Origin of the sequence: Cryobacterium sp. MDB2-A-1 (genome assembly GCF_004402675.1) — a bacterium.
Classification (GTDB): domain Bacteria; phylum Actinomycetota; class Actinomycetes; order Actinomycetales; family Microbacteriaceae; genus Cryobacterium; species Cryobacterium glucosi.
Window position 1 is genome coordinate 1 of record NZ_SOFK01000022.1, and the last position, 113,259, is coordinate 113,259.

The following is a 113,259-nucleotide window of genomic DNA, read 5'->3' on the forward strand; positions in this document are numbered from 1 at the left end:
GGCAGCGGCGGTCAACGACCCGCTGCTGCCAGTACCACCTCGCCAGAAGATCAGTACCACCTGAGTGGACTAACGGTTCCAACTACGGCTACTCGCCAGCCTCGCCGAGGGCGGCCGTCTCCAGGCTGTTGGCGAGCAGTCCACGGATGACTTCGTCGGTGAAGAATTCCATCCCGCAGTTGGTGTGGTGGATGACGAACCATTCCTTGGTACCCAGGAGCTTGTAGGAGATGACGAGCGAGCGGATGGCGTCGTCGGAGGCACGCCCGCCGGCATTGCGGATCACGTGCGCGTCGCCTTCGCTCAGACCCGCGTACTTGGCCGGATCGAGGCGCGCGTCCATGCAGGTGAGGATCGCGAAGCCCCTGGCCGGCGGCAGGGCGAGCTCTGACTTGTCGCCGAATGCTTCGGCGTATGCGCTGTTTGCGGACAGGACTTCTTCGAGAACGGTCATGGATGCGTCCTTCACGATGGGGGTAAGCCGCCTCGGCTGGCGGACTTTGTGAAAGCGTAGTCAGCGATGCCGGAGCGGAAAGCCTTTGTTGCGCATTGTTCCGGGGAAGTCGTCCACTTCGTTGTCGGGCAGTAGCTGACGTGCATATCGCAAGAACTCGCGCCTTGATCCTGGTCGCAGCTCACATATAAGTTCTCCGGCCAGTTCAGCTGACCGGGAAGCTCGGAAGGCGTCGTCGGTTTGATTCCCGCTCCCGCCACACTGACCCGGACTCCGTCGGAAGTCCGGGTCATTCTTTGCCTGAGAGGGGGTCAGTAGGACCCGGCAGCTCCGGTCGGGATGGCGCCGGCGAGCAGCGCCGCGCTGCCGGAGACGCCGAGGCGGCTCGCGCCCGCTTCGATCATGGCGAGGGCGTCGTCGAAGCTGCGGACTCCGCCCGACGCCTTCACCTCGGCCCGGTCGCCCACTGTCTGCTTCATCAGGCGCACCGCATGCACAGTGGCCCCGCCGGCGGGGTGGAAGCCGGTGGAGGTCTTGACGAAGTCGGCGCCCGCGGCCACGGACGCTTCGCACACGGCGACGATCTCGGCATCGGTCAGCGCCGCGGATTCGATGATGACCTTGAGCACCTTCGGTGCTGGGACGCTGGCACGCACGGCGGCGATATCGGCCTGCACGTCGGCGAAGCGGCCGGCCTTGGCCGCGCCGATGTCGATGACCATATCGATCTCGTCGGCGCCTTGCGCGATGGAGAGGGCGGCCTCGGCGGCCTTGATGATGCTGTGGTGCTTGCCACTGGGGAAACCACAGACGACCGCGACCTTGAGGTCGGCCCCTTCCGGGATGGTGAGCGGCAGCATGGAGGGAGAGACGCAGACAGAGTAGGTGCCGAGTTCTATGGCCTCGGCAACGAGGGCGGTGACGTCGGCGGTGGTGGCCTCCGGCTTGAGCAGGGTGTGGTCAATACAGCGGGCGATGCTGATGGTGTCGACGAGGGAGGTTGTCATGGGTGGGTCCTTAGCTGGTGACGAGTTCGGGGGAGATGTGCAGCGCGGTCGATGCGCTGAATTCCTCGATCGAGACGACGCGACCGTCCAGGTCCAGTCGGCGAAACCAGGCATCACCCCGACCGGCTTCGATGGCGATGTGGGAGGTTCGGGAGATTCGGGAGCGGAGCGCTGTGCGCAGCACCGACCCTCTGAGCCTGTGATCTGCCCAGACATTCACTATACGCTGGACGGCATGCGTTCAACCGGAGCCGTCGATACCGAGGTGGTTCTCCTCCGGCGCGGACGACGACTCGAATATGTCACCCTGGGCTGGAACGTCGTTGGGGTCGCCATCCTGGCCGTACTCGGCGTGACCGCATCGTCTGTCGCCCTGGTCGGATTCGGACTCGACAGCCTCATCGAGATCGGTGCCAGTACGGTCGTGCTCTGGGAACTGTCCGGCACGGGGGAGACTCGTCAGCAGCGTGCGCTGCGGATGATCGGTGTCGCGTTCGTCGCGCTCGCCGCATACCTATCCGTGCAATCGACCGTGGCCCTGGCGTCGAACCACCATGCGTCGCCGAGCGTCGCCGGAATCGTCTGGACGGGCATAACGGCCGCTGTCATGTTCGCACTGGCGTTCGGGAAGGCCCGGACCGGCCGCGCCCTCGGAAATCCCGTGCTCGTCACGGAAGGCCGAGTCACTCTGATCGACGGTGTGCTGGCCGTCGCCGTACTCGCGGGGTTGGTCCTCGACCTCGTCCTCGGCTGGTGGTGGGCCGATCCACTCGCCGGCTATGTGATCGTCTACTACGCGGTCCGTGAAGCCATCCACATATTCCGGCCATGATCCCGTTCTTGTCGGTCGCCTGGTCGGTCCCCGTATCGGCTGCTGTGGCTTTTGGGCCGTAGCGATAGCTGCGGCGGCCGGACAATGTAGCAGTCCAGTGAGGGGGACCCGCCGGTTCTAGAACGGTGTCGGGTCGTCGGGGTCTTCGGGTGTGGGGTCGAGGTTCCAGACGTCCACGATCGGGACCGGTGGTTTCGGTGCGGGTTTGGGTTTCCGGGGTGGTCTCATGTCGGCGGAGGGTTCGACGATGTAGCTGTACCCGGCCGGTGAGGTCCACTCGATACGACCGTCGCCGAGGTGCCTCGGCGACCACCGCGTGTAGCTCTTCACCGCGTGGTGATACGGGCAGAGGTGGGCGAGGTTCATCGCGTCGGTCTCCCCGCCGTGCTGCCACTCCGCACTGTGGTCGAGGTCTGATCGTTTGGCGGAGCGGCGGCACCCGGGGAAGGTGCAGGTTTCATCCCGCACCTCGAGCCACTTTTTCAAATCGGCCGGTGGCTTGTAGGTGTCCCTGCCCATGGACAGCACGACGCCGGTTTCGGGGTGGGTGAGCAGCCGGGTGAAGCTCGGCGCACCCGCCGCGAGACGCCGGGCGGTGTCGGGGTCGATCGGTCCGTACCCGGCGAGGTACCCGGGTTCCTCGCTCTTCCCCAGCAGGGTCAGTACCGGGACCGTGACGTTGACTTGCGCGGCCACCCCTTTGCCGAGTCCGTCCGGGGTGACCCCACCGATCAGGACATCGGTAAGCACGTCCGCCGCCAACTGCGTCAGCGTGCGCGTTTCCTCCGGGCCCTGCAGTGAGAGGGCGGTGTCGAGAGTGCGGTGGTAGGCAGCCTGGACCTTCTCGGCATTCCCGGTCAGATACAGCGACGCCATGCCGTCGTTGAGGGCCTGGAACACCACGTGCCGGTCCTCGACGCTTTTCTGGTGCCTCGCGGTGATGGTTTCCGGGTGGGTGCGTTCCCGCACCCTTCGGGCCCGGTCGGCGAGCTTCGCCACGGTCAGCACTTCCGCGTCGGGCACGAGGACCTCCTCGAACACGGCGCGGGCCCGGGCGGCCGCTTCCGGGTCATCAGCGACCCGGATGCCCCAGGCCTGCTCCATGATCACCTGGGCGTGCCGGTAACTGATCGCCCCGGAGGCCAGGGCGTCCCGGGTTGCGGGGAGGTCTTCGGCGAGGGTGCGGCTGGCTTCGATCAGGGTCTCCGCCGTCCGGCGCGGGAGCCGCAGCAGGGCGCTGACCTCGCACGTGAATTCCTCTTTCGTGGCTTCTTCCGGAGACCACGGCGGGCGCAGGCCGCCCGCCCGCACTGCGGCGTCCGCCCGGGCCCGGCCGACATCGGCGAGCACCCGTTGGGCGGTGTAGACCGCGGCGGCCCGGCGAGCGGTGGCCTGATTGATTTCCCGGTCCGCGTCCCGGATCGCGTCATAGAAATCGGTGAGGGGCGGCTCCACCAGGCTCAGATGCCGGGGGTTCAGGTACGGGTCGGGAGGGGTCCCGGGCGGGGGTTCCGCCGTGCTGTCCAAGCAAACTATTGAGGGTTCTTCAGCTGTCATACCGGTCACTCTACGGAGGACCACCGACATTCCACCGGCATCCGCACGCCCGCAAATCACCTGTGGATAACCCGGTCAGAAGCACTTTGTTGAGGAGTGGCCGTCTCGGAAACCGGTAGTCTCGCCGACGTCGCGAGTGTGGTCGCCCAGGCGTCTGAGAGACTGTGCGGATGAATACTTCATCACCGGAGAACGGCTCGAGGGCGGGTGCCCTCGCCAACCGGGGAGTCCAGGCGGCGCTGGTGTCCGCGGTGCTGTTCGGTGCCGGGACACCGCTCGCCAAGATCCTCCTCGGCGAGGTCAGTCCGTGGATGCTGGCCGGCCTGCTGTACTGCGGCTCCGGGATCGGCCTCGGCCTGATCCGGGTCGTTCGCCGGTCGCCCCGGGTGCGGCTCAGCCGCGCCGAGTGGGTGCCGCTGTCGGGTGCGATCCTGTTCGGCGGGATCTTCGGCCCTGTGCTCCTGATGCTCGGCCTCTCGAACATGCCGGCCTCGGGCGCATCGCTGCTGCTGAACGCCGAAGGTGTCTTCACCGCACTCCTGGCCTGGTTCGTCTTCAAAGAGAATTTCGACCGGCGCATCGCCCTCGGAATGCTCGCGATCGTTGCCGGGGCCGTCATCCTGAGCGCTCCCGGCGGGGCGAACTTCGGAAGCGCCTGGCCGTCCCTCGCCATCCTCGGCGCGTGCCTCTGCTGGGGCCTCGACAACAACCTCACCCGAAAGATCGCACTGACGGATGCGACGTGGCTCGCCGCCGTCAAGGGTTCCGTCGCCGGCCCGGTCAACCTGGCGCTCGCCTTCCTCCTCGGTGCGCACCTCCCGGCAGCTGGAAACATCGCTGCGGCCCTCGTCGTGGGGTTCTTCGCCTACGGCATCAGCCTGGTTCTCTTCATCGTCGCAATGCGCCATGTGGGTACGGCGCGGGCCGGGGCGTACTTCTCGATCGCGCCATTTTTCGGCGCGGTGCTGGCCATCATTCTCGGTGACGCCGTGACGTGGCCTCTCGTCATCGCCGGCTTCCTGATGGCTGTCGGGATCTGGCTTCACCTCACCGAGCGCCACGAGCACGAGCACACGCACGAACCGATCACGCACGACCACTGGCACACTCACGATGAGCATCACCAGCACGACCATGCCGAGCCGGTCTCGCCGGGAACCTGGCACAAGCACGAACACACGCACCAAGCCATCACCCACACGCACGAGCACTACCCGGACATGCACCACCGGCACGAGCACTGAGCCTGACAGATTCCGATTCGGCCGTTTCTGCGGTCCCCCTCGCCGCGCTGAGCGTACCGTGAGGAGGGAGGGACCGTCGCGGCTTCGCCGAAGAAGCTGCACCCTTGACAACGATGTTGGCGGATCCACTCAACCAAGGAGGATACCGCTACGTCAATCCTGACTGTCCCAACGATTAAGACTGCACCACCAGCATCCGCTGCACCCGCCTCTCCGGCGCCGCCCCGCGCATCCGTTCGATATCGCCGCCTGTTCGAACCGACGAACCTCGGGTCGATGGAGCTCAAGAACCGATTCGCGATGGCGCCGATGGGGCCCCTCGGTTTCTCCGATGCGGAGGGCGGCTGGAATTCGCGCGGCATCGAGTACTACGTCGCGCGAGCCCGCGGCGGCGTCGGGCTCATCATCACGGGAATCACGCCCGTCACCAACCCGGCGGAGAAGTTTCCGAACGGCAGCGTGCCGATGCCGATGCGGAATCCCGGTGCGTTCCTCCGCACCAGCCGTGAACTCGTCGAGCGGGTGCACGCCTACGACGCCAAAATCATGCTGCAACTCGGCGCCGGCTTCGGTCGGGTCATCATGACCGCCTTCCTCCAGGGCGGCGCGCAGCCGGTCGCGCCGTCGCCGATCAAGCATCGCTGGTCAGAGGCCATCTGCCGCGAGATGACGGTCGAGGAGATCCACGCGACGGTGCGGAGCATGGGCGATTCCGCGGTGCTCGCCCAGCGCGCCGGGTTCGACGGCGTGCAGATCCATGCCGTGCACGAGGGGTACCTCCTCGACCAGTTCGCGACCTCCTTCTATAACCAGCGCACGGATGCGTACGGCGGAAGCCTCGACAACCGGTTGCGCTTCGCCCGCGAGATCGTCGACGAAATCAAGGAACGCTGCGGCGCCGACTACCCGGTCACGCTGCGATTCAGCCCCAAGTCGTTCGTGAAGGACTGGCGAGAGGGCGGCCTTCCCGGGGAGGACTTCGTCGAGAAGGGTCGCGACCTCCCGGAAGGTCTCGAGGCCGCGCGCCTCTTCGAGGAGTACGGATATGACGCCCTCGACATCGACGTGGGCACCTACGACTCCTGGTTCTGGAACCACCCGCCGATGTACCAGAAGAAGGGCCTCTACGTGCCCTTCGCCAAGGCGGTCAGCGATGCGGTCGGCATCACGGTCATCTGCGCCGGCCGGATGGACGACCCGGACATCGCGCTCGCCGCGGTCGAGGACGGCGCGACGGACCTCGTCTCGCTCGGCCGCCCACTTCTGGCCGACGCCGACTACGTCAACAAGCTGCACAGCGGGCACCAGAACCTGATCCGCCCATGCCTCTCCTGTCAGGAGGGGTGCATGGGCCGGATCGAAGCGTTCGCCGCCATCAACTGCGCGGTCAACCCCCAGTGCGGACGCGAAGCCGAATGGCGCCTGCACCCGGCGCTCCGGGCCAAGAACGTGATGATCGTCGGCGGCGGGGTCGCCGGCTGCGAGGCGGCCAGGGTGCTCGCGTTGCGCGGGCACGTGCCCGTCATCTATGAGGCCTCCGCTGCCCTCGGCGGAAACCTGATTCCGGGAGGTGTCCCCGATTTCAAGGAGGACGACCTCGCGCTGATCCGCTGGTACGAGGCCACGCTCGCCGAGCTCGGAGTCGAGGTGCACCTGAATGCGCCGGTCGACGAGACGATGATCGAGGCATCCGCCGCGGACGAGATCATCGTCGCCACCGGTTCGGTGCCACGGCTCTTCGCGCTGCCGGGCGGCGTGCCGGTGTTCTCGGCCGCCGACGTGCTCGAGGGCGTCTCCGACCCGGGCGCGACAACCGTGATCGTCGGAGGCGGCCTCGTCGGGTGCGAGCTCGCCCTGCACCTCGCCGACCACGGGGTGAACGTCACGATCGTCGAGCAGGCCGAGGACATCCTCGACGTGTCCGGGCCGCTGTGCGAGGCGAACCACATGATGCTGCACGAACTCATTCCGTTCAAGGGCATCGCGACGGTGACGTCGGCCACGGTGCTGCGTGCGACACCGCAGGGCGTCGTCGTGGTCGTCGGCGGCATCGAGCGGGAGATCGCGAGCGAATCGGTGATCCTCTCGGTCGGCTACGCCTCGAACAACACGCTGTACCGGAGCATTCTCGATTCCGGCAAGGAGATCCACCTCCTCGGCGATGCCCGCAGGGTGTCGAACATCATGTACGGGATCTGGGACGCCTTCGAAGTCGCCTCCGGCCTGTAGGCGGCGACCTTCGCGCACCGAGCGCGGGTGTTGCGCCGTTCCGCTGGTGGTGCGCCACCCGCGTTGCGGCGGAGCACCCGCGCTCGGTGCGTCCGGCACGCCCGCGGCACTGTCCTAGCCATTCCTGTGGAACACTAGTATGGTAGTAGTCAAAGCAACCAGGGACCATCCGTCTCGGGACGAGCTCCATCCCCAGGAAGGTGGCGACAATGACCGTCGCACACGCACCAGCACAACCCAAAGCACACGCCGGCACGTACAAGCTCGTCCCGGAGAATAAGGGCAAGACGCTCGAGCAGATCCAGGTCGAACTGACAACGGCGGGAGCCAAGAACTGATGCTGATGCTCACGACCGAAACCATGCAGAACCTCGCCGCGTTCGAATCGGCCGGTATCACCGTGCCGCACTTCGACCGCGCCGCGGTCACGCGAGCCACCACGGCGAACCCGGCCTGGATCCACTTCGGCGGCGGGAACCTGTTCCGCTGCCTGCACGCCTCGCTGCAGCAGCGACTGCTCAACGCCGGTGAGAGCGAGACCGGAATCGTCGTCGTCGACACCTACGACGACGAACTGATCGAGACGATCTACCAGGGTCGCGACAACCTCTCTTTGACCGTCGTGATGAAGGCGAACGGGGACATCGAAAAGGAACTGATCGCGAGCATCACCGAGAGCCAGTACCTCGCGGAGTCGAACCCGGCCGGCACCGCGCGGGTCAGGGCGATCTTCGCTAACCCGAGCCTGCAGCTCGCCACGGTCACGATCACCGAGAAGGGCTACAACCTGAAGGGCCCGGACGGCGAACTTTCCGGGCTCGTGCTGGGGGACATCGAGGCGGGCCCGGACCACGCGCGGCACACCATGGCGCACCTGGCCTCGCTTCTCCTCGAGCGCTACCGGGCCGGCGCGACCCCGATCGCGATGGTCAGCACCGACAACTTCTCGCACAACGGCGAGAAGCTCCGCGACGCGATCCTCGTGGTCGCCCGGGCCTGGAAGGACAGGGGCTTCGTCGACGACGGGTACCTCGGCTACCTCACCGACCCGGCGAAGGTCGCATTCCCCTGGAGCATGATCGACCGGATCACGCCGGGCCCGTCGGCCTCCGTCGCCGGCGAGCTGCAGGCAGCGGGATTCGGCGACACCGAGATCCTCGTCACGCAGAAGCACACGACGACGGCGCCCTTCGTGAACACCGAGGAAGTCAACTACCTCGTCGTCGAGGACACCTTCCCGAACGGCCGTCCGCCGCTCGAGAAGGCCGGCGTGTACTTCACCGACCGCGACACCGTCAACAAGGTCGAACGCATGAAGGTGTGCACCTGCCTCAACCCGCTGCACACGGCCATGGCGATCTACGGATGCCTGCTGGGCTTCACGTCGATCGCCGACGAGACCGCAGACGCCGACATTTCGGCCCTGATCACGGGGATCGGCTACCGCGAGGGGCTCCCCGTCGTGACGAACCCCGGCATCATCGACCCGAAGAGCTTCCTCGACCAGGTCGTGGGGGAACGGCTGCCGAACAAGCGCATCCCGGACACCCCGCAGAGGATCGCCTCCGACACCTCGCAGAAGGTCGGCATCCGCTTCGGCGAGACGATCAAGCTCTACCGGAACACTGGCGCCGCCGACGATCTGACGTTCATTCCGCTCGCCATCGCCGGCTGGTGCCGCTACCTGCTCGCACTCGACGACGGGGGAGAGCCGTTCGAGCTGAGCCCGGACCCGATGAACGAGCACCTGCGCCGGTACGTGAGTGACATCAGGCTCGGGGACCCGGCAAGCGTCGGCCGGCGGCTGCATCCGATCCTCTCCAACCGGGACATCTTCGGGCTGAACCTGTACGACACCGGACTCGGTGCGCGGATCGAGGGGTACGTCGAAGAACTCGTCGCGGGCCCCGGGGCGGTTCGCAGCACGCTGCACAAGTACGCGAGCACCACAAGCAACAGCACCACAAGCAACACAGAGGAGACAGCATCATGCAAATGACATTCCGGTGGTTCGGACCCGACGACGACAAGATCACGCTCGGGCAGGTCCGGCAGATTCCGGGCGTCGAAGGTGTCGTCGGCGCCCTCTACGACGTCCCGGTCGGCGAGGTCTGGCCCAAAGCCAAGATCGCCCAGCTGAAAGCACAGATCGAGGAAGCCGGGATGAGCCTCGAGGTGATCGAGAGCGTCAACATCCACGACGACATCAAGATCGGGCTCCCGAGCCGCGACGCGTACATCGAGAACTACAAGGAGACCATCAGGAACCTCTCCGAGTTCGGTATCAAGGTCATCTGCTACAACTTCATGCCGGTCTTCGACTGGGTGCGCACCGAGCTGGCCAGGACGCTTCCCGACGGTTCGACGACGATGGCCTATGACCAGTCCATCGTCGACACCATGGACCCCGAGGGCATGGCTGCATCGGTCGAGGGCGACTCGAACGGATACGTCATGCCGGGCTGGGAGCCCGAGCGCATGAAGGGCCTCAAGGCCCTGTTCGCCCAGTACGCGGATGTCGACGAGAAGAAGCTCTCCGACAACCTGCGGTACTTCCTCGAGGCGATCATCCCGACCTGCGAGAAGTACGACATCAAGATGGCCATCCACCCGGACGACCCGCCCCGGCCGATCTTCGGCCTCCCCAGGATCGTGAAGAACTTCGACGACCTCAAGGCCATCGTCGAAATGGTCGACAGCCCACACAACGCGCTGACCCTCTGCACCGGCAGCCTCGGTGAGAATCCGGAAAACGACGTTCCCGCGCTCATCCGCTATTTCGCCGGTCGCGACCGGGTGCCGTTCGCCCACGTGCGCAACATCAAGCACCTCGGCAACGACAACTTCGAGGAGGCCGCGCACCTTTCGGAGATGGGTTCGCTCGACATCTACGAGATCATGAAGGCCTTCCACGACGTCGGCTTCGACGGGTACATCCGTCCGGACCACGGCCGGATGATCTGGGGCGAGACCGGGCGCCCGGGCTATGGCCTGTACGACCGTGCGCTCGGAATCGCGTACCTCAACGGGCTGTGGGAAGCCATCGACAAGGCCTCCAGGGCCTGAGCCGCCCGGTTGGTGGGCCCGGACTTCCGGGCCCACCTGACTGCGCCGTACCATGCAAGAACACCAGCGCCTCATACTAGAAAGATGACGATGGATTCGGGAGCGTTTCGGGCCAGGCCCGCGACCACACGGCGCAACGCCCGCACGCACGCCCTCGAGATCATCCGCCAGAAGATCATCACGCTCGACCTGGCCCCCGGCACCCGGCTGTCCGAGAACGAGCTCGCCGGCCAGCTCGGGCTGTCCCGCACCCCGATCCGCGAGAGCCTCATCCTCCTCGCCGAGGAGCAGCTCGTCTTCGTGGTCCCTCAGGTCGGAACGCTCGTCGCGCCGATCCTGCTCTCCGAGATCGAGACGGCCCAGTTCGTGCGGGAATCCCTCGAGCTCGCTGCCCTGAACGAGTCGGTCGCCCGCGCGACGCCCGACGACATCGCCGAACTGAACGCGATCATCGACGCTCAGCGGATCGCGGACAGCCGCAAGACCCAGTCCGGCTTCTTCACCCTCGACGAGGAGTTCCACGCGACCCTGATGGGCATCAGCGGCCACGGCTCCGCCTGGCGGACCGTCGCCCAGGCCAAGGCGCACCTCGACAGGGCCCGGCACCTGTCGTTGTCCTTCACCGGGATGAGCGTGTTGATCGACCAGCATCAGGTCATCACCGACTCGCTCGCGGCGGGCGATGGGGATGCGGCCGCGAGCGCCATGCGGGAGCACCTGCGCCGTGTCTTCAACGACATTGCCGCAGTGCGGCAGACCAACCCGGAGCTGTTCACCCTCGACCCGTCCCAGTAGGCGCGCGGGACGCCGGCCAGGTGGCACGCCGGGTCGCCAGGGGCATCCGCTGCCCGGTCGCATAGACTCGCGTCTATGCGAACAGACCTTGCCGGCCCCGATCCGGACGCGCTGCGGCCGCTCGACCGCGCGGCCGCCGAGGACATCGCCCGGGGCCTGCGCGCGATGGCCGACCCGACCCGGGTGCAGTTGCTCGGCATGATCGTCGGCCGGCCGGACGGCCGCGCACTCGTCGGCGAACTCGCCACGGCACTCGGACTGAGCCAGCCGACCGTCAGCCATCACATGCGCATCATGACCGAGGAAGGCCTGCTCGCCCGGGATCAGGTCGGGCGTCAGGTCTGGTATTCGGTCGTGCCCGAGCGGGTCGGCGACGTTCTCGAGACGACCAGGAGCGACACCGACCCGATCGCGGCCGTCGTGGCCGCGCCCGTGCTGGCGCGCATCACGGACGACCTCGCGACCCGGTTCCGGGGCACGTTCTCGCACGAAACCGTCGGCCGATACGTGCGGGAGAGCTACGAACTCCTCGCCCGGCAGGCGAAGATCACCCGCTATCTTCCCTCGTTCACGGCGCGCTTCGCCGGCGACCGACTGCAGTCGCTGGCCGCGGTGGATGGCCGGAATGCGACGAACGGTCTCTTCGCGACGGACGCGTCCGACGCGTCGGGCGCGTCGGGCACGTCGGGCATTCCGGGTTCTCCAGGCTCTCCGGACGTTCCCGACGTTCCGGACGTTCCGGACGTGCTGTTCGTCTGCGTTCAGAACGCAGGACGATCCCAGCTCGCCTCGGCCATTCTGCGGTCGCTCGCGGGGGATCGCGTGCGGGTCCTGACGGCAGGGTCGGCTCCGGCCGGCCGGGTCAATCCGATGGTCGTCGCCGCGCTCGACGAGATCGGCGTTCCCCTCGCGGGCGAGTACCCCAAGCCGTTGACGGACGAGGTCGTCCGGGCGGCGGACTACGTGATCACGATGGGCTGCGGCGACGCGTGCCCGGTCTATCCCGGCCGCACGTACCTCGACTGGGACCTCGCCGACCCCGTCGGACTCCCGATGGAGGGCGTCCGGGCGATTCGCGACGAGATCGAGGCGCGGGTCAGGGCCCTCCTCGCCGACCTCGACCGGATGCGGCTGCCCACGACCTGAGTGTGCCCTCCGAGATGTACCTTTTCCGGTCGAGAGCCACCGGCAGAACGGGAACACTCGACCGGAACGGTGCATCTCGACCGTCCATCTCACGGTGGCAGGCAGCGGCAGGGCGCATGGAACAATGACGTATGACCGTGCGGGCTTCGAGGTGGCTGATCGTACTTGCGGCCGTGTGCTTCGGGACGACGGGCACCGCTCAGGCCCTCGGCGCCCTCGGCGGTGCCCAGGCGAGTGCGACGTCTCTCGGCGCGGCCCGCATCGTGTTCGGCGGCGCGCTCCTGGCGATCCTCGCGTTCGCGGTGGCGCTCGCTGAGCGCCGGAGGCGGTCGGCCGGGGCCGGGGCCGACCGCGACGGCGACAGCGACCGCGAGCTGGGGCGCGTCCGCGGCCGGCTGCGCGGCTCGAGCGTGGCGCTCGTGCTCCTCGGGGCTGCGGGCGTTGCCGCGTACCAGCCGGCTTTCTTCACCGGGACCGCGCAGAACGGGGTCGCGGTCGGCACCCTCGTCGCGCTCGGATCCGCTCCCGTGCTGACGGGACTGCTCGAGTGGGGCTGGTTCCGCCGGCCCCCGGGCATCCGCTGGGCGTGTGCGACGTTCGTTGCGGCGACGGGGGTGGCAGCGCTCTCCGGGCTCTACAGCGGGGGAGGCGGCCCCGTGACGGCGCTCGGGATCGCGGGCTCACTCGGTGCGGCCGCGTCCTACGCCGTGTACACGCTGAGCACCAAGCTGCTCCTCGATCGCGGCTGGTCGCCCACCACAGCCATGGGCGCCACCTTCGGTACGGCCGCCGTGCTGATGCTGCCCGTGCTTCTCGCAAGCAATCCGGCCTGGCTCGCCCAACCGGCCGGGCTGGCGACGGCCGCGTGGCTCGCGGTCGTGACGACGGCCCTCGCATACACCCTGTTCGCCCGCGGATTGCGGGGCCTGCCGGCCTCGCAGGTATCGACACTCACGCTTGTCGAACCCGTGACGGCGACCGCACTCGGAATCTTTCTGCTGCACGAGGACTTCACTCCCGCGACCATCTGCGGCATCCTGCTGCTTGTGACGGGACTCGCGATCCTTACGGTGCCCCGGCGGATGCCGGTGCGGGCCGGGTGAGGTCCCTGCCGTACTCGAGCCGCAGTTCCAGTTCGTTCATGACCAGGGCGGCGAGGTCGCCCAGGGTCTCGATCTCGGCATCCGTCACGGTTCTCGGCTCGAAGTCGAGCACGCACAGCGTGCCGAGGTTGAATCCGTCCCGGGTGCGCAGCGGAACGCCCGCGTAGAACTGCAGGCCGAAACCACCGGAGACCAGGGGATTCGCGAGGGCGCGGACATCCGTGCGCGCATCCTCGATCACCCAGGGCCTGTCCTGCATGATCGCCGAGGCGCACAGGCCAGGGTCTCGGGAGATCTGTTCGAGGTCGAGCCCGGCATGGGACTTGAACCAGATCCGGTCCTGGTCGACGATGCTCATGATGGAGATCGGCACCGAGAAGATCCTGGCGGCGAGTGCCGTGATCCGGTCGAAGGTTCCGTCCGGAGGCGTGTCGAGGATCTGCAGGCGCGCGACCGCAGCCATCCGCCCTGCTTCGTCCGTCACGAGGGGACTGGTTTCCTCGCCCCGGTGCCTGCCCGTCTCCGTGATCACGGCCTGGCGGAGCGCGAGCACCACCTCGCCGATGTCCGGCCGGTCGGCGGGGTCCCTGGCGAGCATGGTGGACAGCAGGTCGCGCCAGGCCGGCGATATCGACGCCGGGATCACCGGATCGCGCAGGAGTCGGGCGACGGCCGCCGGAACCGGCTGGCCGGGAAAGGCGAGTTCCCGGGTGAAACACTCGAGGAGCACCAGTCCGAGAGCGTAGATGTCACTCGGCGGTCCCACTTCCTCGCCTCTGGCCTGCTCCGGGCTGAGGTACGCCGCCGTTCCCGACGTCATGCCGCCGTTGGTCAGGCGCTCACTCGCCGGGGACAGCGCGATGCCGAAGTCGGTGAGCTTGGCGCGCGCCCGGAACCGGCTGCTGTACTGGGCGAGGAGAATGTTCGCCGGCTTGATGTCCCGATGCACGATGCCTCGCCCGTGGATGTACTCGAGGCCCTCGGCCAGGTCATAGCCGACCTGGGAGATGTTCCGCACCGACAGCGGACCTTCGAGGAGTCGCTCCCGGAGGTCGACGCCGTCGATGAGCTCCATCACCAGGAAGATCTGGCGCCGGTCGGGCGTGGCCCGGTGCACACCGACGTCGAAGAGCGTCACGAGGCTATGGTGGCTGAGGCTTGCAAGCACGTTGATCTCGGCCTGCTGGCGCTGGATGTCGTCCTGTTCGATGGCGACGGTCGTGAATACCTTGATCGCGACATCCCGGCCGAGCCTGTTGTCGGCGGCCCGGTAGACGGACGCCATGCCGCCGCGTCCGATCAGCTCCTTGAGCTGGTAACGGTGGCCAAGAAGCCCTGTGGGTTTCGCGGTCATCTGACCCTGTCAGTGTCGAGGTTTCGGTTCGCCGGGATATCCCGAACCTGGGAAATTCAGATCAGCGGGTCGCGCTCGGTCGTCTGCCGGGTGATCTGTTCACCGCTGGCAGGATCGACGGCGGACCGAGTCGTTGAAACGGACTGTCGCCGCCGCGTGATCAGCACGATGCCGAGGATGACTCCGACAAGTCCGGCGAGCATCAGGATGTAACCGATCGTCTTCAGGTCGATTCCCGCGACCTGGAGATCGACGGCGAATGCAAGGATCGCTCCCACGACAAGGAGGAAGATTCCGGCGCCAATGCTCATCGTGTTGTCCATTCTTCGGGATGCGGCGAAGCCGAGTCCGAGCGATCCGGTGTCGTACAGTTGCATCAGATTAGCCTAGGTACGCCGAAAAGAGAACCGGTGGGCGCGCTCAGAATCCACGGTCCGCCGGCAGTCCGGCGGGTCCGGACGAGGCGGGGGCACTCGTCAGGACCTCGGGGAGGACGCTGCCGATCCAGCTTTCCGCGGTCCACCCCGTGAGCGGCGAACCGGTGACGACGATCGTGCCGGTATTGCTGAGCGGATTGTCCGACACGTAGCCGGCGTGGAGGTTGCTGCAGGAGTACCCCGTCCAGGCGCGCAGGATCGCTCCGTGGCTGACGAAGGCGACGGTCTCGTGCCCGAGATCGTCGGCCTCCGTCACGACCCGGTCGAACCGGGCGAAGGTGTCCCTGCCGGACTCTCCTCCGGGCATCACGGTGTCGAGGTCGCCGTTCGCCCAGGCCAGGAACGTCGTGCAATAGGCGTCAACGGCGGCCCGGTCGTGGCGGCCCTCGAGGTGGCCGGCTGCGACCTCGCGGATGTCCTCGCGGACGCGGGCCTCGAGTCCCCGTGCCGCCGCGAGCGGTGCCGCGGTCTGCTGGGTGCGTACGAGGGTGGAGACGTAGAGGGCGTCGATCGTCACCGATTCGAGGGCGGCCACGAGATTCCCGGCCTGCTCACGGCCGAGCGGCGTGAGGTCGGCGCCGGGGTGCGCGGTATCGAGGAGACCACCGACGTTGGACACCGTCTGGCCGTGCCGGATCAGGATGAGGCGCATGGTTACCTTTCGGGACGCCCGGTCGTCGGGCATCCGCTTCTAGGATGCCCAACGATCGGCCCTCGCAGAAATCAGACGGTGAGAGGAGTCAGCCAGGTCAGCTCCGATCCCTCGCCCTCGATCAGGTCGCCGAGGGCTGCGTTGAACACGGCCCCGTAGGCCGCCGTGATGTGCGCCTGGAACGCTTCGGCGTCGCGGTACACCTCGTACACGAAGAACTCGAGCGGGTCCGAAACGCGGCGGTGCGGGTCGAAGGTCACGTTGCCGGGCTCCCGGCGAACGTCGACGGTCAGGCCGGCGAGGAGCGCGGCCACCTCGTCCCCGCGGCCGGGGAGGGCGGTGAATTCGGCGTACAGGGCGACGGGCTCGCCGGGATGCGTGGGCGGTGTGATGGTCATGCCTTCCTGGCCCCGGTCATGATCGCGACGGCATCCGTCATCGAGTGCGACTGCGGCGTGATCGTCGCGGCGCACTTGCCGAGGCGCTGGATGTGGATACGGTCGGCGACCTCGAACACATGCGGCATGTTGTGGCTGATCAGGATGACCGGGATGCCCCGGTCGCGGAGGTTCTTGACCAGCTGGAGCACCTGGTTCGACTCGCGGACGCCGAGGGCCGCCGTCGGTTCGTCGAGGACGACGACCTTGGAACCGAATGCCGCCGCGCGCGCGACGGCGACCGCCTGGCGCTGACCGCCGGAGAGGTTCTCGACCGCGACGGTGACGTCCTGCAGGGTGCTGATGCCGAGGTCGGCCAGCTCCTGCCGCGCACGCTTCCGCATGCCCTTCTTGTCGACCATGCGGAACACCGAACCGAGCAGGCCCGCACGCCGCAGTTCACGGCCGAGGAAGAGGTTCGAGGCCACGTCGAGGGCCGGGGATACGGCGAGGGTCTGGTAGACCGTCTCGATGCCGGCGGCGTGCGCGTCCTGGGGCCGCTTGAACTGCACGGGCTTCCCGTCGAGGGTGATCTCGCCCTCATCGGCGACTTCGGCGCCGGTCAGGCACTTGATCAGGGTGGACTTGCCCGCACCGTTGTCGCCGATGATCGCGAGGACCTCGCCGGGGTAGAGCTCGAGGCTGACCCCGTCGAGGCCGACGACGCGGCCGTAGGTCTTGACGAGCTTCGTTGCCGTGAGGATCGGCTCTCGGACCACGGACGGTCCTGCGGCCGACGATGTGCTGCCATCGAGGAGGGTCATTTGCGTACCTTTCGAATCCACTGGTCGACGGAGACAGCAAGGACGATGAGCACGCCGACCGCGAAGGTCTGCCAGAGCACATCGAGTCCGGCGAGGGAGAGCCCGTTGCGGAAGACGCCGACGATGAGGGCGCCGAGCAGGGTGCCCCAGATCGTTCCGCGGCCGCCGAAGAGGCTCGTGCCGCCGATGACGACGGCGGTGATCGAGTCGAGGTTGAGGTCGGTGCCCGCGTTCGGCGAGGCCGCGTTACTGCGGCCGATCTGGATCCAGGCGCCGATCGCGAGAATCGCCCCGGCGGCGAGGTAGACGCTCATGAGTACCCGGCTGACGCTGATGCCGGCCAGGCGGGCAGCCTCCTTGTCGTCGCCGACGGCGTAGACGTGCCTGCCCCATGCGGTCTGGGAGAGGATGAAGGCGATCACGACGTAGAGGACGAGCATCATCAGCACGCCCATCGTGAAGTTGACCCCGCCAATGGAGAACGTGGTCCCCGTCCAGGTGAGGAGGTCGGGCATGTCGCCGCCGCGGACCGTCGCGCCGTTCGAATACAGCAGCGTGAGCGCCACGAAGACGTTGAGGGTGCCGAGGGTGACGATGAACGGGGGAAGCCGCAGCCGCGTCACGAGGAAGCCGTTCAAGGCGCCGGCCGCGAGTGCGACGAGGAGCCCCGCGAGCAGGCCCACGACCGGCGAGACGCCGTTCTGCACCGTGAACTGGGCGATCACCATCGAGCTGAGCACCATCACAGCGCCGACGGAAAGGTCGATGCCCGCGGTGAGGATGATCAGGGTCTGGGCGATGGCGAGGGTGCCGACGACGGCGACCTGCTGTGTGATCAGCGAGAGGTTGGCCGGGTTGAGGAACCGCTCGTTGAGCATCCCGAACACGATGATCGCGATGACGAGCACGACGGCCGGGCTGATCGCCGGGTAGCGGTGCATGAGGCCGCGCAGCCGGCTGAGGGGAGTGGTGCGGTCGAGGAATTCCTCGGCCAGGTCATGCGGGCCCGTTGCCGGGTTCGCGGTTTGGGTGGGCTGGGTCACGATGGGCTCCGGTTTCCTAAACGCCTACAGGGAAGCCCCGTGGGATGCCGGAATCGATTCTCGGCACCCCACGGGAGCGGTAGCGGCTCTGGCTAGCCCCAGCAGATGCCGGATGCCTTCGTCGTGTCGATCGAGTCGACCCCGGTCTGCGGGGCGTCGGTCACGAGCGCGACACCGGTGTTGTAGAAGTCGAGGCCGGGGCTCGTGGTCGGCTTCGCACCCTTGTTGATCAGGTCGACGATCGCCTGCACGCCGAGTTCGGCCATCTTGACCGGGTACTGCTGGGCGGTCGCACCGATGATGCCGTCCTTGACCTGCTTGACGCCCGCGCAGCCGCCGTCGATCGAGACGACGATCATGTCGGTCTTGCCCGCCGCCTTGAACGCCTGGTAGGCGCCGTAAGCTGCGGGTTCGTTGATCGTGTAGACGACGTTGATGTTCGGGTTCTTGCTCAGGAGCGTCTCGGCCGCGGTGCGCCCGCCGTCCTCCGCGCCGTTCGTGGGCTCGTTGCCGACGATCTCGTAGTCGCCGCCGCTGTACGTTCCGGTCTTGGCTTCGTCACCGTTCTTGGCCTTGTCGGCCGTGTTGATGCCCATCCCGTCCAGGAAGCCCTGGTCGCGGTTGACGTCGACCGAGACGATCTTGTCGCCGAAGAGGTCGAGCATCGCGATGGTGGCCTTCTGGCCGGCGAGCTTTGCAGCGGTCCACTTGCCGATGTCCTGGCCGGCGAGGTAGTTGTCCGTCGCGAAGGTGATATCGACGGAATCCTTGTTCGTCGGCGGCGTGTCCAGTGCGATCACGAAGAGGCCGGCGGCGCGGGCCTTGACGAGCGCGTCCTCGACGCTGGGGCCGGTCGGGGTGATCAGGATGCCCTTGTCGCCCTTGGAGATGGCGTTCTCGACGGCGGTGATCTGGCTCGCCTCGTCGCCGTCTGCCTTGCCGGCAGCGAGAGTGAGGGTGACGCCGGCCGCGTCTGCGGCCTTCTTGGCGCCGTCTTCCATTGCGACGAAGAAGGGGTTGGTGGTGGTCTTGACGATGAGCGAGACGCCGATCGGGCCGGAGGCGGCCCCCGTGGTGGAACTGCTCGAGGCGTTCGAGGAACAACCGGCGAAGCCGATCGTGGCGAGCGTGGCGACCGAAGCGGCGGCAATCATCCGCGTGACGGTGGATTGTGTGGTGGTGCGATTCATCTTTGAATCTCCTCTTGCTAGGGGGGAGGGTGCTCCCTGACAACGATGTCAGTGATCATCTTCAGCGGTGAATGTAATAAGGTCAAGTGCAATCGTGAGGCGGAGACCAAACTGTGACATCGATGTCAGGACCGGAAGACTGGGCTGCGAGCCCGGTGGACGTCGTCGACCCGCGTGCCCGCCCCACGATGAAGAACGTTGCAGCGCTCGCCGGGGTCGGCGTGAAGACCGTCTCCCGGGTGATCAACGGTGAACCGAATGTGTCGCCCGCCACCATCGCCCGGGTGCGTGCCGCGGCCGAGAGCCTGGACTTCCACCCGGACCTGCATGCGGGCAACCTGCGCAGGGCCGACGGCCGCAGCAGCACCCTCGGCCTGCTCGTCGGCAGCGTCGGCAACCCGTTCTCCGGCGCGATGCACCGCGCCGTCGAGGACGCGGCCAACGCCCGCGGCGTCGCGGTCTTCGCGTCGAGCCTCGACGACGACCCCGACCGTGAAGAAGTCGCGGTGTCCGCGTTCCTGCGCCGTCGCGTCGACGGCCTCATCCTCACGACCGTGTCGAAGAGCCAGAGCTACCTCCTGCCCGAGTTGCGCCGCGGCACTCCCGTCGTCTTCGTCGACCGCGAGCCGGCCGGCGTCGAAGCAGATGTCGTCGTGAGCGACAACGCGGCGGGTGCGGCGGCCGCGACGCGGCATCTGCTCTCGTACGGGCACAGGCGGATCGCCTTCCTCGGCGACCGGGCCGACATTCAGACGGCGCAGGAACGCCGCCGCGGGTTCCTCGAAGAACTCGGGCGGGCCGGGGTCGCGACCGCGGACATCCCGGTCATCACCGGCCTGCACGACGAGGACGCCGCGAACCGCGCGCTGATCGCGTTGCTCGAGTCGGAGCATCCGCCGACCGCCGTGTTCAGCAGCCAGAACCTCATCACCATCGGCGCGGTGCGCGGCCTGCGCGAGCGGGGCGCACACCACACGGTTGCGCTCGTCGGCTTCGATGACGTGCCTCTTGCCGACCTGCTCGAACCGGGCGTCACGGTCGTCGCGCAGAACCCGCACGAGATCGGCCGGCTCGCTGCCGCACGGATCTTTGCCCGACTCGACGGAGACCGCTCCGCCGGGAGAACCTATGTTGTACCAACCGAGCTGATCACTCGCGGATCAGGGGAGATGAGACCGAAATGACAGAAAACCAGACAGCGCCAGACACCGAGACTGCGGGTGCTGGGGCGACCCGCCCGCGCGTCGTCGTCGTCGGCGACGCGCTCATCGACGAGATGCGCGAACCCGATTCAGTGCAGGAGTTCCCCGGTGGGGCGGCGCTCAACGTCGCCGTCGGCCTCGCCATCCTCGGCGTGCCGACGACCCTGATCGCGATGGTCGGCGACGACGCAGACGGCGCCGTGCTCCGGGACTTCATCGCCAGCTACGACGTGGAGCTGATCGCGACGCCCGGACCCTTCGGGAGCTCCCGGGCGACGTCGGACCGCACCGACGGTGAGCCGAGATACGCCTTCAACGAAGCCGCGCAGAAGCGGCGCATCGAATTCGGTCCCCGGGAGCGCGCCGCCCTCGATGCCGCGCCGCTCGTCGTCGTCAGCTGCTTCCCGTTCGACGACACCGCGCAGACGGATGAGTTCCTCGCCGCGGTCGGCGACGGCGAGCACCGCCTCGTGATCGACCCGAATCCGCGGGCAGGGATGCTGCACGACAAGGCCCGCTTCGTGGAGAACTTCGAGCGCGCCGCAGCGAGCAGCCTGCTGACCAAGGTCGGCGACGAGGACGCGGAGCTCCTCTACGGCAGCAGCCTCGAGGAGTTGCGCGAGCGCCTCGTCGCGAGCGGAACGCACCACGTGCTCGCGACCGCTGGCCGCGCAGGGGCCTCGATCAAGACCGACGACGGCCTGCTCGTGAGCGAGCCGATCGCGTCCTTGCCCGGCGCGGTCGTCGACACCATGGGCGGCGGCGACGCGACCCTGGCGTCGAGCGTGCAGAGTTTCCTCAGTGACGGCGTCCCGACGGATGCCGCAGGCTGGCAACATCTGCTCGCGAGCGCCATGCGCATCGCGGCCGCGACCTGCCGCTCGGAGGGAGCCCTGCTCCGCGTGCCGCCCGCCCTCTGAGCCGCGCCGCCGAGCGGCCGTGAGGTGTCGCAGATCGACGTTCCCGGGGCTCAGGAACCTCGATATGCGACACTTCAGCGCGTGGGTGGCGGGCCTCGTGAGGTGTCGCAGATCGACGTTCCCAAGGCTCAGGAACGTCGATATGCGACACTTCAGGGCGTGCGGGGGTCGTTCAGGCGGGGTCGACGGCCGTGAGGAGCGGGATCTTGGGTTCGCGGCCGTCGCCGGAGGACTTGCCGGTCAGGCGCCGCCCGATCCACGGCAACACGTAGCCGCGGTAGTAAGCCGCGGTGCGCATCCGCTGGGCCGGAGGGGCCGCAGGGGCCCCCGACGCATCCGTCGCCGACCACTCCGCAGGAACCGGTACGCCGAGAGCCGTGAGCACATTGGACGCGATCAGGGTGTGCCCGCTCGCGTTCAGGTGCAGCTTGTCCGCCGACCAGTACCGGGTATCGGTGAGCCGGGCATCCGCCCAGTTCTCGACGAGCGTGACGCCGGGCCGGGTGAAGGCCGCGCGGGCGGCGTCGGCGAGCTGGTCGCCGCGGCGCTGCATGAGCGCACCGAGGGGGAGCTGCTTCGAGGGGTTGCCGCCGCTCAGCACGAGCATGTGCGCGCCGTGCGCAAGCCCGGCCTCGACGACCTCGCTCATCAGCCCGACCACGCGCGAAATCTCCACGCGCGGGCGCATCATGTCGTTGCCGCCGCCGCAGATGGACAGCAGGTCGGGCGCCTGGACGAGCGCGGGTTCGAGCTGTTCGGCGACGATCGGGCCGAGCAACCGGCCGCGCACGGCGAGGTTCGCGTACGAGACCGGGGCAGCGGATGCCGCGGCGAGCCCGAGCGCGACGAGGTCGGCCCAGCCGCGCAACCGCCCGTCGGGGAGTTCGTCGCCGACCCCCTCGGTGAAGCTGTCGCCCATGGCGATGAAGCGCTGGTACATCCGACCCCCTGTTGCTGCGGGCGTGCCCCGCATCCGTCACCAGCGCGATGTTACCCGCCCGCGGCTGGGGTCAGCGCTCGGGGTGGCTGTGCTTCGTTCCGTGGCTGTGCTTCGTGCCGTGGGTCTGTTCTTCGCCCTGGCTCGGGTCGCGGGAGAGCTGCCAGCGTTCCTGAAGCACATCGCGGGCCTGCTGGGCGGCGCGGCGCACCTCCTTGTCGGGGTCGCGCAGGCGCTGCACGATCGTGGGGAGGTTCTCCTCGGTGCCCTGGGCGGCGAGCGCGTGCAGGGCGGCGGCGCGCACGCGCGGCACCTCGTCCGTCGTGAGACGCACGAGCTTCGGGGCGACCTGCAGCTCGCGCAGCTGCACGACGCGGGCGCACATCTCGCGCACCCGCCAGGCCTGGTTGTTCAGCCCGACGACGATGTACGGCGCGGCCGACTCTCCCCAGACGTAGAGCAGCGCACGCGCGCCCCAGAGCTCGGGCCAGTACAGCGCAGGGGCGCCCTCGAGAATGCCGAGCGCGTGGCGGCCGCCGGCGTACAGAAGGAAGTCCTTGCCGGCGTTCTTGGCGCGCAACAAGGCCACGGAACTGTCGACCACCGCGGTCTCGCCGTAGTGCTCGACGGCCGCGTGGATGCGCTCGGCCGTCGGAAGGTCGATGGGAAGGTCGGGGTGTGGCTCTAATTTGTTATGCATAGCACTCCCCACGGTACTGCCCGGGAGGCCACGGGGCCACTACGGCCGCGTCACATCGTGCGTGCGCCCAGCATCCGCTCGAAGCCGGTCGCGTGCTCGTAGACGCCGTAGTTGCCGATCTCGGTGTAGCCGAGGCTGCGGTACATGGCGAGAGCCTCCGGCTGCCGGTAGCCCGTTTCGAGGCGCAGCCGGGTGTAGCCGAGCTCGAGCCCGAGCGATTCGAGGGCGCCGAGAACCGCGGCTGCGTACCCCTGCCTGCGGTAGGCGGGGCTTGTCCACAGGCGTTTCGCCTCGCAGGTGTCGGCATCGAACCGACGGATGCCGCCGCCCGCGACGGTCACGTCGCCCTCGCGCAGCACGATGAACCCGCCATCGGGTGCCGCGAAATCCGCGGCCTTGTCCTCGAGAACGTCATCGCCGCCGCCGTACCGCAGCGTGTATTCGCGATTGAGATCGCTCAACAAAGGGACCACTTCGGCGTCGGTCAGGCGTACGCGTACAAATTCCACGGATCCAGTCTGCCCGGTAAACTCCTCGTGTGTCTGTCAACCCCGAACTGCAGGGCCGGGTCTTCCCGCCCGTCGCCCCTTATCTCGTCGGTCGGGAGAAGGTGCGGGAGTTCTCCCGTGCCGTCTTCGCGCGCAACCCGATCAACCACGACCCGGCGGCCGCCCGAGCGGCCGGCTACGCCGACGTCGTCGCCCCGCCGACCTTCGCGGTCGTCGTCCAGGAGGCCACCCTCGCCCAGCTCCTCGCCGAGCCCGACGGCGGCATCGACTTCAGCCGCGTGGTGCACGGCGAGCAGCGCTTCACCTTCAGCCGCCCGATCGTCGCCGGTGACGAACTGACCGCCACCCTCTCCGTCGCAAGCGTGAAGAGCCTCGGCGGCCACTCGATGGTCACCGCGGAGTCCCGCGTCGTCGACGCGACCGGCGCCCACGTCGTCACCGCGACATCCACCCTCGTCGTCAGGGGAGACGAATGACCCAGGAACCCGCGGCCACGCCCGCACTCGATGAGCTCACCCTCGGCCAGATCGTCGCCACCGGCCTCTTCCCGCTGACGCGCGATTCCCTCGTGCGGTACGCCGGGGCATCCGGTGACTTCAACGCCATTCACTACCGCGACGACGTCGCCGTCTCCGTCGGCCTGCCCGGTGTGCTCGCCCACGGCATGCTCACGATGGGCCTCGCCGTGCAACCCGTCGTCGACTGGGCCGGCGACCCCGCCCGCGTCGTCGACTACCAGGTGCGCTTCACCCGCCCGGTGCTCGTCGATCCCACGCTCGGCGCCGTCGTGTCCGTGGTCGCGAAGGTCGGCCGCATCGAAGCGGATGCCGGCATCGTGCGCATCGACCTCACGGTCACCGCGAACGACCAGACCGTCCTCGGCAAGGCGCAGGCACGCGTCTCGCTCGCCTAGGCCCCCGATGACGGACCCCGCTTTCGGTTCGGTGCCCGCACCAGCGTCGGCGCCCGCGTCCGGGCAGGCCGAAACGGACGCCGGGCACGGCGTGACCGCCGGTATGGTGCCGGCGGATGCTGCGCCGACGACGTTCGCCGACCTCACCACGATCCGCACCGGCGGGCGACCGCTGTTCCTGCTCGCGCCGGAGACGGAGGACGAGCTCATCGAGACCGTTCAGGACGCCTGGGCGTCCGGCGAGGACTGGCTGCTGCTCGGCGGCGGCTCGAACACCGTCGCGGCGGACACCGAATTCGACGGCACCGTCGTACGAGTGCTGACCCGCGGCATCACGGTCGAGCGCTCCGCCGACCGCGTGATCCTGCGGGTCCAGGCCGGTGAACCCTGGGACGATCTCGTCGCCCACACCGTCGCGCAGGGCTGGTCGGGGATCGAAGCCCTCTCCGGCATCCCCGGTTCCACCGGGGCCGCGCCCGTGCAGAATATCGGCGCATACGGCCAGGAACTCGCCAACAGCCTCGTCGCGATCGACTTCCTCGACTACGAGAGCGGCGAACGGCGCCGCATCCCCGCCGCAGAACTCGAGCTCGGCTACCGCACGTCGCTGCTCAAGCACGGACTCCGCGGCCTCGTCGTGGCTGTCGAGCTGGAGCTGTGGGACACCGCGGCCGAGGCATCCGTTCTCGGGGCAGCGCTGAGCCGCCCCCTCGCCTTCCCCCAGCTCGCGGATGCCCTCGGCGTGCATGTCGGCGACCGGGTGCCGCTCGCGGACGTGCGCGCGACCGTGCTGCGGCTGCGTGCCGCGAAGGGGATGCTGCTCAACCCGGGCGACCCGGATGCGGCAAGCGCCGGCTCGTTCTTCACGAACCCGATCGTCTCCCTGAGTTTCTCGCGGACCCTGCCGGAGTCCGCGCCGCGCTGGCCGCTGGACGACCCCGAGCTTCCCGACCGGGTGATCCCGCTCGAGGACTACTACGGGATCGGCCCCGTGCCCGGCGCGGTCGAGGTTGTTCCGCTTGTCAAGCTCAGCGCGGCCTGGCTCATCGAGCATGCCGGAATCTCCCGCGGCTTCCGGTTGCCCGGCTCCCGCGCCGCGGTGTCGAGCAAGCACACCCTCGCCCTGACGAACACCGGCGGCGCGAGCGGCGAGGAGATCGCCCAGCTCGCCCGCTTCGTGCAGCAGCGCGTGCAGGCGGAGTTCGGCGTGATCCTGCAGCCGGAGCCTGTGCTCGTCGGCCTCGGCCTGTAGTTCCTGGTTTCGCTGCCGCGCGCCTGCCGGCATCCGCTCTCACGCGCCAGGTGCACCGCTCCGCGCCAGGCATGCCGGTAGCGTAGCGGCGGAAATGGCGCGCGGGACGGGGCGGGGCGCTCAACCGGCATCCGAGTCCGAACTCGGGGCCGGTCAGGTCGCGCGGCGAGCGGCCGCGGCGATCCCCGCGACGATGAGCACGAGCCCCATCAGGATCACGCCGCCAAGCAGCCACAGCGCGGGGTCGGTCTCGCCGGGCACGATCGTGCGGTAGATGATGAAGCCAGAGAAGGCGAGCATCACCGTTCCCCAGAAGATCGTGCCGAAGAGCGGATGCCTCCGCCGCGCCGGCGCCGTCGGCCACGTCTCCGGGGCGGTCGCGCCCGGAGCCGCGTAAGCGGGCGCAGTCGGCGCAGTCGGCGCGGTCGGCGTCGGAGGTGCGGGCGGCGGCGTCGAGCCGGACGGAGGTGTCGCACTCGCACTCGCAGCGGCACTCGGTGCCAGAGGCATCGCGCTTTCCCGCGGTGCGGTGAATGCGGTGAACTCCGGAATGACCGGCTCGGCCGGGAGTACTTCGGTCTCGGCGTTTCCGGAACGGTCCGTCGTGTCGAACGGGAGCACTTCCGTATCGGCCTCCGAGATCGGGAAGGGGATGGTCGCGTTGAGGGGGAGCACCGCGGTCTCGCGTGCGGCGGAATCGGATGATGCGGTGGTCTTGGGGGAGCCGGCGGACTCGGGCGATTCGCCGGTCGCGGGCGGCTCTGCGGAACCGCCGGGACGGCCCGAACCGGTGGACGGGGTGACGGGATCGGTCATGGCGGACTCCTAGCGTGCGGTGCCGACGCGGGCGCCGGACTGGGTGAGGTCGACCTGGCCGGCGAACGACCAGACCCGAACGTGGGTGACGGCCCGGGCATCCGTGGCGTTGACGGTGCGCACGTCGCGGATGAAGACGCCGGCGCGCTCGGGGTCGCCCGATTCGCCGCCGGTCGTCACGACGCCGGCGAGGAGGTTGACCTCGACCTCGACGGGCCGGTCGCTCGGCAGCACGAGCGTCGTCACACCGAATCCGAGCCAGACGTCGACCGTTCGGACGTCCTTAGCTGGGGCGTTGTCGAGGGCGCTGAGATCGACGGTCGGAGTGCCGGCGAACATCGCGTAGCCGGGGGGAGCCCCGGCCGAGGACGAGGGCACGGCCCAGTTGTGGGTGCCGGCGAAGGCGAACTGGGTGCCCTGCGGCATCCAGCCGAGGGCGACGAGGGTGAGCGCGGCGAGGAACGCGAGCCCGCCGAGGGCCCCGCTCTCCCGGCCGCGGATGCCGGACACGATCATCCCGATCGCCGCGACGCCGAGGGCGACGGCGAGGCCGAGCACGAACGCGGAGTTCGACCAGACCCCGTGCGTGTAGACGAACGCTGCGATCGCCCCGGCGAGCAGTGCGAACCCGAGGGTGATCGCCGAGAGGGCGGCGCTCGGCCGGCGGCCGCGCCGCCAGGCGGCGTGTTCGGCCTGGCGCTGGCGCTGGCGCTCCTGCCAGGCGAGGTTCTGCTCGCGCCAGGCGCGGTTCTGTTCGGAGCGCACCCGGTTCTGCTCCTGCCAGGACTGGTTCGCCGCCGTCGCGCTCGCCGCGGTCGCCGGGTACGCGGCGGTTGCCGGCGTGCTCGGTGCGCCCGGGTAAGCGGATGCCGCAGGGTGGGTCTCCGGCGTCGCCGACGGGATCCCGTTCCGGTTCCGGTAGTCGGCCTGGTACGGATTCTCGGTCGCGGAAGGCGTCGCGGTCCACGACGATTGGGGAGCGAAGCCGGCGGACGCGGCCGGGCCGGCGGTGCCGGCAGAGGCCGCGGCGCCGGGCGCGGGTGGAGCCGGCGGAGCCGGAGGAACGGGGGGCGCGCCGGGCGCGGGCGGGGTCGAACCGGCATCCGCCGCTGAGCCGTAGCCCGAGGTGGGGCGCGGGCGGTCGCCCGGACCGGAACCGTAGCCGCCACCGTTTCCGCCGCCGGAAGACCCGCCGCTGCCAGGACCGCGGCGCACGAGGTAGAGCACGAGCCAGACGATGCCGGCAACGACCGCGAGGCCCCACGCTGCGCTCAGCGACGTGCTCAGCCAGCCGGGCATGCCCCAGGCCGCGGGAGGGCCGTCCCACCAGAATCCGCGGGTGAACGGCACGACGGTCAGGAGGAGGACGGCGCCGATCCCGATCATGGCGGGCTCGAAGCGGCCGCGGAGGGCTTCCTCGGCGTGGATGCGGCCGAGTGCGTTGGGGAGCAGCGCCCAGCCCACCGCATAGACGAAGAGCACGGGCGCCCCGAGCACGGCGAGCACGAACGCGATGCCGCGCACGATGATCGGGTCGAGTCCGGTGCGGCCGGCGATGGCGCCGCAGACCCCGGCGAACCAGCGGTCTGCGCCGCGGACCATGCCGCTGCGGCGGATCCAGTCGAAGAAACGGGTGAGCTGGTCTGGACCCGACGGGACCGGGCCGGCCGGGTATGTCGGATTACGCGGTTGATCGGTCATAACTTCACTCAACCACCCGCGATGGCGCGCTGCTATGGGGGAGAACCCTGAACGGACCCTGAGATCTGGCCGTACCGGATCGGGGCGGCCTTCGGGGTGCTTGGATGAAGACATGAGAACCGAGCGGATGTCCCGGCCGCGCCAGCGGATCATCGCCGGCGTCTGCGCGGGGTTCGCTGAGCACACCGGATTGTCCGTGACGGTGGTGCGCACCGCGACGCTGCTGCTCATCCTGGCCGGCGGGGCCGGCGCGCTGCTCTACGCCTGGCTCTGGGTGACGACGCCGACCGCGACGGCGAACCCCGTCCGGTTCGGGGCCGCCGAGCTCCCCAAGGCGAGCCTCGCGCGGCCGGCGCCCGGGTACGCCGGTTCCCCCGGCTCCCGCCACGGCCTCGGCGGTCCCGCGGATGCCGCGGCCGAGCGAGCCGCCGCCGCCGCGTCCTCGGCCCGGTCGGCTCCGATCACGGAGATCCTGCTCGGGCTCGCGCTCCTCGCCGCCGGTCTCACTCTCGTCGCGAGCCGGCTCGGCGCCGACATCCCGCTCGCCGTGGTCATCCCCGCGATCGTCGTGCTGTCGGGGACCGCGCTCGCCTGGCGGCAGTTCGCGGACATCCGCGGCGGTTCGGAGCAGCACTCGTCCGCCCTGCTCGTGCGCGCGCTCGGCGCCCTCGTGCTCGTCGCCGTCGGCATCCTGCTGTTCTTCGTGACGAGTGACAGCCCCGACGGGTGGACGGTCGTGATCGCATCCGCTTCGGTGCTGCTCGGCGTCGTCGTCGTGATCGCGCCGTGGCTCGTGCGGCTCTCGCGCGACCTCGCCGACGAGCGCGCGGGACGGGCGCGGGAGGCCGAGCGCGCCGAAATCGCCGCGCACCTGCACGACTCGGTGCTGCAGACGCTCGCACTGATCCAGCAGAAGGCCGGGCCGCAGAGCGACGCGGCCCGGCTCGCCCGCGCCCAGGAGCGGGAGCTGCGCGAGTGGCTCTTCACCGGGACCGGGACCGGCTTCGGCACTGCCGCGGGCACGGCCGCGAGTACTGCCGCAGGAACGGATACCGGTGCGGGCGGGGCCGGCGGCATCCCCGACGTCGATCTCCCGACGGCCCTCCGCCGGATAGGGGCGGAGCTCGAGGCCGACTTCCCGGTGCAGTTCGACATCGTGAGTGCGGGCTCGAGCCTCGGCCCAGCCCCCGAGGGGTTGCTCGCCGCGGGGCGCGAGGCCATGCTCAACGCGGCGAGGCACTCCGGCGGGCCGGTGTCCGTCTACCTCGAGACGGGCGCGAACGCGGTGAGCCTCAGCGTGACCGACCGCGGCCCGGGCTTCCGGCTCGACGACGTGCCGGACGACCGGCACGGCGTCCGCGAGTCCGTCATCGGGCGGATGCGCCGCCTCGGCGGCACCGCGCTCGTGCGCCCCGGCCCCGGCGGCGCGGGCACGGAGATCCTGCTCACCCTGCCCACGGCGCCCGCTCCCGCAGACCCTGCCCTCCCGCACCCAACCAATTCGACGGACTTTGTGATGACAACGCACCTGAGCGGCCCGGAAACGATCGAAGACCCGAAAAACTCCGTCGAAGCGGTTCACCCCGACCGGACCCTGCCCGCGGCAGCGGATGCCGACGGGAGCCGCCCATGAGCGAGCCGCACGGCACCCCAGGCCCCGGCACCGATCCCGGAAGCGCGCCCACCCCGCCCACCCCGCCCACCCTGCCCACCCTGCCCGCCTCGACCGCCGGTCTCCCCGTCGTGATCGTCGACGACCACTCGATCTTCCGCTCGGGCCTGCGCGCCGAACTGGACGCGGACATCCGCGTGCTCGGTGAGGCCGCGACGGTCGACGAGGCGATCGCGCTCGTGGTCGCACTGCAGCCGCGGGTGGTGCTGCTCGACGTGCACCTGCCCGGCGGGCGCGGTGGCGGCGGCAGCGAGGTCATCCACGACGCCGCGCACCGGGCGCCGCACACCCTGTTCCTCGCGCTGAGCGTCTCCGACGCCGCCGACGACGTGGTCCGGGTGATCCGGGCGGGGGCCCGCGGCTACATCACCAAGAGCTCATCGGGGGCCGAGGTCTCCGAGGCCGCCCGCCGGGTTGCCGACGGCGACGCCGTGTTCTCGCCCCGGCTCGCGGGGTTCGTGCTCGACGCGTTCGGCGCGGTCGCCGGCGAGACCGCAGAGACGACGGAAGAACTCGACCGCCTCTCCGCGCGGGAGCAGGAGGTCATGCGGCTGATCGCCCGCGGCTACACCTACAAGGAGGTAGCCGGGAGCCTGTTCATCTCGCCGAAGACCGTCGAGACGCACGTCTCAGCGGTGCTCCGCAAACTGCAGCTCTCCTCCCGTTACGAACTCACCGCCTGGGCGCTCGAGCGCAAGCTGCTCTAGCCCCACTGCCGAGCCAAGCAGGCGGCGGATGCCGGGCTACAGCAGCCCGAGTTCCATCGCCCGGGTCACGGCGCGGGTCCGGTCGCTCACCGCGAGCTTCTCGAAGGCGTGCAGCAGGTGCGTCTTGACGGTCGCCTCGCTGATGAACAGGGACCGGCCGATCTGCGGGTTGCTCTCGCCGGCCGACACAAGCCGGAGCACGTCGAGTTCGCGGGCAGACAGGCGCGGAGCCGGCGCGGCATCCGTGCGCACCCGGTGTACGAGCATCGCCGCGATCGACGGTGCGAGCGCGGTCTGGCCGCGCGCGACCGAGCGCACGCCCTCGATGATCTCCGCCTGGGGCGCGGCCTTGAGCAGGTACCCGCTCGCTCCGGCCGCGATGGCCGCGAGGATCTGGTCGTCGCTCTCGTACGTCGTGAGGACCAGCACCCGGGTCCGCTCGTTCGCCGCGACGATGAGCGCGGTCGCCGCGACGCCGTCGAGCAGCGGCATCCGCAGGTCCATCAGCACGAGGTCGGGGTTGAGCGCGGCCGCGAGCGCGACGGCCTCCTCGCCGTTCCCTGCCTGCCCGACGACCTCGATGTCGCCGGCGCCGCCGAGCAGGAGCGCGATACCGCCGCGCACGATCGGGTGGTCGTCGGCCACGATGACGCGGATCATCGCTCGTGCCTCGCCGATTCGACGGAGATCGTGGGGTGCCCGGCTTCCGCCGCCGGCACGGTCACCCGCAGTACGGTGCCGCCGCGCTCACCGGCGCCGACCGTGAGCCGGCCACCGACGAGGGCGAGCCGGTCGCGCATCCCCGAGAGGCCGAACCCGTTCTCCTGGGCGGGAGCATAGGCGCCGAGACCGCGACCGTCGTCGGTCACGGTGAGGACGGCATCCGTGCCGACGTGTTCGAGACGAACGGATGCCGCCCCCGCGCGGGAGTGCTTGCGCACGTTCGCGAGGCCTTCCTGGGCGCAGCGGAGCAGCACGACCTCGTTTTCCCGGTCGAGCCCGTCGAGCCCGGTGTCGGCGAGGATCACCCGCACCTGGATGCCGGTCTCGCGTTCGAAGCGCCCGGCGAGGCGGCGCAGGGTCTCGGCCAGGGTCGAATCTCCGACCCGCACGGGCGACATCGCCGCGACGAGGCTGCGCGCCTCGGTCAGGGCCTGCCGGGCGGTGTCTTCGATGAGCTCGACGGTGGGCCTCGCCCCGCTGTCCGGCCCGAGCTCGCTCCCCGCGCGCTGCGCGAGCATCACGAGGCTCGTCAGGCTCTGGGCGATGGTGTCGTGGATCTCCCTGGCGAGGCGTTCCCGTTCGGCCGCGCTCCCGGCGTCCCTGTGCAGGGCGGCGAGTTCGTCCTGGGCGAGGCTGAGTTCCTCGTAGAGACGCCGTTGGGTGCTGCCGTCGCGGGCGATGCGGGTGATCCAGGCGCCCATCGCGATCGCGAACACGAAGGAGATCCCTTCGGTGGCATACGCCTGCCCGAGGGCCGCGGGAGTGCCGCCGATGCCCAGCCAGAGACCCGCCCCCGCCGATGCCGCGAGGAGCGCACTCAGGGCGACGGAGACGAGGAAGGAATCGGTGAGCGTCCAGAGCAGCGGGAAGGCGATCGCCTGGAGCGTCGCCAGACTCGGATTGAACGCCGCTGCGACGCCCACGCCGACGATCAGCACTCCGCGGAAGACGGTCGCGGCCAGTGCGACCGAACCGGTCCGTCCGGTCGGGCAGGCGATCGCGCGCCGTCCGAAACCGACATAGCCGATGCCGATCGCGACGAGCGTCGCGAGCGCGCCGATCCGCGACAGCTCGTGCCCGTACCGGTACTGGTCGGCGGCCGCGAGCACCCCCATCAGCAGCAGTGACCCGCCGACGGCGACGTCCCACCAGCGCAGGGTCGTCATGGCCGGAATCCTCATGCGCCCAGCCTCCCACGCTCGCCGTGACCGGGGAACATCGGTTCAGCTGTCCTTGCGGATCCAGCGGAACGTCACCCTGCTGAGCACGAGCCCGACCACGAGCCAGATGCCGAGGTTGAGCGCGACGAGGGGGAGGTCCCAGACCCCGTTCTGCTCGAGGCTCGCGAAGCTGTCCGGCAGGAACACCGAGCGCATCCCCTGCGCCATCCACTTGAGCGGGAACAGGCTCGCGACGTTCTGCATCCAGTCGGGCAGCACGTAGAACTGCAGGTAGACGCCCGAGATGAACTGCAGGATCAGCACGATCGGGATCACGACGGCGGTCGCGCTCTTGCCGGAGCGCGGCAGCGCCGAGAGCGCGATGCCGAGGAACGCGCAGGCGATCACACCGAACAGGAAGACCCAGGCGAAGGTCAACCACTTGGCCGGGTCGGTCGGCAGGGCGATGTCGAGCACGAACCGCGCGACGAGGATCAGCAGGGCCGCCTGAATCGTGCCGGTGACGAGCACCTGCCCGATCTTCCCGATGAAGTAGCTCAGCGGGGACAGCGGGGTGCCGCCGAGCCGTTTGAGAGTGCCGTCGCTCTTCTCGCCGGCGATGTCGACCGCGAGGTTCTGCACCCCGGAGAGCAGCATCCCCGCCGCGAGCATGCCCGGAAGGTAATACGCGCCGACACTGACGCCGCCGCTGCCATCGGGCGCGCTGCCGATGTTGCCGGCCGAGCCGAAGGCGGCCGTGAAGATCGCGAGCATGATGAACGGGAACAGGAACGTGAAGAACACGCTGTCCGGGGTGCGGAAGTACATACGCGCTTCGTAATACACCCGGGCGAGGCCGAGCCTCAGCACACCGTGGCGGGCCGAGCGGATGCTGCCGGTCCCGGCAGTCGTGTCGATCGCGGTCATGCGAGCACCTCCGTGCTGTCGTCAGAAGCAAAAGCAGAAGCTGAACCAGCGGACGCCGCCGCAGTGGTTTCCGCGCGGTTCTCGCGCACGAGACCGAGGTAGACGTCCTCGAGGCTCGGGCGGATCACCTCGAGTTCGGCCGGTTCCGCGCCGCCCGCCGCGCCGCCCGCCGCGACGATTTCGGCGACGACCCGGCCAGGCTGGTCCGTGCGGATCTCGTGGGCCTGCCCTGCGGCGTCCCGCCAGCGGACCAGCGGCACCCGGGCCTCTGCCCCGCCGATCTCGTTGATCGCGCCGATGTCGATCAGGCGGCCCCCGGTGATCACCCCGGCGCGGTCGCCGAGCTGGGCGGCCTCGTCGAGGTAGTGGGTCGTGAGCAGGATCGTGGTGCCCTCCGCCTTCAGGCTGCGCACGAGGTCCCAGAACTGGTGACGTGCCTCGGGGTCGAACCCCGTGGTCGGTTCGTCGAGGAAGAGCAGTTCGGGCCGGCCGATGATGCCGAGCGCGACATCCACCCGCCGGCGCTGCCCGCCGGACAGTCGGCTGATGCGGGTCTTCGCCTTGTCCTCGAGGCCGACGGCCGTGATCACCTCCGCCACCCGCCGGGGTTTCGGGTAGAGGCTCGCGAAGTGCGCGAGCTGCTCGGCGACCGTGACGTTGCCGCTCTCGCCGGTCGACTGCAGCACGATGCCGAGCCTGGCCTTCCAGTCGAGGCCGCCGTGCTGCGGGTCGGTGCCGAGCACGCTCACCTCACCGCTCGTGCGATCGCGGTAGCCCTCGAGGATCTCGATGACCGTGCTCTTGCCTGCGCCGTTCGGGCCGAGGAGCGCGAAGGTCTCCCCTGGCCGGATGTCGAAGCTGATGCCTGCGACGGCCTCGAACGCGCCGTAGGACTTGTGCAGGTCGCGCACGCGCACGACGGGGTCTGAGCTGCTCGCGGGAGTTGTGGTCTTCATACCGAAAGAATCCCACCAGAGGCCCGGGAACGTAAGCGTCCGCCCGGCCGACCCTGGCATCCACCGGTCGGTGGATGCGGGGCCGGCTGCGACGTCAGGCGAAGAGGCGCTGCAGGCGGCGGATGCCCTCAAGCAGTTGGTCGTCGCCGAGCGCGTATGAGAAGCGCAGGTACCCGCTCGGGCCGAACGCTTCGCCGGGAACAGCGGCGACCTCGGCCTGGTCGAGGATCAGGTCGGCGAGCTCGAGGGAGGTCGTCGGCGTGACGCCGCCCCAGGTGCGGCCGAGCAGCCCGGTTACGTTCGGGTAGACGTAGAACGCGCCCTGCGGCGTCGGCGTGACCATGCCGGGAATCTTGTTCATCTCGGAGACGATGAGCCTGCGGCGCCGGTCGAAGGCCTCCCGCATCGCGATCGCGTCGTCCTGCGGGCCGGTGAGCGCGGCGATCGCGGCGCGCTGCGACACGTTGGACACGTTCGAGGTGAGGTGCGACTGCAGGTTCGCCGCCGCCTTGATGGCATCGAGCGGGCCGACCATCCAGCCGAGGCGCCAGCCGGTCATCGCGTACGTCTTCGCGACGCCGTTGACGAGGATGGTGCGGTCGGCGAGGGCCGGAACGGCTTCGACGATCGAGACCGCGCGCACGCCGTCATAGGTGAGGTTCTGGTAGATCTCGTCGGTGATGACCCAGAGGCCGTGCTCCTCCGCCCACTCGCCGATCGCCTTGGTCTGCTCCGGAGAGTAGACCGCGCCGGTCGGGTTGGAGGGCGAAACGAAGAGCAGCACCTTGGTGCGCTCGGTGCGGGCGGCCTCGAGCTGCTCGACCGTGACGAGGTAGCCCTGGTCGCTTCCGGCGAAGACGTCGACCTGGACGCCGCCGGCGAGCCGGATCGACTCCGGATACGTGGTCCAGTACGGGGTCGGCACGATGACCTCGTCACCCGGGTCGAGCAGGGTTGCGAAGGCCTGGTAGACGGCCTGCTTGCCGCCGTTGGTGATGACCACCTGGGCGGGGGAGACCGCGAGGCCGGAGTCGCGGAGCGTCTTCGCCGCGACGGCCTCGCGCAGGTCGGGAAGACCCGCGGCCGGCGTGTACTTGTGGTTCTTCGGGTCGCGCACGGCGAGAAGCGCCGCCTCGACGATGTGCGCGGGCGTCGGGAAGTCCGGCTCACCCGCCGCAAAGCTGATCACCGGTCGACCGGCCGCCTGCAGGGCCTTGGCCTTGCTGTCGACCTTGAGGGTCGCCGATTCCGCGATGGAGCCGATCCGGGTAGAGATTCGCTTGAGTTCGTGAGCCACAGAACGAGCATACGGTGGCCGCACCCGCGCGGCCAGCATCCGCCCCGGCGGCCCCAGCTTTACAGTCGTGCCGGTGTGACCTAGACTTGATCGAGGTAGTTGAAATCTGCCATGCTTTTTTGCGCCTTTTTCTCGAGTATTTTTCGGGGGGTGGTGTGAGTTCGCATGGCGATCCGGCTGCATAGGGTGGTGGCTCAATTGGTAGAGCAGCGGTCTCCAAAACCGCAGGTTGCAGGTTCGAGTCCTGTCCGCCCTGCAAGTCGGTGGCATTTCCGTCGGCCCATGAAAGGTGTAACAGGTGGCCCGAAAAGTTGTCGACGAACCCAGTGAGGAAATCGTCGCAGACGCACGACTCGCTCGCGACGGCAAACGCGGTCCGTTCGCACGGATGTCCCTGTTCCTGAAGCAGGTGATGGCGGAGCTTCGCAAGGTTGTCACGCCGACCCGCAAGGAACTGCTGAGTTACACGGCTGTCGTGCTGGTCTTCGTAGCGATCATGATGGCGCTGGTTTCCGCCCTCGACTGGGTGTTCGCACTCGTCGTCACGTACGTCTTCGGAACACCAAGCGGCTGACCGGCCGCCGCCAAGGCGGCTGACCGCACGGCCAGGATTCACGGCAACGCTGCGCGGGACACGTCTTCGTGCCCGCGCACTACATAAGGATTGAGATTTAGTGACTGAGACGAATCACGACGACGCCGACTGGGCCACCGCCGCCGAGCAGGCGTCTGACGACGACGAAGCACAGGAAGGCAACGTCCACGAAGCGGAGGAAGAGTCCGTGGAGGCCGCCGAACAGGTAGCCGTCCACGTCTTCGACCCCAGCGTCGGCGTTGAAGACAACCTCGACGCCGCCCTCGACGCCCTCGCCGGCGCGGTCGACCCCGCAGCCGACTCGGAGGTCGACGACGCCCTGGACATCGACTCCGTCGACGAGGCCGAGGCTGCCGCCGAAGCCGTCGACGACGAGGAAGATGTCGACGGCGGCGCGGACACGGCCGATGCAGAAGCCGATGCGGCCGACGCTGCTGACGCATCCGCTGAGCCCGTCGACGAAGACCCATACGCCGAGTTCCGCAAGGAACTCCGCTTCCAGCCCGGCAAGTGGTTCGTCATCCACTCCTACGCCGGCTTCGAGCGTCGCGTGAAGTCGAACATCGAGAACCGCAAGCAGTCGATGGCCATGGAAGATTTCATCTACCAGGTCGAGGTTCCGATGGAAGACGTCGTCGAGATCAAGAACGGCCAGCGCAAGATGGTCACCCGCGTGCGCATCCCCGGATACGTGCTCGTCCGCATGGACCTCAACGAGGACAGCTGGTCCGTCGTCCGGCACACGCCGGGTGTCACCGGCTTCGTCGGCAACGCGCACAACCCGACGCCGCTGCGCTTCGAGGAGGCCTTCGGCATGCTGAAGAGCCTCGTCGAGATCCAGGACGTGCCGTCCGCCAAGGGCGCGGGCACGCACGGCAAGATCGCGACCCGCGCACTGCCCGCCGAGATCGACTACGAAATCGGCGAGACCATCACGATCAAGGAAGGCTCGTTCGCGGGCCTGCCCGGCACGATCAGTGAGATCAAGGCGGAGAGCGGCAAGCTCATCGTCCTCGTCTCCCTGTTCGAGCGTGAGACCCCGGTCGAGCTCAGCTTCGACCAGGTCACCAAGCTTTAGTAAGTTTCCCCACCACCGGGGCCCGTCCGGGCCACCGGGAGAGTTGCCTCGCGGCAGCTCGTCATCATAAAAGAAGGAAGAATCATGGCACCGAAGAAGAAGGTTACTGGTCTGATCAAGCTTCAGATCAAGGCCGGCGCCGCAAACCCCGCACCGCCCATCGGGCCGGCACTGGGCCAGCACGGCGTGAACATCATGGAATTCTGCAAGGCATACAACGCCCAGACCGAATCCCAGCGCGGCAACGTCATCCCGGTTGAGATCACCGTGTACGACGACCGTTCCTTCACGTTCATCCTGAAGACCCCGCCCGCAGCGGAGCTCATCAAGAAGGCCGCCGGCGTCACCAAGGGCAGCGGAACCCCGCACACCGTCAAGGTGGCCAAGCTCACCCAGGCGCAGGTCCGCGAGATCGCCGAAGCGAAGATGGTTGACCTCAACGCCAACGACATCGACGCCGCCGCGAAGATCATCGCCGGCACCGCACGCTCCATGGGCGTTACGGTCGAGGCCTAACCTCAACCAGGCATCCGCCACCAGCAGTACGTGGAAGAGCCGGCCAGGCTCGCACCACACTCTCAAATCTTTATATTCAGGAGATTCACATGGCACAGAAGTCAAAGGCCTACCGGGCCGCGGCCGAGAAGATCGAGGCCGACAAGTTCTACACCCCCACCGAGGCCGTCACGCTCGCGCGTGAGACCGGCTCCGCGAACTTCAACTCGACCATCGAGGTCGCATTGAAGCTCGGCGTCGACCCGCGCAAGGCTGACCAGATGGTCCGCGGAACCGTTATTCTTCCTCACGGTACCGGCCGCGTGTCGCGCGTCATCGTCTTCGCAACCGGCCCCGCGGCCGAGGCAGCCATCGCTGCCGGCGCCGACGAGGTCGGTGGCGACGAGCTCATCGAGAAGGTCGCCGCCGGTTACACCGCCTTCGACTCCGCGGTTTCGACCCCGGAGCTCATGGGCAAGGTCGGTCGTCTCGGTAAGGTCCTCGGCCCGCGTGGCCTCATGCCGAACCCGAAGACCGGAACGGTCACGACCGACGTCGCCCGCGCCGTCAACGACATCAAGGGCGGCAAGATCGCGTTCCGCGTCGACAAGCACGCCAACGTGCAGTTCGTCGTCGGCAAGGCATCCTTCACCGCCGAGCAGCTGAACGAGAACATCACGGCAGCACTCGAGGAGATCGTCCGCCTCAAGCCGAGCTCGTCCAAGGGCCGCTACGTCATGAAGGGCGCCGTCTCGACGACCTTCGGTCCCGGCATCCCGCTCGACGTCAACGCCATCTAAGCACCGGCACCAGCACCACAACGAAGGGCCCGTCGCAAGACGGGCCCTTCGTCGTACCCGTCTCGTCCTGGCGACGGTCAGTCAGAGACGGATGTCGGGCGCGGCTTCCCCGGATCGACGACTCCGGGTGCGGCATTGCCCGGATGTGCGCGGAGCAGCGCCGCGACCGCGATCGCATCACCCTCCGGCTGGTGCGAATTCGTGTGCGGCTTCGCGATGAACAGGTAGAGCAGGCCCGCGCCCATCACGACCGCCAGCCCGATCAGCACGATCCAGTCGTCGAGGAAGACCCCCGTCTTGCCGGGCAGCGCCAGCAACACCATCGCGAAGACACCGTAGGCGAGGGCGACCACGTTGACGACGAAGCCGGCCCTGCCGAGGTTGAACGGACCGGCCGGACGCCAGCCCTTGATCCTCTGGCGGAGCGCCGCGAGCACGACGGACTGGAACGCCACGTAGATGCCGATCACCGCGAATGCCGTGATCTGGGTGAGGCTGCCGCCCGCGTAGATCAGCAGGCAGAGCGCGAGCGGGATCGAGCAGGCGACGATGAGCGCGTTCACCGGGACGGCGGTGCGCGGACTCACCTTGGACAGCCAGGCGTGGCCGGGGATCATCCCGTCGCGGGCGAAGGAGAACATCAACCGGCTGGCCGCGGCCTGCAGGCTCAGCACGCAGGACAGGAACGCCGTGATCGCGACGACCAGGAAGAGCTTGGCGCCGACGGTTCCGAGCGAGGCCTCGAGGATCGCCGGGATCGGGTCGATGTCGTTGCCGTCGACCACCGCCTGCAGGTCGGGTGCCGCCATCACGTAGCCGCCGAAGGAGAACAGCGCGGAGACCCCGCCGACGAGGATGGTCAGGATCATGGCCCTCGGGATGCCCCTGGCCGGGTTCGCGACCTCCTCGGCCACGTCCCCGCAGGCTTCGAAGCCGTAGAACAGGAACAGTCCGGCGAGTGCCGCACCGAGGAACGCGACGGCGTAGTTGCCGTCGCCCTCGACGCCCATCGTGCTGAAGAAGACGCTGAACTCCTGCTTGCGCTGGAAGATCAGCAGGTAGAGCCCGAGCCCGATCACGCCGATGAGCTCAGCGCCGAGGCCGATCCTGGCGACCCGGCCGAGCATCTTCGTGCCAGAGAAGTTGAACGCGAAGGCGACCAGCAGGAACAGTACCGAGAGGCCAAGCGTGACCTCCTTCGTGACCGGCGCGTCGATCAGGCTGCCGAGGAAGCCGCTGCCGAACTCGGCGACGGCAGTGATCGTGACGAGCATCGCCCAGACGTAGACCCAGGCGGCCATCCAGGCGTATCGCTTGCCCCACAGCCGGCGGGTCCACGGGTAGATCCCGCCGGCGATCGGGTACTGCGAGACGACCTCGCCGAAGACGAGGGCGACGAGCAGCTGGCCGGCGCCCACGATCAGGATCCAGAAGATCGAGGGCGGCCCGCCCGTGCTGAGGGCGAGCGCGAAGAGGGAGTACACGCCGACGAGCGGCGAGAGGTAGGTGAAGCCGAGGGCGAAGTTGGCCCACAGCGACATCGAACGGTGGAAGGAATCCTCGTACCCGAGCACCCTGAGGTGCTCCTGGTCACCGATTCCCCTCGCGGCGGGCGTCTTTCCGGGCTGATCTGCGCTCATCATGACCTTTCGGCTGCGGTGCATCCTGACGTCGTCGGCAGGCTGTGTGTGCCCACCATAGTGACACCATTGCGAGAAAGCTATAGAACCGGATGTTTGCCCCGAAAGGGGTGGATCAGCCGATGTAGCTCATCACGTGCTTGATGCGGGTGTAGTCCTCGAGGCCGTACATCGAGAGGTCCTTGCCGTAGCCGGAGTGCTTGAAGCCGCCGTGCGGCATCTCGGCGACGAGCGGGATGTGCGTGTTGATCCAGACGCAGCCGAAATCGAGGCGCTTGGCCATCCGCATCGCGCGCGCGTGGTCCTTGGTCCAGACCGAGGAGGCCAGGCCGTACTGCACGTCGTTCGCCCAGGCGAGCGCCTCGGCCTCGTCGGTGAACTTCTGGGCCGTGATGACCGGTCCGAAGATCTCGTTCTGCACCGCGTCGTCGCCCTGCCGCAGGTTAGAGACGATCGTCGCCTCATGGAAGTAGCCGAGGTCGCCCTGGCGGTGCCCGCCGAGCGCGATGTTCGCGTGGTCGGGCAGGCCCGCGATGACGCCCTGCACCCGGGCGAGCTGGTCGGCGCTCGAGAGGGCGCCGAAGAGGATGCCGTCCTCGCGCGGGCCGCCGGTCCTCGCGTTCACCCGAGCGTACGCCGCGAGTGCTGCAACGAACTCGTCGTGGATTCCGGCCTGGACGAGGACCCGGGTGGCGGCGGTGCAGTCCTGGCCGCCGTTGTAGAACGCGGCCGTCGCGATGCCCTCGACGGCGGCGTCGATGTCGGCGTCGTCGAACACGATCACCGGGGCCTTGCCGCCGAGTTCGAGGTGCACGCGCTTGACGTCGAGCGCCGCGGTGCCCGCGACCTCCATGCCGGCCCGTACGGAACCGGTGATCGACACCATCTGCGGGATCCGGTCGGCGACGAGGGCGCGGCCCGTGGTGCGGTCGCCCATGACGACGTTGAAGACGCCGGCCGGGAAGAACTCCGCGGCGATCTCGGCGAGGAGGAGCGTCGAGACGGGTGTCGAGTCCGAGGGCTTCAGCACGACGGCGTTTCCGGCAGCGAGGGCGGGGGCGATCTTCCAGATCGCCATCATCATCGGGTAGTTCCACGGGGTGACCTGCCCGATCACGCCGATCGGCTCCCGCCGGATGAACGAGGTGTGGTCCTTGAGGTACTCGCCGGCTGACTTGCCCTCGAGCACGCGGGCGGCGCCGGCGAAGAAGCGCACCTGGTCGATCATGACGTCGACCTCGTCGCCGACGAGGCCGGCACGCGGCTTGCCGGTGTTCTCGCTCTCGACGTCCGCGATCTCCTCCGCACGCTCGGACAGGGCATCGGCGAACTTCAGCAGGGCGAGCTGGCGTTCGCCGGGCGTGGTTTCGCCCCACGTCTCGAACGCGGTCGCCGCTGCGGAGTACGCGGACGCGACATCCGCTTCTGTCGACACGGGGGTGCGCGCGTAGACCTCCTCGGTTGCGGGGTTCACGATGTCGAGCTGCTCGCTCGCTGCGGAGGCGACGTACTGCCCGTTGACGAAGTTACGGAGTTCACGGATGGACATGCGCAGGCCTTTCCCAAGCGTCTGGTCGGCGCTGGCCAGGGCCGCGGCGCCCGGGGCGGAGTTCCCCAGAGGCCGACGATACCCTAAATCATCCCAAATGCAATCTTTTATTCCGGTGGGCGCCGGACGATCACGTCGAAGGGAATCCCGGGGCAGGGCACCCGGTCATAGCCGGTGAGCGGATGCCCCGGGTTCGGCACGATGTCGCCCGCGGCGAGCGTGGCCTCCGTCGAGATCATGACGCGGCCGACCGCGTTGACGAGGGCGGCGGGCGCGCTGAGTCCGAGCAGGACCGGAAGCAGGGCCTGCTCGAGACGGGTGACCGACACGTCGGCCCCGATCACGCCGACCGTGCCGCCGTCGACCTGCACGGGGAGGGTGAGGGTCACGATGAAATCGAAGGTGCACAGGTGGTCGACGTACGGACCCGTGACGTGCGCCCGCCCGGTGGCTTCCGGCACCCGGTACCACTCCAGGCCGCGGAAGTCGCGCAGGTATTCGGTGTGCACCCGCGCCGCGAGGTCGAGCCGGGTGGGGGAGAGCGTCGTGCCGAGCAGGGGGTTCGACGCGAGCGGGCCGAGCCACCAGGCGAAATGCGCGGGGCGGCCTGGCCGGTAGTCCGCCGTCGCGATGAAGCCGGCGCCGACCAGGAGGGCCGGGGCGCCGTGCGGTGCCGTGCCGTGCGGTGCCGCGCCGTGCTGTGCCGCGCCGTGCGGTGCCGTGCCGTGCTGTGCCGCGTCCCGGTGTGCGGCCGGTTCGGCCTCGCCGAGGAGGGCCGGCACGACGAGCGTCTCCACGAGGGCGTCGAGTTCGGTCGTCGTCGTGAGCGGGACCGCTGCGGCGACCCGGTCCCGCCAGTCCTCGAGCACCGTGAACACGTCGGCGACCGCGGCGCTGACGGCGGCGGCGCAGGCCTGGGGAGCGAGGGGGGCCGGCGTCACGACCGGTGTTTCAGGCGTTGACAGCGGATGCCGCATGGAGCGTTCCTCCCCGTTCGATCCTGGTCTTCGCGGCATGCAGCCACTCGGCGAGTTCGCGCACCTGCCCGGCGACGAGGGTGCGGGCGTGCGGGCCGTCGCCACTCCGGATCGCCGCGACGACGTCCGTGTTGCAGGCAGCGACACTGGCTCGCATCGACGGGTCTGCGAGCCCGAGCAGGAGGAGCGGGCCGAACTCGGCCTGCAGCCGGACCTGTTCGCGCACGAGCCGGGCCGACTGGCTGAGTACCGCGAGTTCGAGGTAGAAGCCGCCTGCATTGGCGCGGGCGCCCGCGTCGCGGTCCCAGTCGGCCTGGGCGAGCCACTCGGAGAGTCGATCGGCATCCTGCGGTGCCGCGCGAAGCGCGGCCCGTTCCGCGCAGCCTTCGATGATCGTGGAGAAGTAGACCGCGAGGTCCGAGAGCTCGACGTGGGCGACGCCGCGGAGCCGGGTGTGCAGGAGCGTCTCGTCCGGGGCATCCGCCTGGATCACGAAACTGCCGCCACCGCGGCCGCGACGGGTCTCGACGAGGCCGGTCTCGCGCAGGATCACGAGGCCCTCGCGGACTGTGATCAGGGCGACACCGAAACGGCGGGCGAGCTCCTGCTCGCTCGGCAGGCGTTCGCCCGCCGTGAGGACGCCGAGGATGATGGCATCGGTCAGGCGACGGGCAACCTGCTCGGCGCGGCCGGCCTCGATGAGCTGGGCGAAGATCGCCTCCCGGGCGCCGGGTCGCAGCTGTGCCTCCATAGACTTCAATGTAGCCGACGGTGGCATGCTGGGAACTGTCGGACGGGTGCCGGAACCGAAAACATTCGGTATAGGATCACAACTGCGTCCCGTCGGTGTTGCCGGCCGGACGCGTCGATGGGGACCGAGGTGAGCTGATGCCGCACGAACCGTCGGCCCGCGCACCCCGGCTGAGGGTCGCCGATTTCTCGCGCGTGCTCGCCGGGCCGTATGCCACGATGATGCTCGCCGACTTCGGCGCCGACGTGATCAAGATCGAGAGCCCGGCCGGGGACGACACCCGGCAGTGGTTGCCGCCCACTGATGCCCAGGGCGCGTCCACCTACTTCGGTGCGGTCAACCGCAACAAGCGTTCGGTCGTCTGCGACCTCGGCACCGTCGAGGGACGGGCGGCGGCCTGGCGCCTCGCGACCACGGCGGATGTCGTGGTCGAGAACTTCCGGCCCGGCGTGATGGAGCGGTTCGGCCTCGGCTACGAGGCCGTGCGCGCCGCGAACCCCGGCGTCGTCTACTGCTCGATCACGGGCTTCGGTGCCGGTGCCCGGCTCCCCGGCTACGACCTCCTCGTGCAGGCCGTCGGTGGGCTGATGAGCGTGACCGGCCCGGTCGATGGGGAGCCGAGCAAAGTCGGCGTCGCCCTCGTGGACGTGCTCGCCGGACTCAACGCGCTCAGCGGCATCCTGCTCGCGCTCCGCGAACGCGATTCCCGGGGCGATGCCGGCGCGGCCGAGGCCACCGGCCCGGGCAGGGCCTCCGGAGGGCGCGTCGAAGTCGACCTCCTGACGACCCTGCTCTCGGCGCTCACCAACCAGGCGGCGGGCACCCTCGCAACCGGGCACTCTCCGGCGCGCCTCGGCAACGCCCACCCGAGCATCGCCCCGTACGAGCTCTTCGCGGCATCCGACCGCGACCTCGTGATCGCCGTCGGCACCGATTCCCAGTTCCGCACGCTCGTGCGCCTCCTCGGCGCACCCGGCCTCGCGACCGACCCGCGATTCCTCGGCAACGCCGACCGGGTGCGGCACCGCGCCGACCTCCGGCCCGCCCTCGAAGCCCTCCTCCGTGCCCATCCCGCGGCGCACTGGGTCGACACGCTCACGGATGCCGGGGTGCCAGCCGGACTCGTCAACTCGATCAGCGAGGCCTTCGCCTTCGCCGAGGGTCTCGGAACCGCGTCCGTCGTCGAGCTCGTCTCGGGTTCGGACCCGCGGCGCGTCAGCCGGCAGGTCGCCAATCCGATCCACCTCGGCGACCGTCCGGCCGGCTACCTGCTGCCTCCGCCCCGGCTCGGCGAACACGCAGGGGCCGACTGGCTCGGGCCGGACGCTCACAGCGCCCCCGGCGCGGCCGCTTCGGCGGAGCCGGCACCGGTACCCGTCCCCGCACCCGCATTCAGGCCCACTCCCGCACCACCCACCGCGCTCCGCCGAACCGAACAGGACCTCTCGTGACCGCATCAGGCCGCCCCACCCCACTCGTCGCCAGCCCCCTCGTCGACTCGGTCTTCGATCTCGACGACCTCCTCGCTCCAGAAGAGGTCGTCTGGTCGCGCAAGGCCCGCGCGTTCGCGACCAACCGCATCCTGCCCACGATCGAGCAGGACTTCGAGGACCGGTTCTTCCGCGCCGAACTCGTCCCCGAACTCGGCGCGGCCGGCTTCCTCGGAATGCACCTCGAGGGCTACGGCTGCGCGGGCGCGAGCGCCGTGAGCTACGGCCTCGTCTGCCTCGAACTCGAGGCTGCCGACAGCGGCTGGCGCACCCTGGTCTCTGTGCAGGGCTCGCTCGCCATGTCGGCGATCCACAAGTACGGGACTGAGGACCAGAAGCAGCGCTGGCTGCCCGGCATGGCCGCCGGCTCCCTCATCGGCTGCTTCGCCCTCACCGAACCGACCGGCGGCAGCGACCCCGCCGCGATGCGAACGACCGCCAGGCGCGACGGCGGCGACTGGGTGCTCACGGGCACGAAGCGCTGGATCGGCCTCGCGAGCGTCGCCGACGTCGCAGTGGTGTGGGCGCAGACGGATGCCGGGGTGCGCGGATTCCTCGTTCCCACCGGGACGGCGGGGTTCACCGCGACACCGATCGCCGGCAAGCTCTCGATGCGCGCGTCCATCCAGTGCGACGTCACCCTCGACGGGGTGCGCCTGCCCGCCGATGCCGTCCTCCCCGGCGCCACGGGGCTCTCCGGCCCGTTCAGTTGCCTGAACGAGGCGAGATTCGGCATCGTCTGGGGCTCGATGGGGGCCGCCAGGAGCTGCCTCGACGCTGCGATCGCCCGGTCGCGCAGTCGTGAGGTGTTCGGCCGCCCGATCGGGGCCATGCAGCTCACCCAGGCCAAACTGGCCGACATGCTCGTCGAGTACGAGAAGGGCGTCCTCCTCGCCCTGCACCTCGGCCGGCTGAAGGAACGCGGCACCCTCTCCCCGGCCCAGATCAGCGTCGGCAAGCTCAACAGCGTGCGCGAGGCCATCCGGATCGCCGGCCTCGCCCGGTCGATCCTCGGCGGCGACGGGGTGACGAACGAATTCCCGGTGATGCGTCACCTCGCCAACCTCGAGTCCGTCCGCACCTACGAGGGCACGGACGAGATCCACCAGCTCGTGATCGGTCGCGCTCTCACGGGGATGCCGGCGTTCTGACCCGGCCAGGGCACCGGCGGGTCGTTTCCGGCCGTACCCCCACTTCGCGGCGGGCGGGCCCGCCCGGCCCTTCGCGCCGTCGTCGCCGGAACGCCGTGTGTCATAGTTGAAACACGCGTACGTGGCGACAAGGACATCGGGTGGAAATAGTGTCGGTAACAGGCGGACAGGCCGCATTCGCTTACCTGCGCGGACGCATCCTCTCCGGTGAGATCCCGGGTAACGCCACCCTGCGCGAGCAGGCGCTCGCCGAGGAACTCGGCGTCAGCCGCACCCCGATCCGCGAAGCTCTGCGGAGGCTCGACGAGACCGGCCTCGTCGAGTTCGTGCCGAACAAGGGCGCGACGGTCATCGCCTGGACGACCGAGCAGATGCGCGAGACCTACTACTTGCGGGCCATGCTCGAGAGCCGCGCGGCAGGCCTCGCCGCGGTGCGGATCTCCGACGGCGACCTCGACCGTCTCGCCGAACTGATCACCCTGATGGACGACGTCGTGCTCGCGAAGGACGACGCCGGGATCTCCCGGCTCGGCGAACTCAACGCCGAGTTCCACCGCATCATCGTCACCGCCGCCGCGAACGCCCAGCTCACCCGCCTGACCGTCTCCGTCGGCCGGGTGCCACTGATGGCAAAGGCCTTCCGGCGCGACAGCGGATCTTTCCGCGCGGTGAGCAATCACCATCACCGCGACATCCTGGCCGCCCTCCGCTCGCACGACGCGCTCTGGGCCTCGACGTCCATGCGGTCGCACATCCTGGCCGCACGCAATTCGGTGCAGAGCTGGGACCAGGGCGACGCTTCCGCCGTCACGCCTGGCGCCGCTCAGCCCGCTGACGCCAATCCGCTTGACGCGGAGGCGATCGACGCGGCCGACCTGGCCGACCTGGCCGACTTCACGCCGTAGCGCGCATTCCGGATCTCGGCCACAGACCCCTGCAGGGCGATCCGGCCGTCCTCGACCACCGCGACCCGGTCACAGGTCTCCGCGACGATCTCGAAATCGGTCGATGCGACGAGGAGCGCGAACTCCTTCGCGTGCCAGAGGTCGCGCAGCAGGGTAGCGTGCGCGGCCCGGGCGTCCGGCTCCAGGCCCGCACCGGGGGAGACCGCGATGACGAGGGCCGGGTCGCCGGAGAGGACGGCGGCCAGGACCACCCGGTGGAGGACGACGGGGTCGAGGTCCTGCGGATACTGCCGGGCCCTGGCGGCCGGATCGACGACACCGACCAGGTCGAGCAGGTCGACGATGTGCCGCTTCGCGACGTCCGGGGTGACGCCGATGCGTTTTCGGAGGGCGCCGGCGAGCTGGTTCCTCACCGACCGGGTGCGGTCGAAACTGCTGAGCGGGTCGGCGGGCAGGTAACCGATCACGGTGCCGAGCAGGCGTGCCGCCGGGCTGCGACCGGGTCCGACCAGTTCCACGCCCTCCACGAGGATCGAGCCCGCCGCGATCGCGGCGCCCTCCGGGAGTTCTCCCGCGATCGCGAGCGCCACCGAGATCGCGCCGGCGGCCACGGTTCCGACAAGGCCCAGGGACTCGCCGTGGGAGACCGACAGGGTGATCGCATCCACCGGGGCAAGTGTCGTTGTCGCCGACGAGACGCCGAGCCCGCGCACGTCGAGCACGGAACTCGCCCGGAAGGCGTGCGAAGGCACGGGATCCTCGTCCGGGTGATCGGCGGCGGCCGGGGCAGTGGCCGGTTTCCCGGCTCCGGTCGCCGCGACGGCGAGCTCGGGATCGGGGAAAGGGGTCACGGCCGGGCCAATCATTACGTCTCCCAGTGCTGTATGCAATCTTGACCACATCTTCCGCTAAATTCGCGAGAATGTCGAATCAGCTCCCCGAAATTTCGTCACTTTGCATACACGAATAACGGCCGGTGTGGCGAAACAATCCCGCAACATGAGGCGACTACGCTCCGACCATGGTTGACCTGTTCACCGGCTACGGTGCCACTACGAAGAGTCGGAAACGGACGGGGTCAGCGAGCGCCTGGGACGAGATGTTCCCGGATCCGTCCTCGCTCACTCCGACGGAAACGCGTGCAGCGTACAAGGACGTCTACGGCGCCCTGGCCAGAATGACCCAGGAGGAGCTGCGGGGCCGCACGGCGGCGCTCGCGAGTTCCTACCTCGCCCAGGGCGTCACGTTCGACTTCGCCGGGGAAGAGCGTCCGTTCCCGCTCGACGCCGTTCCTCGGGTGATCGAGCAACCGGAGTGGGTCACCGTCGAGGCCGGCATCAAGCAGCGCGTGCTCGCCCTCGAGGCGTTCCTCGCCGATATCTACGGGCCCCAGGCCGCCGTGCACGACGGCGTCATCCCGGCGAGCCTGATCAGTTCGTCGAACCATTTCCACCGGCAGGCCGCCGGCATCGTCTCGGCCAACAACGTGCGCATCCAGGTCTCCGGCATCGACCTGATCCGCGATGAAAAGGGCGCGTGGCGGGTACTCGAGGACAACGTCCGGGTGCCCAGCGGCGTGAGCTATGTCATCTCCAACCGTCGGGTGATGGCGCAGACGCTCCCCGAACTCTTCGTCTCGATGCGGGTGCGCCCGGTCGGCGACTACCCGAACAAGCTTCTCCAGGCGCTCAGGGCATCCGCCCCCGCCGGGGTCGACGACCCCAATGTCGTCGTGCTCACCCCGGGCGTCTTCAACTCCGCATACTTCGAGCACACCCTGCTCGCCCGGCTGATGGGCGTCGAGCTCGTCGAGGGCCGCGACCTGTTCTGCTCGGGCGGGCGCGTCTGGATGCGCACGACCGCGGGCCCCACCCGGGTCGACGTGATCTACCGCCGGGTCGACGATGAGTTCCTCGACCCGCTCCAGTTCCGCGCGGACTCCCAGCTCGGGTCGCCCGGCATGCTGATGGCGGCCAGGCTCGGGAACGTCACGATCGCCAACGCGGTCGGGAACGGTGTTGCAGACGACAAGCTCGTCTACACCTACCTGCCCGATCTCATCCGCTACTACCTCGGCGAAGACGCGATCATCCCGAACGTCGACACCTGGCGGCTCGAGGATCCGCTCGCGCTCGAAGAGGTGCTCGACCGGCTCGACGAGCTCGTGGTCAAGCCCGTCGACGGGTCGGGGGGCAAGGGCCTCGTGGTGGGGCCCGCCGCGTCGAAGGCGGAGCTCGCGACACTGCGGAAGCAGCTGCTGCGGGACCCGCGCGGCTGGATCGCGCAACCCGTCGTGCAGCTCTCGACCATCCCGACCCTCGTCGAGGACGGCATGAGGCCGCGCCACGCCGACCTGCGCCCCTTCGCCGTGAACGACGGAACGGATGTCTGGGTGCTGCCGGGCGGGCTGACCCGCGTCGCGCTCCCCGAGGGTGAGCTCGTTGTCAACTCGAGCCAGGGCGGCGGGTCGAAGGACACCTGGGTGATCGGGCTCGAACCCGATTTCTACCACGAGTCCTCCGCGCGCAACATCCAGGGCCTCGTGGCCGACCAGGCCGCGAACACCCAGGCGACGGCGGCGGGCACGCACCCCGTCGACCACTCGCCGCAGGACAAACCGCTGGGCAACAGCGACCAGCAGGAGCAACAACAGCAGCAGCAGGGGAGGCAACCGGTGTCCGCAGGGGCGCCGGCGGCATCGAAGTCATCGGCGCAGGAGGACCGGGAATGTTGAGTCGCATTGCAGAAAGCCTGTTCTGGATCGGACGGTACATCGAGCGCAGCGACGGCACCGCCCGCATCCTCGACGTGCACCTCCAGCTTCTGCTCGAGGATCCCTGGATCGAGGAGAACCTCGCCTGCCGGTCGCTCCTCCAGCTGATGGGCAGCCCCGTCCCCGATGAGGGAGAGCTGACCCGCAAGGACGTTCTCGCCACCCTCGCCATGGACCGCACGCATCCGGCTTCGATCGCGTACTCGATCACCTCCGCACGCGAGAACGCCCGTCGTGCGCGGGAGATCGTGCCGACCGAACTCTGGGAGTGCCTCAACACGACGAGCGCGCGGATGCCCCGCAAGGTCGCGAGTGAGAAGACCCACGACTACTTCGCGTGGGTGCGGGAACGCGCCGCGCTCGCCGTCGGGATCGTCGAGGCCGGTGCGAGCCGGGACGACGCCTGGCATTTCTTCACCCTCGGGCGCAGCCTCGAGCAGGCCGACATGACGGCACGCCTCCTCGCGACCCGGTCGCTGACCGAGGCGAGCGGGCCGTCCTGGACGACGATCCTGCGTTCCTGCGGCGCGTACGAGTCCTACCTGCGCACCTACCGCGGAGTGCCTTCTGCCCGGAACGCCGCTGAATACCTGCTGATGGACCGGTTGTTCCCCCGGTCCATCGTCTTCTCCGTTTCGCGCGCCGAACAGTGCCTCCGCGACCTCGAGCCGCGCACAGACCGGGCCGGGGTCACCGGCCAGGCCCAGCGGGTGCTCGGCCAGATCCGCAGCCAACTGGAGTACCGACCGATCATGGACATCCTGAACGACCTGCCGCTGCAGATGATGCGCGTCCAGGACGCGACGAGCACCGCTTCCGAAGCCATCGGCAACCGGTACTTCCCCAAGGGGAACGTTCCGACCTGGACAGGGGAAGCCTCGTGAACCGCCTCCGGATCCGGCACACGACCGGGTACCGCTACAAAGGCGAAGTCGCCGCGTCATACAACGAGGCGCGGATGCTGCCGGTCAGTTCGGTCGACCAGTTCGTGCTGTTCTCGAACCTCGAGATCAGCCCGGCGGCGGGCAACCACTACTACGCCGACTACTGGGGCACCCGGGTCTCCTCGTTCGAGGTGCTGACGCCGCATTCCGAGCTGATCCTCACCGCCAACAGCCTCGTCGAAGTCCGGCCGCGCGAGCACGAGACCCACGAACACAGCTGGGTCGACCTCGCCGCGGACGCCCTGCGCACCTCGACGCTCTTCGAACACTCCCGGCAGACCCGCCTGACGAAACCGCCGATGGACGTTGAGGCGCTCGCCGCCGAGATCGCCGCGCGCCACACGAGCTCCTGCTCGGCCGCCTACGAGATCTGTGCCGCGATCGGCGACCAGATGCAGTACGTCCAGGGTGTCACGGGCGTGCACTCGACCGCCGAGGAGGCCTGGAACGACCGGCGCGGGGTCTGCCAGGACATCACACACATCGCCCTCGGAGCCCTGCGCTCGGTCGGGATCCCGGCCCGGTACGTCTCCGGCTACCTGCACCCGAAGCCGAACGCCGAGGTCGGCGAGACCGTCACGGGCGAATCCCACGCCTGGGTCGAGTGGTTCTGCGGCGAGTGGCGCGGATTCGACCCGACGAACCTCATCGAGATCGGTGACCGGCACGTCTCCGTCGGCCGCGGCCGTGACTACAACGACGTGCCGCCGCTCCGCGGCGTCTACGCAGGCTCAGCGGGCTCCCAGCTCTTCGTCACGGTCGAGATCACCCGCGAGGCCTGATCGGCCGGGCGGGAACGGCGGGCGCGGGCTGCGGCGACCAGCATGACGGCGAGACCGGCCACGGTGACGACCGCGCCGGCCCAGATCGGCGAGGTGTAGCCGAGGCCCGCGCTGATCGTGAGACCGCCGAGCAGGGCGCCGAGCGCGTTGCCGAGGTTGAAAGCGGCGATGTTCGCGCCGGAGGCGAGCGTGGGCGCCTCGCTCGCGTAGCTCATCACCCGCATCTGCAGGCCGGGGACGGTTGCGAAACCGAACCCGCCGAGGAGGACGAGCGAGGCGATCGTCGCGCCCTGGCTGCCCGCGGTCAGCGCGAAGGCGACGAGGACGACGGCGAGCGCCGCCAGGACGACGATGAGGGTCCGGTCGACGGAACGGTCGGCCGCCTTGCCGCCGAGGACGTTGCCGACGAACAGGCCGACCCCGAAGAGGACGAGTAGCCAGGGCACGCTCGCGGCGGCGAAGCCGCTGACCTCGGTGAGGGTGAAGGCGATGTAGGTGAACGCGCCGAACATGCCCCCGTAGCCGAGCACGGTCACGGCGATCGAGAGCCAGACCTGGCTCGAGCGGAAGGCCCTGAGCTCGCCGCGGAGACCGCCGGCGCCGGCCGTGGCGTGCGCGGTCGCGGGCACGAGCGTCGCGATGCCGACCAGGGCGAGCACGCCGATCGCGGTGATCGCCCAGAACGTCGCCCGCCAGCCGAGGTTCTGGCCGAGGAGGGTTCCGAACGGCACGCCGAGCACGTTCGCGACGGTGAGGCCCGTGAACATGATCGCGATGGCACCCGCCTTCTTCGTCGGGGCGACCATGTCGGCGGCGAGCACCGAGCCGATGCCGAAGAACGCACCGTGGCAGAGGGCGGCGACGATGCGGCCGAGCATCATGACCGGGTAGGTCGGTGCGAGCGCCGAGATCAGGTTGCCGAGGATGAAAAGCCCCATCAGCGCAATGAGCACGTGCTTGCGTGGCAGCCGGGTGACGGCAGCGGTGAGGCCGAGTGCTCCGATGACCACGCTCAGGGCGTAGCCGGAGATGAGCCAGCCGGCCGCCGCCTCGCTCACGCCGAAATCGGAGGCGAGGTCCGGCAGGAGGCCCATGATGACGAACTCGGTGAGTCCGATGCCGAACCCTCCGAGGGCGAGGGCGAAAAGACCAATGGGCATGCGGGAGACTCCTTGGGGGGCGGAAAACTGTACTTACGCGGTCATACTGCGTACGCTGTTAGTTGCAGGCGCGTCATTAATACTTGCACACGCTAGATAAACGCGCAAGCAACTAGTTTGTCGACGAGGTCGACGGAAATCGGAGTGGACCATGGGCATCGAAGACGACGCCGTCGAGATCCGCGCCCAGGGCTGGCGCACGCTCGCCGCGCTGCACGGCCTCATCGAGGCGGCCCTCGAGCGCGCGCTCCAGGGCGGTGCCGAGCTCTCCGTGATCGAGTTCACGGTGCTCGATGCGCTCAGTCGCCAGCACGGCTGGCACATGCGGATGCAGCAGCTCGCCGGCGCGACCGCGCTCAGCAGCAGTGCAACGACCCGGCTCGTCAACCGGCTCGAGGATCGCGGCCTGCTCACCCGCATCCTCTGCGCCGACGACCGCCGCGGAATCTACACCGAGCTCACCGCGACCGGCCAGGCCCTGCTCGCGGATGTCCGCCCCCTCTACGACGACACACTCGCGACAGCCCTCGCCGAGGCCGAGGCAAAACCCGAACTGGCCCCGCTCGTCGAGGCCCTGCACCGCGTCCCCGACACCGTCCCCGTGGCATAGCTCCTGCAGATTCCGGAAGACCGGATGCCCGGCCCCGGAATTCCAAGGAACGTCCGGGCCGGGGTGGAGATCTGCAGGACGATCGGCACCCGCTTCGGTGTGCAGCGGCATCCGCTCAGGGGGTGGGACTCAGAGGCTGGGGGAGTGGGATTCCAGGAACTGGTAGACCTCGGTCTGGTCGACGCCGGGGAAGGTGCCGGTCGGGAGGGCGGCGAGCAGGCTCGTCGGGGTACGCGCGGCCGGCCAGGCCTGGCCCGCCCAGCGCTCGGCGAGTTCGTCGGGGGCGCTGCGGCAGCAGCTCTCGTCCGGGCAACGGGAGACGGCCCGGTTGTTCGTCTCGCGGCCGAGGAACCACTTCGTCTCCGAGAACGGCACGCCGACGCTCACCGAGTACTCACCCTCCTTCGCCTTCGCGATGCGGGAGGTGCACCAGAAGGTGCCGGACGGGGTGTCGGTGTACTGGTACCAGGGGCTGAACCGGTCGGCGACGTCGAAGACCGTGCGGGCGGTCCAGCTGCGGCAGACCGTCGTCCCTTCGACGGCGCCGAGGGCGTCGCTCGGGAACCGCACTGAGTCGTTCTCGTATGCCTTGATGATCGTGCCGGACTCGTGCACCTTCATGAAGTGCACCGGGATGCCGAGCCGGGCCGTCGCGAGATTCGTGAACCGGTGCGCGGCCGTCTCGTAGGACACCGCGAAGGCGTCGCGGAGGTCCTCCATCGAGATGTTGCGCTGCGCCTTGGCCTCGGTCAGAAGTTTCACGGCGTCGTCCTCCGGCAGCAGGATCGCCGCCGTCAGGTAGTTGGTCTCGACCCGCTGCCGGAGAAATTCCGCATAACTTGTCGGCTCCTCGTGCCCGCAGAGTGCGCTCGCGAAGGCCTGGAGGATCGGCGAGCGAGTGTCCCGGGATGCGCTCTGCTCGATCGGCAGGTAGATACGGCCGTTGCGCTTGTCGGTGACCGATCGCGTCGAGTGCGGCAGGTCCGCGACGTAGTGCAGGGAATAGCCGAGGTGCGCGGCCATGTCGGCGACGACCCGCTGCGGCACCGGCCCGCCCCGGTGGCCGACCGCGCCCAGAAGCCCGGCCGCCTGGGCCTCGAGCTCGGGGAAATAGTTGTCCCGCGCGCGCATGATGCCGCGCAGTTCGGCGTTGGCCCGCCGCGCCTCCTCCGGCGTCGCCGCCCGCTCCCGGTGCAGGCGCTCGATCTCGTGGTGCAGGGTGAGGATCGTCTGCAGCGCCTCATCGCTCGTTGACCGGCCAATCCGGATGTGCGGCAGCCCGAGGGCGGTGAAGACCGGCCCCCGCTGGGCCCGTTCCACGGCGATCTCGAGGGCGGCACGCTCCGAGGGCGCCTCCGTCTTGAGCAGCTCGTCGACGGTCGTACCGAGCGCGGTCGCGATCGTGCGCAGCATCGACAGGCGCGGCTCGCGTTTGCCGTTCTCGATCATCGACACCTGCGACGGCGCCCGCCCGACGGCGGCGGCGAGGGTGTCGAGGGTCATCCTGCGGGAACCCCGCAGTTCACGGATGCGCCGGCCGAGAGTCAGGGCGTCGATCCCGTGCTCGTCGGGTTCCGGCTGGGACAGGGCGGTGCGCAGGGAGGGATCGGCGGTGATCATCGCACCATGTTCACACGGTGCAGAACTTCACGCAAGCAGAAGAACTTCATTTCTTCTGTCATTCCAGGAGGGGTTCGGGTCGCTCAACCACCGCAGAGTAGGTGTCACAGGCAAGCAATGACGCAAACCCAAGGAGACAGCATGACCGAGAACGCAGCCCGCCCCGGCGACCAGACCCAGACCGCCGGCGAACTCGCCCTCGAGTGGGCGGCCGACGCACGCTGGAACGGTATCCGCCGCGACTACACCGCGGAGGATGTCATCAGCCTTCGCGGCTCTGTCCGCGAGGACCGCACTCTCGCCCGCCGCGGCGCCGAGAACCTCTGGAAACTCATCCACCAGAACGGCACGGCGGAGAACCCCGAGTGGGTGCGCGCCCTCGGCGCCCTCACCGGCAACCAGGCCGTGCAGCAGGTGCGCGCCGGCCTCAAGGCGATCTACCTCTCCGGATGGCAGGTCGCCGCCGACGCCAACCTCTCCGGCCAGACCTACCCCGACCAGTCGCTCTACCCCGCGAACTCCGTCCCCTCGGTCGTGCGCCGCATCAACAACGCGCTGCTCCGCGCCGACCAGATCGAGTCGAGCGAAGCAGCCGCGAACGGCGGAACCGGCACCGGCATCGACTGGCTCGCGCCGATCGTCGCCGACGCCGAGGCCGGCTTCGGCGGCCCGCTCAACGCCTACGAGCTCATGCAGTCGATGATCGAGGCCGGAGCGGCCGGCGTGCACTGGGAAGACCAGCTCGCGAGCGAGAAGAAGTGCGGCCACATGGGCGGCAAGGTCCTCGTCCCGACCGGCCAGCACATCCGCACCCTGAACGCCGCCCGTCTCGCAGCGGATGTCGCCGGCGTGCCGACGATCATCATCGCGCGCACCGACTCCCTCGCCGCCACGCTCATCACGAGCGACATCGACGAGCGCGACCAGGAGTTCCTCACCGGCGGGCGCACCGCGGAGGGCTTCTACGACACCCAGAACGGCATCGACGTCGTCATCGCCCGCGGTCTCGCATACGCGCCGTACGCCGACCTGCTCTGGGTCGAGAGCTCGGAGCCCGACCTCGAGCTCGCGCAGCGCTTCGCCGCCGAGATCCACGCGCAGTTCCCCGGCAAGAAGCTCGCATACAACTGCTCGCCCTCGTTCAACTGGAAGTCGCACCTCGACGACGCCCAGATCGAGGCGTTCCAGCGCGAGCTCGCGAAGGCAGGCTACGCCTTCCAGTTCATCACCCTCGCCGGCTTCCACGCCCTCAACCACTCGATGTTCACCCTGGCCAAGGACTACTCCGAACGCCAGATGAGCGCATACGTCGAACTCCAGGAGGCCGAATTCGCCTCCGAGGCAGACGGCTACACCGCCACCCGCCACCAGCGGGAGGTCGGCACCGGCTACTTCGACAAGATCGCCACCGCGCTCAACCCCAACAGCGCGACGCTCGCCCTCGTCGGTTCCACAGAGGCCGAGCAGTTCTAACCCGATTTACGCCCTGACCCGTCTCACCCCGAGCGGATGCGGCCACCCGGCCGGCCGCATCCGCTCACCGCCCCGAACACCTCGACCTCACCCTCCAGAAGGAGAAACCCCATGAATTCCCCCCTGGCGACGACCGACACGGTCGCCCCGACCACGAACACCGGCAGCTTCGCCATGATCCAGCCGCACCTCGAGGTCACCGGAGACCTCGGTGCCCGCTACGACGAGATCCTCACGCCCGCTGCGCTCGACTTCGTCTCGGAGCTGCACGACCGCTTCGCGGGCACCCGCCACGACCTGCTCGCGACCAGGCTGCGGAAGCGCGTTGACGCCGCCAACGGGCGCGACCCCGGCTTCCTCACCGAAACCGCGCACATCCGTCGCGACCCGAGCTGGCGCGTCGCCGGCGCGGGCCCCGGCCTCGAAGACCGCCGCGTCGAGATCACCGGCCCGACAGACCGGAAGATGGCCATCAACGCTCTCAACTCCGGTGCCAAGGTCTGGCTCGCCGACCAGGAGGACGCAACGAGCCCCACCTGGGCCAACGTCATCGAGGGCCAGATCACCCTGTTCGACACCGTCCGCGGGCAGCTCGACTTCACGAGCGCAGAGGGCAAGGAGTACACCGTCACGGGAGACGCGACCGGCGCGACCCCGACGATCGTGATGCGCCCGCGCGGCTGGCACCTCGTCGAGAAGAACATCAGCTTCGTCGACCGGGCGAACCGCACGATGAGCGCCTCCGGCAGCCTCGTCGACTTCGGCCTGTACTTCTTCCACAACGCCCAGCGCCTGATCGAGGGCGGCAGCGGACCGTACTTCTACCTGCCGAAGCTGGAGAGCCACCTCGAGGCCCGGCTCTGGGACGACATCTTCAGCCACTCCGAGGACGCGCTCGGCCTGCCGTACGGCACGATCCGCGCGACCGTGCTGATCGAGACGATCCAGGCCGCCTTCGAGATGGAGGAGATCCTCTACGAACTCCGCGACCACTGTGCGGGCCTCAACGCCGGCCGCTGGGACTACATCTTCAGCATCATCAAGACCTTCCGCGCCCGCGGGCGCCGGTTCGTCTTCCCCGACCGCAAGCAGATCACGATGACCGTGCCGTTCATGCGCGCGTACACCGAGCTGCTCGTCTCGACCTGCCACGGCCGCGGCGCGTATGCCATCGGCGGCATGAGCGCCTTCATCCCGAACCGGCGCGATCCGCTTGTCACGGAACGGGCGCTCGAGCAGGTCGCTGCGGACAAGAAGCGCGAAGCCGGCGACGGTTTCGACGGCACCTGGGTCGCCCACCCCGACCTGATCCCGACCGCCCAGGCCGAGTTCGATGCGGTGCTCGGCGACCGGCCGAACCAGCTCGACCGTACCCGCGACGACGTCAGCGTGACCGCCGCGGAACTGCTCGACGTCGCATCCGTCGGCGGGCAGATCACCACCGCCGGCGTGCGCGACAACATCACGATCGGGCTGCGCTACATCGAGTCCTGGCTGCGCGGCGTGGGGGCCGCGGCGATCGACAACCTGATGGAGGACGCCGCGACCGCGGAGATCTCCCGCTCGCAGGTGTGGCAGTGGATCCACGACAACTCGGTCACCGCCGAGGGCGTGCGCATCGACGGACCGTGGGTGGACGGCCTCGTCGCCGAGGTGTTCGCCGGCCTGCCCCGCACTCCCGGTGACCGCTTCGACGACGCGTTGTCGGTCTTCCGCACCTCGGCGCTCGAGCCCGAGTTCCCGACCTTCCTCACCGTCGGCGCCTACGCCCGCTACCTGTAGCGGTCCGTCCCACCTCCGCGAAAGCGGGTGAATCGTCGTTCTGACCGCTGGTTAGCGACGTTTCACCCGCTTTCGCGGGCCGACGGGGTCGGTAGGGTGGGGACGTGATATCGATACGAACGGCGGGGGCGGCGGATGCCGGGGTGCTCGCCGAACTCGCGGCAGCGACCTTCGCGCTCGCGTGCCCTCCGCACACGACCCACGAGGCGATCGCGGCCTTCGTGCGCGACGTTCTCTCGGAGTCGAACTTCGACGCCTACCTCGCCGACCGCGGGCGGATGCTGTTCCTCGCCGAAGACCCGGAGACCGGTCTTCCCCTCGGCTACACCATGCTGATCTTCGGCGAGCCCGGTGACCCTGAGGTGCTCGCGGCCATCGGCATCCGCCCGACCGTCGAGCTCAGCAAGTGTTACCTGCGCGCCGAAAGCCACGGGCGTGGAGCGGCCGCAGCGCTCATGACGGCGACACTCGACGCCGCGCGGGATCGCGGCGCGCGGGGCGCCTGGCTCGGGGTGAACCAGGAGAATGCCCGGGCCATCCGTTTCTACGGGAAGCACGGCTTCGCGCGGGTCGGCACCAAGCACTTCCTGGTCGGCGACCGGTACGAGGACGACTTCGTCCTCGAACGCGCCCTCTGACCCGGCGGCTCAGGCCGAGGGAACCGGGGCGGGCGCCTTCGCGGCCTTGACGTACTCGTAGGCGGCCAGAGCCGCGCGCCGGGTCTCGCCGAGGTCGACGAGCGGAGCGGGGTAGGCAGCCGTGCCGATTTCGGGCACGTACTCGCGGATGTACTCCCCGTGCGGGTCGAACCGCGCCGCCTGCAGTTCGGGGTTGAACACCCGGAAGTAGGGTGCAGCGTCCGCGCCCGATCCGGCGACCCACTGCCAGCCGAACGGGTTGCTCGCGCCGTCGGCATCGACGAGGGTGTCCCAGAACCAGCGCTCGCCCACGCGCCAGTCCACCAATAGATTCTTGGTGAGGAATGAAGCGGTGACCATGCGTACCCGGTTGTGCATGCTCCCGGTCTGCCACAGTTCGCGCATCCCGGCGTCGACGAGCGGAATGCCGGTGCGGCCCTGTTGCCACGCCTCGAGCACGCGGTCATCGAGCGGGGGCCACGGGAAGCGGTCGAACTCGCGCTTGAGATTCTCGGTCGCAAGCTCGGGTGCGTGGAAGAGCACGTGATAGCTGAACTCCCGCCAGCCGAGTTCGGTGAGGAACCGCTGCGCGCTCGACGCGGTGGCGGCATCCGCCCCGCGGAGCACCCGCTGGGTGGCGTGCCAGACCTGGAACGGGCTCACTTCGCCCCAGCGAAGCCGCGGCGACAGGCGGCTCGTCGCGGTCTGGGCGGGGGCGTCCCGTTCGTCTGCGTAGCGCGCGAGCGACTCACGCAGGAACGTGTCGAGCGCCTCGGCGGCGAAAGCCTCGCCCGGCTGCCAGGCGGCACGGAGCCCGGCGGCCCAGTCCGGGCGGGTGGGCAGGAGGCCCCAGTCCTCGAGCCGGTCAGAGGGCAGTGTTCCCGACCCGTCGTCGATCGATTCCGGCGCCGGGTATGGCTCGCGCGGGGGCGGCCCGGCGACGCACGCCCGCCAGAACGGCGTGAACACCGAGTACGGGTTGCCCTGTCCCGTGCGGATCGTCCACGGCTCGAACAGCAGCGAACCGGCGAAGCTCCGGGCCTCGACGCCGTCGGCGTGCAGCCCGGCCTTGATCGCGGTATCGACCGCGCGCTCCGCAGCCCCGTAACGGCGGTTCCAGAACACGGCCCCGGCTCCCGTGGATGCCGCAAGCGTGCCGATCACATCGGCCGCCGGTCCGCGCCGGAGCAGCAGGCTCCCGCCGAGTGCCTTCAGTGATTCGCCAAGCGCATGGAGGCTGCCGTGCAGCCACCAGCAGGACGCCCCGCCGAGCGGCCGGACACCCGGGGAGTCCTCGTCGAGCACGTAGACCGCGACAATCGGCAGCCCGCGTTCGACGGCCGCGTGCAGTGCCGGGTTGTCGGCGAGGCGGAGGTCGTCGCGGAACCAGACGATCGTCGGCCCGGTGCCCGAGGCTGGGCTCACGCGCCCGTTCCCGAGACTCCGACATCGGAGATGCGGAGCACGATCTTGCCGCGGGTGTGGCCCTCTTCGATCAGGCGGTGAGCGGCCGGGCCTTCCGCGAGTTCGAAGACGTGGTCGATGTGGGGCCGCACCGCGCCGTCGTCGATCATCTTCGTGATCCAGTCCAGGGCATCCGCGTCGGCAGCGACCTTGAATCCGGTTGCCCGCACGCCGGCGGCCTCGGCGTCCGCCTGCAGGGTCGGCCAGCTGCCGCTCGGCGCATTGACGAGCACCCCGTCGGGCCGGAGGATGCGGAGCGACCGCGTGCCGGTGTCGTCGTGCACATTGCCGATCAGGTCGATCACGGAGTCGACGTCGGCGAGCACCTCGTCGAAGCGGATGCTCGTGTAGTCGATGACCTCGTCGGCGCCGAGCTGGCGCAGGAACTCGGCGTTGCGGGGCGAGCCGGTCGTGATCACGTACGCGCCGAAGGCCTTGGCGATCTGGACCGCGAAGTGGCCGACGCCGCCGCTGCCGGCGTGGATCAGCATCCGCTCGCCCGGGGTCACCTCGGCGATGTCGACGACCATTTCCCACGCGGTCAGCGCAGCGACAGGCACGGCGGCGGCTTCGATGTGGCTCAGCGTCGACGGTTTGCGGGCGACGCTCATGCTCGAGACGGCGACGTACTCGGCGTAGCTGCCCGTCGTGCGGGGGAAGCGGGTCATGCCGTAGACCTCGTCACCGGGCTGCAGAGGGAAGGCCTCGTACGGCGAGCTCACCACGATTCCGCTGAAGTCGTAGCCGAGCACGGCGGGGAATGCCGGGATTGCCGCCGCCACGCCAGAGCCGGCCCGGGTCTTCGCGTCGATCGGGTTGACGCCCGCGGCGACGACCCGCACGATGAGCTCGTCGAGTACGGGGATCGGCGTCGGCACGGTGTCCAGGTGTAATTCCTCGGCCGCGCCGGTGCGGTCGATGACGAGGGCACGCATGGTCGGGGGCACGTTCGTTGCATTTCCCATGAGTCCATTGTCTCCCGGCGGGCACCGGGTGGACAGCCTGAGAAACCGTCGGCCACCGGCCGGATTCGGTTAGTAACGTGACTCGATCTGGGGGTGCGAAAACGACGGATGTGCCTCACCTTGGGGGCTTGGAGGTCTGGATTTGCCCTGTCGCGCCGTCGTAGTCTGTCCACATAAAGGGGGACCGAAGTCCTCATTTAGGGGGACCGTTCGAGTCGAGCTCCACCGGGTGACCGGCGTGGCTTTGGCCTGTATTCGGTGACCCGTTGCCCGAGTGGAGTTTCGCGCCGCACCCGAAGTGGCGCGATCCTTCCCACCCGGGCAACGAACGAACTGTCCTTCCCACATTGGTCGGCCGAATCTCGGCCTGCAACTACCCTGATGCCCGTCGCGGCGTCGAAAAGGATCCATCATGAACAAGCTTCTCAAAGGCTCCCTCGCTGGCGCGGTCGGCGTGGCGCTCCTCCTCGGCGGTGCGGGCACCTTCGCCTCGTGGAACTCGACGGTGACCGCTGGTGGCGCTGCGACGATCGCGGCCGGCACCTTGTCCGTTACCGAGCCGACGCCCGCCGCGCCCGGAACCTGGACGAGCACGGTGGGAACGAACGCGCCGGTCCCGATCACGAGCATCGCGGCATACAAGGCAGTCCCCGGTGATGTTCTCACCTACACCAAGGTGCTCAACATTTCAGCCACAGGCGACAACCTGAAGGCGACGCTGTCCCTGAGTGGGGCCGCGATCACTGCGACGTCGTCGAGCACATTCGACACGAAGCTGGCGACGGCACTGAGCAGCAGCGCCGCCCTCACCGCCAACTTGACCGCCGTTACCGGTGGATACTCGGTCGTCAAGGGAGCGACAACCGTGACGGTCACAGCGACCATCACCTGGCCATTCGGCACCTCCGTCGACAACTCCGCCCAGGGCGGTTCCGTAAATCTCAGCAACTTCTCGGTCCTCCTGACCCAGATCTAGTCGGTCCCGCCGGTGCGTCTGGTCTCGGCCAGACGCACCGGCTTCCTAGCCTCAGAAACACTGTTGGTCGATGAATTGGGGTGCACATGTTTCCCCTCCAAACGTCTTCCCGCATGGTTCGGATCCAGTCAGTCCTTCGAAAAGGCCTGCGAGCCGCGACGCGTGTCCCCTCTTTTCGGACCATCGTCTCGACCGCGGTCTCTGTGGCGGCCGCGATCTGCCTTGCGGTCCTCGGCGCTGGTGGCTCATACGCATACCTCAATGCGAGTGCCCCGGTGTCTGCGGCCACGACCATCAAATCCGGCACCGCGACCCTGACCGTGTCCACTCTCACCCTGCCGACCAGCGTGCTCTACCCGGGCGTCACGGTCAGTGCCCCGGTCACCGTCACCAACGTCGGTAACGTTCCGCTCGCACTCCGGATCGCCGGATTCACTCCGCCGGTTCCGGCGACGACCCTCTCGGCGTCCCTGAGCATCGGCCTCTTCGTCGGTACCTGCCCGGTCGTGCCTGCCCCGACCTGGACCGCAGTCCTCAACACCACCCCGGTCGTCACGAGTCTGGGCAAGACCCTCCCCGTCGGCGGGTCCACCACCCTCTGCGTCTCCGTCACCCTGCCGCTGTCCGCCCCTGCCACGACCCAGGGCCTCTCCGCCGCGAACTTCGGCATCGTCATCGACGGAATCCAGGCCTGAGCCATGTCCACCGTGCAGCGCCGCGCTCCTCGCATCCGTTCGCCCAAACGGATGCTGGCGCTCGCGTTCACCCTCTTCCTTACCCTGGCAGGCACGAGCGTCGCCCAGGCGAGCTGGACCGCGCCGGGGGTGACCGCAATCGCGTCCGTCACGGCCGGCAGCCTGGCCGTCACGCAGACCGGTTTCGACACGCTCGCCGTCCTGTATGACTCGAGCACGCTGTCGGTCACCAAGGTCGTGACCGTTACGAACAAGGGGAACATCCCTGCGCCGTACACGCTGACGCTGACGGCTCCCGCGACGACACTCGCGACCGGCGTCGACCTGCAGACCTGGCCCGTCGCCTCGGCGGCGTCCTGCTCGACCGGGGCGACCTCTACCAGTCCCACCGGCCAGCACTGGACCTCGGCACTGACCTTCTCCGGCAGCGGCGCGACCGCGCTCGCCGTGGGAACGTCCGCATACTTCTGCGTGCGCAGCACGATCACGCAGGCGCAACGCTTCGCACTCGTCGGTATCTCCGCAGTGCCGACCGTCACCCTCACCTCGAGCGTCGGCAACTGGGCGATCGCCCCGCTCGCCATCTACGCGACCCAGACGGTCGCGAACACCCTGACACCCGGCGCGCCCACTGCAACCACGACGGACCACACGGCGACCCTGACCTGGGCCAAACCCGCCGACACAGCAGCCATCATCACCTACCAGGTCTTCCGCAACGGGACCCTGATCGGGACGACGACGGCGCCCACGGTGACCTACACCGACACCGGGCTCGACGTCGGCACGGCGTACAGCTACACGGTCAGGGCCCTCGATGCGGCCGGCGATGCCTCGCCCCTGTCCACAGCTGCAGTCATCGCGACCGCCGGCCCCAATTCCGGGGCCTGGTACAAGGTCAAGAATGCGACGACCGGACTCTGCATCGACGGCGAGAACCAGTCGACGGCGGCCGGAACTGCGATGATCAGCTTCGGCTGCAAGTCGACCGGTTTCGACAACCAGTCCTGGAACTTCTCGAACCCTGCCGGTGTGTCTGCGGTGAAGGCGAAGTACGCCCCTCAGCTCTTCTGGGATACCGGCAGGGGCGCCGCCGCCGGCCTCGCCGCACAACTCCAGAATGCCGGGACCTCGAACCAGAGCTGGCGCATCACGGCCGTCGGGGCTGTTGGAAGCGGTACCTACCGCTTCGTGAACGACAGCGGCCAGTGTCTCGACGTCAGCGGGCAGACCACCGCAACGAACAACATCCAGCTGGAGCAACAGCCGTGCGGTGTTCTCGGGCTGGCCAGCCAGACCTTCACCATGACGTGGGTGGGCTGACATGCGCCCGAACCCGATCCGGGGTCGCCGGGTCGCGGCATCCGCCCTCGGAATCGCTGCGCTCGCCATGTCACTCGCCGTTTCGGGCGTCGCAGCGCCGGCAAGCGCCTCGGCTGGCGCCACTCCGATCGCCCCCGTCGACCTGCTCCTCAGCACCGATGGCGTGACGTTCGCGACGACGCTCAACGCCGGCCTCTTCGACGGCCTCGGCCTGCTCGTCCCGCGCGGCAGCCAGCAGGCCGCCCTCTGGGTGCGCAACCCGACCGCCGCGCCGGCCGAGGTGCGGGTGAGCGCGCACGACGTGCTGCTCCCGTCCGGCGGATACGCCGATCACATCACTCTCGCCGCGTGGAACTCCGGAACCGGCGACACCCTCACCCGCACCCTCCGCAGGCTCGATAGCTGCGCGATCGTCGTGCCCTCGCAGCCGATCGCGGCAGGCGGCACGATGAAACTCGTCGTCACGTTCACCATGGCGGATGTCTCCGGCACTGTCGACCAGGGAGCGAGCGCGAGCCTGGGCTTGCTCGTGGCGATGCGGGATGCCGTTGCCGGCCCGTTCGCGGCGTCTCCGTGTGACGATCCGGGAACGGTCGTGCCGGCATTTCCCGGCGCTCCGCCGACGCCGGTGACCCCGACCGCCACGACTCCGACGGCGTACCCGGCAGTCGTCGGCAGCGGAATCCTCGCGCACACCGGCGTCGAACCGCCCGCACCCGTGCTGGTCGTCGGCGGCCTGTTGCTCGGGATCGGCATCTTTCTCCTGCTCGCCCGCCGTCGCCGCCCTGAGGAGGACCGCGAATGACCAGCACCCAGCTTCAGTCTGCACCGGAACACTCGCCGGCACCCGCGGCATCCGTGCCCGGTGCGGCCGCGAACGAGGCCCCTGCGCCCGTCGACCCGCCCGACAAGAGCCTGCTGCACTACCTCGGGCTCGCGGTCAGCGGAGCGGTCCTGCTCCTCGTGGTCGCCCTCGCGCTGCTGCTGATCGTGGTCCCCAAGGTCACGGGGTCGACCCCGCTCACCGTGCTGACCAGTTCGATGGAACCCACCCTGCCGCCCGGAACGCTCATCATCGTGCGCCCGGTCACCCCGGACGAGATCCGCATCGGCGACGTCGTCACATACCAGATCCGCTCGGGGGAGCCGGGCGTCATCACCCACCGGGTCACCGCGATCAGCTCGAGCTCCGAAGGCGGACGTACCTTCACCTTCAAGGGAGACAACAACAGCGTCGCCGATGCAGACCAGGTGCTTCCGGTACAGATCCAGGGGCGCCTCTGGTACTCCGTGCCGTGGGTCGGCTGGGTCAACAACGCCGTCAACGGCCAGAGCCGCAGCTGGATCGTGCCCATCGTCGCCGGGCTGCTGTTCGCCTACATGGGATACATGTTCGCGAGCGGCGCCGTGTGCGCGCTGCGCAAGCGCCGCCGCGCGGCCGCCGCCGTGGCCGCCGGGGCCGCGAGGATCGCGTCTACGCCCGAGCCTGCTGCGCCCGGGTCGCCATTGCGTTGAGCACGTCGATCAACTGGTTCGCGTAAACGACCAGGATCGCGATCTGGTCCTCGTCGCGTTCGATCCAGCGGCATTCCGGCTGCGACCGGATCGGCACGAAGTCCCGGTGCTGCTCCCAGACCAGCAGCGTGCGATCGGCGCCGAGTACGTACTGCTGCCACCAGACCTGCCGCATATAGGAGCGCGGGATGCTGCGCCACGCCTTGTTCGTCGTCTTGATCTCCGAGAGTTCGAGCGTCCGGGCATCCGTGCCCACGCCGTCGGGGGTCGCGAGGTGGCGGCGGTGGCCGGCGGCATGGAACAGGGTCGTGCTCGGTTCGATGCCGTAGTTGTCGAGTACCCAGGACGCGATCACGGGCTCGCGGGCGCGACCGTGGTCGGTGTAGGTGTTGCCGCCGAAGTTGCTGCCGTTCATCTTGTCGTTGGCCGCGTTCTGCACCGATTTGGGAGTGGCGAGCTTGGCGACATCCGTGGCCGTGATGCCCTGGTTGCGGGCGCGCATCCAGGCCGCCCAGTCCGTTGAGTCGGCGACGATGCGCAGCAGGTGCGGGGCGATCGCCGGCGCAGCGACTGCTGCGGTGACGGCGGCGACGGATGCTGCGGCTGCCGAGGAGACCGTGAGTGACCCTGCCGGCTCAAAAAGCGGGAGCAGGGTATCGGTCACCCTCCCCATTGTGCCAGCCGCGACCGCCGTTCCCGCCCAACCGATCCGTCGAATTGGTTGGGCGCGGGGTGCGAACGATGGGGCGGCAGGGGAGGGGCAGAGCGGGCGCGAACCCCATTCACAGGAGCGCCAAGGTCCCCGCATAGGCTTTTCATAGAAAGCTCGCGATACTGAGATCTATGAGCACACGTGAAACAGACCACTCGACCCGCGGGCCGCGTCTCCACAAGGCCGACGGAAGCCCCATTCGAGTGCTCGTCGTCGACGACGAACCCACGCTCACGGATTTGCTCTCGATGGCCCTCCGTTACGAGGGCTGGGAGGTGCGCACCGCAGGCGAGGGACGCCAGGCGCTGACCATCGCCCGCGAGTTCCGGCCGGATGCGATCGTGCTCGACATCATGCTTCCCGACATCGACGGCCTCCAGGTGCTGCAGCGCGTGCGCGCCGACGGCTATGAGACTCCCGTTCTCTTTCTGACCGCGAAGGATTCCCTCGACGACCGCATCGCCGGCCTCACCGCGGGCGGCGATGACTACGTCACCAAGCCGTTCAGCCTCGAAGAGGTCGTCGCCCGGCTGCGCGGCCTGATCCGCCGCTCGACCCTGGCCGTGTCGGACTCCGTCGACCCGCGCATCTCGGTCGGTGACCTCACCCTCGACGAGGACAGCTACGAAGTCTCCCGGGCCGGCGACGCCATCGAGCTCACCGCGACCGAATTCGAACTGCTCCGTTTCCTGATGCGCAACCCACGCCGCGTGCTGAGCAAGGCCCAGATCCTCGACCGGGTCTGGAGCTATGACTTCGGCGGCAAGTCCTCCGTCGTCGAGATCTACATTTCGTACCTGCGCAAGAAGATCGATGCGGGACGCGAGCCGATGATCCACACCGTGCGCGGTGCGGGGTACATGCTGAAAACCGCGTGATGACGCCGACCGACCGGCCGGATTCGCTCGACCCGGCTGACGCGGCTGACCCGACCCACGCGGCTGACGCGGCTGGCGTGGCTGACGTGGCCGACGTTGCCGACCGGACTGACCCGTTCGACCCGGCCGGCTCGCCCGCACGACCCGGCCCGCAGCATCCGTCACGTCGACCGCAGTGGGTCGGCCGCCCGCGGTGGCTGCGGCGTCCGCTCTGGCTGCGACCCGGACGCGCCCCCTGGACCCTGCGCCGCCGGCTCGTGCTCGCCGTCGTCGGCCTGCTCGCCCTCGTGAGCATCTCGATCGGTGTCGTGAGCGTCACCGTGCTGCGCGCCAACCTGCTCGCGGGCCTCGACCAGCAGGTGAGCTCCGCCGCCGAACGGTCGCACTCGATGCTCGAGGGCCGCCGCGACAACGACCTCGGCGCCGCGCTGCCGGTGTTCGTGCCCTCCGCGAGCGTCATCCTCAACGGCCCCGGCCAGCCGGGCACTCTCGCCCTCGTCTTCTACGATTCCACCCTCACGGCCGGCTACACCGACGACACCGGCACGATCGTCGCACTCACGGCCCACCAGGTCGACCTCCTCGTGCAGAAGGCCGATATCCTCGCGAGCCAGACCGGTACCGCGCAGCCCGTCACCGTCGACCTCGGCGGCGATGTCGGCAACTACCGGATCCTCGCAAGTTCGAGCCGCACCGGCACCCTCTCGATCGTCGGCCTCCCGCTCAGCACGGTCGACGGCACCGCGACGCAGCTCGCCATGATCATCGGCGTCGTCTCCCTCGTCGGCATCATCGTCGTCGCGATCCTCGCGATGTGGATCGTGCGCCTCGCACTTCGCCCGCTGCAGCGCGTCACGGCAACGGCCGCCCGCGTCTCGGAGCTCCCGCTCGACCGCGGCGAGGTCAGCCTCGTCGACCGGGTCCCCGCCGCGGACACCGACCCCCGCACCGAGGTCGGCCAGGTCGGCTCCGCGCTCAACCGCATGCTCGACCACGTCGACCTCGCCCTCGAGACCCGGCAGGCGAGCGAGAACAAGGTACGGCAGTTCGTCGCGGATGCGAGTCACGAGCTCCGCACGCCCCTCGCCTCGATCCGGGGTTACTCCGAGCTCACCCGGCGCTCCGGCCAGGAGCTGCCGCCGGACGCCCTGCATGCCCTCAGCCGGATCGAATCCGAGTCGGTTCGGATGACCGGGCTCGTCGAGGACCTTCTGTTGCTCGCCCGCCTCGACGAGGGCCGCGAACTCGAACACGGCACCGTCGACCTCACGAGCCTGCTCGTCGACGTCGTCAGCGATGCGCACGCGGCCGGCCGAGACCGGGTGCTCAACCTCGAGCTTCCCGATGAGCCGATCCAGGCCATTGGCGACACGCCCCGGTTGCACCAGGTCTTCACCAACCTGCTCGCGAACGCGCGCATCCACACCCCGCCGGACACGACCGTCGAGGTCGCGCTGTCCGAGCAGGACGGCCGTGCGATCGTGACCGTGACGGATGACGGCCCCGGCATCCCGGCAAACCTGCAGACGACTCTCTTCGAGCGTTTCGCCCGCGGCGACAGCTCGCGGTTCCGCGGAACCGGAAGCACCGGACTCGGCCTCGCCATCGTCCAGGCTGTCGTGACCGCGCACCAGGGAGAGGTCACGGTGTCGAGCCGGCCGGGCCGCACCGAGTTCCGGGTGTCGCTCCCGCTCGCCTGACCCGCGGCGTGGCGCGGGCTACGGGGTGTTGAGCTGGGCGAGGAGCGTGGCGAGCTGGTGCAGGTCGTCCGTCGGCCAATCGCTCAGGCGCTTGTGCACGATCGCGGTCTCACCGTTCCGTACGGCGTCGAGTTTGGCCCGTGCCAGGTCTGTGACGGCGAGGAACCGGGCGCGGCCGTCGTCCGGGTCGACTTCCGTGCGCACGAGACCGAGTTCGCAGAGCTGCTTCGCCTGGCGGCTGATCACGCTCTTGTCCACGTAGAGCGCAGCGGCGACCGCGCTCGAGTGCGTCGGCCCGTAGCGCTCGATGTGGCGCAGGAGCTTGAACGCGAACGGCTGCAGCGACGCGTCGATGAAGAGCGCGGCATCCCGCATGCTCGCCCGGATCAACCCGGCGAGCACGCTCAGCTGCTCCTCGACCTCGGCGATCGCCGTCGCCGACTCAGCGCCCGGTGCGTCCTCCCGCTCGTCGGTGTGCGTGGACGCTGTCGGAGTCCCCTGGATCATGGTCACAGACTACTGACTCTGTGCGCGCCGGGCTGGTCGTCCCGCGGCAGGTGAATCACCCCGGTCGGGTTGTTGAGCCCGGCGGGGGCGAGGCCGGCGGATGCCGCGCTCACCTCGATCAGGATGTCTTCCATCTCCTCGACCTCGGTTTCGCGCTCGGCAGCGCGCCCGGCTTTGTCCTCTGCGGCGCGCTCCGCGGCAGTCACGCCGGTGTGCCCGGCCGACGTGCCGTCCCCGGAACCTTCGCGGGCCCTGGCAATGCCCGTCTTCCGGCCGAGGGACGCGTTCGGCAGCAGGGTGACCATCACGAGGGTGATCACGGCGAGCGGGATGCCGAGAAGGAAGACCGTGCCGACGCCGGACCCGTACGCGGATTCGACGAGGGTGCGCACCGCGGCCGGGAGGTCCGCGATGCGCGGGATGGCGCCGGAGCCGAGCGCGCTCGCCGCGGCCATCTTGTCGGCGGCGCTGAGCGCGCCGACGCCGTCGGTGATGTGCTGCGCGACCGCCGTGCCGAGCACGGAGCCGAGCACCGAGACGCCGATCGTTCCACCGAGGCTGCGGAAGAAGGTGACGCTGCTCGTGGCGACGCCGAGGTGCCTGACCTCGATCGAGTTCTGCACGACGAGCACGAGGTTCTGCATCAGCATGCCGAGGCCGGAGCCGAGCACGAACATGTAGACGCCGACGAGCACGAGATCGGTCCGGTAGTCGAGGGTCGCGAGGAACAGCAAGCCGACGATCACGAGCGCTCCGCCCGAGACCATGATCGCCTTCCACTTGCCCGTGCGGCTGATCAGGGTGCCGAACGTGACCGAACAGATCAGGTAGCCGCCCATCATCGGGATGGTCAGCAGGCCGGACTGGGTCGGCGTGGCTCCCCGGGCGAGCTGCATGTACTGGCTGAGGAAGACGGAGGTGCCGAACATGGACACGCCGACCGAGATGCTCGCGATCACCGCGAGGGTGAAGGTGCGGTTCTTGAACAGGGTGAGCGGGATGATCGGCTCGCTGACCGTGAACTCCACGAACACCGCGGCGACGAGCAGCACGACAGCGCCGCCGACCATCAGGAACGAGGGCACGGATGCCCACTCGAACTGGGTGCCGGCGATGGTCACCCAGATCATCAGGAGCGACATGCCCGCAGTGATGAGGATCGCGCCGAGGTAGTCGATCTTGACGACCCGCTTGACCCTGGCCGGGAGGTGCAGGGTGCGCTGCAGCAGGATGATCGCGAGGATCGCGACGGGCAGTGCGATAAAGAAGTTCCAGCGCCAGCCGAAGGCGTCCGTCACGACACCGCCGAGGAGCGGACCGCCCACGGTGCCGAGGGCGAGGACCGCGCCGAAGAGACCGGCATAGCGGCCGCGGTCACGGGGGCTGATGATGTCGGCCATGATGATCTGGCTGAGCGCGGCGAGGCCGCCGGCGCCGAGGCCCTGCAGCACCCGGAAGCTGATCAGGGTGCCGGTGTTCTGCGAGAAGCCCGCGAGTGCGGAACCGAGGACGAACACCACGAGGGAGAGCTGGATGAGCAGCTTGCGGTCGAAGAGGTCGGCGAACTTGCCCCAGATCGGCGTGCTCACGGTCGTCGCGAGCAGGGTCGCCGTGACGACCCAGGTGTATGCGGACTGGTCACCGTGCAGGTCGGAGAGGATGAGCGGCAGCGACGTGCTGACGACGGTCCCGGCGAGGATCGAGACGAACATGCCCATCAGCAGGCCGGAGAGGGCCTCGAGTACCTGCCGCTTCGACATCGGCGTGTCCGAGTCGCGGTGGGGGAGGGGCTGCCGGTCCTGCGGGTTCTGCGGTGGAGCGGTACGAACGGATGAAACGCGAGACATGAAACTCCTGGGGCGTGTAATTGACAAGCATCAACTATATCTCGATAGTGGACTCAGGTCAACTACCTATGCCGTTCCGCTCACGGGCTGAGGGGCGGATGCCGCGATTTGCGCCCGCCAGCGGCATCCGTTACAGTGAACGAAGCCAAAGACCGCCGGTTGTCGCTGCCCAGTAATGGACGGTGACCGAAGGTTCACTCATGTGAACAGCCCGCGCAGGAATCGAAGTTCAGTTTCAGTTCGCAAGGACTGCTCAGCTCCGGCGCTTGCGCTGGGGCTTTTTTCATGTCTGCGCCCCGGGCTACCGGCACATGAAACCAAGAGGAGCGCCATGGCGAACAAGGAAGCAACGGTCGCCGAGCTGACGGAGAAATTCCAGAGCTCGACCGCCGTTCTGCTCACCGAGTACCGCGGTCTCACTGTTGCGCAGCTCAAGACGCTGCGCGTTTCCATCAGTGCGGACGCCACGTACGCCGTGGTAAAGAACACGCTCACCAAGATTGCGGCCAACAACGCCGGCATCACGTCGTTTGACGACGAACTCGCCGGCCCGTCCGCCATCGCCTTCGTGCACGGAGACCCCGTCGCCGTCGCGAAGACCCTGCGTGCCTTTACCAAGGCAAACCCTCTCCTGGTAGTGAAGGGTGGTTACTTCGACGGTAGCCCGCTCACTGCCGAAGAGGTAGGCAAGCTCGCCGACCTCGAGTCCCGTGAAGTGCTGCTGGCCAAGCTGGCCGGCGCGTTCAAGGCCTCGCTGTTCGGAGCCGCATATCTGTTCAACGCACCGCTTTCGAAGGCTGTTCGCACCATCGAAGCACTGCGTGAGAAGCAGGAGTCCGCGAACCAGGCATAGGCCTGCTAGCGGTGAGTAACTAAGAAACTATAGGGAGAATAATCATGGCAAAGCTTTCCACCGAAGAATTGCTCGAACAGTTCAAGGGCCTGACCCTCATCGAGCTTTCCGAGTTCGTCAAGGCGTTCGAGGAGACCTTCGAGGTCACCGCAGCAGCCCCCGTCGCCGTCGCCGGTGCCGCTGGCCCCGCCGCCGCCGTTGAAGAGGTCGAAGAGCAGAGCGCCTTCGACGTCATCCTCGAGTCCGTTGGCGACAAGAAGATCCAGGTCATCAAGGTTGTGCGCGAGCTCACCAGCCTGGGCCTCGGCGAGGCCAAGGCCGTTGTCGATGGCGCGCCGAAGGCCGTCCTCGAGGGCGTCACGAAGGAAGCCGCCGAAAAGGGCAAGGCTTCCCTCGAGGCCGCCGGCGCCACCGTCACCCTCAAGTAGTCGGGCCCCCCAGGGGGTTCACTCGAGGTCGACAGGCGTCAGCCGTTCGATTCGCAACACGCCGAGGGCGTCGCATCCACTGGATGCGGCGCCCTCTGCTGTTTAACCCGACCGGACCCGGGCGCGGGCCGATGTCCATAGCCGGGCTATGGACATAGATAGCCAAGCTATGTACAGTGGGGGAATGCCTTCTGACCTTCCCGCACTCCTCGGTGACCTGATCACCGTGAACCACCGGCTCACCCGGGTCGCCGCCCACGCCGCGGACAGCCGGGAGTCGCCGGCCGTCTGGCGCACCCTGAGCGTGCTCCGCCAGCTCGGCCCGATCCGCCTCGGCGAGATCGCCGCCCGCAGCCGCATCTCGCAGCCGACCGCGACCAAGCTCGTCGCACACCTCGTCGGACGCGGCTGGGCCGCCCGTCTCGCCGACCCGCTCGACGCCCGCGTCACGAGCACCGTGATCACTGCTGCCGGCGACGCAGCGCTCTCCGCCTGGCGCAGCGAACTCGCCGAAGCCCTCCTGCCGATGTTCGACGGGCTGGCGGATGCCGAGCTCGCCACGATCCGCAACGCCGTCGACATCCTGCGCGAACGCCTCGACGGCAGCGAGGTGCCCGTGGAGCGGGTGCCCACCGCGGCCGTCACTGCGGCACGTGTGCCTGCGTCTGAGCCTGGCCGTCCGGCCGGAGCCCGCGCATGAGCCGCGTGACCGCGCTGGCGGAACACGGAACCCCTGCCGCAACCGACGTGCACGGACGACGGGAAGGCGCCGGCAGCATCCTGCACCAGCCGACCGCGGTCTGGGCCGTCGCCTTCGCGTGCGTGATCGCGTTCATGGGCATCGGCCTCGTCGACCCGATCCTGCCTGCGATCGCCCGCGACCTCGCCGCGAGCCCGACCCAGACCGAGATGCTCTTCACGAGCTACCTCGTGATCACCGGGATCGCGATGTTCTTCACGAGCTGGCTGTCGAGCAGGATCGGCGCCAAGCGCACCCTGCTGATCGGCCTCGCGCTCATCATCGTGTTCGCGCTCGCCGCCGGCCTGTCGCAGAACGTCGAGACCATCATCGGCTTCCGCGCCGGCTGGGGCCTCGGCAACGCCCTCTTCATCTCGACCGCGCTCGCGACCATCGTCGGCGCGGCATCCGGAGGCACGTCCTCGGCGATCATCCTCTACGAGGCGGCCCTCGGGCTCGGCATCGCGATCGGCCCGCTCATCGGCGGGCTGCTCGGCAGCATCAGCTGGCGCGGGCCCTTCTTCGGCAGTGCGGCGCTGATGGCGATCGGCTTCGTGGCGATCATCGTGATGCTGAAGAAGGAGCCGCAGAAGCCCGCGCCGATCCGGCTGTCAGCACCCTTCCGGGCGCTCGCCCGGCCGGGGCTCGGCATCCTCGCGAGCGCGGCCCTGTTCTACAACATCGGCTTCTTCGTGCTGCTCGCGTACACGCCGTTCGCGCTCGTGCCGCTCGGCCTGGGCAGTGCGATCACCCTCGGCCTGGTCTTCTTCGGCTGGGGCATCTCGCTCGCCGTCACCTCGGTCTGGGTCGCCCCGCTCCTGACCAGGCGGATGCGCCGCAGCCGGGTGCTCTGGCTCGTGCTGCCCCTGCTCGCCCTCGACCTCGCGGCAGCGGGCGTGCTGATCGGCTCGGCCACCGGTGTCGTCACGTGCGTCATCGTCGGCGGGCTGCTGCTCGGCGTGCTCAACACCGTGCTCACCGAATCCGTGATGGAGGCGACCGACCTGCCGCGCCCGGTAGCGTCCTCGGCCTATTCGGGCGTGCGGTTCCTCGGCGGGGCGATCGCGCCGCCTGCCGCAACCCTGCTCGCGGAGTTCTTCGGGCCGGCGGTCCCGTTCTACGCCGGGGCGGCATCCGTTCTCGTGGCCGTCGCGATTCTCGTGCTCGGCCACCGCCACCTCGCCCGTGCTGACGGTGCGATGGAGGACGAGCTCGAAGAGGCAGAGGCGATCGGCGCCGGAGACAGCTAACTGCGTGGCCGGTGCGGGCCGCTCGTGCTCGACCGGATCACGAGGTTCGTCGGCAGCACCGTGAGGTATCCGTCTTCCTCGAGCCTCGCGTCCGCGTCCGTCGGGCGCGCGAGTTCGGTCAGGAGCGCGCTCACGGCGAGGCGTCCCTGCCTGCGTGGATGCTGCTCCAGGGTCGTGAGGCGGAACATGTCCGCGTACGGATGCCCGTCGATGCCGATCACGGACAGCTCGGCCGGCACCTGGATGCCGAGTTCCCGCGCCGCGACGATGACGCCGATGGCGATTTCGTCGCTCGCGGCGAAGATCGCGGTCGGACGGGTACGCGGGTCGCCGAGCACGGACAACCCCACCTCGTAGCCGCCGGGCATGCTGAATTCGCAGGGGTAGAAGCATCGGTCCGTCGAGCGGCCTGCGTCGCGCATGGCGGAGTAGAAGCCACTCAGGCGCTGGCTGTGCACCCGGAAGTCCATCTCGTCGATCGGATCTCCGCCGACGTGCACGACGTCGACGTGGCCGAGGCCGAGCAGGTGTTCGGTCGCGAGCCGCGCTGTCGCGACATCGTCGATCGCGATCGTGTGCACGTCCCTGATCGGCCCGCCGATGCCGATCAACGGCCTCCCGAGGCGGTGAAGTCGATCGACCTCCGCCTCGCTCAAGGCGACGCCGACAGAGATGACCCCGTCGAACCGCTTGCGAGCGAGGAAGTACTCGAAGACGCTGTCGCGTTCGGCGGACGCTGCCGGGAGGTTGTAGAGCGTCATGTCGTAGCCCTCTGCGAGCAGGGCCTGTTCCAGGCTCTCGAGCACCTCGGAGAAGAACCACCGGCTGATGAACGGGATGATCACGCCGACGTTCTTCGTGCGCCCGGTCACGAGGCTCGCGGCGTTCGGCGAGGCGACGTAGCCGATCTCCCTCGCGGCCGCGACGACCCGGAGCCGCGTCGCCTCCGAAACGTAACCGCGACCGCTGAGTGCGCGGGATGCCGTCGCTTTTGCAACGCCTGCGAGGCGTGCCACGTCGGCGATTGCGCTCACGACTCGTCCTCCTTTGGATCGGTAACGAAAGAGTAGCGCTCCTTTCGCTGTTACTGGAACCGGTTCCAGCAGAAAAGGCTGAACTGTGACACTTTTAATGCCCGCGTGTGCGTGGTCGCGCGATCATCGCCGGAATCTTTGCGATTTCGTGACAAAGATTGTCTTGCCAATCCCGCTGACCTCCCGTAGTTTGTGATGTGGAACCGGTTCCTTACTTACGAAGGCAGGGGAATCGGATACCCGGCACGATCCCGTATTGCAGTTCTTGATTCCCGCAGTACATTCCCGCAACACAGTCCCGCATCACATTTCGGTACGTGAACCGCATAGCTCGCGTACCCGCATCACTCAATGAGGAGAAACGCATGAGCGTGAAGCAGCACCGCCGGCTCTACCTGCCGCTGGCCACCGCGGCCGTGGTCGGACTCGCCCTGACCGGATGCACAGGCGACATCGCCGCATCCAGTTCGTCGTCGTCCAACTGTGCCGACTACGCGTCCTACGGGACGTTCAAGGACAGCCCCGAGGTCAAGATCGGTGGCACCATCCAGGACGTCGAGGCCGATCGCCTCGTCAATTCCTGGGCCGACTTCCAGTCCTGCACGGGCATCAAGGTCACCTACCAGGGCACGAAGGAATTCGAAGCCCAGATCGCGGTGCTCGCCGAGGGTGGCAACGCTCCCGACATCGGCATCATCCCGCAGCCGGGCCTCTTCAACAAGCTCGCTGCTGCCGGCTTCCTCAAGAAGGCGCCGGCCGCCGTCGAGGCGAACGTCGACAAGTGGTGGTCGAAGGACTGGAAGGGCTACGGCACCGCAGCTGACGGCACCTTCTACGCCGCCCCGCTGATGGCGAGCGTCAAGGGCTACGTCTGGTACTCGCCCGCGGAATTCAAGGCCAAGGGCTACGAAATCCCGAAGACCCTCGATGAACTGACCGCACTCACCGCGAAGATCGCGGCCGACGGCGACCACAAGCCGTGGTGTGCCGGTGTCGGATCAGGTGACGCAACCGGCTGGCCGGGAACCGACTGGGTCGAGGACTACGTGCTTCGCCAGGCCGGCGCGGACACCTACGACAAGTGGGTCACGCACAAGATCCCGTTCAACGACCCCGCCATCGTGAAGGCGTTCGACTCCGTCGGTGCGATCCTCAAGAACCCGGACGACGTCAACGGTGGTCTCGGCGATGTCTCGTCGATCATCTCCACGCAGTTCGGCGACGCGGGCCTCCCGATCCTCGACGGTAAGTGCTCCCTGCACCACCAGGCCTCGTTCTACGAGGGCTTCTGGAAGAAGGCGGACGGCTCCGCGGTGACGGTTTCCCCCACGGGCGATGTCTACGCGTTCCTGCTTCCCCCGGTCAAGGCCGGCGGCGACCAGGCGGTCACCGGTGGCGGCGAGCTCGTCGGAGCCTTCAAGACGAGCGACGCGATCACCGCGACGCTCACCTACCTGTCCAGTGACACCTGGGCGAACAACCGGGTCAAGGAGGGCGGCGTGATCAGCGCCAACACCGGCCTCGACCCCGCGAACGCCTCGAGCGACCTGCTCAAGCAGAGCATCACCATCCTGCAGGACCCGAAGACGGTGTTCCGTTTCGACGGTTCCGACCTGATGCCCGGTGCCGTCGGCACCGACTCGTTCTGGAAGGGCATCGTGTCCTGGCTGAGCGGCGACAGCAGCCAGAAGGTCACGGACACCATTGAGGCGAGCTGGCCGAAGAGCTAGTTCCCCGGGGCATCCGCTAGCGGATGCCCCAACCGGGGCGGGGCCTGCCGAGAAGTCGGCGGGCCCCGCCACCCGCCACCCGCCTCCCGCACGACCGCACCACCTGCACCACCCACACGACCTCCACGCGACCCCTCGCACGACCGCTTCGCGCACGATTGAAGGGACCGGCCAATGACGACCGCAGACTTACTCGGAAAGATAATCCAGGTAGTGGGGGCACTGGCAGCGTTCGCGCTTGTCATTGGTCTCCTGCTTTTCCTGATAGACAGGGCGCCCAAACGCGGGCGCGACTATTGGCAGCTGACTTTCTTCATCGCGCCCGCCCTCCTCCTGCTGCTTGCCGGTTTGATCTACCCGGCATTCCGCACCTCCCTCCTGGCGTTCACCAACAGTTCGGGTGCCTATGTCGGCGCCGAGAACTTCGTCTGGATGTTCACCCAGCCGGCTGCTTTGATCACCCTGGGCAACACCCTGATCTGGGTTGTCGTCGTGCCGACGATCTCAACGGCCATCGGCCTCGGCTACGCGGTCTTCATCGACAAGTCCCGGGGAGAGAAATACTTCAAGGCCCTCGTCTTCATGCCGATGGCGATCTCCTTCGTCGGTGCCGGAATCATCTGGCGCTTCATCTACGACTACAAGTCGGGAGGAAGCGACCAGATCGGCCTCCTGAACCAGATCGTGGTCTGGCTCGGCGGCCAGCCGGTGCAGTGGCTCCAGACCTCGCCGATCAACACCTTCCTCCTGATCATCGTGATGATCTGGATCCAGACCGGATTCGCCATGGTCATCCTCTCTGCAGCCATCAAGGGGGTCCCGACCGAGCAGATCGAGGCCGCCGAACTCGACGGAACCAACGCCTGGCAGCGGTTCACCAACGTGACGATCCCCGGCATCCGCGGCTCGCTCGTCGTCGTGATCACGACTATCTCGATCGCCACCCTCAAAGTCTTCGACATCGTGCGCACGATGACCGCCGGTAACTTCAACACGAGCGTCATCGCCAACGAGATGTACACGCAGGCATTCCGGGCCGGTGAGCAGGGCCGTGGCGCTGCGCTCGCGATCGTGCTGTTCCTGATGGTGCTGCCGATTGTCATCTACAACGTACGAATCATGCGCAAGCAGAGGGAGATCCGATGAGCGACAACGTAGTCGACCTGCCCATCGTCGGCACCAAGAAGAATGCCCTCGAGGTCGTCACCGTCGGCACCAAGTCGGCCAGGGTGAAACGGCGCCTCACGTCGCGCACGGCGACGGTCGTGTCGCTCGTCATCGCGATCCTGTGGACGCTGCCGACCTTCGGCCTGTTCGTGTCCTCCTTCCGGCCCGCCGGGCTGATCACCACGACGGGGTGGTGGACCATCCTGCAGAACCCGGGCTTCACGCTCGACAACTACAAGGAGGTGCTGCTCTCCACCTCGCAGTCCTCCCCGCAGCTCGGCGCGTACTTCGTGAACTCCCTCGCGATCGCGATCCCCGCCACGATCTTCCCCCTCGTGATCGCCTCGATGGCCGCGTACGCCTTTGCCTGGATCAAGTTCAAGGGCAGTGGCGCACTCTTCGTGCTCGTGTTCGCACTGCAGATCGTGCCCCTGCAGCTCGCGCTGATCCCGCTGCTCCAGATGTTCACCGCGATCCTGAAGCCCGGGCAGGAGGCGCTGCACCAGCTGATCCCGATGATCCCGGCGCAGAACTACCTGCCGGTCTGGATCGCGCACACGATCTTCGCGCTGCCGCTGGCGATCTTCCTGCTGCACAACTTCATCTCCGAGATCCCGAGCGAGGTCATCGAGGCAGCCCGTGTCGACGGCGCCAGCCACGGCCAGGTCTTCTTCCGGATCGTGCTGCCGCTCGCGGTGCCCGCGCTCGCGTCCTTCGCGATCTTCCAGTTCCTCTGGGTCTGGAACGACCTGCTCGTCGCCCTGATCTTCTCGGGCGGCACGCCGGATGTCGCCCCGCTCACGCAGCGCCTGGCCGAACTCACCGGTACCCGAGGGCAGGACTGGCAGCGCCTCACGGCCGCGGCCTTCGTGTCCCTGATCGTGCCGCTCATCGTGTTCTTCAGCCTGCAGCGTTACTTCGTGCGCGGCCTGCTGGCCGGCTCGACGAAGGGCTGACCAGGCCCGGGCATCCGCTCGAACAACACCTGTGCCCGTAACGGACACCTGTGCCCCGCGCAACGGGAACAGGTGTCCGGAGCGGGCACAGTTGCGTGCCCTGCAGGCGAGCGGATGCCGCTGCGGCGACGTTTAGGCTGGCTTCATGAGTGCAATGCACGGCCACGGTGGCGGGTCGGCCCCCTCCGGCCGGCCTGGACAGTACGGACGCCCGCGCGGGCGGATCAGCGGCGATGACCCCGTCGCCCAGCGCGCCGAGAACGCCGAAGCACCGCGGATACCGAACCTCCTCGGCAGGATTGCCGCGCTGTTCGCGCCGCACCGCACCGCGCTCACTGTCACCGTCGTGCTCGTGATCATCAGCGCCGCGCTCTCGGTGGTCCCGCCTCTGCTCGTGCAGCGCGCATTCGACGAGGGCCTGTTCCCGCCGGGGGGAGAGCCCAACCTGCCCCGCCTCGCGACCCTCGTCGGGCTCATGATCGCGATCTACCTCGGTTCCCAGCTGCTCGGGGTGTGGCAGACCTGGCTCACCGCGAGTGTCGGCAACACCGTGATGGGCGCCCTGCGCGTGCGACTGTTCACTCACCTGCAGGCCATGGAGCTGAGCTTCTTCACCCGCACCAAGACCGGGATCATCCAGTCGCGGCTGCAGAACGACGTCGGCGGCGTCGCGAGCGTGCTCACGAACACCATCTCGAGCCTGCTCGGCAACGCCGTCACCGTGATCGCCGCGTTCGTCGCGATGCTCCTGCTCGACTGGCAGCTCACGATCGTCGCCCTGATCCTGATGCCGATCCTCGTGATCGCCCAGCGCCGCGTCGGCCAGGTCCGCGCCCGGATCGCGGCGAAGACCCAGGAATCGCTTTCCGACATGACCGCGATCACGCAGGAGACTCTGAGCGTCTCCGGGATTCTGCTCTCCAAGAGCTTCACCAGGCAGCAGGCCGAGATCGGCCGCTACTCGGACGAGAACGACAACCAGGTACGACTGCAGGTCAGCCAGCAGATGAGCGGCCAGTGGTTCTTCGCCATGGTCAGTATTTTCCTCTCGAGCATCCCCGCGATCGTCTACCTGGTCGCCGGCCTGCTGATGAGCAACGGTTCCGCCGACATCACCGCAGGCACGATCGTCGCGTTCACGACCGTGCAGTCCCGGCTGCTGTTCCCCCTGCTCGGCCTGATGCGGGTCGCACTCGACCTGCAGACCTCGAGCGCCCTCTTCGCGCGGATCTTCCAGTACCTCGACCTCGTCCCGGCGATCCAGGATTCCCCGGAGGCTCTCGCGGTGCCCGAGACCGGCCCCGCCACCGGTCGCGTCGAATTCGATGCCGTCACGTTCGCCTATCCGGATGCCGCCGGTGAGTCCCGGCCCACCCTCGACCAGGTCTCGTTCACGATCGAGCCCGGCCAGTTCGCCGCGTTCGTCGGGCCTTCCGGCGCCGGGAAGACGACCGTCTCCTACCTGATCCCCCGCTTCTACGAGGCGACGGAAGGGCGAGTCCTGTTCGGCGGCATCGACGTGCGCGATCTCGCCCAGCAGTCCCTCGTCTCCCACATCGGCATTGTGAGCCAGGAGACCTACCTCTTCCACGCGACGATCGCCGAGAACCTCCGCTATGCGAAACCGGATGCCACGGCGGACGAACTCGAGGCCGCCGCCCGGTCCGCGAGCATCCACGACACGATCGCGTCCTTCCCCGCCGGCTACGACACGGTCGTCGGCGAGCGCGGGTACCGGCTCTCCGGCGGCGAAAAGCAGCGTATCGCCATCGCCAGGGTGCTCCTGAAGAACCCGGAAGTGCTCATCCTCGACGAGGCGACGAGCGCCCTCGACGCCATCTCCGAGCGCGTCGTGCAGGCGGCACTCGACACCGCGTCCCGCGGCCGCACCACGATCGCGATCGCCCACCGGCTCTCGACGATCGTCGCGGCCGACGTGATCTTCGTCGTCGACGGCGGCCGGATCGTCGAGAGCGGGACCCACGGCGGCCTGCTCGCCGCGAACGGCGTCTACGCGCGGCTCTACTCCGAGCAGGTCGCGAGCCCGGGCGCCGTCTCGGGTGCTGTCCCGGCCGTGGCACCGAGCGCCCCTGTGATTCCGCCCCGCCCGCTCACCGACGAGCGGTACTAGAGTTGGAGGGTGCTCGTTCGTCTGAAGTGTCCGTGTTGTCCGGGTCGCTGACCGACCCCTGACGCCCCACCCCGATCACTCCTCGCCCGTCCCGTGCGTGAGCCCCAGGCCGCGCGGTGACATTCACGACACCTCGACGAAGGATCTTCCATGAAGATTGCAGACACCATCCTCGACCTCATCGGCAACACGCCGCTGGTCAAACTCAACAAGGTCACCGAGGGGATCGGCGCGACCGTGCTGGTCAAACTCGAGTACTTCAACCCGGGCGGCTCCGCGAAGGACCGGATCGCCACCCGAATCATCGATGCCGCCGAACGTGACGGCCTGCTGCTGCCCGGCGGAACCATCGTCGAACCCACGTCCGGCAACACCGGCGTCGGCCTCGCCCTCGTCGCGCAGCAGCGCGGCTACCGGTGCGTGTTCGTGCTGCCGGACAAGGTCGGCGAGGACAAGCGCAACGTGCTCACCGCGTACGGCGCCGAGGTCGTCGTGACCCCGACATCCGTCGCGCCCGACGACCCGGAGTCGTACTACAGCGTCTCCGACCGGCTCGCCAGGGAGATCCCCGGCGCCTTCAAGCCCAACCAGTACGCCAATCCGAACGGGCCGCTCAGCCACTACGAGTCGACAGGTCCGGAGATCTGGCGCGACACCGACGGCACCGTCACCCACTTCGTCGCGGGCGTCGGCACCGGCGGAACGATCACCGGCACCGGGCGGTACCTCCGCGAGGTCTCTGGCGACACGGTGCGCATCATCGGCGCGGACCCGGAAGGCTCGGTCTACTCCGGCGGCACCGGCAGGCCCTACCTCGTCGAAGGCGTCGGCGAGGACTTCTGGCCTGCGGCGTACGACCCCGCCGTCGTGCACGAGGTCATCGCCGTCTCCGACGCCGAATCCTTCGCCATGACCAGGCGCCTCGCACTCGAAGAGGGCATCCTCGTCGGCGGTTCGAGCGGCATGGCCGTGGTCGCGGCCCTTCGCGCCGCGGCGACCCTCCCGGCCGACGCCGTCGTCGTCGTGCTGCTGCCCGACGGCGGTCGCGGCTACCTCGGCAAGATCTTCAACGACAAGTGGATGCGCAGCTACGGCTTCAGCAACGCCCCGGCCGGGCACACCGTGGCAGACCTCCTCGAGAGCAAGACCGGCACCCTGCCTGCCTTCGTCTACGTGCACCCGATCGACACCGTGCGCGACGCGATCGAGGCCATGACGGTGTCGAGCGTCTCCCAGCTGCTCGTGTTGACCGCCAAGCCGCCGGTCGTGATGGGCGAGGTGCTCGGCGCGATCGACGAGCGCCACTTGATGGAGCTCGTCTTCTCCGGCGAGGCGAAACTCACCGACAAGATCAGCGCCTACGTCGGCGATTCCCTGCCGATGATCGGCGTCAACGAACCCGTCGCGTCCGCCCGTGCCGCCTTCGCCCACGACGATGCCCTCCTCGTCACCGCCGATGGCAAGCCCCTCGGCGTCATCACCCGCCACGACCTCCTCACCTACCTCAGCGCCTGAGCGCCCACCACCAAAGGACCCACGGATGCCCAGCACCCCGAACTTCGACACCCTCGCCATCCACGCCGGACAGGAATTCGACCCGACGACCGGAGCCGTCATTCCGCCGATCTACCTGACCTCGACCTATGTGCAGGAGAGCATCGGCCACCTGCGCGGCGGCTACGAATACAGCCGCGGCGGGAACCCGACGCGCACCGTGCTCGAGACCCTGCTCGCCGCCCTCGAGGGTGGCGCGCACGGCCTGTCGTTCGCGAGCGGCCTCGCCGCGGAGGACACCATCCTGCGTGCCCTGCTCGCACCCGGCGATCACATCGTGCTCGGCAACGACGTCTACGGCGGAACGCACCGCCTGATCAACACGGTGCACGGCGCGGTCGGCATCCGCAACACGACCGTCGACCTGTCCGATCTCGCCGCCGTCGAGGCCGCGATCATTCCCGGTGAAACGAAGATCCTCTGGGTCGAGACGCCGAGCAACCCCCTCATGAAGATCAGCGACATCGAGGCGCTCGCCACGCTCGGGCACCGTTTCGGCGTCACCGTGATCGTCGACAACACGTTTGCGAGCCCCGCCCTGCAGCATCCGCTGGCGTTCGGCGCCGACGTCGTCGTGCACTCGACCACCAAGTACCTCGGCGGTCACTCCGACGTGCTCGGCGGGGCCCTCGTGATCAATGACGATGCGCTCTACCAGAAGGCGCAGTTCCTGCAGTTCGCCACAGGACCCGTCTCCGCACCCCTCGACGCCTGGCTCACCGTGCGCGGCATCAAGACCCTCTCGGTGCGGATGGACCGGCACTGCTCCAACGCGCAGGCGATCGCCGAACACCTCGACGGCCATCCAGCCCTCGAAGCCGTCTACTACCCCGGCCTGCCGAACCACCCCGGCCACGAGCTCGCCAAACGCCAGATGAGCGGCTTCGGCGGCATGCTCTCGATCGCGTTCGCCGGCGGGGCCGCCGCTGCCCGTGCCTTCGCCGAGTCCACGAAGCTCTTCCAGCTCGCCGAGTCCCTCGGTGGCGTCGAGTCCCTCGTGAACTACCCCGCCGAGATGACGCACGCCTCGGTGCGTGGAACGGAACTCGAGGTCGCAGACAACATCATCCGCCTCTCCGTCGGTATCGAGGACAAGGCCGACCTGATCGCCGACCTCGACGCTGCCCTCGCCGCCGTCGCCCACCTCACCCGCCCCTAACGGATTCGGCTGCGGCCGGTGCGGGCCGCAAGTTGGCAGGAATTCGACGGAGTGTGTCACGTCTGCCATTTCGCGGGGGCATGGTCGTCCGGCAGCATAGGATCATGACCCAGCCGACGGATGCCCCCGTGAGCCCCGCCCCCACCGGCTCCGGGCGTCTGGGCCTTCTGCAGGGCACCGCGCTGTACATCGCCGCGGTCCTCGGCACCGGGATCCTGGTGCTGCCCGGACTCGCGGCCGCTGCGGCAGGGCCGGCCTCCCTGCTCGCGGTTCTGATCGTCTTCGTGCTGTCCATCCCGCTCGCGGGCACGTTCGCCGCCCTCGCCGCCCGATACCCGGACCCCGGCGGCGTGGCGAGCTACGTCCGCACGGCCCTCGGCCAGACGTGGGCGCGGATGACCGGCTACTGGTTCTTCTTCGGCGTCGGCTTCGGCGCCCCGGTCGTCGCCATGCTCGGCGCGGAATACGTCGTCGCGATCCTCGGGGTCGAGCAGGCCGCCGTACCGATCGTCGCCCTCCTGATCCTTGTTCCACCGTTCGTGTCCAACTACCTCGGTGTCCGGGTCTCCGGAGCCGTTCAGCTCATCCTCACCGGAGCGCTGCTCGTCATCGTCATCGGGGTCGTCACCGTCGCCTTCCCCGCCGCAGAGCCCGGAAACTTCCAGCCGTTCCTGACCCACGGCTGGACCGGCGTCGGCGCCGCCGTCAGCCTGTTCGTCTGGGCCTTCGCCGGCTGGGAGGTCGGCACCCACATCGCGGGGGAGTTCCGCAATCCCCGCCGCGTCATCCCGGCGGCGACGGCGATCGCGCTCGTGGTCGTGGGCGCGGCCTACCTCGCGCTGCAGTACGTGACGGTCGCCGTCCTCGGCGGCGCTGCGGGAACGGGCGCCGTCCCCCTGCTCGCCCTCGTCGCCCAGACGCCCGGCGGCGTCGGCCCGGTCTCGGTCGCGGTGATCGCAGCGATCGTCGCCCTCGGGGTGCTCAACGTGTACCTGGGCGCGTTCGCCAAGCTCGGCGCCTCGCTCGGTCGCGACGGCGATCTCCCGCTCTGGCTCGCCCGCGGCGTCGAATCGGGCGGCGTCCCGCGCCGCAGCCTCTCCGTGGTCGCCGTGCTCACCGGTGGGTACTTCACGATCATGGTGACGCAGCACCTGCCCCTGTCGGTCTTCATCCTGATCCACACGAGCTCCATGGTCGCGATCTACACTCTCGGCATGATCGCCGCCGTGCGCCTCCTGGACCGCTACAGCCTCGGCTGGTGGCTCGCAGCGGTCAGCGTGGCCCTCACCGGCGCGCTGCTCGTGCTCGCGGGCCCGAACCTCCTCGTTCCCGCCGTGCTCGCCCTCGTCGCCGTCGTCATCGGCCGGGTCAAGAAGCGCCGGACGAACCCCCTGCTCTCCCGTGCACCCGAACATTCGCCCGGAAGCGCTCGCTCAACACGTCCCCGCCCAACCCGAACCGCCCAGGAGAACACATGACCGTCGCCCGTGCCCGCCTGATCGATCTCAGCCACACCATCCGGGCGGGCCTCGTGACGTACCCGGGGCTGCCGGCTCCCGTGATCGAGCCCTTCCTCACCCGTGCCGCCTCGCGCTCGGCCTACGCGCCCGGCACCGAATTCACCATGGACGTGATCACCCTGATCGGCAACACGGGCACGTATCTCGACAGTCCGTACCACCGGTACGAGGGTGGAACGGATCTCGCCGGCCTCGACCTCGATACCCTCGTCGACCTCCCCGCCGAGGTATTCCATCTGACGGATGCTGCGGCCCGTGGCATTCCCGCAGCGGCATTCGCCGAGCGAGGCTCCGGCCTGGCCGGTTCGGCCGTGTTGATCCACACCGGCTGGGACCGCCACTTCGGCACCCCGGAGTACAGGGCGGGGGCTCCCTTCCTGGCCGAAGACGCCGTCGGGTTCCTCGTCGGTGCCGGCGTCGCCCTCGTCGGGATCGACTCGCTCAACATCGACGACACCGAGGGGAGTGGGGAGAGGCCCGCCCATTCGGCCCTGCTCGCTGCCGGCATCCACGTCGTCGAGCACCTCACCGGGCTGGGGGACGTACCGGCCTCCGGCGGGACGTTCTCGGCGGTACCTCCGAAGATCGAGGGCTTCGGCACTTTCCCGGTGCGGGCATTCGCGCGGGTACCCGGCCCGGTCGGCTGAGGCCGGATTCCCGCTATGTGACGGTCACATCGCGCCTCCCCGGCGGTGCATACTGGGGGTGCGTAATTTTTTTTGTGACCGTGCTCATAGACGAGGCCCCGATGACTGCTGAACTGCCCACTGGTCGGGCTCCCAGCATCCGGGACGTTGCACGCCTCGCCGGAGTCTCGCATCAGACGGTGTCGCGAGTACTCAACAATCACCCGAGCATCCGAGATTCGACCAAGGCCCGCGTGCTGCAGGTGATCGAGGAGCTCCAATACCGACCCAACCGGGCGGCCAGGGCGCTGTCGAGGGGGCGATCGCGCACGATCGGCGTGCTGTCGGCCTCCGGGGCCCAGTACGGCCCCGCGAGCAGCATCGCCGCGATCCAGGATGCGGCGCGGGAGGCGGGCTATTACGTCAACACCGCGAACCTGACCTCGGTCGACACTGTCTCGATCGAAGCGGCACTCGACCACCTGATGTACCAGTCGGTCGAGGGGATCGTGGTCATCGCCCCCCAGGTCCGCGTCTTCGACGTCCTCGAACAGCTCTCGATCGAGGTGCCGTATGTCACACTCCAGTCGACGGGCCGGCCCAATGACCACGCACTCTCCGTCGACCAGATCCACGGTGCACGACTGGCCACACGGCATCTCATCGACCTCGGGCACCGGCGCATCTTCCACCTCGCCGGGCCGCAGGACTGGATCGAGGCCGAGGCGCGGATGCGCGGGTTCCTCGAGGAAATGGGGGCGATGGACGTGCCGACGACCGCCCCGATCCTCGGGGACTGGACGGCGGACTTCGGCTATCACGCCGGGCGCGAACTGTTGCGGCAACGCGACTTCACCGCCATTTTCTCCTCGAACGACCAGATGGCGCTCGGGATCATGCACGCGGTCAGGGATGCGGGGCTCGACATCCCACGGGATGTGAGCATCGTCGGGTTCGACGATATTCCGGAGGCGCCACACTTCTGGCCGCCGCTCACGACCGTGCGCCAGGACTTCGCGGAACTGGGCCGCCGGTGCATCGCCCTCCTGCTCGGCACCATCGCCGGTGACGACCCGGACAAGTTCCGCGCACCGATCATTCCCGAGCTCATCGTCCGTGGCTCCACAGGGCCCCCTGCCTTCTGAATCCGGCGCGTTTCGGGTGGTTACCAAAACGCAACCAGCCACTTATTCGCCCTGACTTGACAAGGACGCCCACTGCGGGCGTAGTGTGAGCACAGCGATTGTGACCGTTCACATTTCGTGACAATGTAAGTACGCACGTGAGTACGCAGACGGCCATGGCCTCAGCACCGCATGACAAAGGAGTCGAATTTCGTGATCGAGAACGCACAGGCCGCGCCCGCAGCCGACGCATCCGCCGAGATCTCTGTCATCGGAGGCGATCGCCGACCGAACGCCCTCACGCGCGGTGCGGGTATCTCCACCGGTACGGTGGCGTTCGCATGAGCACCTACGGACCCCAGATCGAGGTCGCGATCGCTCGCATCCGCGCCGATGTCGCCGACCTCCACGCCGAACTCACCCGCAACGGCCTCGTGGTCTGGACCGGCGGCAACGTCTCCGGCCGCGTCCCGGGCGCAGACCTCTTCGTGATCAAGCCGAGCGGCGTCGACTACGCCGACCTCGCCCCGGAGAACATGATCCTGTGCGACCTCGACGGCGCAGTGATCCCCGGCACCCCCGGCTCGGACCGTTCCCCGTCGAGCGACACCGCCGCCCACGCCTACGTCTACCGCAACATGCCCGAGATCGGCGGTGTCGTGCACACGCACTCCACCTACGCGACCGCCTGGGCCGCCCGCGGTGAGGAGATCCCCTGCGTGATCACGGCCATGGCCGACGAGTTCGGCGGCCCGATCCCGATCGGCACCTTCGCGATCATCGGTGACGACACGATCGGCCGCGGCATCGTCGCGGCCCTCACGGGACACCGGTCCCGGGCCGTCCTGATGCAGAACCACGGCCCCTTCACGATCGGCAAGGACGCCAGGGACGCGGTCAAGGCCGCGGTCATGGTCGAAGACGTCGCCCGCACCGTGCACATCGCCCGCCAGGGCGGAGCACTCATCCCGATCCCGCAGGCCGCGATCGACTCCCTCTACAACCGCTATCAGAACGTCTACGGACAAGCGCCGCAAGGAGCACTGAAGTGATGCCCGCTCTCTCCACCACTCTCGACCCCCACGATTTCGCCGCGATTGCTCGCACCGAGCTTCTCGTGACCGATAAGACCACCACCCTTCGGGATTTCACCCGCTAGGTGCGTTGGAACCAGGCCTACTACCGACTGGCACAAGGCCTGTAATCACATAGCAGCACCAATACAACTGCCATCAGAGTTGATAACAGATCCACGAAAGGTAATTCAGTGAAGACAAGTAAGGTCCTCGCAGGCATCGCTGCCATTGGACTCGCACTCTCCCTCGCTGCCTGCTCCGGCGGACGTGGCGACACAGCCACCACCACCGCTGCAGCGGGCGCCAACGCCGGTGCACTTGTCGGCGTCGCAATGCCCACCAAGTCCAGCGAGCGCTGGATCAAGGACGGCGACGCTGTCAAGGCCTCCCTCGAGAAGCTCGGCTACAAGGTCGACCTCGAATACGGCGAAGACAAGATCCCCACCCAGGTCCAGCAGATCAGCAACATGCTGACGAAGGGCGCGAAGATCCTCATCATCGCGTCGATCGACGGCACCGCGCTCAGCGACCAGCTTGACCAGGCCGCAGCGGCCGGCGTCAAGGTCATCGCGTACGACCGCCTGATCAACGGCAACAAGAACGTCGACTACTACACCACGTTCGACAACAACGAGGTCGGCGTGCTGCAGGCCACGAGCCTGCTCACCGGACTCGGCGTGCTGGACAAGGACGGCAAGGACACCGGCAAGACCGGCCCGTTCAACGTCGAACTCTTCGGCGGCAGCCCCGACGACAACAACGCCACGTTCTTCTTCAACGGCGCCATCTCCGTCCTGCAGCCGTACATCGACAAGGGCGTCATCGTCGTCAAGAGCGGCCAGGTCAGCTTCACCCAGGTCGCCACCCTGCGTTGGGACCCGGCGACCGCCCAGAAGCGGATGCAGAACCTCATCGCGAGCACCTACTCCGACGGCTCCAAGGTCGACGGCGTGCTCTCCCCGTATGACGGTCTCTCCATCGGCATCATCTCGGCTCTGACGAGCTCGGGATACGCCACCGACAAGCTCCCGATCATCACCGGTCAGGACTCCGAGGCCGCTTCGGTCAAGTCGATCATCGCCGGCCAGCAGTACTCCTCCATCTACAAGGACACGCGCCAGCTCGGCGACGAGGCCGTGAAGATGGCTGACGACCTGCTCAACGGCAAGACCCCCGAGGTCAACGACACGAAGAGCTACAACAACAAGGTCAAGGTCGTCCCGACCTTCCTGTTCGCTCCGCAGGTCGTTACCAAGGACAACTACAAGGCCCTGCTCGTCGACACCGGTTACTACACCGAGGCCGACCTCAAGTAGGTTCTTCGCTCCACCGGCAGTGGCGGCGGGTCACCCCGCCGCCACTGCCAGCACCGAAAGCACCAGCACCACAACCACCACCCACCCTCTCTCCACCGGAAGAAGAAGTAACGGTGACAACGAATATTCTCGAGATGCGCAGCATCACGAAAACCTTTCCCGGAGTGAAAGCCCTCCAGGACGTTTCCCTCGCGGTGAAGCGAGGCCACATCCACGCGATTTGCGGTGAAAACGGTGCAGGAAAGTCCACCTTGATGAAGGTGCTCTCCGGCGTCTACCCGCACGGCACATACGAGGGCGAGATCGTCTTCGAAAATGAGCCGGTCGCCTTTAAATCCATCAATGACTCCGAGGCCTCAGGCGTCGTCATCATCCACCAGGAGCTGGCGCTGAGCCCGTTCCTCTCCATCGCCGAGAACATCTTCCTCGGCAACGAGCAGCAGAACAACGGCTGGATCGACTGGAACAAGACCAACATGGAGGCAGCCAAGCTGCTCGCCAGGGTCGGTCTCAAGGACAACCCGATCACCAAGATCCGCGACATCGGCGTCGGCAAGCAGCAGCTCGTGGAAATCGCGAAGGCCCTGTCCAAGGAGGTCAAACTCCTGATCCTGGACGAGCCGACCGCAGCACTCAACGACGAGGACTCCGCGCACCTGCTCGACCTGATGAAGCACCTCAAGGGCCAGGGCGTCACCTCGATCATGATCAGCCACAAGCTGAACGAGATCAAGGCCATCGCCGACGAGGTCACCATCATCCGTGACGGCAAGCTCATCGAGACGCTCGACATGCACACCGATGACATCTCCGAGGAGCGCATCATCAAGGGCATGGTCGGCCGCGACCTCGGCAGCCGCTACCCCGACCACACGCCGAACATCGGTGAGGAACTCCTCCGGGTCGAAGACTGGAACGTCTACCACCCGCTCGACCACCAGCGCCGGGTTGTCAAGGACGCGAACATCACCGTCAGGGCCGGCGAGATCGTCGGCATCGCCGGGCTGATGGGCGCGGGCAGGACCGAGCTCGCGATGAGCGTCTTCGGCCACAGCTACGGGCACAACATCTCCGGCACCGTGTACAAGAACGGCGTCAAGATCAACACGAGCACGGTAGCGAACGCCATCGATCACGGCCTGGCGTACGCAACCGAGGATCGCAAGCGGTACGGTCTCAACCTGATCGAGGACATCAAGCGCAACATCTCCACGGTGGGCATGCACAAGATCGCCAAGCGCGGCTGGGTGGACTCCAACCAGGAGATCGTCGTCGCAGAGGGCTACCGCAAGAGCATGAACATCAAGGCTCCGACGGTTGAGGCCCTCGCCGGGAAGCTCTCCGGCGGAAACCAGCAGAAGGTCGTGCTGTCCAAGTGGATGTTCTCCGACCCGGATGTCCTCATCCTCGACGAGCCCACCCGCGGCATCGACGTCGGCGCCAAGTATGAGATCTACGGAATCATCAACCGCCTCGCCGACGCAGGCAAGGGCGTCATCGTGATCTCGTCCGAACTGCCGGAACTGATCGGCATCTGCGACCGGATCTACACCATCTTCGAAGGCCGGATCACGGCGGACGTCGCCCGCGGGCAGACGACGGCCGAATTCCTTATGCAAAACATGACCCAGGAAAGGGACAAGGACAAGCGATGAGCGTGTTCAGATCTTCACTTAATTACCTCGCCGGCCAGCTGCGGCAAATCGGCCTGTTCATCGCCCTGATCGCGATCGTGATCTTCTTCCAGGTGGCCACCAACGGCATCACCCTGAAGCCGATCAACGTCACGAACCTGATCGTGCAGAACAGCTACATCCTGATCCTCGCCGTGGGCATGGTCATGGTCATCATCGCCGGCCACATCGACCTCTCGGTCGGTTCGGTCGTCGCCTTCGTCGGCGCCATGTCCGGCGTGATGATCACGCAGTGGAATGTGCCGTGGTGGCTCGCGATCATCCTGTGCCTCGGTGTCGGCGCCCTCGTGGGAATGTGGCAGGGCTTCTGGATCGCCTACTTCGGGATACCGGCCTTCATCGTGACCTTGGCCGGTATGCTCACCTTCCGTGGGCTCACCCAGATCGCACTGCAGAACAAGCAGATCTCGCCGTTCCCCGACGAATTCCGCGCCCTCGGCAGCGGATTCCTCCCCGACCTCGGCGGCGGAACCAGTGCTGTCGAACCGCTGACCCTCGGTATCGGCATCATTGCGACGCTCTTCCTGGTGCTCCAGGGCATCCGCCAGCGCCGTGCCCGCGCGAAGTACGACGTCGAAGACGAGCCGTTCGCCTGGTTCCTCACCAAGCTGGTGTTCACCGCAGCGATGATCCTCGGCATCACGTACCTGCTCGCGAGCTACCGTGGCACGCCCATCGTCCTGATCGTCCTCGGCGTCCTGATCGTCGTCTACGCATCCGTGATGTCGAACAGCGTCTTCGGCCGCCACATCTACGCCATCGGTGGCAACCTGAACGCCGCTGCACTGTCGGGCATCAAGACCAAGCGCGTCACCTTCATGCTCTTCGTGAACATGGGCGTCATCTCGGCACTCGCCGGGCTCGTCTTCACCGCCCAGCTCAACCTCGCCAACCCGAAGGCCGGTGACGGCTTCGAACTCGACGCCATCGCCGCCGTCTTCATCGGTGGCGCCGCGGTCACCGGTGGTATCGGTACCGTCACCGGCGCCATCATCGGTGGTTTCATCATCGGGCTGCTGAACAACGGCATGTCGATCCTCGGTGTCGGAACGGAGTACCAGCAGCTCATCAAGGGCCTGGTGCTGCTCGGTGCCGTCGCGTTCGACGTGTACAACAAGCGTCGCTCCGGCGGTCGCTGACCCGCACAAACACGCGAGAGCGGGCCGGTCGTCTTCGGACGACCGGCCCGCTTTTTTGCGCCTGCGATCTGCCTTTTGTGTATCCGACCAGCCGTTACCCAAGCGTGACACGTCGCGGCAGCAGGGAGCCTGTTGCTCGCGGCCACTGCCGGTTACTATCTGTGGCATCTGGCGCAAGGAGCACAATGATGTCCACCCAGCACGTCATGAACGACGAGCCCGTCCGCGCGGACGGGCCGGTCATTCTGGAAATGCGATCGATCACGAAGGAGTTCCCCGGGGTCAAGGCCCTGTCCGACGTGTCCCTCACCGTGAAGGCCGGGGAGATCCACGCCATCTGCGGTGAGAACGGCGCAGGCAAATCCACCCTCATGAAAGTGCTCTCCGGGGTGTACCCGTACGGGACCTATGACGGCGACATCGTCTACCAGGGCAGGACCGTGCATTTCCGGGACATCCGCTCGAGCGAGGAAGCCGGGATCGCGATCATCCACCAGGAACTCGCGCTGATCCCCGAGCTGTCCATCACCGAGAACATCTTCCTCGGCAACGAGCCGACCCGGTGGGGCGCGATCGACTGGATCACGGCCAAGAAGACCGCCCTCGAACTGCTCGCACGGGTCGGGCTCCGCGAAGATCCGGACACCCTGATCAAGAACATCGGCGTCGGCAAGCAGCAACTCGTGGAGATCGCCAAGGCGCTCAGTAAATCGGTCAAGCTCCTGATCCTCGACGAGCCGACCGCGGCGCTCAACGAAGCGGACTCGCAGCACCTGCTCGACCTGATCCGGGGTCTCAAAGGCAAGGGGATCACGTCGATCATGATCTCCCACAAGCTCAACGAGATCGAACAGGTCGCCGACTCCATCACGATCATCCGTGACGGGAAGACGATCGAGACCCTCGACGTGGTGCGGGACGGGGTCAACGAGGACCGCATCATCCGCGGCATGGTCGGCAGGAGCCTCGAGAGCCGCTTCCCCGACCATGTCCCGAGGATCGGAGAGGTGTTCTTCGAGGTCAGGGACTGGAACGTGCAGCATCCGCAGGTCATGGAGCGGATGGTGGTCAAGAACTCGAGCCTCACCGTGCGGCGCGGGGAGATCGTCGGCATCGCCGGGCTCATGGGAGCCGGCCGCACCGAACTCGCGATGAGCATTTTCGGCCGGTCCTACGGCACCTTCCTCTCCGGACGGATGTTCAAGGACGGCAAGGAGATCGAACTGAGGAACGTGGCAGAGGCCATCGACCACGGACTCGCCTATGTGAGTGAAGACCGCAAGGCGCTCGGCCTCAACCTGCTCGACGACGTGAAGCGTTCGATCGTGTCCGCGAAGCTCTCCAAGATCTCGGCCGGTCCCGTCGTCAACGACGGCAAGGAGTACTCGATCGCGGAGGGCTACCGCACGAGCCTCCGGATCAAGACGCCGACGGTCGATTCCGGGGTCAGCAAGCTCTCCGGCGGCAACCAGCAGAAGGTCGTCCTCGCCAAGTGGATGTTCACGGACCCCGACCTGCTCATCCTCGACGAACCCACCCGGGGCATCGACGTCGGCGCCAAGTACGAGATCTACGGCATCATCCAGAACCTCGCGGCGCAGGGGAAGGGCGTCATCCTGATCTCCTCGGAACTCCCTGAGCTCCTGGGGCTCGCCGACCGCATCTACACGGTCTTCGAGGGTGCGATCACGGACTGCATCCCCGCGGCGGAGGCCGACCCGGAGACCCTGATGAAGAGCATGACGAGCGCCAGAAAGAAGGTTCGCAGCTGATGACTACCGAGACCACGACCACGAGCGAGGCGCGCAGCGCGCGGAAGCTGTTCGGCGGGGGAAACCTGCGTCAGTTCGGCATCCTCTTCAGCCTGATCGCGATCATCCTGCTCTTCCAGTACCTCACCAACGGCCTGACCCTGTCCTCAGGCAACCTGATCAACCTCGTCAGCCAGTACTCGTACATCCTGATCCTCGCCATCGGGATGGTGATCGTGATCATCGCCGGGCACATCGACCTGTCCGTCGGGTCCGTCGCCGCGTTCGTGGGCATCGTCGTCGCAACCTCGATGAAGGACTGGAACCTGCCCTGGCCTCTCGCCATCCTCTTCGGCCTCTTCGTGGGCATGCTGATCGGGGCGTGGCAGGGTTGGTGGGTCGCCTTCGTCGGAGTGCCGGCCTTCATCGTCACCCTCGCCGGCATGCTCATCTTCCGCGGCGGCAACCAGCTGATCGGCAACGCGAACACGGTGCCCGTCCCCCCTGGCTTCACCACCATCGGCTCCGGGTATCTTCCGGAGGTGGGGCCGTACACCGGGTACAACAACCTCACCCTCATGCTCGGGCTCATCATTGTGATCGCCGTGATCTGGCGGGAGATCCGGGCGCGCCGCGTGCAGCGGATCATGGGTTCGACGCCGTCCCCGCTCTGGGCGAGCGTCGTCAAGGTCGTGCTGCTCAATGCGGTCGTCGTCTACGCGTCCTTCCTCTTCGCGGGCGGCCGCACCGGAACGAGCTTCCCGGTCTCCGGGATCATCCTCGGGGTGCTCGTGCTCGTGTACTCGTTCGTCACCCGGAACACGATCTTCGGCCGTCACGTCTACGCGGTCGGCGGAAACAAGCTCGCCGCCGAACTCTCCGGCGTCAAGTCCCGCCGGATCAACTTCCTCGTGATGATGAACATGTCGATCCTGGCCGCCCTCGCCGGCATGATCTTCGTCGCCCGCTCGGTCGCTTCCGGACCGCAGGACGGGCTGAGCTGGGAGCTCGACGCCATCGCCGCCGTCTTCATCGGCGGTGCGGCGGTCTCCGGCGGAATCGGCACGGTCACGGGCTCCATCATCGGCGGTCTCGTGATGGCCGTGCTCAACAACGGGCTCCAGCTCCTCGGTGTCGGAAGCGACCGGGTGCAGATCATCAAGGGTCTCGTGCTTCTCCTCGCCGTGGGGGTGGATGTCTGGAACAAGAAACAGGGCCGGCCGTCGATCCTCGGGTTCATGACCCGGAACCGGAAGACCACCCCGGCTCCGGACGAAGCGCCGATGGTCGTCCCCGACTCCGGGACGCCGGACACGGCCAGACCGCCGGCGAGCATGCCCTCCTGATCCGCGGCATCCGCATGACCTCTCCCGATCTCGCTCCACACCCTGCACAGCACAATCCCTGCTCCACCACATTGAGTAGAAAGCGATCGAACATGCGAAAACTCCTTGCGACTACAGCGCTCGCCGCCGTAGCCATGATGGCACTCTCCGGGTGTTCCACCCGCACCGACACCACGGGCGGTTCCACAGCGGCCGCCGGATTCCCGGCGGACTCGGTGATCGGCGTCGCGCTTCCCTCGAAGACCTCTGAGAACTGGGTCCTCGCCGGAGGCCTCTTCGAAGACGGCCTCAAGACGGCCGGGTTCAAGGGCGACGTGCAGTACGCCGGCGCCTCGACGACGGTCAAAGACCAGCAGGACCAGATCTCGGCGATGGTCACCAACGGCGCCAAGGTCATCATCATCGGCGCGGCAGACGGCGGCCAGCTCGGCACCCAGGTGAAGGCGGCGAAGGACGCGGGTGCGACGGTCATCGCCTACGACCGGCTGATCCTCAACACGCCGGACGTGGACTACTACGTGGCGTACGACAACTTCAAGGTCGGTGAGCTCCAGGGCCAGGCCCTCCTCGATGGGCTCGCTTCCCGGAAGGCAGCCGGGCCGTACAACATCGAGCTCTTCTCCGGTTCCTCCGACGATGCCAACTCCGCGGTCTTCTTCAACGGCGCGATGAGCATCCTCCAGCCGAAGATCGACGACGGCACCCTCGTCGTCGCCTCCGGCCAGACCGACATCAAGCAGACGGCGACCGCCGGCTGGAAGGCCGAGAACGCGCAGAGCCGGATGGACTCGCTCCTGACCAGCACCTACGGGGACAAGGCCCTCGATGGCGTGCTCTCCCCGAACGACACCCTGGCGCGGGCGATCATCACCTCGGTGAAGGCAGCAGGCAAGCCCATCCCGATCGTGACCGGCCAGGACTCCGAGGTGGAGTCGGTCAAGTCGATCATGGCCGGTGAGCAGTACTCCACGATCAACAAGGACACCCGCCTGCTCGTCGCCCAGGCCATCAAGATGGCGCAGGCGTTGCAGAAGGGCGAGGCCGTCGACGTGAACGACACCAAGTCGTACGACAACGGCGTCAAGATCGTTCCCGCCTACCTGTTGCCTCCGGTCATCGTGACGAAGGCCAACGCGGCAGAGGCCTACGCGAACGATCCCAAGCTCTCGCCGCTCACCAAGTAACAGATATCGCATCATCCGGCGGAGCCGGCCCCGGCCAGGGGTCGGCTCCGCTTGCATGAGGGGCCTCGGTTATGAGCGTTCACAATCGCCGAACGGATGCCGGGGATCCCCGCTTCACAGGAGATAGAAAAGATATCGGGAGGGCTTGTGAACGCGCGCTTGTGAGCGCTAACATTTCGACATCGACCAGAACGACCTGGTCGCCCGGCACCGAGACACGCAGCAGAATGTTCCGCCGGGACGCTAAACAAGGAGGTTTAGTCACATGATCAGGAAGATGATCGGAGCGGTCGCCGTCGGCGCCTTTCTCCTGGCCCTCACGGGATGTTCCACTGCCGCAGACACCAGCTCGACGGGCGCTGCGAAGGCGCCGGGCGACATCGTCGTCGGCTTCGCCCAGGTCGGCGCGGAGAGCGGCTGGCGGACCGCGAACACGAAGGACATCCAGGATGCGTTCGCCGCGTCCGGAATGCAGCTCAAGTTCTCGGATGCGCAACAGAAGCAGGAGAACCAGATCAAGGCCATCCGCTCGTACATCACCCAGGGCGTCGACGTCATCGCGTTCTCTCCCGTCGTAGAGACCGGCTGGGACGCGGTCCTGAAGGAAGCAAAGGACGCCGGGATTCCGGTCGTCCTCACGGACCGTGCCGTCGACTCGAAGGACGACAGCCTCTACGTGAGCTTCCTCGGTTCCGACTTCATCAAGGAAGGCGAGAAGGCCGGCCAGTGGGTCGTCGACGAGTACAAGAACCAGACCGATCCGGTCAAGATCATCCAGCTCGAGGGCACGACGGGCGCGGCTCCCGCCATCGACCGTGCGGAGGGCTTCGCGGACGTCATCAAGGCCGATCCGAAGTTCCAGATCGTCGCATCGCAGACCGGCGACTTCACGAGGGCGGGCGGAAAGCAGGTCACCGAGGCGCTCCTGAAGTCCAACCCGGACGCCACCCTGATCTTCGCCCACAACGACGACATGGGCCTCGGCGCGATCGAGGCCGTCGAAGCGGCGGGCAAGGTGCCGGGGAAGGACATCAAGATCGTCACCATCGACGCGGTGAAGGACGGCATGCAGGCGCTCTCCGACGGCAAGATCAACTTCATCGTCGAGTGCTCTCCGCTTCTCGGCAAGCAGCTGGTCGACATCGTCAAGAAGGTCGTCGCGGGGGAGAGCGTCGAGAAGCGCATCCTGACGGAGGAGACGACCTTCACCCAGGAGCAGGCGACTGCCGCACTTCCCACCCGTCAGTACTGAGCGGATCCGGTACCGCTTCGCCGGTCTCCGGCGGCTCGAATCGGCAGGCCATCCGGCCGGCCGGTCCCTGCCGCCGGGAGCCGGCATCCGCTCGCACGACGATGAAGAGAGAACGTGAATGAACGCACAGGCCCCCGTCGTCGAGATGACGAACATCTCGATCTCCTTCCCCGGCGTCAAGGCCCTCGACGGGGTGAACTTCCGGATGTTCCCCGGCGAGGTGCACTCGCTGCTCGGGGAGAACGGTGCAGGCAAGTCGACCCTGATCAAGGCGCTGACCGGTGTCTATGCGATCGACAGCGGCCCGGCCGACAGTGGCGAGATCCTGCTCGCCGGCAACCGGGTCTCGTTCGCGGGCCCCGCCCAGGCCCAGAATGCCGGGATCAGCACCGTCTATCAGGAGGTGAACCTGCTCGGAAACCTGAGCGTCGCTGAGAACATCATGCTCGGTCGGGAACCCCGCCGGTTCGGCGGCATCGATTGGCGGGCCACCCGGCGTCGGGCTGTGGAACTCCTCCGCGGCCTGCACCTCGACATCGATCCCGGTTCACTGCTCGGTTCGCACTCGCTCGCTGTCCAGCAGCTCGTCGCGATCGCCAGGGCCATCGACGTCAACGCGAAGGTCCTGATCCTCGACGAGCCGACGTCGAGCCTCGACGCCGACGAAGTCGCCGAACTCTTCCGGGTGATCCGCGAGCTCAAGGCCGAGGGCGTCGCGATCCTCTTCGTCTCCCACTTCCTCGACCAGGTCTATGAGATCTCGGACCGCCTCACGGTACTTCGGAACGGCAAACTCGTCGGCGAATACCGCACGGCAGAGATCCTGCGCCTCGACCTCGTGCAGAAGATGATCGGCAAGGAACTCGCGATCCTCGACGCCCTCGAGCGGCGGATCGTCGAGCCGGGAGGCGGGGAAGACGACGAAGTGCCCCTTCTGGCCGCGACGGCGCTCGGGCGCAAGGGGTCCATCGCGCCGGTCGACCTCCGGGTCTACACCGGCGAGGTCGTCGGGCTCGCCGGTCTCCTGGGCTCCGGGCGCACCGAGCTCGCCAGGATCCTCTCCGGCATCGACCGACCGGACTCCGGGGAACTGGTGATCGACGGCACGCCGCACCGGTTCCGAACTCCTCGTTCGGCCCTCGCGCGGGGAGTCGCCTACTCCTCGGAGAACCGCCGCGCCGAGGGCATCGTCGAGGACCTCACCGTGCGGGACAACATCGTGCTCGCGCTGCAGGCTGACCGCGGCTGGTTCCATCCGATCTCTCGGAAGCGCCGCGACGAGCTCGCGGTCAGCTACATCCAGGCCCTGAACATCCGGCCGGCCAACCCAGACGCCATCGTCAGGAACCTCTCCGGAGGCAACCAGCAGAAGGTGTTGCTGGCCAGGTGGCTCGCCGTCGCGCCGCGGCTGCTGATCCTCGATGAACCGACAAGGGGCATCGATGTGGGCGCGAAGGCCGAGATCCAGAAACTCGTGGTCAACCTCGCCGAAAACGGGATGTCGGTGCTGTTCATCTCGGCGGAACTCGAGGAGGTGCTGCGCCTCAGCAGCAGGATCGCGATCATGAGGGACCGCAGGCTCGTCGCCGACATCGTCAATGACGACCTGACCGTTGACAGCCTCCTGGCCATCATCGCCGACGGCGAACTGACGGCGGTGGAACGATGAACCGGATGTTCTCGAGCCGGTTGTTCTGGCCGGTGGTGATGCTGCTCGTCCTGTTCACCATCAACCTCGTCGCCTTCCCCGGCTTCTTCGGCCTCGAGGTCAAGAACGGGCACCTTTTCGGCAGCCTCGTGGACATCGCCCGCAACGGCGCGCCGACCCTCATCATCGCGGTCGGAATGACTCTCGTCATCGCGACGCGTGGCATCGACCTCTCCGTGGGCGCCGTGTGCGCGATCGCCGGTGCCGTGGCCTGCTCGATCATCCTCGGTTCCCCGGAACCGGGCAGCATCGGCACGGTCGCGGTCGCCGTGATCGCCGCGCTCCTGATCGCCCTCGTCCTCGGCCTGTGGAACGGGTTCCTGGTCGCCGTGCTCGGGATCCAGCCCATCATCGCGACGCTGATCCTGATGACCGCCGGGCGCGGCGCGGCGATGCTTATCACGGAGGGCCAGATCCTCACCGTGAACAGTCCTCCCTTCAAGGTCATCGGGTCCGGATTCGTCCTCGGCATCCCGGTTTCCGTCGTCATCGCGGCCGTCATCTTTGCCGCAGCCGCCCTGCTCACCCGGCGCACGGCCCTCGGGCTCCTGATCGAATCGGTCGGAATCAATCCGGAGGCGAGCAGGCAGGCCGGCGTCCGGTCGCGGGGCCTCTTGATCACCGTGTACACCTTCTCGGCATTCGCGGCCGCCATCGCCGGCCTCATCCTGACCTCGAACCAGACGGCGGCCGATGCCAACAACACCGGCCTCTTCATCGAACTGGATGCGATCCTCGCGGTGGTGATCGGAGGAACCTCTCTCGCAGGCGGCCGGTACTCACTCCTCGGCACCCTCGTCGGCGCCCTCGTCATCCAGACCCTCGTCACAACGGTGTACACGGTCGGCATCCCACCCATCGCGACGATGGTCTTCAAGGCCGCGGTCGTGACGGCCGTCTGCCTGCTGCAGTCGCCAACGACGAACGCCACGTTCGGCCGCTGGCGCCGGTCACTCGGCCGGGGACGTCCGGGCACCCGAACCGCCGAAAGGGCGTCCGTCTCATGAGCATCGACACCTCCTCCGCGCCCGTCGACGCGGGCCGCCGACTGCTCGGCCGGGTCTCGTCCGCGTTCACGAGCCCGAAGTACGGCCCCGTCCTCGTGACCCTCGTGCTGCTCATCGCCATCTTCGCGATCGGTGGCAGCCGCTATCGTGGCTTCGTTTCCGGGCCCGTGATCCTCAACCTGTTCGTCGACAACGCCTACCTGATCGTGCTGGCGGTCGGGATGACGTTCGTGATCCTGACCGGGGGCATCGACCTGTCGGTCGGGGCCGTCCTCGCCCTGTCGACCATGATCGCCGCGAGCCTGCTCCAGTCCGGCTGGTCTGCCTCGGTCGTGATCCCGCTCATCCTCGTGCTGACATCGGTGCTCGGACTCCTGGTCGGACTCATGATCCACATCTTCAAGATCCAGCCGTTCATCGCGACCCTCGCCGCGATGTTCCTCGCCAGGGGACTCTGCTACGTGATCAGCAAGGACTCGATCTCGATCACCGACCCGGTCTTCGTCAGCCTCGCGCAGACCAGGATCTCGTTCGGCGGTCGCATGAGCATCACGGCGAGCGTCGTGATCGCCCTTCTTGTGGTCCTGGTCGCGTTCCTCGTGCTGCACTACTCCCGGCTGGGCCGCACCGTCTACGCGATCGGCGGCGGGGAACAGTCGGGCATGCTGATGGGACTGCCGGTGGCCAGGACCAAGGTGCTCGTCTACGTGATCAGCGGATTCTGCTCCGGCCTTGCCGGGGTGCTCTTCACCTTCTATACGCTTTCGGGATACAGCCTCACGGCGGTCGGCACCGAACTCGACGCGATCGCCGCGGTCGTGATCGGCGGGACCCTGCTCACGGGTGGGTACGGCTTCGTGCTCGGCTCTGTGCTCGGCGTGCTCGTGCTCGGCACGATCCAGACGATCATCACCTTCGAAGGCACCCTCAGCTCGTGGTGGACCCGGATCTTCATCGGCGGGCTCCTCCTCGTCTTCATCGTCCTTCAGAAGGTCCTGACGGCACGCCGTCGATAACGCGTCCGGCGAGAGCGTGTCGGCCACGGCACCCGCGCGTGAGCCAGAATAAGGGGACAGAGAGACGATGCGTTGAACACGCATCGGTGGGAGCCAATGAGCCTGGTGAGCAAGGACGATGAGAAGGCGCGCGTCGCCAACATCTTCGACGTCGCGCGGCTGGCCGGCGTCTCGCACCAGACGGTCTCCCGGGTGCTCAACGACCTTCCCAATGTGCGCCCCGCGACACGGGAACGTGTCGAGAACGCGATCAAGCAGCTCCGCTACCGGCCGTCACCCGCTGCGCGCGCCCTCGTCACCCGCCGCTCCCGGACGATCGGCCTGATCACAACAGGAGGACCGGACTACGGACCCTCGAGCACCGTCCTGCGGTTCAACGAGGCGGCGAGGGACGCCCGGTACGCGGTGAGCATGGCGAGCATGCTCGAGTCGGACCCGGAGTCGTTGCGTTCCGCCGTTGAGCTCCTCCTGCGGCAGAACGTCGAGGCGATCGTGCTGATCGCGGCGCACCGCAGCGCCCTCGAGGCCGTCAGGGGCATCGAACTCGGGGTGCCCCTCATCGCGGTGGAGTCGAGCGGCCGCGGCGGATTCCACCGGGTCGGCGTCGACAACTACCGCGGTGCGCGGATCGCCGTCACGCACCTCGCCGAACTCGGCCACACCAATATCGTGCACCTCGCCGGACCGGCCGACTCCGTCGACGCCATCGAACGAGCCAGGGGCTGGCGTGACGAACTGGGCGACCGCGGCCTCATCGCGAGGGAACCGCTGATCGGCGACTGGTCGCCTGCGAGCGGGTTCCGCCTCGGCATGGACCTGATCGAATCCGGCGCCTATGGCGACTTCACGGCCGTGTTCGCCGGCAACGACCAGATGGCACTCGGACTCATCCACGCCCTCGTCCGCAACGGACTCGCCGTGCCGGACCGCGTGAGCGTCATCGGGTTCGACGATATCCCCGAGGCCGCGTTCTTCTCCCCGACACTGACGACCATGCGCCAGGACTTCGACGAACTCGGCCGCAACATCCTGAGCACCCTCCTCGCCGTGCTCGAGGACGAGGAGGCGCCCGACCTGCCGAGCTCGGTCCCTGAACTCGTCGTCCGCGAGTCGTCCGCCCCGCGCGCCTAGCCGCTCCCGGCGGCGACACGCCCGCGCATCCGTTCGTGGCGGTGGTTTCGTCTCGGCTCACCGAACTGGCGCTCGTGAATCCGCGGCGCGGCTATCGGCAGGCCGAGGTGGCGATCGACTTCGCCAATCCGCTCTCGGCCAATGGGGGAGAGTCGCTCAGCCGGGTGCGCTTGTTCGAGCTGGGCTTTGTCGTGCCCGAGTTGCAAGTGTGTTTTCCGAACGTCCGTGGGCACGACTACTGGGTCGACTTCTACTGGCGTGCCGTGCGGAAGATCGGCGAATTCGACGGGCATCAGAAATACACCAGGGGGCGAATCCTGGCGGGACGCGATTCGGCTGAGGTCGTCGTGAAGGAGAAGACGCGTGAGGACGCGCTTCGGGACCGCTCAGACAGCTTCATGCGCTGGGACTGGAGCCTGGTCGAGTCTCCCCGGCGGTTCCACGAGTTTCTGATCGAACACGAGGTGCCGCGAGTGGCGACACGCCCGCGGTGAGTTATCCACAGAGGCGCGAATGCTGATTCTGCAGGATGTGGATAACCCGGCGATTTCCGCGGGAAAGCGGGCCTCCGAATGCGCCAGCCTGTTGACAACATCACGAATGTCGGTGGATAACTACATAATTGTAATTACCGCATGTAGTGGCCATTCCCATTGGGAGGCACTACATGTAGTATTGATCTCCAGCACAGCAACGCCGCAACACCCGTGACATCCCGCGTTTCGCAGGGCCGCATCGCACTTGCACAGTCGTACTGGCGCACTCACTTCTGAACCACTACTCTTCTGAACCACGAGAAAGGCCTTCCACATGGCAATCACGGTTTACACCAAGCCCTCCTGCGTGCAGTGCACAGCCACCTACCGGGCCCTCGACAACAAGGGCATCGAGTACGAAGTGCTCGACCTCTCCGTCGACGAGAACGCCCTCGAGGCCGTCAAGGCACTCGGCTACCTGCAGGCGCCCGTCGTCATCACCGACGAGGACCACTGGTCCGGCTTCCGCCCGGACAAGATCAACGAACTCGCCGCACGTCTCGCCTGAGCGGTCTGCGCTACGGGACTGAAGCACGCGGTTCGAGAGTGAGGCCGGCATCCAATGGCTGAGATCGTCTATTTCTCCAGCACCTCGGGGAATACCCAGAGGTTCGTGGAGAAACTCGGCCGGCCTGCCGCACGCATCCCGTTGTACGCGCGCGACGAGCCGCTCCGGGCGACGGAGCCCTATGTGCTCGTCGTGCCGACCTATGGCGGCGGCGAGGCCAGGGGAGCTGTGCCGAAGCAGGTCATCCGCTTCCTGAACGACGAGCACAACCGTTCGCTCATCCGCGGCGTGATCGGCGCGGGCAACATGAACTTCGGCACGGCATTCTGCATCGCGGGGGACATCATCGCGGCCAAGTGCAACGTGCCGCATATGTATCGATTTGAAGTATTGGGAACTCCGGATGATGTGCGCATCGTTCACGACGGATTGGAATCATTTTGGAAGCAACAGCCGTGAAAGTAGCCCCGCACGCGCAGGTCGCGCTGGCGATGGACTATCACTCCCTCAATGCCATGCTCAACCTCTATGGGCCGAACGGGGAAATCCAGTTCGATAAGGACAGGGAGGCGGCCCGGGAGTTCTTCCTGCAGCACGTCAACCAGAACACGGTGTTCTTCCACTCCCTCCGGGAACGCCTCGACTACCTGGTCGAGAAGGAATACTACGAGCAGGCCGTGCTCGACCAGTACTCCTTCGAATTCATCACGAGGCTCAACGACCTCGCGTACTCGAAGAAGTTCCGCTTCCAGACCTTCCTCGGTGCGTTCAAGTACTACACGTCGTACACGCTCAAGACCTTCGACGGCAACCGGTACCTCGAGCGTTTCGAAGACCGCGTCGTCATGACCGCACTCGGCCTCGCCCAGGGCGACGAGAAGCTCGCGACCGGCCTCGTCGAGGAGATCATCGCCGGCCGTTTCCAGCCCGCAACGCCGACGTTCCTGAACTCGGGCAAGGCGCAGCGCGGCGAACTCGTCTCCTGCTTCCTGCTCCGCATCGAAGACAACATGGAGTCGATCGCCCGCGGCATCAACTCCTCGCTCCAGCTCTCCAAGCGCGGCGGCGGCGTCGCGCTGCTGCTCAGCAACATCCGTGAGTCCGGCGCCCCGATCAAGCAGATCGAGAACCAGTCGAGCGGCATCATCCCCGTGATGAAGCTCCTCGAAGACTCCTTCAGCTACGCGAACCAGCTCGGTGCCCGCCAGGGTGCCGGCGCCGTGTACCTGCACGCGCACCACCCCGACATCATGCGCTTCCTCGACACCAAGCGTGAGAACGCCGACGAGAAGGTGCGGATCAAGACCCTGTCGCTCGGCGTCGTCATCCCCGACATCACCTTCGAGCTCGCCAAGAAGGACGAGGACATGTACCTGTTCTCGCCCTACGACGTCGAGCGCGTCTACGGTGTGCCCTTCGCCGACATCTCCGTGAGCGAGAAGTACCACGAGATGGTCGACGACCCGCGGATCAAGAAGTCCAAGATGAAGGCGCGCGACTTCTTCCAGACCCTCGCGGAGATCCAGTTCGAGTCCGGCTACCCGTACATCATGTTCGAGGACACCGTCAACGCGGCGAACCCGATCAAGGGCCGCATCAACATGTCGAACCTGTGCTCGGAGATCCTCCAGGTCAACACACCGACCACGTACAACGAAGACCTGTCCTACGACACCATCGGCAAGGACATCTCCTGCAACCTCGGGTCGATGAACATCGCCCTGTCGATGGACTCGCCGGACTTCGGCAAGACCGTCGAAACCGCGATCCGTGGCCTCAACTCGGTCTCCGAGCAGAGCCACATCGCCTCGGTTCGTTCGATCGAAGACGGCAACGACAAGTCGCACGCGATCGGCCTCGGCCAGATGAACCTGCACGGCTACCTCGCCCGCGAGCGGGTGTACTACGGCAGCGAAGAAGCGATCGACTTCACGAACATCTACTTCTACACGGTGCTGTTCCACGCCCTCCGCGCCTCGAACACCCTCGCCATCGAACGCGGCCACGCGTTCGCCGGCTTCGAGGACTCGACGTATGCCTCCGGCGCGTTCTTCGACAAGTACACCGACCAGTCGTGGGTCCCGTCCACCGCTCGCGGCGCCGAACTGTTCGAGAAGGCCGGGGTGCGCATCCCGACCCAGGCCGACTGGGACGAGCTGAAGGCATCCGTCATCGAACACGGCATCTACAACCAGAACCTGCAGGCCGTGCCGCCGACCGGGTCGATCTCCTACATCAACAACTCGACCTCGTCGATCCACCCGATCGCCTCGAAAATCGAGATCCGCAAGGAAGGCAAGCTCGGCCGCGTCTACTACCCGGCCCCGTTCATGACGAACGACAACCTGGACTTCTACCAGGACGCCTACGAGATCGGTGCGGAGAAGATCATCGACACCTACGCCGCGGCAACGCAGCACGTCGACCAGGGTCTCTCGCTCACGCTCTTCTTCAAGGACACCGCGACGACCCGCGACATCAACAAGGCGCAGATCTACGCGTGGCGCAAGGGCATCAAGACCATCTACTACATCCGTCTCCGCCAGATGGCCCTCGAAGGGACCGAGGTCGACGGCTGCGTCTCGTGCATGCTCTAAGCACAGCACCGCTTCATCTACTGTGGATGCTGTAATCACAGTGCACGCTGACTCGTCCGATACCGGCCGAAGACTGAGACAGGCCGAAAAAGGAACACGAAATGATTGACAAGCTCAAGCTCATCTCGCATGTCGATGCGATCAACTGGAACAAGATCGAAGATGAGAAAGACGTCGACGTCTGGAACCGGCTGACCAACAACTTCTGGCTGCCGGAGAAGATCCCGCTGTCGAACGACGTGCAGTCCTGGAACCAGCTCACCCCGGTCGAGCAGCAGCTCACCCTGCGCGTGTTCACCGGCCTGACCCTGCTCGACACGATCCAGGGCACCGTCGGCGCCGTCTCGCTGATCCCCGACTCGATCACCCCGCACGAAGAGGCCGTCTACACGAACATCGCGTTCATGGAGTCCGTGCACGCCAAGAGCTACTCGTCGATCTTCTCCACCCTGAGCAACACCAAGGACATCGACGAGGCGTTCCGCTGGTCGACGGAGAACGTCAACCTGCAGCGCAAGGCCTCGATCGTGATGGACTACTACCAGGGCGACGACCCGCTCAAGCGCAAGGTCGCCTCGGTGCTGCTCGAGTCGTTCCTGTTCTACTCGGGCTTCTACCTGCCGATGTGGTTCTCCAGCCGCGCCCGCCTGACCAACACGGCCGACCTCATCCGCCTGATCATCCGTGACGAAGCGGTGCACGGCTACTACATCGGCTACAAGTTCCAGAAGGGCCTCGAGGCGGCGACGCAGGAGCGTCGCGACGAGATCAAGGACTACGCGTTCAACCTCGTCTTCGAGCTCTACGAGAACGAGGTGCAGTACACCCAGGACCTCTACGACACCGTCGGCCTGACCGAGGACGTCAAGAAGTTCCTGCACTACAACGCCAACAAGGCCCTGATGAACCTCGGCTACGAGGCCATCTTCCCCAAGGAGGTGTGCGACGTGAACCCGGCGATCCTGTCCGCGCTCTCGCCGAACGCCGACGAGAACCACGACTTCTTCTCCGGGTCGGGCTCCTCGTACGTGATCGGCAAGGCCGTCAACACGGAAGACGCCGACTGGGACTTCTAGCCCTGGACCGGTAGGACGGCGGAAGGCCGGGAGCGCACTGCGCCCCCGGCCTTCCTCGTTCGTTCCGGTCGGCTAGTGGGCGGCCGTGGCGTCGGCGTGGCCCGAAGCGTCGTGCCCCGAAGCGTCGTGCCCCGTGTCCTGCGCTGCGCCGTGTGCCAGGTGCTCGGCGATCTTCTGGATCTCCGGGCCGTAGGTCCCGGTCCCGGCGTCGGTGGCGATCTGCTGGGCAGCGGCATCCTGCTGCTCCGCCGGCAGTGCCTTGAGCGCGGTCAGGGCGCTCTGCAGCTCGACCGGGAGCTTGTCGAACAGGGCGGGGTTGTCGACAAGGCTCAGGGCGAGCTTGGTGACGGCGGGACCCGCGTCCGTGGTGTCCGTCGCGGTGTCGCCGCCGGCGCCGGGGGTGCCGGCGTCGAGGCTGCCCTCGAGCGCTGCGTGCAGAGCGGCGCGCAGCGGATGCTCCGGGTCGGCCTGGATCGCAACGGCGAGCGCCTGCGCCTGCCCGCCATAGTTCCCGGCGAGAGCCGACGTGGCGATGAATTCGGCGGCGGCGGTGCGGTCCCCGTCCGAGGCCTGCGTGAGGGTGGTCAGGTCGGCCTGCAGATTCGCAGGCAGGCTCGCAAAGAGCTCGGCGTGATCGGAGATCGTCGCGGCGACCTTCTGGGCCTTCTCGCCGAAGTCCTGTCCGTGCGCGAGGTCCCCGCGCAGCTCGTGCGCGACGGAGCTGAAGAACGAGGCGCCCGGGGTAGCGGGGGCGGATGCCGACGGGGTCGACGGGGCGCCCGGTTCGGCGGTTCCGCCCAACGGGCTGGCCGTTGCTCCCTGCATGCCGGTGCCGAGCAGGGCACCCGCGGCGAGCACGGAGGCGGCGCCGATCGTGAGGCGCTTCTTTCGAGAGGTGGCGGTAGCCGAGGAGTTCTTGTTCTGGGTCACAGTTATTCCTTTCGATTGCGTGCGGCCGACGGTGGGTGCAATCCAGGGCGGGCCCGGATGGCGAACCGATGCCGGCAGCACGTGGCGAGTCTAGGCAGCCGGGTCGGCCAGACCCTCCGTGTCTGCTGGGTGCCCCGCCCGGGAGACGGATGAGTGCTGCCAGGACTTCCCGCCCGATGTCGGCCGTCGTCCGGCAGGCATCCAGGGTCAGGTTGCCGCTCTCACCGGGCGTTTCCGGGGCCGGTCCAAGCGCGCGACTCTCCGTGGATGGCGACACCGGGTCCGGTCCCGGCGGTGCAGGAATTACGCTCTCGGCTGAGTCGGCGGCCGCAGCGTGTCCCTCGTTGGGGGACTAGTGCTCAACGTGAGGATGTGTCACCATAGACAGAATATCTCATTACCTGGTTCCACCCGTTGAGTCTGACGAACAGTCAGCTCCGGCGACGTACGCGCGACACTGAAGTGATTTGACACTGGAGTTACCGGGTTCAGCACCACGATCTGGTACTTCGGAGTCCCCTTAAATGAACAAGAATCACCTGGCGGCAGCGCTTGCGCTTTCGCTGGCTATACTCGGCCTCATCGCCCCCACGAACGTTTCTTCCGCCCAGGCGGCGACGCCGTCGTCCGTCAAGGTCGTCGACTCCGCGAACATCATCACGGACCCGGCCTGGTTCACACAGGCGTACAACGAGGGTATCCGTCTCTACGTGATGCACTCGACCGCGTGGGGCAGCTGCGCCCCCTGGGAGCACACACAGGCCCAGCTGAAGATGGCGCTCGACGCCGGCCTCAAGATCGCCGTCTACACCCGGGATGCGACGTGCTGGCAGGGCGGGATCGCCGCGGCCGGCCCGTACCAGTCGCAACTGCAGTTCTTCGCCCTCGACGTCGAGACCGGCAGCTCGCCGGTCACCCGCGCGATGGTCGACGGGGTGCGTGCGATGGGTGTGCGGCCGGTGATCTACAGCGGTTCGGGGATGTGGCCGAGCATCATGAACAACAGCGGCGCCTTCGCCGACGTGCCGCTCTGGGACACCAATGCCGGTGCAGTGAACTACAGCGGCTGGCTCGCCGACACGGGCGCGCCCGCTGCGGTGTCATACGGCGGCTGGAACACCGCCGCGAATCCGCGGATCGGCGTGCAGCAGAAGTTCGAGCACAACCTGAACGGCGTCCTCGTCGACCTGAACTCGTTCGACGCGACCTTCCTCGGCCTCGGTGCCACGGCGCCCGTGGCGCCCGTGGTCGTGGCGCCTGCGCCGACGCCGACGCCGACGGCCACTCTCACCCCGACTCCGACTCCCACGCCGGCGCCGGCGAAGGTTCGGATCCACCACCGGCGCTGACGCGCGCATCCGCTCGCCCGCCGGACCGAGCGCGGGCGTTCCGCCGCCACGCGGGTGGTCGACCAACCGCGCAACGGCGGAAGACCCGCGCTCGGCGATGCGCTCGGGGCGCGGGGGCGCGGCGGGGGTCAGTCCTCGTCGGGGATGACGACGAGAGTCACCGGGATGTTTCCGCGCGTGGCGCGGGAGTACGGGCAGACCTGGTGGGCCGCCTCGAGCATCTCCTGGGCGACGACGGGGTCGACGCCGGGCAGCTGGGCCTCGATCGTGACCTCGAAGTCGAAGCCGGTGGCCATTCCGCCGACGAGGTGCACCTCGAGCGAGACGGCGGAGTCGGTGACGTTGACCTTGCGCTGGCGGGCGACGCCCTTGAGCGCGTTGTGGAAGCACGCCGCCCAGCCGCTCGCGAAGAGCTGCTCGGGGTTCGTGCCCGCGCCGCCGTCGCCGCCCATTTCGGCCGGAATGGACAGGTCGAGGTCGAGCTTGTTGTCGCTCGTGACGACCTTGCCCGTTCGTCCGCCCCAGGAAGTGGCGGATGCGGTGTAGACGGCGGTGCTCATTGTGTCTTCTTTCGTGGTGGGCGGGGCAGACTGGGGGTGGCCCTTGTGGAAGTGCTTCGTATTCGAAACAACTAGGAGCGAGTCGTGAGTATTCCCCCATCGGGCGGTGCGAATCCGGGCGATCCTGAGCGGATCGGCGCGGCCCCGAGTGTGTCGCCCGCGGAGATGCGCGCCTGGGCGGCCATCGTCGAGACCGCGAACATCGTGCAGTTCGCCGCAGACCGCCAGTTGCGGGATGCCGTGGGCCTGACCCTTGCCCAGTTCGAGATCCTGCTCCGGCTCCTCGAGGCGCCAGAGGGGCGGTTGCGGATGACCGACATCGCGGACGCGCTGACGGTGTCCCGCAGCGGGCTCACTTACCAGGTCGCCCGGCTCGAGGCCCTCGGGCTCGTGGAGCGACGCCCGTCACCCGGCGACGAACGTTCCGTCATCGCGCACATCACCGCAGCGGGCCGAGCGGCACTCGCCGCCGGCGGACCGGGTTACGTCACGCTCGTGCGTGAGATGCTCTTCGACCGCATCGGGCCGGAGGAACTCGCGACGGTCACCGAGATCCTCGGCGACGTGCGCGCGCAGCTGCGGTCACGTCCGAAGCGGTCGGCGTTCCGGCGTTCCCGCGGCGCTGCCGCTGCGGGGGATTGACCTCCCGGCGCCGCTCACGCCGTCGGGATCAGCTCGGTGCGGGGGCACGGCTGCCCGCCGACGAGATTGAGGCAGGAGGCGAACACGGAGGGGTACGGTTCACTCAGCGAGGATCCGAACCAGGTGTTGTAGAACAGCCAGAAATTCAGGTTTCCGTGCGTCGAGCATCCGCCGCCGTCGCCGTTCGTGTCGGCGAGTGCCGCGGCATCCGGCTGGTACGGGGTGTAGTTGTACAGGTTCGCCGTGGCCTGGTTGCGGATCTGAACCGTAGCCGCGCCGCACGCGGCGTCTGGGTTGTACGCGACGCTGACCGCGCCGACCTTGTAGGCGCGTTCGGGCTCCTGGGTGTACTGCCGGAACTGCCACGCGGCCCGGTAGACCTGGTTGAAGAAGCCGAAGTACTCCGCGGCGCAGTCGGCGGTATCCGGGCAGCCGTAGCCCGTCGCCCGCAGGTAGCCGGATGCGCTGGGCCGGGTCAGCAGGGACTGTTCCTTCTGCAGCAGCACGAGGAGAACCCGCGGGCTGATCGTGCAGGCCTCGGCGACCTTCTCGATGATCGTGCTCGCACGCTCGTTCGGCTCGCCCGCGTACGCAGCGCAGTGTCCGGGGCCCTGCGCGGGTTCGGACACGGTCGACTCGCGGTACTCCCAGAGGCACGGCGACTCGTCGCGTCGCACACAGTTCCGGCCTTCCAGGAAGGACTGCACCTCGTCGGTCGTCATCGCATTGGGGTTGAAGAAGTTGTAGTCACTGATCAGGGCGCCGGCGTCGAAGACGGCGGGATCGGAGGGCGCCGTCCGCGGCACGACGACCGAGCGCACGAGGAAGCCGCCGGCCACGATCGCGGCGACCGTCGCGACGGCGATGAGGATTCGTCGCTGGGAGGCGCGGAGAGGCATGACTCCACCCTAACCGGGCCCGGCAAACGATCGGGGCCGGAGAGGTGCCAGCGCCAGGGCTGACGCGGGGCTGACGGTGCGGGGTGGCCGCGACGGTTTTTCTCGCGGTCGGGGGTGTTTTCCGTCGCGCCCCCTTTGCCGGGAGTAGCGTGGGAGCATGTCAGGCATCGATGCAGACCAGTCTCCAGCTCCCACCGGCAGTATCGTCGTCGGGCACGACGGCTCCGACTATGCGAACCATGCGCTCGCGGTCGCCCTCGACCTCGCCGGGCCGCTCGGCGCATCCGTCGTCGTCGTCCGGGCCTGGTCGATCGACACCGCTCCACGCCCGGCCGACTGGAAGTTCGGCTACGTTTCGCCCCTCACCGACTACGCCGGCGCGGTACGGGAGAAGCTCGAGGCCGATGCCGGGCCGATCGCGGCGCAGCATCCGGGAGTGCCCGTCGAGTACCGGGCGGCGTACGCGACGCCGCTCAGCTGCCTGATCAGCGTTTCCCGCGGCGCACGGATGCTGGTGGTCGGCTCCCGCGGGCGCGGCGGCCTCGCCGGGATGCTGCTCGGGTCGGTCAGTGAACAGTGTGTGCGACACGCGGACTGCCCTGTGCTCGTGGTGCGGCCCGGCGTACCGGCCTGAGCGGCCCCTAGCGTCCGGCCGCGGGGCTCCTGAGGTCGGCGACCGACGCCCGGGGGATGAGTTCCGTCGGGAGTTGGATGTCCTCGACCGGCTGACCCGGTGACTCGATCTCGGCCACGAGCCGTTCGACGGCGAGCTCT

109 protein-coding genes and 1 tRNA gene (1 of these 110 only partly in view) are annotated in these 113,259 nt (G+C 67.9%); 72 read left to right on the top strand and 38 right to left on the bottom strand.

Annotation, left to right across the window (positions count from 1 at the left end):
* Positions 1-88: 88 nt before the first annotated feature.
* From E3O39_RS04955 to E3O39_RS18915, 3 genes are all read right to left on the bottom strand, one after another.
* Entirely contained in the window at positions 89-454 is a 366-nt protein-coding gene (locus E3O39_RS04955; RefSeq protein WP_198413385.1) for a carbonic anhydrase, read from the bottom strand.
* A 311-nt stretch (positions 455-765) separates the two neighbouring features.
* Positions 766-1,461 carry a deoxyribose-phosphate aldolase gene (gene deoC, locus E3O39_RS04960; protein ID WP_134446646.1) on the bottom strand — a complete coding sequence of 232 codons (696 nt, stop codon included), beginning with the start codon at positions 1,459-1,461 and terminating at the stop codon, positions 766-768.
* A gap of 10 nt (positions 1,462-1,471) precedes the next feature.
* Positions 1,472-1,645 carry a hypothetical protein gene (locus E3O39_RS18915; RefSeq protein ID WP_166787281.1) on the bottom strand — a complete coding sequence of 58 codons (174 nt, stop codon included), beginning with the start codon at positions 1,643-1,645 and terminating at the stop codon, positions 1,472-1,474.
* A gap of 51 nt (positions 1,646-1,696) precedes the next feature.
* Between E3O39_RS18915 and E3O39_RS04965 the strand changes: the two genes are divergently transcribed.
* Entirely contained in the window at positions 1,697-2,293 is a 597-nt protein-coding gene (locus E3O39_RS04965) for a cation transporter (RefSeq protein WP_134446647.1), read from the top strand.
* A 117-nt stretch (positions 2,294-2,410) separates the two neighbouring features.
* Here E3O39_RS04965 and E3O39_RS04970 read toward each other — a convergent pair whose 3' ends face one another.
* A complete protein-coding gene (locus E3O39_RS04970) occupies positions 2,411-3,850 on the bottom strand; it encodes an HNH endonuclease signature motif containing protein (protein ID WP_166789563.1) in 1,440 nt (479 codons plus the stop codon).
* Between the two features lie 170 nt (positions 3,851-4,020).
* On the opposite strand from E3O39_RS04970, the gene E3O39_RS04975 reads away from it, so the two are divergent.
* The 8 genes from E3O39_RS04975 (at position 4,021) to E3O39_RS05005 (ending at position 13,433) form a co-directional block, all read left to right on the top strand.
* A complete protein-coding gene (locus E3O39_RS04975) occupies positions 4,021-5,094 on the top strand; it encodes a DMT family transporter (RefSeq protein ID WP_134446649.1) in 1,074 nt (357 codons plus the stop codon).
* Between the two features lie 249 nt (positions 5,095-5,343).
* Entirely contained in the window at positions 5,344-7,323 is a 1,980-nt protein-coding gene (locus E3O39_RS04980) for an FAD-dependent oxidoreductase (RefSeq protein WP_255454106.1), read from the top strand.
* Positions 7,324-7,532: 209 nt separating this feature from the next.
* Positions 7,533-7,661 carry a hypothetical protein gene (locus E3O39_RS19675; RefSeq protein WP_255454104.1) on the top strand — a complete coding sequence of 43 codons (129 nt, stop codon included), beginning with the start codon at positions 7,533-7,535 and terminating at the stop codon, positions 7,659-7,661.
* Between the two features lie 5 nt (positions 7,662-7,666).
* Positions 7,667-9,322 (top strand): mannitol dehydrogenase family protein, encoded by a 1,656-nt coding sequence (locus E3O39_RS04985; protein WP_241975478.1) that lies wholly within the window; start codon positions 7,667-7,669, stop codon positions 9,320-9,322.
* On the top strand, positions 9,313-10,389 hold the full coding sequence (uxuA, locus tag E3O39_RS04990) for a mannonate dehydratase (RefSeq protein WP_134446652.1): 1,077 nt from the start codon (positions 9,313-9,315) through the stop codon (positions 10,387-10,389). Before E3O39_RS04985 ends, uxuA begins: the two co-directional genes overlap by 10 nt.
* 84 nt (positions 10,390-10,473) lie before the next feature.
* A complete protein-coding gene (locus E3O39_RS04995) occupies positions 10,474-11,184 on the top strand; it encodes a GntR family transcriptional regulator (RefSeq protein ID WP_241975479.1) in 711 nt (236 codons plus the stop codon).
* Positions 11,185-11,259: 75 nt separating this feature from the next.
* The gene (locus E3O39_RS05000; protein ID WP_134446653.1) at positions 11,260-12,330 is read left to right on the top strand and encodes a metalloregulator ArsR/SmtB family transcription factor; all 1,071 of its coding nucleotides are present in this window, start codon (positions 11,260-11,262) and stop codon (positions 12,328-12,330) included.
* A gap of 131 nt (positions 12,331-12,461) precedes the next feature.
* Entirely contained in the window at positions 12,462-13,433 is a 972-nt protein-coding gene (locus E3O39_RS05005; RefSeq protein WP_134446654.1) for a DMT family transporter, read from the top strand.
* Here the strand turns inward: E3O39_RS05005 and E3O39_RS05010 are convergent.
* The 7 genes from E3O39_RS05010 to E3O39_RS05040 all read right to left on the bottom strand — a co-directional run bounded on the left by E3O39_RS05010 (position 13,396) and on the right by E3O39_RS05040 (position 19,310).
* On the bottom strand, positions 13,396-14,787 hold the full coding sequence (locus tag E3O39_RS05010; RefSeq protein ID WP_134446655.1) for a protein kinase: 1,392 nt from the start codon (positions 14,785-14,787) through the stop codon (positions 13,396-13,398). The two genes, E3O39_RS05005 and E3O39_RS05010, sit on opposite strands and share 38 nt — an antisense overlap.
* A 56-nt stretch (positions 14,788-14,843) precedes the next feature.
* On the bottom strand, positions 14,844-15,164 hold the full coding sequence (locus tag E3O39_RS05015) for a DUF6458 family protein (RefSeq protein ID WP_370294659.1): 321 nt from the start codon (positions 15,162-15,164) through the stop codon (positions 14,844-14,846).
* Between the two features lie 43 nt (positions 15,165-15,207).
* Positions 15,208-15,876: a histidine phosphatase family protein gene (locus E3O39_RS05020; protein ID WP_134446656.1), complete on the bottom strand. Its 669-nt coding sequence runs from the start codon at positions 15,874-15,876 to the stop codon at positions 15,208-15,210.
* Between the two features lie 71 nt (positions 15,877-15,947).
* A complete protein-coding gene (locus E3O39_RS05025; protein ID WP_134446657.1) occupies positions 15,948-16,274 on the bottom strand; it encodes a putative quinol monooxygenase in 327 nt (108 codons plus the stop codon).
* Positions 16,271-17,077 (bottom strand): ATP-binding cassette domain-containing protein, encoded by an 807-nt coding sequence (locus tag E3O39_RS05030; protein ID WP_134446658.1) that lies wholly within the window; start codon positions 17,075-17,077, stop codon positions 16,271-16,273. Before E3O39_RS05030 ends, E3O39_RS05025 begins: the two co-directional genes overlap by 4 nt.
* On the bottom strand, positions 17,074-18,120 hold the full coding sequence (locus E3O39_RS05035) for an ABC transporter permease (RefSeq protein ID WP_241975475.1): 1,047 nt from the start codon (positions 18,118-18,120) through the stop codon (positions 17,074-17,076). Before E3O39_RS05035 ends, E3O39_RS05030 begins: the two co-directional genes overlap by 4 nt.
* 92 nt (positions 18,121-18,212) lie before the next feature.
* On the bottom strand, positions 18,213-19,310 hold the full coding sequence (locus E3O39_RS05040; protein ID WP_134446659.1) for a substrate-binding domain-containing protein: 1,098 nt from the start codon (positions 19,308-19,310) through the stop codon (positions 18,213-18,215).
* Positions 19,311-19,498: 188 nt separating this feature from the next.
* On the opposite strand from E3O39_RS05040, the gene E3O39_RS05045 reads away from it, so the two are divergent.
* On the top strand, positions 19,499-20,494 hold the full coding sequence (locus E3O39_RS05045; RefSeq protein ID WP_134446887.1) for a LacI family DNA-binding transcriptional regulator: 996 nt from the start codon (positions 19,499-19,501) through the stop codon (positions 20,492-20,494).
* The gene (locus E3O39_RS05050; protein WP_134446660.1) at positions 20,491-21,432 is read left to right on the top strand and encodes a carbohydrate kinase family protein; all 942 of its coding nucleotides are present in this window, start codon (positions 20,491-20,493) and stop codon (positions 21,430-21,432) included. Before E3O39_RS05045 ends, E3O39_RS05050 begins: the two co-directional genes overlap by 4 nt.
* Positions 21,433-21,604: 172 nt before the next feature.
* Here E3O39_RS05050 and E3O39_RS05055 read toward each other — a convergent pair whose 3' ends face one another.
* From E3O39_RS05055 to E3O39_RS05065, 3 genes are all read right to left on the bottom strand, one after another.
* Complete coding sequence (locus E3O39_RS05055; RefSeq protein WP_134446889.1) at positions 21,605-22,372, bottom strand: SGNH/GDSL hydrolase family protein; 768 nt, start codon at positions 22,370-22,372, stop codon at positions 21,605-21,607.
* Positions 22,373-22,442: 70 nt separating this feature from the next.
* A complete protein-coding gene (locus E3O39_RS05060; protein WP_134446661.1) occupies positions 22,443-23,069 on the bottom strand; it encodes a HEAT repeat domain-containing protein in 627 nt (208 codons plus the stop codon).
* Positions 23,070-23,119: 50 nt separating this feature from the next.
* Positions 23,120-23,578, bottom strand: a complete 459-nt coding sequence (locus tag E3O39_RS05065; protein ID WP_134446662.1) for a GNAT family N-acetyltransferase — start codon at positions 23,576-23,578, stop codon at positions 23,120-23,122.
* Positions 23,579-23,607: 29 nt separating this feature from the next.
* On the opposite strand from E3O39_RS05065, the gene E3O39_RS05070 reads away from it, so the two are divergent.
* The 3 genes from E3O39_RS05070 (at position 23,608) to E3O39_RS05080 (ending at position 25,743) form a co-directional block, all read left to right on the top strand.
* Positions 23,608-24,054 (top strand): MaoC family dehydratase N-terminal domain-containing protein, encoded by a 447-nt coding sequence (locus E3O39_RS05070; RefSeq protein ID WP_134446663.1) that lies wholly within the window; start codon positions 23,608-23,610, stop codon positions 24,052-24,054.
* The gene (locus E3O39_RS05075) at positions 24,051-24,491 is read left to right on the top strand and encodes a MaoC family dehydratase (protein ID WP_134446664.1); all 441 of its coding nucleotides are present in this window, start codon (positions 24,051-24,053) and stop codon (positions 24,489-24,491) included. The genes E3O39_RS05070 and E3O39_RS05075 overlap by 4 nt, the downstream gene beginning before the upstream one ends.
* A gap of 103 nt (positions 24,492-24,594) precedes the next feature.
* The gene (locus E3O39_RS05080) at positions 24,595-25,743 is read left to right on the top strand and encodes a UDP-N-acetylmuramate dehydrogenase (protein WP_134446891.1); all 1,149 of its coding nucleotides are present in this window, start codon (positions 24,595-24,597) and stop codon (positions 25,741-25,743) included.
* Positions 25,744-25,896: 153 nt separating this feature from the next.
* Here the strand turns inward: E3O39_RS05080 and E3O39_RS05085 are convergent, their stop codons facing one another.
* Positions 25,897-26,559 carry a hypothetical protein gene (locus E3O39_RS05085; RefSeq protein WP_134446666.1) on the bottom strand — a complete coding sequence of 221 codons (663 nt, stop codon included), beginning with the start codon at positions 26,557-26,559 and terminating at the stop codon, positions 25,897-25,899.
* A 9-nt stretch (positions 26,560-26,568) separates the two neighbouring features.
* Complete coding sequence (locus E3O39_RS18920; protein WP_166787282.1) at positions 26,569-28,260, bottom strand: PspC domain-containing protein; 1,692 nt, start codon at positions 28,258-28,260, stop codon at positions 26,569-26,571.
* Between the two features lie 112 nt (positions 28,261-28,372).
* Between E3O39_RS18920 and E3O39_RS05100 the strand changes: the two genes are divergently transcribed.
* Both E3O39_RS05100 and E3O39_RS05105 read left to right on the top strand, forming a co-directional pair.
* On the top strand, positions 28,373-29,893 hold the full coding sequence (locus E3O39_RS05100) for a PspC domain-containing protein (RefSeq protein WP_134446670.1): 1,521 nt from the start codon (positions 28,373-28,375) through the stop codon (positions 29,891-29,893).
* Complete coding sequence (locus E3O39_RS05105; protein ID WP_134446672.1) at positions 29,890-30,639, top strand: response regulator transcription factor; 750 nt, start codon at positions 29,890-29,892, stop codon at positions 30,637-30,639. The genes E3O39_RS05100 and E3O39_RS05105 overlap by 4 nt, the downstream gene beginning before the upstream one ends.
* Positions 30,640-30,675: 36 nt before the next feature.
* Here the strand turns inward: E3O39_RS05105 and E3O39_RS05110 are convergent, their stop codons facing one another.
* From E3O39_RS05110 to E3O39_RS05130, 5 genes are all read right to left on the bottom strand, one after another.
* Complete coding sequence (locus tag E3O39_RS05110) at positions 30,676-31,299, bottom strand: response regulator transcription factor (RefSeq protein ID WP_134446674.1); 624 nt, start codon at positions 31,297-31,299, stop codon at positions 30,676-30,678.
* Positions 31,296-32,543, bottom strand: coding sequence for a sensor histidine kinase (locus tag E3O39_RS05115; RefSeq protein WP_134446675.1), 1,248 nt, complete (start codon positions 32,541-32,543; stop codon positions 31,296-31,298). The genes E3O39_RS05110 and E3O39_RS05115 overlap by 4 nt, the downstream gene beginning before the upstream one ends.
* A 42-nt stretch (positions 32,544-32,585) precedes the next feature.
* The gene (locus E3O39_RS05120; RefSeq protein WP_134446677.1) at positions 32,586-33,449 is read right to left on the bottom strand and encodes an ABC transporter permease; all 864 of its coding nucleotides are present in this window, start codon (positions 33,447-33,449) and stop codon (positions 32,586-32,588) included.
* On the bottom strand, positions 33,446-34,405 hold the full coding sequence (locus tag E3O39_RS05125) for an ABC transporter ATP-binding protein (protein ID WP_134446679.1): 960 nt from the start codon (positions 34,403-34,405) through the stop codon (positions 33,446-33,448). Before E3O39_RS05125 ends, E3O39_RS05120 begins: the two co-directional genes overlap by 4 nt.
* Positions 34,406-34,499: 94 nt before the next feature.
* Positions 34,500-35,702, bottom strand: a complete 1,203-nt coding sequence (locus tag E3O39_RS05130) for a pyridoxal phosphate-dependent aminotransferase (RefSeq protein WP_166787283.1) — start codon at positions 35,700-35,702, stop codon at positions 34,500-34,502.
* Between the two features lie 183 nt (positions 35,703-35,885).
* Here E3O39_RS05130 and E3O39_RS05135 point away from each other — a divergent pair.
* The 5 genes from E3O39_RS05135 to rplA all read left to right on the top strand — a co-directional run bounded on the left by E3O39_RS05135 (position 35,886) and on the right by rplA (position 38,670).
* Positions 35,886-35,958 (top strand) — tRNA-Trp (locus E3O39_RS05135).
* 42 nt (positions 35,959-36,000) lie between these two features.
* Positions 36,001-36,276 carry a preprotein translocase subunit SecE gene (gene secE / locus E3O39_RS05140; protein ID WP_134446683.1) on the top strand — a complete coding sequence of 92 codons (276 nt, stop codon included), beginning with the start codon at positions 36,001-36,003 and terminating at the stop codon, positions 36,274-36,276.
* Positions 36,277-36,376: 100 nt separating this feature from the next.
* A complete protein-coding gene (nusG, locus tag E3O39_RS05145) occupies positions 36,377-37,375 on the top strand; it encodes a transcription termination/antitermination protein NusG (RefSeq protein ID WP_134446685.1) in 999 nt (332 codons plus the stop codon).
* 84 nt (positions 37,376-37,459) lie between these two features.
* Entirely contained in the window at positions 37,460-37,891 is a 432-nt protein-coding gene (gene rplK, locus E3O39_RS05150; protein WP_134446687.1) for a 50S ribosomal protein L11, read from the top strand.
* Positions 37,892-37,980: 89 nt separating this feature from the next.
* Positions 37,981-38,670, top strand: coding sequence for a 50S ribosomal protein L1 (gene rplA / locus E3O39_RS05155; RefSeq protein WP_134446689.1), 690 nt, complete (start codon positions 37,981-37,983; stop codon positions 38,668-38,670).
* Between the two features lie 77 nt (positions 38,671-38,747).
* Here the strand turns inward: rplA and E3O39_RS05160 are convergent, their stop codons facing one another.
* From E3O39_RS05160 to E3O39_RS05175, 4 genes are all read right to left on the bottom strand, one after another.
* Complete coding sequence (locus tag E3O39_RS05160) at positions 38,748-40,313, bottom strand: APC family permease (protein WP_241984976.1); 1,566 nt, start codon at positions 40,311-40,313, stop codon at positions 38,748-38,750.
* A 112-nt stretch (positions 40,314-40,425) separates the two neighbouring features.
* A complete protein-coding gene (locus E3O39_RS05165) occupies positions 40,426-41,859 on the bottom strand; it encodes an aminobutyraldehyde dehydrogenase (protein WP_134446691.1) in 1,434 nt (477 codons plus the stop codon).
* Positions 41,860-41,966: 107 nt separating this feature from the next.
* Positions 41,967-42,800 carry a PDC sensor domain-containing protein gene (locus E3O39_RS05170; RefSeq protein WP_134446693.1) on the bottom strand — a complete coding sequence of 278 codons (834 nt, stop codon included), beginning with the start codon at positions 42,798-42,800 and terminating at the stop codon, positions 41,967-41,969.
* Positions 42,801-42,810: 10 nt separating this feature from the next.
* Entirely contained in the window at positions 42,811-43,587 is a 777-nt protein-coding gene (locus tag E3O39_RS05175) for a FadR/GntR family transcriptional regulator (protein WP_241984977.1), read from the bottom strand.
* 137 nt (positions 43,588-43,724) lie between these two features.
* Between E3O39_RS05175 and E3O39_RS05180 the strand changes: the two genes are divergently transcribed.
* From E3O39_RS05180 to E3O39_RS05190, 3 genes are all read left to right on the top strand, one after another.
* The gene (locus E3O39_RS05180; protein WP_134446697.1) at positions 43,725-45,038 is read left to right on the top strand and encodes a CaiB/BaiF CoA-transferase family protein; all 1,314 of its coding nucleotides are present in this window, start codon (positions 43,725-43,727) and stop codon (positions 45,036-45,038) included.
* A complete protein-coding gene (locus E3O39_RS05185) occupies positions 45,035-46,228 on the top strand; it encodes an acyl-CoA dehydrogenase family protein (RefSeq protein ID WP_134446699.1) in 1,194 nt (397 codons plus the stop codon). Before E3O39_RS05180 ends, E3O39_RS05185 begins: the two co-directional genes overlap by 4 nt.
* 149 nt (positions 46,229-46,377) lie before the next feature.
* Entirely contained in the window at positions 46,378-47,133 is a 756-nt protein-coding gene (locus E3O39_RS05190) for a GntR family transcriptional regulator (protein ID WP_166787284.1), read from the top strand.
* Here E3O39_RS05190 and E3O39_RS05195 read toward each other — a convergent pair.
* Complete coding sequence (locus tag E3O39_RS05195; RefSeq protein ID WP_166787285.1) at positions 47,052-47,984, bottom strand: ABC transporter ATP-binding protein; 933 nt, start codon at positions 47,982-47,984, stop codon at positions 47,052-47,054. The genes E3O39_RS05190 and E3O39_RS05195 overlap by 82 nt on opposite strands.
* Before the next feature lie 170 nt (positions 47,985-48,154).
* On the opposite strand from E3O39_RS05195, the gene E3O39_RS05200 reads away from it, so the two are divergent.
* From E3O39_RS05200 to E3O39_RS05210, 3 genes are read left to right on the top strand one after another with little or no spacing between them, the layout of a single operon-like run.
* A complete protein-coding gene (locus tag E3O39_RS05200; RefSeq protein ID WP_134446705.1) occupies positions 48,155-49,867 on the top strand; it encodes a circularly permuted type 2 ATP-grasp protein in 1,713 nt (570 codons plus the stop codon).
* The gene (locus E3O39_RS05205) at positions 49,861-50,790 is read left to right on the top strand and encodes an alpha-E domain-containing protein (protein WP_134446707.1); all 930 of its coding nucleotides are present in this window, start codon (positions 49,861-49,863) and stop codon (positions 50,788-50,790) included. The genes E3O39_RS05200 and E3O39_RS05205 overlap by 7 nt, the downstream gene beginning before the upstream one ends.
* Entirely contained in the window at positions 50,787-51,632 is an 846-nt protein-coding gene (locus E3O39_RS05210; protein WP_134446709.1) for a transglutaminase family protein, read from the top strand. The genes E3O39_RS05205 and E3O39_RS05210 overlap by 4 nt, the downstream gene beginning before the upstream one ends.
* On the opposite strand, the gene E3O39_RS05215 is transcribed toward E3O39_RS05210, so the two are convergent.
* Positions 51,572-52,792, bottom strand: coding sequence for an MFS transporter (locus E3O39_RS05215; protein WP_134446710.1), 1,221 nt, complete (start codon positions 52,790-52,792; stop codon positions 51,572-51,574). The genes E3O39_RS05210 and E3O39_RS05215 overlap by 61 nt on opposite strands.
* Before the next feature lie 151 nt (positions 52,793-52,943).
* Between E3O39_RS05215 and E3O39_RS05220 the strand changes: the two genes are divergently transcribed.
* Positions 52,944-53,402, top strand: coding sequence for a MarR family winged helix-turn-helix transcriptional regulator (locus E3O39_RS05220; RefSeq protein WP_134446712.1), 459 nt, complete (start codon positions 52,944-52,946; stop codon positions 53,400-53,402).
* Between the two features lie 129 nt (positions 53,403-53,531).
* On the opposite strand, the gene E3O39_RS05225 is transcribed toward E3O39_RS05220, so the two are convergent.
* Positions 53,532-55,022 carry a helix-turn-helix transcriptional regulator gene (locus E3O39_RS05225; protein ID WP_134446713.1) on the bottom strand — a complete coding sequence of 497 codons (1,491 nt, stop codon included), beginning with the start codon at positions 55,020-55,022 and terminating at the stop codon, positions 53,532-53,534.
* A 141-nt stretch (positions 55,023-55,163) separates the two neighbouring features.
* Between E3O39_RS05225 and aceA the strand changes: the two genes are divergently transcribed.
* The 3 genes from aceA to E3O39_RS05240 all read left to right on the top strand — a co-directional run bounded on the left by aceA (position 55,164) and on the right by E3O39_RS05240 (position 58,915).
* On the top strand, positions 55,164-56,495 hold the full coding sequence (aceA, locus tag E3O39_RS05230; protein ID WP_134446715.1) for an isocitrate lyase: 1,332 nt from the start codon (positions 55,164-55,166) through the stop codon (positions 56,493-56,495).
* Positions 56,496-56,606: 111 nt separating this feature from the next.
* On the top strand, positions 56,607-58,277 hold the full coding sequence (gene aceB, locus E3O39_RS05235) for a malate synthase A (protein WP_370294671.1): 1,671 nt from the start codon (positions 56,607-56,609) through the stop codon (positions 58,275-58,277).
* A gap of 104 nt (positions 58,278-58,381) precedes the next feature.
* Complete coding sequence (locus E3O39_RS05240; protein WP_198413386.1) at positions 58,382-58,915, top strand: GNAT family N-acetyltransferase; 534 nt, start codon at positions 58,382-58,384, stop codon at positions 58,913-58,915.
* A gap of 9 nt (positions 58,916-58,924) precedes the next feature.
* Here E3O39_RS05240 and E3O39_RS05245 read toward each other — a convergent pair whose 3' ends face one another.
* Both E3O39_RS05245 and E3O39_RS05250 read right to left on the bottom strand, forming a co-directional pair.
* On the bottom strand, positions 58,925-60,340 hold the full coding sequence (locus E3O39_RS05245; protein ID WP_134446717.1) for a deoxyribodipyrimidine photo-lyase: 1,416 nt from the start codon (positions 60,338-60,340) through the stop codon (positions 58,925-58,927).
* Positions 60,337-61,344: an NADP-dependent oxidoreductase gene (locus E3O39_RS05250; protein WP_241984978.1), complete on the bottom strand. Its 1,008-nt coding sequence runs from the start codon at positions 61,342-61,344 to the stop codon at positions 60,337-60,339. The genes E3O39_RS05245 and E3O39_RS05250 overlap by 4 nt, the downstream gene beginning before the upstream one ends.
* 412 nt (positions 61,345-61,756) lie before the next feature.
* Here E3O39_RS05250 and E3O39_RS05255 point away from each other — a divergent pair, with 412 nt between their 5' ends.
* From E3O39_RS05255 to E3O39_RS05275, 5 genes are all read left to right on the top strand, one after another.
* Positions 61,757-62,320 (top strand): alternate-type signal peptide domain-containing protein, encoded by a 564-nt coding sequence (locus tag E3O39_RS05255; protein WP_134446719.1) that lies wholly within the window; start codon positions 61,757-61,759, stop codon positions 62,318-62,320.
* Positions 62,321-62,523: 203 nt separating this feature from the next.
* Complete coding sequence (locus tag E3O39_RS05260; protein WP_166788301.1) at positions 62,524-63,015, top strand: hypothetical protein; 492 nt, start codon at positions 62,524-62,526, stop codon at positions 63,013-63,015.
* A 3-nt stretch (positions 63,016-63,018) separates the two neighbouring features.
* Positions 63,019-64,338 carry an RICIN domain-containing protein gene (locus tag E3O39_RS05265; RefSeq protein WP_134446723.1) on the top strand — a complete coding sequence of 440 codons (1,320 nt, stop codon included), beginning with the start codon at positions 63,019-63,021 and terminating at the stop codon, positions 64,336-64,338.
* A gap of 1 nt (position 64,339) precedes the next feature.
* On the top strand, positions 64,340-65,143 hold the full coding sequence (locus E3O39_RS05270) for an LPXTG cell wall anchor domain-containing protein (RefSeq protein ID WP_134446725.1): 804 nt from the start codon (positions 64,340-64,342) through the stop codon (positions 65,141-65,143).
* On the top strand, positions 65,140-65,853 hold the full coding sequence (locus E3O39_RS05275; RefSeq protein ID WP_134446727.1) for a signal peptidase I: 714 nt from the start codon (positions 65,140-65,142) through the stop codon (positions 65,851-65,853). The genes E3O39_RS05270 and E3O39_RS05275 overlap by 4 nt, the downstream gene beginning before the upstream one ends.
* On the opposite strand, the gene E3O39_RS05280 is transcribed toward E3O39_RS05275, so the two are convergent.
* Positions 65,813-66,409, bottom strand: a complete 597-nt coding sequence (locus E3O39_RS05280; protein ID WP_370294727.1) for a YqaJ viral recombinase family protein — start codon at positions 66,407-66,409, stop codon at positions 65,813-65,815. The two genes, E3O39_RS05275 and E3O39_RS05280, sit on opposite strands and share 41 nt — an antisense overlap.
* Positions 66,410-66,696: 287 nt before the next feature.
* Here E3O39_RS05280 and E3O39_RS05285 point away from each other — a divergent pair, with 287 nt between their 5' ends.
* Both E3O39_RS05285 and E3O39_RS05290 read left to right on the top strand, forming a co-directional pair.
* A complete protein-coding gene (locus E3O39_RS05285) occupies positions 66,697-67,443 on the top strand; it encodes a response regulator transcription factor (RefSeq protein WP_134446731.1) in 747 nt (248 codons plus the stop codon).
* Entirely contained in the window at positions 67,443-69,143 is a 1,701-nt protein-coding gene (locus E3O39_RS05290; RefSeq protein WP_134446901.1) for a HAMP domain-containing sensor histidine kinase, read from the top strand. Before E3O39_RS05285 ends, E3O39_RS05290 begins: the two co-directional genes overlap by 1 nt.
* 18 nt (positions 69,144-69,161) lie before the next feature.
* On the opposite strand, the gene E3O39_RS05295 is transcribed toward E3O39_RS05290, so the two are convergent.
* Both E3O39_RS05295 and E3O39_RS05300 read right to left on the bottom strand, forming a co-directional pair.
* Positions 69,162-69,650 carry a MarR family winged helix-turn-helix transcriptional regulator gene (locus E3O39_RS05295; RefSeq protein WP_134446733.1) on the bottom strand — a complete coding sequence of 163 codons (489 nt, stop codon included), beginning with the start codon at positions 69,648-69,650 and terminating at the stop codon, positions 69,162-69,164.
* 2 nt (positions 69,651-69,652) lie between these two features.
* The gene (locus E3O39_RS05300; protein ID WP_134446903.1) at positions 69,653-71,410 is read right to left on the bottom strand and encodes an MDR family MFS transporter; all 1,758 of its coding nucleotides are present in this window, start codon (positions 71,408-71,410) and stop codon (positions 69,653-69,655) included.
* Between the two features lie 418 nt (positions 71,411-71,828).
* Here E3O39_RS05300 and rplJ point away from each other — a divergent pair, with 418 nt between their 5' ends.
* From rplJ to E3O39_RS05320, 4 genes are all read left to right on the top strand, one after another.
* A complete protein-coding gene (rplJ, locus tag E3O39_RS05305; RefSeq protein WP_134446735.1) occupies positions 71,829-72,350 on the top strand; it encodes a 50S ribosomal protein L10 in 522 nt (173 codons plus the stop codon).
* 44 nt (positions 72,351-72,394) lie between these two features.
* Positions 72,395-72,778 carry a 50S ribosomal protein L7/L12 gene (gene rplL, locus E3O39_RS05310; protein ID WP_134446737.1) on the top strand — a complete coding sequence of 128 codons (384 nt, stop codon included), beginning with the start codon at positions 72,395-72,397 and terminating at the stop codon, positions 72,776-72,778.
* A gap of 184 nt (positions 72,779-72,962) precedes the next feature.
* Positions 72,963-73,478 (top strand): MarR family winged helix-turn-helix transcriptional regulator, encoded by a 516-nt coding sequence (locus E3O39_RS05315; protein ID WP_134446739.1) that lies wholly within the window; start codon positions 72,963-72,965, stop codon positions 73,476-73,478.
* A complete protein-coding gene (locus E3O39_RS05320) occupies positions 73,475-74,767 on the top strand; it encodes an MFS transporter (protein WP_134446741.1) in 1,293 nt (430 codons plus the stop codon). Before E3O39_RS05315 ends, E3O39_RS05320 begins: the two co-directional genes overlap by 4 nt.
* Here E3O39_RS05320 and E3O39_RS05325 read toward each other — a convergent pair.
* A complete protein-coding gene (locus tag E3O39_RS05325) occupies positions 74,764-75,801 on the bottom strand; it encodes a LacI family DNA-binding transcriptional regulator (protein WP_134446743.1) in 1,038 nt (345 codons plus the stop codon). The genes E3O39_RS05320 and E3O39_RS05325 overlap by 4 nt on opposite strands.
* A gap of 365 nt (positions 75,802-76,166) precedes the next feature.
* Between E3O39_RS05325 and E3O39_RS05330 the strand changes: the two genes are divergently transcribed.
* The 27 genes from E3O39_RS05330 to nrdF all read left to right on the top strand — a co-directional run bounded on the left by E3O39_RS05330 (position 76,167) and on the right by nrdF (position 108,105).
* Positions 76,167-77,531: an ABC transporter substrate-binding protein gene (locus E3O39_RS05330; RefSeq protein WP_134446745.1), complete on the top strand. Its 1,365-nt coding sequence runs from the start codon at positions 76,167-76,169 to the stop codon at positions 77,529-77,531.
* Positions 77,532-77,705: 174 nt separating this feature from the next.
* Positions 77,706-78,677 (top strand): carbohydrate ABC transporter permease, encoded by a 972-nt coding sequence (locus tag E3O39_RS05335; protein ID WP_134446746.1) that lies wholly within the window; start codon positions 77,706-77,708, stop codon positions 78,675-78,677.
* Complete coding sequence (locus E3O39_RS05340; protein ID WP_134446748.1) at positions 78,674-79,654, top strand: carbohydrate ABC transporter permease; 981 nt, start codon at positions 78,674-78,676, stop codon at positions 79,652-79,654. Before E3O39_RS05335 ends, E3O39_RS05340 begins: the two co-directional genes overlap by 4 nt.
* A gap of 154 nt (positions 79,655-79,808) precedes the next feature.
* Positions 79,809-81,785 (top strand): ABC transporter ATP-binding protein, encoded by a 1,977-nt coding sequence (locus E3O39_RS05345; RefSeq protein WP_134446905.1) that lies wholly within the window; start codon positions 79,809-79,811, stop codon positions 81,783-81,785.
* Positions 81,786-81,935: 150 nt separating this feature from the next.
* Positions 81,936-83,300 (top strand): cystathionine beta-synthase, encoded by a 1,365-nt coding sequence (locus E3O39_RS05350; RefSeq protein WP_134446750.1) that lies wholly within the window; start codon positions 81,936-81,938, stop codon positions 83,298-83,300.
* 25 nt (positions 83,301-83,325) lie between these two features.
* Entirely contained in the window at positions 83,326-84,498 is a 1,173-nt protein-coding gene (locus E3O39_RS05355) for a cystathionine gamma-synthase (RefSeq protein WP_134446752.1), read from the top strand.
* 104 nt (positions 84,499-84,602) lie between these two features.
* Entirely contained in the window at positions 84,603-85,976 is a 1,374-nt protein-coding gene (locus tag E3O39_RS05360) for an APC family permease (protein ID WP_134446754.1), read from the top strand.
* Complete coding sequence (locus E3O39_RS05365; protein ID WP_134446756.1) at positions 85,973-86,665, top strand: cyclase family protein; 693 nt, start codon at positions 85,973-85,975, stop codon at positions 86,663-86,665. The genes E3O39_RS05360 and E3O39_RS05365 overlap by 4 nt, the downstream gene beginning before the upstream one ends.
* Positions 86,666-86,766: 101 nt before the next feature.
* The gene (locus tag E3O39_RS05370; protein ID WP_134446758.1) at positions 86,767-87,789 is read left to right on the top strand and encodes a LacI family DNA-binding transcriptional regulator; all 1,023 of its coding nucleotides are present in this window, start codon (positions 86,767-86,769) and stop codon (positions 87,787-87,789) included.
* A 192-nt stretch (positions 87,790-87,981) separates the two neighbouring features.
* A complete protein-coding gene (locus E3O39_RS19680; protein WP_255454105.1) occupies positions 87,982-88,113 on the top strand; it encodes a hypothetical protein in 132 nt (43 codons plus the stop codon).
* Entirely contained in the window at positions 88,110-88,820 is a 711-nt protein-coding gene (locus E3O39_RS05375) for an L-ribulose-5-phosphate 4-epimerase (RefSeq protein ID WP_134446760.1), read from the top strand. The genes E3O39_RS19680 and E3O39_RS05375 overlap by 4 nt, the downstream gene beginning before the upstream one ends.
* Before the next feature lie 215 nt (positions 88,821-89,035).
* Positions 89,036-90,160, top strand: coding sequence for a multiple monosaccharide ABC transporter substrate-binding protein (chvE, locus tag E3O39_RS05380; protein ID WP_134446762.1), 1,125 nt, complete (start codon positions 89,036-89,038; stop codon positions 90,158-90,160).
* Between the two features lie 134 nt (positions 90,161-90,294).
* On the top strand, positions 90,295-91,815 hold the full coding sequence (mmsA, locus tag E3O39_RS05385) for a multiple monosaccharide ABC transporter ATP-binding protein (RefSeq protein WP_370294730.1): 1,521 nt from the start codon (positions 90,295-90,297) through the stop codon (positions 91,813-91,815).
* The gene (gene mmsB, locus E3O39_RS05390) at positions 91,812-92,993 is read left to right on the top strand and encodes a multiple monosaccharide ABC transporter permease (protein ID WP_134446766.1); all 1,182 of its coding nucleotides are present in this window, start codon (positions 91,812-91,814) and stop codon (positions 92,991-92,993) included. The genes mmsA (E3O39_RS05385) and mmsB (E3O39_RS05390) overlap by 4 nt, the downstream gene beginning before the upstream one ends.
* 185 nt (positions 92,994-93,178) lie before the next feature.
* Positions 93,179-94,765, top strand: a complete 1,587-nt coding sequence (gene mmsA, locus E3O39_RS05395) for a multiple monosaccharide ABC transporter ATP-binding protein (protein WP_277871731.1) — start codon at positions 93,179-93,181, stop codon at positions 94,763-94,765.
* Positions 94,765-96,090 (top strand): multiple monosaccharide ABC transporter permease, encoded by a 1,326-nt coding sequence (gene mmsB / locus E3O39_RS05400; protein ID WP_134446768.1) that lies wholly within the window; start codon positions 94,765-94,767, stop codon positions 96,088-96,090. Before mmsA (E3O39_RS05395) ends, mmsB (E3O39_RS05400) begins: the two co-directional genes overlap by 1 nt.
* Before the next feature lie 92 nt (positions 96,091-96,182).
* Positions 96,183-97,274 carry a sugar-binding protein gene (locus E3O39_RS05405; protein ID WP_134446770.1) on the top strand — a complete coding sequence of 364 codons (1,092 nt, stop codon included), beginning with the start codon at positions 96,183-96,185 and terminating at the stop codon, positions 97,272-97,274.
* Positions 97,275-97,539: 265 nt separating this feature from the next.
* Positions 97,540-98,526: an ABC transporter substrate-binding protein gene (locus tag E3O39_RS05410; protein WP_134446772.1), complete on the top strand. Its 987-nt coding sequence runs from the start codon at positions 97,540-97,542 to the stop codon at positions 98,524-98,526.
* Between the two features lie 118 nt (positions 98,527-98,644).
* Positions 98,645-100,195, top strand: coding sequence for a sugar ABC transporter ATP-binding protein (locus tag E3O39_RS05415; RefSeq protein WP_134446773.1), 1,551 nt, complete (start codon positions 98,645-98,647; stop codon positions 100,193-100,195).
* Positions 100,192-101,241, top strand: a complete 1,050-nt coding sequence (locus E3O39_RS05420) for an ABC transporter permease (RefSeq protein ID WP_134446774.1) — start codon at positions 100,192-100,194, stop codon at positions 101,239-101,241. Before E3O39_RS05415 ends, E3O39_RS05420 begins: the two co-directional genes overlap by 4 nt.
* Positions 101,238-102,257, top strand: a complete 1,020-nt coding sequence (gene yjfF, locus E3O39_RS05425; protein ID WP_134446775.1) for a galactofuranose ABC transporter, permease protein YjfF — start codon at positions 101,238-101,240, stop codon at positions 102,255-102,257. The genes E3O39_RS05420 and yjfF overlap by 4 nt, the downstream gene beginning before the upstream one ends.
* Before the next feature lie 105 nt (positions 102,258-102,362).
* Positions 102,363-103,388, top strand: coding sequence for a LacI family DNA-binding transcriptional regulator (locus E3O39_RS05430; RefSeq protein ID WP_241984979.1), 1,026 nt, complete (start codon positions 102,363-102,365; stop codon positions 103,386-103,388).
* A gap of 35 nt (positions 103,389-103,423) precedes the next feature.
* Positions 103,424-103,882: a hypothetical protein gene (locus E3O39_RS05435; protein WP_134446779.1), complete on the top strand. Its 459-nt coding sequence runs from the start codon at positions 103,424-103,426 to the stop codon at positions 103,880-103,882.
* A 316-nt stretch (positions 103,883-104,198) separates the two neighbouring features.
* On the top strand, positions 104,199-104,432 hold the full coding sequence (nrdH, locus tag E3O39_RS05440; protein ID WP_134446781.1) for a glutaredoxin-like protein NrdH: 234 nt from the start codon (positions 104,199-104,201) through the stop codon (positions 104,430-104,432).
* Between the two features lie 54 nt (positions 104,433-104,486).
* Positions 104,487-104,891 carry a class Ib ribonucleoside-diphosphate reductase assembly flavoprotein NrdI gene (gene nrdI / locus E3O39_RS05445; RefSeq protein WP_134446783.1) on the top strand — a complete coding sequence of 135 codons (405 nt, stop codon included), beginning with the start codon at positions 104,487-104,489 and terminating at the stop codon, positions 104,889-104,891.
* A gap of 32 nt (positions 104,892-104,923) precedes the next feature.
* The gene (gene nrdE / locus E3O39_RS05450; RefSeq protein WP_134446909.1) at positions 104,924-107,029 is read left to right on the top strand and encodes a class 1b ribonucleoside-diphosphate reductase subunit alpha; all 2,106 of its coding nucleotides are present in this window, start codon (positions 104,924-104,926) and stop codon (positions 107,027-107,029) included.
* Between the two features lie 101 nt (positions 107,030-107,130).
* Positions 107,131-108,105, top strand: coding sequence for a class 1b ribonucleoside-diphosphate reductase subunit beta (gene nrdF, locus E3O39_RS05455; protein ID WP_134446785.1), 975 nt, complete (start codon positions 107,131-107,133; stop codon positions 108,103-108,105).
* Positions 108,106-108,177: 72 nt separating this feature from the next.
* Here the strand turns inward: nrdF and E3O39_RS05460 are convergent, their stop codons facing one another.
* Positions 108,178-109,035 carry a hypothetical protein gene (locus E3O39_RS05460; RefSeq protein WP_134446787.1) on the bottom strand — a complete coding sequence of 286 codons (858 nt, stop codon included), beginning with the start codon at positions 109,033-109,035 and terminating at the stop codon, positions 108,178-108,180.
* A 524-nt stretch (positions 109,036-109,559) separates the two neighbouring features.
* Between E3O39_RS05460 and E3O39_RS05465 the strand changes: the two genes are divergently transcribed.
* Complete coding sequence (locus tag E3O39_RS05465) at positions 109,560-110,384, top strand: hypothetical protein (RefSeq protein WP_134446789.1); 825 nt, start codon at positions 109,560-109,562, stop codon at positions 110,382-110,384.
* Positions 110,385-110,512: 128 nt separating this feature from the next.
* On the opposite strand, the gene E3O39_RS05470 is transcribed toward E3O39_RS05465, so the two are convergent.
* Positions 110,513-110,944, bottom strand: coding sequence for an organic hydroperoxide resistance protein (locus E3O39_RS05470; protein WP_134446791.1), 432 nt, complete (start codon positions 110,942-110,944; stop codon positions 110,513-110,515).
* An 84-nt stretch (positions 110,945-111,028) separates the two neighbouring features.
* On the opposite strand from E3O39_RS05470, the gene E3O39_RS05475 reads away from it, so the two are divergent.
* Complete coding sequence (locus tag E3O39_RS05475; RefSeq protein WP_134446793.1) at positions 111,029-111,586, top strand: MarR family winged helix-turn-helix transcriptional regulator; 558 nt, start codon at positions 111,029-111,031, stop codon at positions 111,584-111,586.
* A gap of 14 nt (positions 111,587-111,600) precedes the next feature.
* Here E3O39_RS05475 and E3O39_RS05480 read toward each other — a convergent pair whose 3' ends face one another.
* Positions 111,601-112,485, bottom strand: coding sequence for a hypothetical protein (locus E3O39_RS05480; protein WP_134446795.1), 885 nt, complete (start codon positions 112,483-112,485; stop codon positions 111,601-111,603).
* Between the two features lie 157 nt (positions 112,486-112,642).
* Here E3O39_RS05480 and E3O39_RS05485 point away from each other — a divergent pair, with 157 nt between their 5' ends.
* Positions 112,643-113,119: a universal stress protein gene (locus E3O39_RS05485; protein ID WP_134446797.1), complete on the top strand. Its 477-nt coding sequence runs from the start codon at positions 112,643-112,645 to the stop codon at positions 113,117-113,119.
* Between the two features lie 7 nt (positions 113,120-113,126).
* Here the strand turns inward: E3O39_RS05485 and E3O39_RS05490 are convergent, their stop codons facing one another.
* Positions 113,127-113,259, bottom strand: partial view of a LacI family DNA-binding transcriptional regulator gene (locus tag E3O39_RS05490; RefSeq protein WP_134446799.1) — the end only. Its footprint extends 950 nt past the window's final position; the window shows 133 of its 1,083 coding nt (coding positions 951-1,083); its start codon lies beyond the right edge, outside the window — the gene reads right to left on this strand; its stop codon occupies positions 113,127-113,129.

Excerpts from the sequence above, each read along its gene's own strand:
- E3O39_RS05165 (WP_134446691.1), bottom strand. The coding sequence starts at position 41,859 with ATGTCCATCCGTGAACTCCGTAACTTCGTCAACGGGCAGTACGTCGCC.
- E3O39_RS04975 (WP_134446649.1), top strand. The coding sequence starts at position 4,021 with ATGAATACTTCATCACCGGAGAACGGCTCGAGGGCGGGTGCCCTCGCC.
- E3O39_RS05080 (WP_134446891.1), top strand. The coding sequence starts at position 24,595 with ATGGTGCCGGCGGATGCTGCGCCGACGACGTTCGCCGACCTCACCACG.
- E3O39_RS05265 (WP_134446723.1), top strand. The coding sequence starts at position 63,019 with ATGTCCACCGTGCAGCGCCGCGCTCCTCGCATCCGTTCGCCCAAACGG.
- E3O39_RS05000 (WP_134446653.1), top strand. The coding sequence starts at position 11,260 with ATGCGAACAGACCTTGCCGGCCCCGATCCGGACGCGCTGCGGCCGCTC.
- E3O39_RS05370 (WP_134446758.1), top strand. The coding sequence starts at position 86,767 with ATGACTGCTGAACTGCCCACTGGTCGGGCTCCCAGCATCCGGGACGTT.
- E3O39_RS05045 (WP_134446887.1), top strand. The coding sequence starts at position 19,499 with ATGAAGAACGTTGCAGCGCTCGCCGGGGTCGGCGTGAAGACCGTCTCC.
- deoC (WP_134446646.1), bottom strand. The coding sequence starts at position 1,461 with ATGACAACCTCCCTCGTCGACACCATCAGCATCGCCCGCTGTATTGAC.
- E3O39_RS05340 (WP_134446748.1), top strand. The coding sequence starts at position 78,674 with ATGAGCGACAACGTAGTCGACCTGCCCATCGTCGGCACCAAGAAGAAT.
- E3O39_RS05405 (WP_134446770.1), top strand. The coding sequence starts at position 96,183 with ATGCGAAAACTCCTTGCGACTACAGCGCTCGCCGCCGTAGCCATGATG.
- E3O39_RS05315 (WP_134446739.1), top strand. The coding sequence starts at position 72,963 with ATGCCTTCTGACCTTCCCGCACTCCTCGGTGACCTGATCACCGTGAAC.
- E3O39_RS05200 (WP_134446705.1), top strand. The coding sequence starts at position 48,155 with ATGGTTGACCTGTTCACCGGCTACGGTGCCACTACGAAGAGTCGGAAA.
- E3O39_RS05295 (WP_134446733.1), bottom strand. The coding sequence starts at position 69,650 with ATGATCCAGGGGACTCCGACAGCGTCCACGCACACCGACGAGCGGGAG.
- rplJ (WP_134446735.1), top strand. The coding sequence starts at position 71,829 with ATGGCGAACAAGGAAGCAACGGTCGCCGAGCTGACGGAGAAATTCCAG.
- E3O39_RS05055 (WP_134446889.1), bottom strand. The coding sequence starts at position 22,372 with ATGTACCAGCGCTTCATCGCCATGGGCGACAGCTTCACCGAGGGGGTC.
- E3O39_RS05415 (WP_134446773.1), top strand. The coding sequence starts at position 98,645 with ATGAACGCACAGGCCCCCGTCGTCGAGATGACGAACATCTCGATCTCC.
- aceB (WP_370294671.1), top strand. The coding sequence starts at position 56,607 with ATGAATTCCCCCCTGGCGACGACCGACACGGTCGCCCCGACCACGAAC.
- E3O39_RS05330 (WP_134446745.1), top strand. The coding sequence starts at position 76,167 with ATGAGCGTGAAGCAGCACCGCCGGCTCTACCTGCCGCTGGCCACCGCG.
- E3O39_RS05355 (WP_134446752.1), top strand. The coding sequence starts at position 83,326 with ATGCCCAGCACCCCGAACTTCGACACCCTCGCCATCCACGCCGGACAG.
- E3O39_RS05345 (WP_134446905.1), top strand. The coding sequence starts at position 79,809 with ATGCACGGCCACGGTGGCGGGTCGGCCCCCTCCGGCCGGCCTGGACAG.
- E3O39_RS05215 (WP_134446710.1), bottom strand. The coding sequence starts at position 52,792 with ATGCCCATTGGTCTTTTCGCCCTCGCCCTCGGAGGGTTCGGCATCGGA.
- E3O39_RS05470 (WP_134446791.1), bottom strand. The coding sequence starts at position 110,944 with ATGAGCACCGCCGTCTACACCGCATCCGCCACTTCCTGGGGCGGACGA.
- E3O39_RS05290 (WP_134446901.1), top strand. The coding sequence starts at position 67,443 with ATGACGCCGACCGACCGGCCGGATTCGCTCGACCCGGCTGACGCGGCT.
- E3O39_RS05205 (WP_134446707.1), top strand. The coding sequence starts at position 49,861 with ATGTTGAGTCGCATTGCAGAAAGCCTGTTCTGGATCGGACGGTACATC.
- nrdF (WP_134446785.1), top strand. The coding sequence starts at position 107,131 with ATGATTGACAAGCTCAAGCTCATCTCGCATGTCGATGCGATCAACTGG.
- E3O39_RS05025 (WP_134446657.1), bottom strand. The coding sequence starts at position 16,274 with ATGACCATCACACCGCCCACGCATCCCGGCGAGCCCGTCGCCCTGTAC.
- E3O39_RS05365 (WP_134446756.1), top strand. The coding sequence starts at position 85,973 with ATGACCGTCGCCCGTGCCCGCCTGATCGATCTCAGCCACACCATCCGG.
- E3O39_RS05360 (WP_134446754.1), top strand. The coding sequence starts at position 84,603 with ATGACCCAGCCGACGGATGCCCCCGTGAGCCCCGCCCCCACCGGCTCC.
- mmsB (WP_134446768.1), top strand. The coding sequence starts at position 94,765 with ATGACTACCGAGACCACGACCACGAGCGAGGCGCGCAGCGCGCGGAAG.
- E3O39_RS05005 (WP_134446654.1), top strand. The coding sequence starts at position 12,462 with ATGACCGTGCGGGCTTCGAGGTGGCTGATCGTACTTGCGGCCGTGTGC.
- E3O39_RS05175 (WP_241984977.1), bottom strand. The coding sequence starts at position 43,587 with ATGGAGGCACAGCTGCGACCCGGCGCCCGGGAGGCGATCTTCGCCCAG.
- E3O39_RS04965 (WP_134446647.1), top strand. The coding sequence starts at position 1,697 with ATGCGTTCAACCGGAGCCGTCGATACCGAGGTGGTTCTCCTCCGGCGC.
- yjfF (WP_134446775.1), top strand. The coding sequence starts at position 101,238 with ATGAGCATCGACACCTCCTCCGCGCCCGTCGACGCGGGCCGCCGACTG.
- uxuA (WP_134446652.1), top strand. The coding sequence starts at position 9,313 with ATGCAAATGACATTCCGGTGGTTCGGACCCGACGACGACAAGATCACG.
- rplL (WP_134446737.1), top strand. The coding sequence starts at position 72,395 with ATGGCAAAGCTTTCCACCGAAGAATTGCTCGAACAGTTCAAGGGCCTG.
- rplA (WP_134446689.1), top strand. The coding sequence starts at position 37,981 with ATGGCACAGAAGTCAAAGGCCTACCGGGCCGCGGCCGAGAAGATCGAG.
- E3O39_RS05050 (WP_134446660.1), top strand. The coding sequence starts at position 20,491 with ATGACAGAAAACCAGACAGCGCCAGACACCGAGACTGCGGGTGCTGGG.
- rplK (WP_134446687.1), top strand. The coding sequence starts at position 37,460 with ATGGCACCGAAGAAGAAGGTTACTGGTCTGATCAAGCTTCAGATCAAG.
- E3O39_RS04995 (WP_241975479.1), top strand. The coding sequence starts at position 10,474 with ATGACGATGGATTCGGGAGCGTTTCGGGCCAGGCCCGCGACCACACGG.
- E3O39_RS04970 (WP_166789563.1), bottom strand. The coding sequence starts at position 3,850 with ATGACAGCTGAAGAACCCTCAATAGTTTGCTTGGACAGCACGGCGGAA.
- E3O39_RS04985 (WP_241975478.1), top strand. The coding sequence starts at position 7,667 with ATGCTCACGACCGAAACCATGCAGAACCTCGCCGCGTTCGAATCGGCC.
- E3O39_RS19675 (WP_255454104.1), top strand. The coding sequence starts at position 7,533 with ATGACCGTCGCACACGCACCAGCACAACCCAAAGCACACGCCGGCACG.
- E3O39_RS05270 (WP_134446725.1), top strand. The coding sequence starts at position 64,340 with ATGCGCCCGAACCCGATCCGGGGTCGCCGGGTCGCGGCATCCGCCCTC.
- E3O39_RS05250 (WP_241984978.1), bottom strand. The coding sequence starts at position 61,344 with ATGGGAAATGCAACGAACGTGCCCCCGACCATGCGTGCCCTCGTCATC.
- E3O39_RS05180 (WP_134446697.1), top strand. The coding sequence starts at position 43,725 with ATGCCGCACGAACCGTCGGCCCGCGCACCCCGGCTGAGGGTCGCCGAT.
- mmsA (WP_277871731.1), top strand. The coding sequence starts at position 93,179 with ATGATGTCCACCCAGCACGTCATGAACGACGAGCCCGTCCGCGCGGAC.
- E3O39_RS05075 (WP_134446664.1), top strand. The coding sequence starts at position 24,051 with ATGACCCAGGAACCCGCGGCCACGCCCGCACTCGATGAGCTCACCCTC.
- E3O39_RS05320 (WP_134446741.1), top strand. The coding sequence starts at position 73,475 with ATGAGCCGCGTGACCGCGCTGGCGGAACACGGAACCCCTGCCGCAACC.
- E3O39_RS05350 (WP_134446750.1), top strand. The coding sequence starts at position 81,936 with ATGAAGATTGCAGACACCATCCTCGACCTCATCGGCAACACGCCGCTG.
- nrdI (WP_134446783.1), top strand. The coding sequence starts at position 104,487 with ATGGCTGAGATCGTCTATTTCTCCAGCACCTCGGGGAATACCCAGAGG.
- E3O39_RS05030 (WP_134446658.1), bottom strand. The coding sequence starts at position 17,077 with ATGACCCTCCTCGATGGCAGCACATCGTCGGCCGCAGGACCGTCCGTG.
- E3O39_RS05085 (WP_134446666.1), bottom strand. The coding sequence starts at position 26,559 with ATGACCGATCCCGTCACCCCGTCCACCGGTTCGGGCCGTCCCGGCGGT.
- E3O39_RS05100 (WP_134446670.1), top strand. The coding sequence starts at position 28,373 with ATGAGAACCGAGCGGATGTCCCGGCCGCGCCAGCGGATCATCGCCGGC.
- E3O39_RS05015 (WP_370294659.1), bottom strand. The coding sequence starts at position 15,164 with ATGCAACTGTACGACACCGGATCGCTCGGACTCGGCTTCGCCGCATCC.
- E3O39_RS05420 (WP_134446774.1), top strand. The coding sequence starts at position 100,192 with ATGAACCGGATGTTCTCGAGCCGGTTGTTCTGGCCGGTGGTGATGCTG.
- E3O39_RS05110 (WP_134446674.1), bottom strand. The coding sequence starts at position 31,299 with ATGATCCGCGTCATCGTGGCCGACGACCACCCGATCGTGCGCGGCGGT.
- E3O39_RS05485 (WP_134446797.1), top strand. The coding sequence starts at position 112,643 with ATGTCAGGCATCGATGCAGACCAGTCTCCAGCTCCCACCGGCAGTATC.
- E3O39_RS05115 (WP_134446675.1), bottom strand. The coding sequence starts at position 32,543 with ATGAGGATTCCGGCCATGACGACCCTGCGCTGGTGGGACGTCGCCGTC.
- E3O39_RS05335 (WP_134446746.1), top strand. The coding sequence starts at position 77,706 with ATGACGACCGCAGACTTACTCGGAAAGATAATCCAGGTAGTGGGGGCA.
- E3O39_RS05465 (WP_134446789.1), top strand. The coding sequence starts at position 109,560 with ATGAACAAGAATCACCTGGCGGCAGCGCTTGCGCTTTCGCTGGCTATA.
- E3O39_RS04955 (WP_198413385.1), bottom strand. The coding sequence starts at position 454 with ATGACCGTTCTCGAAGAAGTCCTGTCCGCAAACAGCGCATACGCCGAA.
- nrdH (WP_134446781.1), top strand. The coding sequence starts at position 104,199 with ATGGCAATCACGGTTTACACCAAGCCCTCCTGCGTGCAGTGCACAGCC.
- mmsB (WP_134446766.1), top strand. The coding sequence starts at position 91,812 with ATGAGCGTGTTCAGATCTTCACTTAATTACCTCGCCGGCCAGCTGCGG.
- mmsA (WP_370294730.1), top strand. The coding sequence starts at position 90,295 with ATGCGCAGCATCACGAAAACCTTTCCCGGAGTGAAAGCCCTCCAGGAC.
- E3O39_RS05410 (WP_134446772.1), top strand. The coding sequence starts at position 97,540 with ATGATCAGGAAGATGATCGGAGCGGTCGCCGTCGGCGCCTTTCTCCTG.
- aceA (WP_134446715.1), top strand. The coding sequence starts at position 55,164 with ATGACCGAGAACGCAGCCCGCCCCGGCGACCAGACCCAGACCGCCGGC.
- E3O39_RS05105 (WP_134446672.1), top strand. The coding sequence starts at position 29,890 with ATGAGCGAGCCGCACGGCACCCCAGGCCCCGGCACCGATCCCGGAAGC.
- E3O39_RS05010 (WP_134446655.1), bottom strand. The coding sequence starts at position 14,787 with ATGACCGCGAAACCCACAGGGCTTCTTGGCCACCGTTACCAGCTCAAG.
- E3O39_RS05255 (WP_134446719.1), top strand. The coding sequence starts at position 61,757 with ATGAACAAGCTTCTCAAAGGCTCCCTCGCTGGCGCGGTCGGCGTGGCG.
- E3O39_RS05275 (WP_134446727.1), top strand. The coding sequence starts at position 65,140 with ATGACCAGCACCCAGCTTCAGTCTGCACCGGAACACTCGCCGGCACCC.
- E3O39_RS05220 (WP_134446712.1), top strand. The coding sequence starts at position 52,944 with ATGGGCATCGAAGACGACGCCGTCGAGATCCGCGCCCAGGGCTGGCGC.
- E3O39_RS05300 (WP_134446903.1), bottom strand. The coding sequence starts at position 71,410 with ATGTCGAAGCGGCAGGTACTCGAGGCCCTCTCCGGCCTGCTGATGGGC.
- E3O39_RS05020 (WP_134446656.1), bottom strand. The coding sequence starts at position 15,876 with ATGCGCCTCATCCTGATCCGGCACGGCCAGACGGTGTCCAACGTCGGT.
- E3O39_RS05285 (WP_134446731.1), top strand. The coding sequence starts at position 66,697 with ATGAGCACACGTGAAACAGACCACTCGACCCGCGGGCCGCGTCTCCAC.
- E3O39_RS05060 (WP_134446661.1), bottom strand. The coding sequence starts at position 23,069 with ATGCATAACAAATTAGAGCCACACCCCGACCTTCCCATCGACCTTCCG.
- E3O39_RS05480 (WP_134446795.1), bottom strand. The coding sequence starts at position 112,485 with ATGCCTCTCCGCGCCTCCCAGCGACGAATCCTCATCGCCGTCGCGACG.
- E3O39_RS05120 (WP_134446677.1), bottom strand. The coding sequence starts at position 33,449 with ATGACCGCGATCGACACGACTGCCGGGACCGGCAGCATCCGCTCGGCC.
- E3O39_RS05040 (WP_134446659.1), bottom strand. The coding sequence starts at position 19,310 with ATGAATCGCACCACCACACAATCCACCGTCACGCGGATGATTGCCGCC.
- E3O39_RS05160 (WP_241984976.1), bottom strand. The coding sequence starts at position 40,313 with ATGATGAGCGCAGATCAGCCCGGAAAGACGCCCGCCGCGAGGGGAATC.
- E3O39_RS05125 (WP_134446679.1), bottom strand. The coding sequence starts at position 34,405 with ATGAAGACCACAACTCCCGCGAGCAGCTCAGACCCCGTCGTGCGCGTG.
- E3O39_RS05225 (WP_134446713.1), bottom strand. The coding sequence starts at position 55,022 with ATGATCACCGCCGATCCCTCCCTGCGCACCGCCCTGTCCCAGCCGGAA.
- E3O39_RS18920 (WP_166787282.1), bottom strand. The coding sequence starts at position 28,260 with ATGACCGATCAACCGCGTAATCCGACATACCCGGCCGGCCCGGTCCCG.
- nrdE (WP_134446909.1), top strand. The coding sequence starts at position 104,924 with ATGGACTATCACTCCCTCAATGCCATGCTCAACCTCTATGGGCCGAAC.
- E3O39_RS05375 (WP_134446760.1), top strand. The coding sequence starts at position 88,110 with ATGAGCACCTACGGACCCCAGATCGAGGTCGCGATCGCTCGCATCCGC.